This is a genomic window from Pseudorhodobacter aquimaris, assembly GCF_001202025.1.
Classification (GTDB): domain Bacteria; phylum Pseudomonadota; class Alphaproteobacteria; order Rhodobacterales; family Rhodobacteraceae; genus Pseudorhodobacter; species Pseudorhodobacter aquimaris.
This window is the reverse complement of record NZ_LGHS01000046.1, coordinates 168,819-252,445: the sequence shown is the minus strand read 5'-3', so window position 1 is coordinate 252,445 and position 83,627 is coordinate 168,819. Positions and strand designations below refer to the sequence as shown.

At 59.4% G+C, this 83,627-nt stretch carries 76 protein-coding genes and 5 pseudogenes (1 of these 81 only partly in view); 27 read left to right on the top strand and 54 right to left on the bottom strand.

Annotation, left to right across the window (positions count from 1 at the left end):
- The 15 genes and pseudogenes from AKU94_RS07750 to AKU94_RS07675 all read right to left on the bottom strand — a co-directional run.
- A pseudogene (locus AKU94_RS07750) lies at nt 1-982 on the bottom strand (IS3 family transposase); the annotation flags it as partial.
- Nucleotides 983-1,033: 51 nt separating this feature from the next.
- Nucleotides 1,034-1,264, bottom strand: a pseudogene (locus tag AKU94_RS20340) (IS110 family transposase); the annotation flags it as partial.
- Between the two features lie 82 nt (nt 1,265-1,346).
- Nucleotides 1,347-1,693, bottom strand: a pseudogene (locus tag AKU94_RS19125) (DDE-type integrase/transposase/recombinase); the annotation flags it as partial.
- A 308-nt stretch (nt 1,694-2,001) separates the two neighbouring features.
- Nucleotides 2,002-2,550, bottom strand: a complete 549-nt coding sequence (locus AKU94_RS07735; protein WP_050526701.1) for a peroxiredoxin — start codon at nt 2,548-2,550, stop codon at nt 2,002-2,004.
- Between the two features lie 1,055 nt (nt 2,551-3,605).
- The gene (locus AKU94_RS07730; RefSeq protein ID WP_050526700.1) at nt 3,606-4,514 is read right to left on the bottom strand and encodes an FAD:protein FMN transferase; all 909 of its coding nucleotides are present in this window, start codon (nt 4,512-4,514) and stop codon (nt 3,606-3,608) included.
- 4 nt (nt 4,515-4,518) lie between these two features.
- Nucleotides 4,519-5,085, bottom strand: a complete 567-nt coding sequence (locus AKU94_RS07725) for a nitrous oxide reductase accessory protein NosL (RefSeq protein WP_050526699.1) — start codon at nt 5,083-5,085, stop codon at nt 4,519-4,521.
- Nucleotides 5,082-5,906, bottom strand: coding sequence for an ABC transporter permease (locus tag AKU94_RS07720; protein WP_050526698.1), 825 nt, complete (start codon nt 5,904-5,906; stop codon nt 5,082-5,084). Before AKU94_RS07720 ends, AKU94_RS07725 begins: the two co-directional genes overlap by 4 nt.
- The gene (locus AKU94_RS07715) at nt 5,903-6,799 is read right to left on the bottom strand and encodes an ABC transporter ATP-binding protein (RefSeq protein ID WP_050526697.1); all 897 of its coding nucleotides are present in this window, start codon (nt 6,797-6,799) and stop codon (nt 5,903-5,905) included. The genes AKU94_RS07720 and AKU94_RS07715 overlap by 4 nt, the downstream gene beginning before the upstream one ends.
- The gene (locus tag AKU94_RS07710) at nt 6,765-8,096 is read right to left on the bottom strand and encodes a nitrous oxide reductase family maturation protein NosD (protein WP_050526696.1); all 1,332 of its coding nucleotides are present in this window, start codon (nt 8,094-8,096) and stop codon (nt 6,765-6,767) included. Before AKU94_RS07710 ends, AKU94_RS07715 begins: the two co-directional genes overlap by 35 nt.
- 2 nt (nt 8,097-8,098) lie before the next feature.
- On the bottom strand, nt 8,099-10,036 hold the full coding sequence (gene nosZ, locus AKU94_RS07705; protein ID WP_050526735.1) for a TAT-dependent nitrous-oxide reductase: 1,938 nt from the start codon (nt 10,034-10,036) through the stop codon (nt 8,099-8,101).
- 2 nt (nt 10,037-10,038) lie between these two features.
- A complete protein-coding gene (locus AKU94_RS07700; protein WP_050526695.1) occupies nt 10,039-12,249 on the bottom strand; it encodes a NosR/NirI family protein in 2,211 nt (736 codons plus the stop codon).
- The gene (locus tag AKU94_RS07695; RefSeq protein WP_157056464.1) at nt 12,246-12,710 is read right to left on the bottom strand and encodes a hypothetical protein; all 465 of its coding nucleotides are present in this window, start codon (nt 12,708-12,710) and stop codon (nt 12,246-12,248) included. Before AKU94_RS07695 ends, AKU94_RS07700 begins: the two co-directional genes overlap by 4 nt.
- A gap of 76 nt (nt 12,711-12,786) precedes the next feature.
- Nucleotides 12,787-13,461 (bottom strand): annotated as a pseudogene (locus tag AKU94_RS20875) (DDE-type integrase/transposase/recombinase); the annotation flags it as partial.
- A 12-nt stretch (nt 13,462-13,473) separates the two neighbouring features.
- Nucleotides 13,474-14,049 carry a transposase gene (locus AKU94_RS19120; RefSeq protein ID WP_157056463.1) on the bottom strand — a complete coding sequence of 192 codons (576 nt, stop codon included), beginning with the start codon at nt 14,047-14,049 and terminating at the stop codon, nt 13,474-13,476.
- A gap of 528 nt (nt 14,050-14,577) precedes the next feature.
- Complete coding sequence (locus AKU94_RS07675) at nt 14,578-14,832, bottom strand: DUF2312 domain-containing protein (RefSeq protein ID WP_050526691.1); 255 nt, start codon at nt 14,830-14,832, stop codon at nt 14,578-14,580.
- Nucleotides 14,833-15,025: 193 nt separating this feature from the next.
- Here AKU94_RS07675 and AKU94_RS07670 point away from each other — a divergent pair, with 193 nt between their 5' ends.
- Nucleotides 15,026-15,241 (top strand): hypothetical protein, encoded by a 216-nt coding sequence (locus AKU94_RS07670; RefSeq protein ID WP_050526690.1) that lies wholly within the window; start codon nt 15,026-15,028, stop codon nt 15,239-15,241.
- Nucleotides 15,242-15,250: 9 nt separating this feature from the next.
- Here AKU94_RS07670 and AKU94_RS07665 read toward each other — a convergent pair whose 3' ends face one another.
- The 3 genes from AKU94_RS07665 to AKU94_RS07655 form a co-directional block, all read right to left on the bottom strand.
- Entirely contained in the window at nt 15,251-17,092 is a 1,842-nt protein-coding gene (locus AKU94_RS07665) for an enoyl-CoA hydratase-related protein (protein WP_050526689.1), read from the bottom strand.
- A 137-nt stretch (nt 17,093-17,229) separates the two neighbouring features.
- Nucleotides 17,230-17,427, bottom strand: a complete 198-nt coding sequence (locus AKU94_RS07660; protein WP_050526688.1) for a hypothetical protein — start codon at nt 17,425-17,427, stop codon at nt 17,230-17,232.
- 27 nt (nt 17,428-17,454) lie between these two features.
- Complete coding sequence (locus AKU94_RS07655) at nt 17,455-17,808, bottom strand: TraR/DksA family transcriptional regulator (protein ID WP_232295719.1); 354 nt, start codon at nt 17,806-17,808, stop codon at nt 17,455-17,457.
- 115 nt (nt 17,809-17,923) lie between these two features.
- Here AKU94_RS07655 and AKU94_RS07650 point away from each other — a divergent pair, with 115 nt between their 5' ends.
- From AKU94_RS07650 to AKU94_RS07635, 4 genes are read left to right on the top strand one after another with little or no spacing between them, the layout of a single operon-like run.
- The gene (locus AKU94_RS07650) at nt 17,924-18,787 is read left to right on the top strand and encodes an MBL fold metallo-hydrolase (protein ID WP_050526733.1); all 864 of its coding nucleotides are present in this window, start codon (nt 17,924-17,926) and stop codon (nt 18,785-18,787) included.
- Between the two features lie 56 nt (nt 18,788-18,843).
- Nucleotides 18,844-19,269: a YeeE/YedE family protein gene (locus tag AKU94_RS07645; RefSeq protein ID WP_050526732.1), complete on the top strand. Its 426-nt coding sequence runs from the start codon at nt 18,844-18,846 to the stop codon at nt 19,267-19,269.
- On the top strand, nt 19,269-19,706 hold the full coding sequence (locus AKU94_RS07640; protein WP_050526687.1) for a DUF6691 family protein: 438 nt from the start codon (nt 19,269-19,271) through the stop codon (nt 19,704-19,706). Before AKU94_RS07645 ends, AKU94_RS07640 begins: the two co-directional genes overlap by 1 nt.
- A 9-nt stretch (nt 19,707-19,715) precedes the next feature.
- Nucleotides 19,716-20,144: a TIGR01244 family sulfur transferase gene (locus AKU94_RS07635; protein ID WP_050526686.1), complete on the top strand. Its 429-nt coding sequence runs from the start codon at nt 19,716-19,718 to the stop codon at nt 20,142-20,144.
- Between the two features lie 80 nt (nt 20,145-20,224).
- Here AKU94_RS07635 and katG read toward each other — a convergent pair whose 3' ends face one another.
- Nucleotides 20,225-22,387, bottom strand: a complete 2,163-nt coding sequence (gene katG, locus AKU94_RS07630) for a catalase/peroxidase HPI (RefSeq protein ID WP_050526685.1) — start codon at nt 22,385-22,387, stop codon at nt 20,225-20,227.
- Between the two features lie 108 nt (nt 22,388-22,495).
- Here katG and AKU94_RS07625 point away from each other — a divergent pair, with 108 nt between their 5' ends.
- Together AKU94_RS07625 and AKU94_RS07620 are read left to right on the top strand one after the other, a co-directional pair.
- Nucleotides 22,496-23,431: a hydrogen peroxide-inducible genes activator gene (locus AKU94_RS07625; protein ID WP_050526684.1), complete on the top strand. Its 936-nt coding sequence runs from the start codon at nt 22,496-22,498 to the stop codon at nt 23,429-23,431.
- A 50-nt stretch (nt 23,432-23,481) separates the two neighbouring features.
- A complete protein-coding gene (locus AKU94_RS07620; protein WP_050526683.1) occupies nt 23,482-23,832 on the top strand; it encodes a RidA family protein in 351 nt (116 codons plus the stop codon).
- Between the two features lie 31 nt (nt 23,833-23,863).
- On the opposite strand, the pseudogene pgi reads toward AKU94_RS07620, so the two are convergent.
- The 7 genes and pseudogenes from pgi to AKU94_RS07585 all read right to left on the bottom strand — a co-directional run bounded on the left by pgi (nt 23,864) and on the right by AKU94_RS07585 (nt 33,257).
- Nucleotides 23,864-25,311: pseudogene (pgi, locus tag AKU94_RS07615) on the bottom strand (glucose-6-phosphate isomerase).
- A 169-nt stretch (nt 25,312-25,480) separates the two neighbouring features.
- On the bottom strand, nt 25,481-26,152 hold the full coding sequence (pgl, locus tag AKU94_RS07610; RefSeq protein ID WP_050526682.1) for a 6-phosphogluconolactonase: 672 nt from the start codon (nt 26,150-26,152) through the stop codon (nt 25,481-25,483).
- A complete protein-coding gene (gene zwf / locus AKU94_RS07605; protein WP_050526681.1) occupies nt 26,149-27,603 on the bottom strand; it encodes a glucose-6-phosphate dehydrogenase in 1,455 nt (484 codons plus the stop codon). Before zwf ends, pgl begins: the two co-directional genes overlap by 4 nt.
- Nucleotides 27,604-27,834: 231 nt before the next feature.
- On the bottom strand, nt 27,835-28,923 hold the full coding sequence (locus AKU94_RS07600; protein WP_050526680.1) for an isocitrate/isopropylmalate dehydrogenase family protein: 1,089 nt from the start codon (nt 28,921-28,923) through the stop codon (nt 27,835-27,837).
- Between the two features lie 37 nt (nt 28,924-28,960).
- The gene (locus tag AKU94_RS07595) at nt 28,961-30,052 is read right to left on the bottom strand and encodes a 4-oxalomesaconate tautomerase (protein ID WP_050526679.1); all 1,092 of its coding nucleotides are present in this window, start codon (nt 30,050-30,052) and stop codon (nt 28,961-28,963) included.
- Nucleotides 30,053-30,064: 12 nt separating this feature from the next.
- Nucleotides 30,065-32,044, bottom strand: a complete 1,980-nt coding sequence (locus AKU94_RS07590) for a tripartite tricarboxylate transporter permease (protein WP_050526731.1) — start codon at nt 32,042-32,044, stop codon at nt 30,065-30,067.
- A gap of 106 nt (nt 32,045-32,150) precedes the next feature.
- On the bottom strand, nt 32,151-33,257 hold the full coding sequence (locus tag AKU94_RS07585) for a Bug family tripartite tricarboxylate transporter substrate binding protein (protein ID WP_050526678.1): 1,107 nt from the start codon (nt 33,255-33,257) through the stop codon (nt 32,151-32,153).
- Nucleotides 33,258-33,435: 178 nt separating this feature from the next.
- Between AKU94_RS07585 and AKU94_RS07580 the strand changes: the two genes are divergently transcribed.
- Entirely contained in the window at nt 33,436-34,107 is a 672-nt protein-coding gene (locus AKU94_RS07580) for a response regulator transcription factor (RefSeq protein ID WP_050526730.1), read from the top strand.
- Entirely contained in the window at nt 34,104-35,489 is a 1,386-nt protein-coding gene (locus AKU94_RS07575; protein ID WP_050526677.1) for a sensor histidine kinase, read from the top strand. The genes AKU94_RS07580 and AKU94_RS07575 overlap by 4 nt, the downstream gene beginning before the upstream one ends.
- Here the strand turns inward: AKU94_RS07575 and tcuB are convergent.
- The 4 genes from tcuB to AKU94_RS07560 are packed head-to-tail and all read right to left on the bottom strand — an operon-like array spanning nt 35,486 to nt 38,628.
- Complete coding sequence (tcuB, locus tag AKU94_RS07570) at nt 35,486-36,571, bottom strand: tricarballylate utilization 4Fe-4S protein TcuB (protein WP_050526676.1); 1,086 nt, start codon at nt 36,569-36,571, stop codon at nt 35,486-35,488. The two genes, AKU94_RS07575 and tcuB, sit on opposite strands and share 4 nt — an antisense overlap.
- A complete protein-coding gene (gene tcuA / locus AKU94_RS07565; RefSeq protein ID WP_408633680.1) occupies nt 36,561-37,718 on the bottom strand; it encodes an FAD-dependent tricarballylate dehydrogenase TcuA in 1,158 nt (385 codons plus the stop codon). The genes tcuB and tcuA overlap by 11 nt, the downstream gene beginning before the upstream one ends.
- Complete coding sequence (locus tag AKU94_RS20870) at nt 37,709-37,951, bottom strand: FAD-dependent oxidoreductase (RefSeq protein WP_408633679.1); 243 nt, start codon at nt 37,949-37,951, stop codon at nt 37,709-37,711. Before AKU94_RS20870 ends, tcuA begins: the two co-directional genes overlap by 10 nt.
- Nucleotides 37,948-38,628, bottom strand: a complete 681-nt coding sequence (locus AKU94_RS07560; protein ID WP_232295718.1) for a GntR family transcriptional regulator — start codon at nt 38,626-38,628, stop codon at nt 37,948-37,950. The genes AKU94_RS20870 and AKU94_RS07560 overlap by 4 nt, the downstream gene beginning before the upstream one ends.
- A gap of 75 nt (nt 38,629-38,703) precedes the next feature.
- Here AKU94_RS07560 and AKU94_RS07555 point away from each other — a divergent pair, with 75 nt between their 5' ends.
- Together AKU94_RS07555 and AKU94_RS07550 are read left to right on the top strand one after the other, a co-directional pair.
- Entirely contained in the window at nt 38,704-39,738 is a 1,035-nt protein-coding gene (locus AKU94_RS07555; protein WP_050526675.1) for an AbrB family transcriptional regulator, read from the top strand.
- 18 nt (nt 39,739-39,756) lie between these two features.
- Nucleotides 39,757-40,728, top strand: coding sequence for a D-2-hydroxyacid dehydrogenase family protein (locus AKU94_RS07550; RefSeq protein ID WP_050526674.1), 972 nt, complete (start codon nt 39,757-39,759; stop codon nt 40,726-40,728).
- On the opposite strand, the gene AKU94_RS07545 is transcribed toward AKU94_RS07550, so the two are convergent.
- Nucleotides 40,725-42,398 carry an ABC transporter permease gene (locus AKU94_RS07545; RefSeq protein WP_050526673.1) on the bottom strand — a complete coding sequence of 558 codons (1,674 nt, stop codon included), beginning with the start codon at nt 42,396-42,398 and terminating at the stop codon, nt 40,725-40,727. The genes AKU94_RS07550 and AKU94_RS07545 overlap by 4 nt on opposite strands.
- Before the next feature lie 102 nt (nt 42,399-42,500).
- On the opposite strand from AKU94_RS07545, the gene AKU94_RS07540 reads away from it, so the two are divergent.
- Together AKU94_RS07540 and AKU94_RS07535 are read left to right on the top strand one after the other, a co-directional pair.
- Nucleotides 42,501-43,373, top strand: coding sequence for a hypothetical protein (locus tag AKU94_RS07540; RefSeq protein WP_050526672.1), 873 nt, complete (start codon nt 42,501-42,503; stop codon nt 43,371-43,373).
- Nucleotides 43,374-43,631: 258 nt separating this feature from the next.
- Nucleotides 43,632-44,966: a DEAD/DEAH box helicase gene (locus AKU94_RS07535; RefSeq protein ID WP_050526671.1), complete on the top strand. Its 1,335-nt coding sequence runs from the start codon at nt 43,632-43,634 to the stop codon at nt 44,964-44,966.
- Between the two features lie 144 nt (nt 44,967-45,110).
- Here the strand turns inward: AKU94_RS07535 and lepA are convergent, their stop codons facing one another.
- The 8 genes from lepA to AKU94_RS07495 all read right to left on the bottom strand — a co-directional run bounded on the left by lepA (nt 45,111) and on the right by AKU94_RS07495 (nt 52,931).
- On the bottom strand, nt 45,111-46,910 hold the full coding sequence (lepA, locus tag AKU94_RS07530; protein WP_050526728.1) for a translation elongation factor 4: 1,800 nt from the start codon (nt 46,908-46,910) through the stop codon (nt 45,111-45,113).
- A gap of 155 nt (nt 46,911-47,065) precedes the next feature.
- Nucleotides 47,066-47,299: a hypothetical protein gene (locus tag AKU94_RS07525; protein WP_050526670.1), complete on the bottom strand. Its 234-nt coding sequence runs from the start codon at nt 47,297-47,299 to the stop codon at nt 47,066-47,068.
- An 89-nt stretch (nt 47,300-47,388) separates the two neighbouring features.
- On the bottom strand, nt 47,389-48,348 hold the full coding sequence (locus AKU94_RS07520) for an SPOR domain-containing protein (protein ID WP_050526669.1): 960 nt from the start codon (nt 48,346-48,348) through the stop codon (nt 47,389-47,391).
- A 65-nt stretch (nt 48,349-48,413) separates the two neighbouring features.
- The gene (gene upp, locus AKU94_RS07515; RefSeq protein WP_050526668.1) at nt 48,414-49,046 is read right to left on the bottom strand and encodes a uracil phosphoribosyltransferase; all 633 of its coding nucleotides are present in this window, start codon (nt 49,044-49,046) and stop codon (nt 48,414-48,416) included.
- The gene (locus tag AKU94_RS07510; protein WP_050526667.1) at nt 49,039-50,025 is read right to left on the bottom strand and encodes an adenosine deaminase; all 987 of its coding nucleotides are present in this window, start codon (nt 50,023-50,025) and stop codon (nt 49,039-49,041) included. Before AKU94_RS07510 ends, upp begins: the two co-directional genes overlap by 8 nt.
- Entirely contained in the window at nt 50,022-51,224 is a 1,203-nt protein-coding gene (locus AKU94_RS07505) for a phosphopentomutase (protein ID WP_050526666.1), read from the bottom strand. The genes AKU94_RS07510 and AKU94_RS07505 overlap by 4 nt, the downstream gene beginning before the upstream one ends.
- Complete coding sequence (locus tag AKU94_RS07500) at nt 51,221-52,540, bottom strand: thymidine phosphorylase (protein WP_050526665.1); 1,320 nt, start codon at nt 52,538-52,540, stop codon at nt 51,221-51,223. The genes AKU94_RS07505 and AKU94_RS07500 overlap by 4 nt, the downstream gene beginning before the upstream one ends.
- The gene (locus AKU94_RS07495; RefSeq protein WP_050526664.1) at nt 52,530-52,931 is read right to left on the bottom strand and encodes a cytidine deaminase; all 402 of its coding nucleotides are present in this window, start codon (nt 52,929-52,931) and stop codon (nt 52,530-52,532) included. The genes AKU94_RS07500 and AKU94_RS07495 overlap by 11 nt, the downstream gene beginning before the upstream one ends.
- 201 nt (nt 52,932-53,132) lie before the next feature.
- Here AKU94_RS07495 and AKU94_RS07490 point away from each other — a divergent pair, with 201 nt between their 5' ends.
- The 4 genes from AKU94_RS07490 to AKU94_RS07475 all read left to right on the top strand — a co-directional run bounded on the left by AKU94_RS07490 (nt 53,133) and on the right by AKU94_RS07475 (nt 60,550).
- Complete coding sequence (locus tag AKU94_RS07490; protein WP_050526727.1) at nt 53,133-55,412, top strand: NADP-dependent malic enzyme; 2,280 nt, start codon at nt 53,133-53,135, stop codon at nt 55,410-55,412.
- 183 nt (nt 55,413-55,595) lie between these two features.
- The gene (locus AKU94_RS07485; protein WP_050526663.1) at nt 55,596-57,488 is read left to right on the top strand and encodes a propionyl-CoA synthetase; all 1,893 of its coding nucleotides are present in this window, start codon (nt 55,596-55,598) and stop codon (nt 57,486-57,488) included.
- 171 nt (nt 57,489-57,659) lie between these two features.
- A complete protein-coding gene (locus tag AKU94_RS07480) occupies nt 57,660-59,114 on the top strand; it encodes a hybrid sensor histidine kinase/response regulator (RefSeq protein ID WP_050526662.1) in 1,455 nt (484 codons plus the stop codon).
- The gene (locus AKU94_RS07475) at nt 59,111-60,550 is read left to right on the top strand and encodes a sigma-54-dependent transcriptional regulator (RefSeq protein ID WP_083444986.1); all 1,440 of its coding nucleotides are present in this window, start codon (nt 59,111-59,113) and stop codon (nt 60,548-60,550) included. The genes AKU94_RS07480 and AKU94_RS07475 overlap by 4 nt, the downstream gene beginning before the upstream one ends.
- On the opposite strand, the gene AKU94_RS07470 is transcribed toward AKU94_RS07475, so the two are convergent.
- Nucleotides 60,547-61,317, bottom strand: coding sequence for an alpha/beta fold hydrolase (locus AKU94_RS07470; protein ID WP_050526661.1), 771 nt, complete (start codon nt 61,315-61,317; stop codon nt 60,547-60,549). The genes AKU94_RS07475 and AKU94_RS07470 overlap by 4 nt on opposite strands.
- Before the next feature lie 84 nt (nt 61,318-61,401).
- Between AKU94_RS07470 and AKU94_RS07465 the strand changes: the two genes are divergently transcribed.
- Nucleotides 61,402-61,773, top strand: a complete 372-nt coding sequence (locus AKU94_RS07465; RefSeq protein ID WP_050526660.1) for a hypothetical protein — start codon at nt 61,402-61,404, stop codon at nt 61,771-61,773.
- Nucleotides 61,774-61,814: 41 nt separating this feature from the next.
- Here the strand turns inward: AKU94_RS07465 and glyA are convergent, their stop codons facing one another.
- A complete protein-coding gene (gene glyA / locus AKU94_RS07460) occupies nt 61,815-63,122 on the bottom strand; it encodes a serine hydroxymethyltransferase (RefSeq protein WP_050526725.1) in 1,308 nt (435 codons plus the stop codon).
- 227 nt (nt 63,123-63,349) lie between these two features.
- Between glyA and AKU94_RS07455 the strand changes: the two genes are divergently transcribed.
- Nucleotides 63,350-64,111 carry an NAD kinase gene (locus AKU94_RS07455; RefSeq protein WP_050526659.1) on the top strand — a complete coding sequence of 254 codons (762 nt, stop codon included), beginning with the start codon at nt 63,350-63,352 and terminating at the stop codon, nt 64,109-64,111.
- On the opposite strand, the gene AKU94_RS07450 is transcribed toward AKU94_RS07455, so the two are convergent.
- The 6 genes from AKU94_RS07450 to AKU94_RS07425 all read right to left on the bottom strand — a co-directional run bounded on the left by AKU94_RS07450 (nt 64,112) and on the right by AKU94_RS07425 (nt 70,525).
- Nucleotides 64,112-64,297 carry a hypothetical protein gene (locus AKU94_RS07450; RefSeq protein ID WP_050526724.1) on the bottom strand — a complete coding sequence of 62 codons (186 nt, stop codon included), beginning with the start codon at nt 64,295-64,297 and terminating at the stop codon, nt 64,112-64,114. It abuts the gene before it with no gap.
- 70 nt (nt 64,298-64,367) lie between these two features.
- Nucleotides 64,368-65,834, bottom strand: a complete 1,467-nt coding sequence (locus AKU94_RS07445) for an aminotransferase-like domain-containing protein (RefSeq protein WP_050526658.1) — start codon at nt 65,832-65,834, stop codon at nt 64,368-64,370.
- 128 nt (nt 65,835-65,962) lie between these two features.
- Entirely contained in the window at nt 65,963-67,333 is a 1,371-nt protein-coding gene (locus AKU94_RS07440) for an aminotransferase family protein (RefSeq protein WP_408633677.1), read from the bottom strand.
- 95 nt (nt 67,334-67,428) lie between these two features.
- Complete coding sequence (locus AKU94_RS07435; protein ID WP_050526656.1) at nt 67,429-68,925, bottom strand: TRAP transporter large permease; 1,497 nt, start codon at nt 68,923-68,925, stop codon at nt 67,429-67,431.
- Entirely contained in the window at nt 68,922-69,494 is a 573-nt protein-coding gene (locus AKU94_RS07430; RefSeq protein ID WP_050526655.1) for a TRAP transporter small permease, read from the bottom strand. The genes AKU94_RS07435 and AKU94_RS07430 overlap by 4 nt, the downstream gene beginning before the upstream one ends.
- Nucleotides 69,494-70,525, bottom strand: coding sequence for a TRAP transporter substrate-binding protein (locus AKU94_RS07425; RefSeq protein WP_050526654.1), 1,032 nt, complete (start codon nt 70,523-70,525; stop codon nt 69,494-69,496). Before AKU94_RS07425 ends, AKU94_RS07430 begins: the two co-directional genes overlap by 1 nt.
- 159 nt (nt 70,526-70,684) lie before the next feature.
- On the opposite strand from AKU94_RS07425, the gene msrB reads away from it, so the two are divergent.
- On the top strand, nt 70,685-71,122 hold the full coding sequence (gene msrB, locus AKU94_RS07420; protein ID WP_050526653.1) for a peptide-methionine (R)-S-oxide reductase MsrB: 438 nt from the start codon (nt 70,685-70,687) through the stop codon (nt 71,120-71,122).
- Here the strand turns inward: msrB and AKU94_RS07415 are convergent.
- The gene (locus AKU94_RS07415; RefSeq protein ID WP_050526652.1) at nt 71,119-72,513 is read right to left on the bottom strand and encodes a glutamine synthetase family protein; all 1,395 of its coding nucleotides are present in this window, start codon (nt 72,511-72,513) and stop codon (nt 71,119-71,121) included. The two genes, msrB and AKU94_RS07415, sit on opposite strands and share 4 nt — an antisense overlap.
- A gap of 21 nt (nt 72,514-72,534) precedes the next feature.
- Nucleotides 72,535-73,326 (bottom strand): tryptophan synthase subunit alpha, encoded by a 792-nt coding sequence (gene trpA, locus AKU94_RS07410; RefSeq protein WP_050526723.1) that lies wholly within the window; start codon nt 73,324-73,326, stop codon nt 72,535-72,537.
- Between the two features lie 153 nt (nt 73,327-73,479).
- Between trpA and ychF the strand changes: the two genes are divergently transcribed.
- The 5 genes from ychF (at nt 73,480) to AKU94_RS07385 (ending at nt 78,266) form a co-directional block, all read left to right on the top strand.
- Nucleotides 73,480-74,577 carry a redox-regulated ATPase YchF gene (gene ychF, locus AKU94_RS07405; protein WP_050526722.1) on the top strand — a complete coding sequence of 366 codons (1,098 nt, stop codon included), beginning with the start codon at nt 73,480-73,482 and terminating at the stop codon, nt 74,575-74,577.
- Between the two features lie 99 nt (nt 74,578-74,676).
- Nucleotides 74,677-75,885, top strand: a complete 1,209-nt coding sequence (gene uxuA, locus AKU94_RS07400) for a mannonate dehydratase (protein WP_050526721.1) — start codon at nt 74,677-74,679, stop codon at nt 75,883-75,885.
- Nucleotides 75,885-77,327: a mannitol dehydrogenase family protein gene (locus tag AKU94_RS07395; RefSeq protein WP_050526651.1), complete on the top strand. Its 1,443-nt coding sequence runs from the start codon at nt 75,885-75,887 to the stop codon at nt 77,325-77,327. Before uxuA ends, AKU94_RS07395 begins: the two co-directional genes overlap by 1 nt.
- Entirely contained in the window at nt 77,302-77,985 is a 684-nt protein-coding gene (locus AKU94_RS07390) for an AGE family epimerase/isomerase (RefSeq protein ID WP_083444985.1), read from the top strand. Before AKU94_RS07395 ends, AKU94_RS07390 begins: the two co-directional genes overlap by 26 nt.
- Nucleotides 77,982-78,266, top strand: coding sequence for an AGE family epimerase/isomerase (locus AKU94_RS07385; protein ID WP_050526649.1), 285 nt, complete (start codon nt 77,982-77,984; stop codon nt 78,264-78,266). The genes AKU94_RS07390 and AKU94_RS07385 overlap by 4 nt, the downstream gene beginning before the upstream one ends.
- A gap of 3 nt (nt 78,267-78,269) precedes the next feature.
- Here AKU94_RS07385 and AKU94_RS07380 read toward each other — a convergent pair whose 3' ends face one another.
- Nucleotides 78,270-79,046: an EcsC family protein gene (locus tag AKU94_RS07380; protein WP_050526648.1), complete on the bottom strand. Its 777-nt coding sequence runs from the start codon at nt 79,044-79,046 to the stop codon at nt 78,270-78,272.
- A gap of 4 nt (nt 79,047-79,050) precedes the next feature.
- Entirely contained in the window at nt 79,051-79,563 is a 513-nt protein-coding gene (locus AKU94_RS07375) for a GNAT family N-acetyltransferase (protein WP_050526647.1), read from the bottom strand.
- A 144-nt stretch (nt 79,564-79,707) separates the two neighbouring features.
- Here AKU94_RS07375 and AKU94_RS07370 point away from each other — a divergent pair, with 144 nt between their 5' ends.
- A complete protein-coding gene (locus AKU94_RS07370) occupies nt 79,708-80,568 on the top strand; it encodes an S-methyl-5'-thioadenosine phosphorylase (RefSeq protein ID WP_050526646.1) in 861 nt (286 codons plus the stop codon).
- A 28-nt stretch (nt 80,569-80,596) separates the two neighbouring features.
- Nucleotides 80,597-81,130, top strand: a complete 534-nt coding sequence (locus AKU94_RS07365) for an adenine phosphoribosyltransferase (RefSeq protein WP_050526645.1) — start codon at nt 80,597-80,599, stop codon at nt 81,128-81,130.
- Between the two features lie 135 nt (nt 81,131-81,265).
- Here AKU94_RS07365 and AKU94_RS07360 read toward each other — a convergent pair whose 3' ends face one another.
- The 3 genes in view from AKU94_RS07360 to AKU94_RS07350 are tightly spaced (at most 23 nt apart) and all read right to left on the bottom strand, a layout consistent with a single transcriptional unit that may run on beyond the window.
- Entirely contained in the window at nt 81,266-82,684 is a 1,419-nt protein-coding gene (locus AKU94_RS07360) for an FAD-binding oxidoreductase (protein WP_050526644.1), read from the bottom strand.
- Nucleotides 82,685-82,707: 23 nt separating this feature from the next.
- Nucleotides 82,708-83,292: a GNAT family N-acetyltransferase gene (locus AKU94_RS07355; RefSeq protein ID WP_050526643.1), complete on the bottom strand. Its 585-nt coding sequence runs from the start codon at nt 83,290-83,292 to the stop codon at nt 82,708-82,710.
- Nucleotides 83,292-83,627: the 3' portion of a M16 family metallopeptidase gene (locus AKU94_RS07350; protein WP_083444984.1), read on the bottom strand. It continues 924 nt past the right edge of the window; the window shows 336 of its 1,260 coding nt (coding positions 925-1,260); its start codon lies beyond the right edge, outside the window; its stop codon occupies nt 83,292-83,294. Before AKU94_RS07350 ends, AKU94_RS07355 begins: the two co-directional genes overlap by 1 nt.

Below are 83,627 nucleotides of genomic sequence, written 5' to 3'. Positions count from 1 at the left end.
CGCGCGTGGTGCAAAGACGGGAACAGTGTTTCATTCAACAGCTCGTCACGCAGTCGGCCGTTGAAGCTCTCGATGAACGCATTCTGGGTCGGTTTTCCCGGCGCGATGTAGTGCCAGTCGATCTTGCAGTCATCGGCGAAGGTCAGGATTGCGTTCGAGGTGAACTCGGTCCCGTTATCGCTGACCATCGTCTGGGGCTTGCCGCGGGCGCCAAACAAGGTCGCCAGTTCTCGCGCCACACGGGCACCCGACAGTGAGGTGTCGGCGATCAGAGCCAGGCATTCCCGCGTGCAATCATCGACGACGGTCATGATGCGGAACCGGCGGCCGTCCGTGAGTTGGTCTGACACGAAGTCGAGGGACCAGCGCTGGTTCGGCATCATTGGCAGCACCATCGGAGCCCGTGTGCCCATGGCCCGTTTGCGCCCGCCCCGGCGGCGGACATGCAGCCGTTCCTCGCAGTAGATGCGGAACAGGCGCTTGTGGTTCACCTCATGGCCTTCGCGTCTCAGGAAGACATGCAGCCGCCTGTCGCCGAATCGACGGCGCACCTTGGCCAGCTCCTTCAGCCGCTCGCGCAGCACGGGGTCGCCCTGCCGGACCGCCTCGTAGCGCATGGTCATCCGACAACAGCCGATCACCCGGCACGCCCGCCGCTCGCTCATCCCGTGGTCTTCCACAAGATGCGCGACCGCTTGCCGCTTCGCGGCGGGCGCTACCATTTTTTTCCGAGAAGATCCTTCAAGGCCGAATTGTCGAGCATGGCATCGGCGAGCAGCTTCTTCAGCCTGCCGTTCTCATCCTCGAGCGCCTTCAGCCGTTTGGCTTCGCTAACATCCATACCGCCATACTTGGCTTTCCACTTGTAGACGGTTGCATCGCTGACGCCGTGCTTGCGGCACAGATCGGCGACGGAAACACCGGCCTCATGCTCCTTCAGAATGCCGATGATCTGTTCTTCGGTAAACCTGCTGCGCTTCATCTCTGGTCCTTTCGGTTGGGCCAGAGGCTATCTCAAAATGGATTAGGCGGAGGGGGCAACGTCACGAGCCTCGTGACCGAGCTTGCCAATCTCACGCCCCCAATAATGGGACGTAGCGCAAGCCTCCATAGCAACAACGCACCTTGGAAGCTTACTCAGGAACGCAATAAGCTGAGGCCGCGACAATTTCTTGCGGAACACAACGGAACCATCGGTGGCAGCCCCGTGCAGTTGGAAGCCCCGTTTTGCTAAATCAATTCCTACTATGCTAACATTCTCTATGGATGCTCTTCCTTTGTATGACAGTTTAAACTGCTATCATTCTGGCACATTGCGATGCCGCCGGGTGGGCATCCACCCCATCATTGATGTAGTGGAAGATTGCCCTTCGCGGCTTGGCGCCGCGTCTTCCAAGGATGCCGCCAGATCAGTTCGGCTTTGATGGTTTCGAAGAACGTCTCAACCATTGCCTGGCAGGTGATTTGCAACGCAAATCTGCCGGGAGGGGGCTGCATTATCGTAGCAATTGCCCTTGCCTGACATTGATACTTTGAACCGGTGTTGGCGCGGTATCTTCTGGTGGTTGTGTGAACAATATTGTGACCCGCGATCCGTGTGCTGAATGCTGCCTTTGGGCGGTTGGCGGAACGCGATGGCTATCTTCATAGCCCTGATAGCAAGGTCGCGTTTCATGCGATTGCTCACCGGCCAGCGCGGTTGATGTTTTTCTTGCCCTTTGGCACAAGTGTAAGCCCTGACCCTTATCCGGGCCATGCGATCGCCTGGCGACATGCGCTCTTGATGCACCTGTTACAAAATCCGAACCCTGCATGATCAAAGTCACGCAGGGTCCAAAGATTGTCACAAGTGCAATACTCGCGCCCTCATCTATCAAGTTTGCGCCTTTTGAGGCCACCTCGACATGACGCGTTTATGGAAACCGGACCGTAAAGCGTCGCCGCGTTTACGGATTGGCCCCAATCCGGCCCGTGTCAGAATATTCCTGGCTTTGGGTGCGATCAGGCCGCTTTTTTTGCACTCGCCTCGCGCAGCCATTGTAGTACTGCGTCAGGTGTAGAGGCCTCATAGGGGTCGCCGGGCGCGTTGTCACAAATACCCGCCTCTTCGAACCAACCTTCCACGATCCCGTCCTGAACAACGGCCGCATAACGCCAAGAGCGCAAGCCAAACCCCAGATTGTCTTTGCGCACCAGCATTCCGAGACGGCGCGTAAAGTCGCCCGACCCGTCCGGAATCATCTTGATATTTTTCAGGCCAATGTGATCGGCCCATTGTTTCATCACGAAAGCATCATTGACGGATACACAATAGATTTCGTCGATGCCCTGCTCCTTGAATGTATCGGCCAATTCATCAAAAGCAGGCAACTGGCGGTTTGAGCATGTCGGTGTAAATGCCCCAGGCAGACCGATAATCAGCGCGCGCTTGCCCGCGAAAATATCCTTGGAGGTTTGGTCGCACCAGCGATACGGGTTTTCGCCCCCAATTGTCTCATCCCGCAAACGGGTTTTAAAAATTACATTCGGGATTGGCGTACCAATTTTCATTGCACTGTTCCTTTAAGGTAGTTTTATCTTATCGGGAGCAAGCTCCCCCCTGCCTAGTTACGGTCAACCGATCACGGCTTCAAGGTGATCAGCAACAACTTGCCAGTTGACGTGCTTTATTGGAATGGGCACCGTCACGGGTTGATGCGCCCCCTGTTCGGATTTACTGCGACAAAGTCGACGAGCTATGTGACTGAAGCGCACAAACACATTTCGCCAACATGGGTACGGACCTAACAGGCAAGCGAATTGGCCTTGTCACACTTGCGTTCTGCTGTCTCAACTCGTTTAGGCGGCCTTTCGTTCAAAGCCCAAGGGGCTTTTCCCACCTAACGGCGCGTGTCGACATCTTGGATTTTAAAACCCGTTGACATTCAGGAACACCGCGCGATACGCCACATCAGCGCTGCCGCCAATCCACTGGAGGGTGCACAACACACGATACGCATATGATGCGTTCTGCATAACCCAGCACAGAAATTCAACCGCCCCCCTCTTTGGTTGTCTAACGCAACGTCAGGCCCCTCGCGTCGGAAAGCTTTTTGGCAGATTTGTCGGTGATCTGCCCTCTTCGTTTTTCAGCAAGACAGCAGCGCGATCATCAGAACGCCCACATAATAGCCACCCCTGCGTTGATCGCTGTTGGGTCAGCTCGTCCAGTGTCAGATCCGACACCAACGACGCAACCGCTGGTTCTTTCGCTGTAGTCGCTCAAAACCCTTGGACTGTTCTATACCCAAGTCGCCGCATTTTCCCTCCAGCGACAATAGATTTTTCAATCACGATGATCTGTCGCGTCAGTCCAGTCCATGCCTTGCCCCATTTGTACCTCACCTGCAAGACGATCTCTTCAGGTTTTGCTCTCTCAATACCCACCTCGGACCCTCCGCCTCCTTAACTGTAAGGAAGGACCGATCCAAACAACGAGGGGTCAACGGTGCCCGTCAAAAAACCCCATCCACGGAGCGGTCCCACAGCTACAACAAGTCGCGCCCCCAACGAGAAAATCCCGCCCGGAATTTGCATGGCGGCCGGGCTGTGTTTGCGAATCCTCTTTACAAACTATGGCTTGCTTCAAGGCGAGCGTTTTGGAAACGCGACAGGCAGGCTACGATCTCGTCGCGGGTTTCAAACAAGCACGCTGATGTGGAAAGGGCATCGGCGAGGGCAGCTGAGTTTGCAGAAACCGTGATCTCCCGCCAGTTCATATGTGTGGGCAGGCCGGAACGCGGGTCAAGAATATGGCCAACCTGTGACGCGCCATCGAAGGTCGTCCCAAGCGGCGCTGAGGTAGCGAGCGCGCGTGTGACAAGCGGTACTTCGCCCCCGGCAGCGAGTTTGACAGGCCACGCCTTTCCGTTCGGCTGCGCTCCAAGCGCGCGAAACTCACCAGTGTCGATCAGAATATTCGTGAGGCCTTTGCCTTTCAACATTTCTGCCACGCGATCGGCGATATATCCCTGCGCAATCCCGTTCAACGTCAGCGCCATGCCCGGCTGCATCATTATGCTTGAACTGTCAAAGGTGACATTTTCCCAACCTGTCAGCAGGCGAGCTTCAGTGATCTCGCTCTCATGCGGCAACTCACCCCGCGCAGAGGCCGCGGCATATGCAGCCCAAAGCGGTTGAATAGTCGGATCAAAACGCCCCTCACTGGAGGCATGCACGGCACTGGCCAAGGAAAGACATTCCAGCAACTCAAACGGCGCCATCTGCAAGGCGCCTGTATGATTAAGGCGTGACAAGGCGCTATTCGGACGAAAGAGGCTGAAGATATCCTCAAGCCGGGATATTTCGGCGGCAACACCTGCGCTGATCGCTTTGGCATCAGGATGCGCCAGCCGCAGCGTGGCCCGCGCGCCAAGGGCTGTGCCCTGCCAGGTGTAAAGCGGAGCCGCCTGCAAAGCCCTTGGGAGGGCGAAGGCAGCGGCACTGATGCACAGGAAGCGGCGTCTTGTGGTCATGGTTTTACCCTCCATTTTCGCGCGAAAGAGCGCGCAGGCGATCCTCAAAATCGCCATCGGTTTCTTCGCCGTCCAAGGCCACAGGGGCCAGAACGGCACTATCGGGGATTTCGCTGAGGCTCATAACGTTGCCGCCATTTTCGGCGGCAAACTCACGCGCTGTGGCTGCGTCGCCAAAAGGAACAACCTCTGGCGCACCCATGCCGCCGACCACCCGCGCACCGACAACGTAGATCGCCTCTTCGGCGCTGATCCAGTTATCCGTGCCGGGCCTGTCCCAGGTTGCGCCCTCGGCCCCCATATCGTTGACCCAGATCGTCAGGATTGCGTGGCTCTGCTCTGGCATCCGCATATAGGCGATCACATCGCGCACCTGACTGAAAAACAGCGGCGCGGCTGGCAAGCCAGCCAGATGGGCCTGTGCTTTGGGGCCGGCATGCTCCAGCAAATTCATCTGGCAATAGTGACCGACAGCATCGGCGTTAAGCGCCACTGCGGAGGTGTCTTGCGCGACCTCCTCTTGGCAGGCGGTCAGCGCCAAAACCGCATATATCAACAATAGTTTCCTCATGGCTCCACCTTGCGAAAGGCCAGCGCGGCGAGGACCAATGAGATCAACGGCCATATCGCAACCGAAAGCAGCGATTGCCATTGCGGAATGGCGTTTGCCGCCCCACCAACGCCTGCGGCAACCGCGGTGGCCTGTGACGCGGTCAGGTTGAACAGACGAAAAGCATCGGCCGGGTTCGCCAATAAGGCCAGCGGGAAAACTCTGGTCGTAAACGCGCCACCATCGTCCGCGACAACTGCCGCAAGCAGACCCAGATCGTAAAGTACCACCAGACCAAGCCACAGCCCGATCGCAAGCCCGGCCGCGCCCGACACACGGCGCGCAAGTGACGACAACGCATAGCCGATCCCCAAAAACGTCGCGCCAAGAAGGGCGGATGTCCACGTCAGCCGCCAAAGCGCCACCAATCCTGACGTCGCCGTCGGATCCGCGACAATGGTGACAACTGCCGCCGCACCATAGCCGGCCAAGATTGCCACAATCAGAATGGCGGTATGGGCAACAAGTTTACCTGCAAGCACCTCCCAGCGCGCCACAGGATATGTCAGCAGTAAGGGCAATGTGCCACGTTCCACCTCGCCTGCGACGGCATCAAAAGACATAAGCAGCGCAACCAAAGGCACAAGATAGACAGAGAGAGATGTGAGCGAAGCCACGACAACAGACAGGCGATCAGCACCCAGTGCGCCAGTCGGCGCGGATCCCGCCGCCGACAACACGAGGGAAAAGACCACCATCAGCAATACCGCGATGAGCACCCAACGGTTGCGGCGCGCGATATGAAACTCATTTGCTGCGGTAGCGAGGATGCGGGCGATCATTGGCCGTCCCTCCGGCTGAAATGGCTGTAAATGTCTTCCAGACTTGGCGGAATGACCTCGACATCCGAAAGCTTGCCCTCAAGGGCTGAAATGCGCGCAAGAACGGCCAGCTTTTCGTCTTGCAGACACGTAAGGTGCAAGGCGCTGTTGACGCGGATTGCATCGGGAAAGGTCGCCATGATGTCCGCGTCATATCCGTTAACGGGATGCAACTGCATTGAAACAGGCAGCGCAGCTTCGCGGCGCAACTCGGACAACGTGCCCTCTGCAACCAGTCGGCCACCTGACAGGATCAGCAGCTGATCTGTGCGTGCTTCAACCTCTGTCAGCGCATGGCTCGACAATAAAATTGCGGCACCATCAGCTGCAAGCCCATCAAGCAACTCATAAAAATCGCGGCGCGATACAGGGTCAAGCCCGCTGGTCGGCTCATCCAGCACCAGTAGGCGCGGCTGGCCGATCAAAGCTTGGGCAAGGCCGACGCGTTGGCGCATACCTTTGGAATATGTGCCAATACGGCGCTTGGCGGCATGGCCAAGGCCGACACGGTCAAGCAACCCCATCGCGCCTGATGTATTCTGATTGCGCAAGCGCATATAGTAGGTGATCTGTTCCAGCCCAGTAAGGGCTGAGTGAAAAGCCGCGTTTTCAGGCAGATAGGCCACATGCGCGCGCGCCTCTGCATTGCCGGGTTCTGCGCCGCAGACAGACACCTTGCCATCATCCGCCGGGATCAGGCCAAGGATAATTTTCATCAATGTCGACTTGCCCGCGCCATTGTGTCCCAACAAGGCCACACGCTCACCCGGCGCGACACTCAGCGAAACATCTGTCAGGGCCTTTACCCCACCGAATGTTTTAGTGAGTTGAGAGATCGTCAATGTCGAAGTCATCAGTTTGTCTTTCATTGCGGGTGGCGGCGGCCGTGTCTTCGAACGCGCTGTATTCGGACGGGACATCTATGACCGGTGCCGACATAAGCGGTGCGCTGTCAACAACACCACCCGGAAGCGTGGCCGGAAAGCTGGATTGCGCCCAACGGATAAGCTGCACGGCAGGCGCACCCGTCAGCAAGGAAGCCGCGGGTTGTGACCAAAGGATGTGATCCATCAGATCATTCGGGCGAAAGGCACTGTCGGCAATACCGTCGCCGCCAAGATCAAATCCCGGGTGGTCGGACCAATAATTGCCGCGGCCCTCAAAGCTCCACTCAATGTCACGCGTTCCGACGTATTTTACCTGGGTGCGATTGCCGATAAAGGCGTTACCTGTAAGCACATTACGCTCTGAACCTGCGGTGAAGTGAATGCCGATATTGCAGCCCTCAAAACGGTTGTTTGCGATGATGTTCTTATGGGCGTTATAGATGAAGGTGCATCTGTCAGGCCCGCCGCGTACAAGATTGCCCGAAACATCGGCGTTGTTGGCAAAGTTAAGCATGACACCATGGCTGCCATCCGACAGGCTGAGGTTATCTTTCAAAACCACACGATTTGAGAACATGATCGCATAGCCGAGGTGGTTTCCGATCGAGACATTTCCCGACACTTCGGAGTTGTTGGTATACATATAATGCACCGCAAAGCGCAGATCGCGGAACAGGTTGTTGCGGTAGGTTCCGTGACGCGAGGCGTTCGAAAATATGCCATCGCGCCCCCAGCGAACCGAGTTGCCTTCGACAATTGCGCCGGGCGAATTCCAAACATAAATTCCGTTGCCGCGGTCGTTCATGCGCGGGTGGCGTGTGCCCTCGATTGTGTTCCCGCGAACCATGGCATCAAGCCCGCCGTGCACGTCAATCCCATGCAGGTTGCCCAACAGGCGATTGTTTTCAACAAGCGCGCGGTCGGCCTTTCTCAGGATTTTGATACCAGCATCCAGATCTTCGTTGCTCAGACCCGAGCCAGTGATGGTGAGGCCTTTGACCGTTACGTCCACGGCATCGATGGTGACGACGGTTCCTTTTCCCAGACCATCGATCACAGCCTCGGGCGGGCCGGTCAATGTCAGGGGGCGGTCAATAACAATGGGGCCTTGATGGCGGCCCGCCTCCAGAATGAGCACATCGCCGGGGGAAGCCCCGGCGATGGCTTGGGCAAGGCCTTCTGACACTGGCGGCACGCGCAGCTCTGCCGCCCAAAGGGGCAGAGCAACCACGGCAGCCAGCAAGAATGTCAGAAAGCGCAGCATATTCAGGCGTCCTTTGGTTCAACAAACATACGCCCGCGCATTTCCATGTGGAGTGCGTGGCAGAACCACTGGCAATAATACCAGAACACACCAGGGGTGGCAGCAACAAAGGTAATCGACGACGTCTGTTGTGGAGAAATCTCCATCGCCACCCCGTGGTTGCCCATGGTAAAGCCGTGCGTCAGATCGTCGATGTCATCAAGGTTGGTCACATAGACGGTGACTTCATCGCCTTGCTTCACGGTAAAGCTTTCAAGCGCAAAGTTTGGTGCCTGGCTGGACATGTAAACCCGCACTTTGTTGCCATCCCGAATGACCGTATCTTGATAGTCATCCAGATCAACACCGTCCGCCTCGGCCTGTTTGCGCGCGTCTGCCCACATCGGATCCTGCCGATCCCAAACGGATTTCGGGTTCACCTTGCTTGGGTCAACGATAATCGCATCATGCGGTTCGGCAAATGTCGGGCCATCATGGATCAATGTCAGCTTGTCACCGTCGATTGCGAACAACTGCTCGTTTTCAGGCTTCAACGGACCAACATTGAGGTAACGGTCCTTGGAGAACTTGTTCATCGTCAAGTAGTACTTGGCCGATGCTTCCAAGGTTTCACCCATAACGGTGGAGTTGTGACCGGGTTGATAGTGCACATCCTCTTTGGTGATGATGGGGTCAACATCCGCGCCATTATAAAGCTCGATCGCTTTGGCAATGTCCCAAACAACAACCTGGCTGTCCAGGAACAGCGTGGTATAGGCGCGGCCCGCACCGTCAAAGCAGGTGTGCAATGGACCAAGGCCCAGCTCCGGTTCTGCCACGACGACGCTGCGCGGATCAGCATCTTCATTAAACACGGCGTCCAGTTTGCGAACATCGATTACCGAGACTGTGGGCGACAGCTTGCCCGCGACGCAAAGGTGGATCTTGTCCGGTGCCATGTTACAGCCGTGCGGGTTGTTCGGGATCGGGATGTAGCGGGTGTATTTCTTGTTTTGCCCTTTACGCCCGTCCAGGACCTTCACGCCATTAAGCTCGATGAAATCGCCCGCTTCGATGCCGGCCTCAATCTCTTTGATGTTGAAAACAACAACGTGGTCCATATCGGCTTCGGTCATATCCGCAAGCGTCATGCCCATTTCCGAGTTATACGACGTCGAGAAAGCATATTTCCCGTCATAGTCACAATCGGTGTTGTCGAGGTTGCCCGTCACCATAACCTGCCACGCCACTGTCATTTCGTCGGCATTTACAGCGGTGTAGAAGTTTACATACTTCTCAGGCTCATCCAAGATCTTGCCGTCGTTTACCATTGGCACTTCATCTTCACCGTTACAGAAGATGTAGTTGGTACGCGGCCAGCGTTGTGGGCGCAGACCATGGATCGCCTTGGCGTTCGGGATCTCAAGGATCTTGTCGCATTTCATCACGTCACAACGGACACGGGCAACACGTGTATTGGCCTTGTCATTCATGAACAAGAAGCGCCCGTCATATTTGCCTTCGGTAAAGGACATATGGGGGTGGTGCAAGTCACCATTGGGCGGGAACTCATAACCATTGGCCGCAAGCTGGGCCTTGGTTTTTTCTGTCAGCCCTTCGGTCAGGATCTTTTTGGATTCATTGGTCAAGCCCCAGCCTGTGGCCGAGCAGATATTGAACACGGGGATGCGCATCAATTCACGCATTGACGGAATGCCAAGAATACGCATCTCGCCGCACTGGCCCGACGACCAGAAACCATAATATTCATCAAGCTGGCCTGGCGCAACCTCGGCACCGGCAGCATTTACCTTGGTTGCACTGACAGCTGTGGCAGCACCCACCGCGACAGTTCCGGTCAGCATCGCACGTGAACCGAATGCCCCGGCCAGTGCGGCCCCTCCGGCCGTTGCGCCCAGCAGGCTTCTGCGCGAAATTGGCAGTTTGTTACCTTCAGACATTTTCATCCCTTCCTAAGGTTTGGTGGTGTTTGTTGTTGGTTTGGATGCCCGACAAAGCGTGCAAGATCAGGGCCGACCGCATCTTTGGCGCGGCGCTTCATCTTTTTGATCACGACAGGGCAAGTTGTTTTGGATTGGTAAAGCACCTGACAATGCAAGCAGTTGATGCATTCGTTCGGGTTGATCTCACCGGTTGGGTGGATGGCCTGAACTGGGCATTGATGCGCGCACGTCTGACACGGATTGCCGCACTCATGATAGCGCTTGAGCCAGTCAAACATCCGCATACGTGCCGGAATGGCCAGCGCAGCGCCCAGCGGGCAAAGGTAGCGACAAAAGAACCGCTCTACAAACAGACCCGCAATCAGCAGTGCTGCAACATAGGCAACAAACGGCCAGGCCCGCACAAAGTTCAGGATAATCGCTGTTTTAAAAGGTTCAACCTCGGCCAGACGCTCTGCTTGTTCAATGCTGGTCAGGGATACGCCGAACAGGCCAAGAAATATCATATATTTCAACGGCCACAGACGCTCATGCAGACCCCATGGAAGTGTCCACTGCGGAATGTGCAGCGCGCGTGCGATACGGTTAAGCAGTTCCTGAAGCGCGCCAAAGGGGCAAAGCCAACCACAATATGCGCCCCTGCCCCAGAACAACAGCGCCGCCGCAACAGAGAACCACAGGATAAACGTCAGCGGATCAAGCAAGAATGCCTGCCAGCTGAACCCGGACACGAGCGAGCCGAACAACGCCATCAGGTTCACAACCGAAAGCTGCGCATTGGCATACCAGCCTAGATAAACCAGCGTGACCGTGAGGAACGACATCCGGAACCAGAAAAACCAGCGCTCGTTGCGGGTTGTTAATGACTGAAAGAAAAACACCGCCGTCAAAATGGTCAGCATCACGCCAAGCACGATAATTTCGGTGGTTTTGCTTTTCCAGATACGCTTCCACAGGGCTTGTTGTGCGTCGATCTCGGATTGCGTGGTGACTTGATCAACAGCGTCAGGCACAGGGGCCTCGGCCGGTGGCGCTATGGCCCGGATGTATTGCGGCGGCAGTTGGTACCCCAGATCAAAGGTCGTAAAGACCTTTTCAATCGCGCCAACCTCACGCTGCGCCAAAAGCTGGATACGGAAGGGCTGTGTCGGGTCGAACCCACTGTCAGCCGGTATCTTGAAAAGATCCGCCTCATTAAATACCGGTGCGCCCTCAGCCGCGATGGTGTTGATACGTTTGTGCATCCGGTCACGGAAACGAACGGAGACATCATGTTGGATCAGCACGATCCGGTCAAAAATACCGCCGCGCACATAGCCCGAGCCCTTGAAGGAATAGAGCCCCCGCCCGAAGATGGCGACAGCGTGGTCGCCCTCCTCCAGCCAGTCATCCAAATTTTGTGCAACCGCGTCGCCAAGCAGCGCTTTGGCGATTGCTGGGTGCGACACCAAGGCCGCCTGCATCTCAATGTATGTGGTTTCCGGCGGCTCTGTAAGCGCACGCTGGCCCGCACGCTCATCCTCCATCGCCGCAAAAGCTTCGTTCACCTGACCGACATCCAGCGACAGGCGGCGCAACGTGCCGTCACCCTCAAGCGTCATCCAGTCACTGGCGGCCTCGGCGTCAGGGTTGATTTCAAATTGCGGGCCTGCGCCCGGCTCTTCAACGGCAAGCCCGCCCAGTCCCAGCTGGCGCGCAACCTTCAGCCCCGAGCGGATGATTGAATCGTCAATCACCATGATCGTCACGGTCGCACCGGAAATAATATCAAGCTCATGCGCGGTTCCGCCGCTTTCGGCCTCGGCAACCAGATCAAGCCCCGTATAGCCCGCCACAAGTGCTTTGATTTTGGAATCAGGAATACCGATCAAAACAATCGGCTCATAGTGCTTTACCAACTGCACACCGATCACCTTGGCCGCATCATCAACCGCAACCATCGTGTGAATGGGTTTGCCCGAGTACCCGGTCGTAGACACGAAATCAGAGGTTACAAAGGCCCAGCCGATGCGCTCTCCGCCTTTGAGGATCTGAACTGCTGGGATATTTTCGTCGAGTGCGCCAAAAGCGTCTGCTCCGTCAACAAGCTCGGCGGCGACAACATCGGGCAAGAGCTTGGATAGAACCGTTTCCGCCGATGCGGGAAGCCCGATAAGGAGCAACGTGGCGGCAAGGACGATGATTTTTTGGAAAAAACGAGATAGTGTCATGCGCTGGCGTCCTTCAAAGGTGGTCGCCCGTCGCCGTGTGTTTTGAAGCCAACATCTGTCAGACCACCATGGATCAGCTTAGACTTGGCCTGCATTGCAATGTGCCCCGGCGGGGGCCCACGCGGCATAGGACGGATGGTATCGGTGGGGATGTACAGACTGTCGGAATAGACAAGCGTAATCGCCGAAGTCATTGGGCTATACGGGCCATACGTGCCGCTTGCATCAAACAGCGCGCCAGCCAGTAGGTGACTGCACGCAACGCAGTCATGGCAATCATGAGACGGGTTTGCAGGGATTTCGTCGCCTTCAACGAGAACGGTTTTGGAAATACCGTCAGCGCAGATTTCCATATAAAACGATGTGCCTGTTTCGCTGGCAGTAGCCATGCCTAAGGGGCCATACAAAGTAAGGCTCACAGCAATAACCCAGCTGAAAATTATAGCGACAGCACGTTTCATTGCTAAACTTTTAATATCCGCACGCCAAGCGTCCTTGATCTATCTCAAGTGTCAGAAAATATTCCAACCAAACCACTTAGTTCAATATCATGACATTCTGACACTGATTGTGTTCTGGCCCACTCGGGTGCTGTTTGTCCACAAAGAGGGCCAAGGTTGCGTTGCCCCTTAACGCGAACGAATTTAGGGTATGGCCAGAGCGATAAAGCCGTTCAGAATTGAGGCGCGAAGTCAGATCTCCGTGACCTGACGACCACTGCCTTGCACCGAACGACACTGACCGAGTGGCATTCCACAGTGCGGCTTCTGCGGCGCTGTGTAATTCAGATGGCGCCACAGCAGGCAGCCTTGCCGCCGACCGGTCGTCCAACAAACAGATGCCCCGGATCCTCGTGAACCGCGCCTTGTTTACCGGAGGGATGATTTGTTCAACGATTAGACGCCAATATCGAGTGTGTTCAGATTGACATAAAATGCTTCCCGTGCTTCTGCGGGGGTGATGTACCCGATGGGGCCAAGAAAGCAGCGGGCAACGGTTTTCTTGGAAACAGTGAGAGGGGCGGCCCAAGTGGTGAGCCAAATCCCTGTTATCAGGCGTTTTTCTTTGCCATATTGCATACTCAAGCGCATCAAGAACAAATTGGGTCTTCGTGGATATCGAGATGCGCCAACCTACGATCCGTCTTGCAAAAACACCAATCATGAACGCGACGTAGACCGTCCCTGACCATGTCTGCACATAGGTAAAGTCGGGAACCCAAAGCTAATCTGGCCGATCCGCCCTGAACAGGCGATTCACCTTATCGTCAGGGCATGGCACAGACCTGTCCGGGTTGGTCGTTTTGACCTCTTTGCCGCTACCCCCCCTGATACCTAAGTTGCGCATCAAACGCTCAACGGTGCAGCCGTTGCCCGGCAATGGTTTGCCATGCAAACCGTGACAGGGGGCGACATCTTGACCCTCCCACCGCAGAACGTGCCAAATCTTCCGCGCGCGATAGAGCTTGCGGTTGGCTTCCCAAGCTGCATCGATCTTGACGCTCAAGGCGGAGTCCGACCTGGCCCGGGACGATTCCCGCTTCGGGTCGCGCACAATGGCACGCCGTTCAGAATACGCCAAGGCCTTGCGCAAAACCTCATTGGCTTGACGCAGTTCGCGGTTCTCACGCTCCAACTCCTTGATGCGCGCCTTCTTCTGACTCGCGGGTCCGGGGCGGACGCCGCCATCAAACTGGATCTGGCGGACCCAAGTGCGAAGACTGTCCGGCGCACAACCAAATCTACATGCAACAGCTGTCAGCGCTGCGGCCTCAGACTGCCAATCATCACGGTGTTTCATCGCCAACCGCACCGCGCACTGACAAATCTCAGGTGAATACGGCTTTGGGGTCTTCTGCTTTTATGTCTGTTCCATAACGGGCAGTTCTCCGAGAGTTTTGCCCCCCCCGGTAAAGCCGGGGCGGTTCGGGCAGCCCTCCGAGCATCAAGCAGTCACTTGAAGTTCAGGTTCGCGTTCATTTTATAACGGCGTGCAAACTGTGTCTCCCGAAACACCCGCTGCGATCGCCTGAAAGCAGAACAACCGCAATGTCCGTGACACCATTCGCTGCCCCATAGTGTCAGCAATATTAAGCGGATACTATCAATCGCCCCCTACGAGGCAGAGCAGGCAGACCGGACGCATCCGTAGGAATTGCCCGAAGACTGATTTTCATCCTGTTTACATACCGACAGAACTGGACCCCAGTTATCTGCTAACAAGATGAAAATAAACTATTTTAGCAGATTCACATCCAGTTGGTAATGTGAGGCCGTAACATCCGCGTGGAAGCGGCCAAGCCAATAAAACATGGCCCGGCCAAGAACCCTAGATCATATTTAGAGCGGTTTTATACATCTCCAGGACGGCTTCTTCTTCTGCAACATCATCGGGCTTGCGTTTGCGCAAGGCTACAATCTTGCGTAAAACCTTGGTGTCGTAGCCACGGCCCTTTGCTTCGGCCATCAGCTCTTTTTGTTGCTCAGCCAAGTCAGCCTTTTCCGCGTCCAACTGTTCAAAACGTTCAATGAAGGCGCGCAATTCATCTGCTGTGACGGAATACTGGTCGGTTGGATCGCTCATCTTTGCCTCATGGAATGTGATAGACCCTTCCCTAGCCTGCCACAGGGGGGCTGTTCAAGCAAAGCTTTGCTGTCAGGCATAAATTGCCCTGCAACGCCGCCAAAGTTTCATGCGCCAATAAATGCTTGCGCCCTTGTCAGATGTAGCATCCTCGGTTAGGCGAAAATGCGGGATTAAGGATAAGGGCACAGTCATGGAAGTTTTGGTTTGGATCGGGGCGCTGGTCTCTTTGGTCGGGGTGGCAGGGCTTGGCTGGTGCGTTGTTCTTGCCCTGCGGGCGCGCAACTCTGACGAACCAGAGGATGTGGTGCGCAAATCGCTACAAAAGGTAGTCATTTATAATATGGTCGCCTTGGGGATTTCTGCCCTTGGGTTAATGCTGGTCGTTATGGGAATTTTCCTCGGCTAAGGATGCGTGTCACGCATCATTCAGATCTCCAAGCGAAATGCCTTGCCGGATCAGATCATCGAGCAGGGGCGCGGGCGACCAGATATCTGGGGCATCACCGGCCCAATGATTTAGATCATCGCGCAGCACCATAAGTCCGCGACGCCCCGCCCAGAGCATCGGGCCACCGCCCCAGCGCGGAAATCCATGTCCAAGAATAAACGCCAGATCGATATCCGACGGGCGCAACGCCGTGCCCTCTCCGATCATACGAAGCCCCGCATTGGCAAGCGCCCCCATCACCGGCGCAGCCAGACCCGACCACAGGTTGATGGGCCCCAGAGGCGGCGGCAAATGGCCCTTGTTGTCGCGCATCATACCCCAACGGCCCAGCAAATCCCGCACGGGTTCGGGGCCGTGCTGGGCCTCCAGCGTCTTGAGGCTGGACTGAAGCGCCAATACCAGCCCTGCGTTCACGCCGCTGTTTTGCCCTTGCACCACAGGCCGCCCCAATTTGCGGAGCAGATGCAGCAGCGTGGCAATCGCCTCTGGCTGGGTGTTGGGCGCGATCAGCATTTCGGCCAGATGCCCGTTACGGCTTGCAGGCATCAAGATCAATCCAAGGGCCTGCGCGCCGCCCGCCCCCAAATGCCCCAAGGTCACAATCGGCGCGCCACCCTTGATCGGGACGGCAGGCACCTCTGCCCCCCGCGCCCGATAGGGGCCGGTCAGAAACAGCATATCCGCGGCCTCGCCGTCATCGCTGCCCGACAAGGCAGGATAGAGCCGCGCCCATTGCGCGTCATGCTCGGCCTGCGCCATCTGGCCTGCCTTGACTTCGGCGGCCAGGATCAGGGCCACCGCCTCCAGCCCCTCGGACAGGCTTTGCGTATCGTGATCAACCATGGTCACATCATACCCCGCAAAGAGCAGCTCCATTATCAAGGCAACCGCATCATTCCTGCTGCCCAAGACCGCAATATGCCCCAGAGTCTGCGGCTTGGCCCGCGCCCCCTCCATATGCGCGGCACGGCGTTCCGCAAAAAACGTATGACGCAGCGCTTGGGATTCTGGGGTCGCGACAAGTTCGCTGAAAGCAGCGCGCTCAAACGCAAGCCCTTGCTCAAAGGGCAACAGGTTCGCCGCCTCGACACAATCAATGATCCGCCCCGGGCCCGGCAGCGGAGCGGTTTCTTGCGTCCTGCGCGCCGCAGCAATCGCAGCAAAGAAGCGTTTACCATCGCGGAATCCGTCACGGCGGTCGCGGGTCGGAACCACAGGGCCATTCCCCGCCATATGCAATGCATAGGTGATGGTCGCCGCCTCCAGATCCTTTTCAACCACCTTGTCCAGCAGCCCCATCGCCAGCGCCTCTGGCGCGGCAACCGGACTCCCCGAGATCATCATCGACAATGCCTGATCCGGCTCAATCAGGCGCGGCAATCGCTGGGTGCCGCCAGCGCCGGGCAGGATGCCAAGCTTGACCTCGGGCAGGCCAATCTGCGCATCGGCAAGTGCCACGCGGGCATGGGCCGCAAGCGCCAGCTCCAACCCGCCACCAAGGGCGCGGCCATGAATTCCGGCCACAACCGGCTTGGGGCTGCTCTCTATCCGGTTGCACAAATCGGTCAAGAGCGGGGCATCAGAGGGCCTGCCAAACTCTGAAATCTCCGCCCCGGCAGAAAACATGCGCCCCCGCGCCAAAAGCGCGACAGCGTGGATTTCGGGATTGTCAGCGGCATTCGCAAGACCATCTGCGAGCCCCGCACGTACCCCGGCCCCCAGCGCATTCACAGGCGGATTGTCGATCCAGAGGACCAGAACCGCGCCACGCTGTTCCAAGGTGACAAGAGAGGGGGTATCGCTTTGCATAAGGCCGTCCGAAGTCCAGCAGGCCCCGTGCCCGCATTTGCCCCATTTAACAAGGCTGCGGACAGATTATGCAATCCCATCCGCAGCCCATAGCGTCACATTACAGCAAAAAACAGCAATTTAGCGTCGTTTTGCCGTTAAACCGGCATGTTATCGAACATCGCCTCGGTTTCTTCATCGGTTGAAACCGGCGCACCGGGGTTGAAACCCGCGCCCGGAAACACCGACATCAGCGCCCGCATTTCATTAAAGAGGACCGACAGCCCGTCAGTCCCGTCAACGGCATAGGGCACTGCTTGTGGCTGGGCACCTTGGTCTTTGATCTTGTCTGTCATGGTCGTCTTCTCCTGTTCTTGTTCAATTTAGGCCGCGCAGTCGCGACAGAACGGCGTGAATGGTACAACATCCAAACGTTCCTCGCTGATGTCAGCGCCGCATTTGGTGCAAGCACCGTATTCCCCCGCATCCATACGCGCCAAAGCCGCGTCGATCATCCGAAGCTCTTGCTGACCCGACAGGCCCAGCCCTTCCAGAACCTCATCCGGCTCACGTTCCGACGCCAGATCGTCCCAGTCCCTAGACTGGTGGCTGTCCAGCTCATCCTCAATCGCGGCCAGACGCGCAGTCAACAGATCGCGCCGCGTTTCAAGCTCTTGTCGACGAATATCTTGGCCTTTCATCGCCACCTCCACTGATACGGGAGTCTTATAGCACATGGCCCCTGCCCTGGTATTGACCCAAGTCAACAAGGCGAAATCTTACATATTCAATTCTTGAAATATGTATAAATCCTGCTATATCAGATCCAAGCCCGTATTAATGGAGGTCCCAATGAAACCCCAAGTTCACGCATTCTTTGACGAAGCAACCAATACCCTGACCTATGTCGTTCAGGAACCGGAAGGCCGCGCCTGCGCCATTATCGATTCCGTGCTGGATTTCGACTATGCGTCGGGACACACCGACACCAGATCCGCTGATGCGGTGATTGAATTCGTGCGCAGCCAAGATCTTGATCTGCAATGGATTCTGGAAACCCATGTCCATGCCGACCACCTTTCCGCCGCCCCCTATATCCAGGAACGGCTGGGGGGCAAGATCGGGATCGGCCAGCGGATCACCATGGTACAAGACACCTTTGGCAAGGTGTTCAATGAAGGCACGAAATTTCAGCGGGACGGATCGCAATTCGACCAGCTTTTTGAAGAGGGCGACAGCCTCATGATCGGGCAGTTGCGCGCTGACGTGCTGCATACGCCGGGCCATACGCCCGCCTGCCTGACCTATGTGATCGGCGACGCGGCCTTTGTCGGCGATACGCTGTTCATGCCCGATTTCGGCACGGCGCGTTGTGATTTCCCCGGCGGCTCATCTGCCACGCTGTTTGATTCCGTGCAAAAGATCCTTGCCCTGCCCGATGAGACCCGGATTTTCGTCGGCCATGATTACAAGGCACCGGGCCGTGAGGAATACGCGTGGGAAACCACAGTCGGTGCACAAAAAGCGTTAAACGTCCATATCGGCGCGGGCAAATCCAAAGAGGACTTCATGGCCATGCGTGATGCCCGCGATGCGACGCTGGCGATGCCTCGACTGATCATCCCGTCGTTGCAGGTCAACATGCGCGCAGGCCAGATGCCGGAACCCGAAGACGATGGCGTAAGCTACCTCAAGGTGCCGCTGAACCGGCTATAATGGCGAAAAACAACGCCGCAGCACCCCGCTGCGGCATGAATTCCGAGGATAATATGATTGAGATGGATTGGATTTGGGGCCTCATCGGGGGCCTCATGATTGGCGGTGCTGCGGCAATGTTCTTGCTGATCAACGGGCGCATCATGGGGGCGTCGGGCATTCTGGGCGGGCTGATCGACGGCTCTGGCCGAAGCAATGCCGCTGAACGGGTTGCCTTTGTCGCGGGGCTCATGCTGGTGCCCGGCGTGCTTGCATTGCTTTGGGGCGGGGCAAGCACCCATGTCACCAGCAACCCGATTGTGATCATCGCGGCGGGTCTGTTGGTGGGCGTAGGCACGCGGTTTGCCAATGGCTGCACCTCGGGGCACGGGGTTTGCGGGATCTCGCGGTTTTCGCTGCGCGGCATGGTGGCCACGGTGTTTTACCTGCTTGCCGGCGGTTTGGTGATGGTGGCCTTCCGTCATGTCTTGGGAGTGATCTGATGAAACGCAATATCTTCTCTTTCCTCGCGGGCGGGATTTTTGGCGCAGGCGCCCTGGTCTCGGGGATGACCGACACCACCAAAGTACAAGGCTGGCTGGATGTTTTCGGCGCATGGGACCCGACGCTTGCCTTCGTGATGGGGGGTGCAATTTTGCCGATGGTTATCGCGTGGCGCTTTGCGGCGCGGCGATCGGCTTCTGTTCTTGGCACCTCCCTGCCCGGCCCAAGCAGCACCAAGTTGGACAATAACCTGATCACCGGCTCGGTTCTGTTTGGCATGGGCTGGGGGCTGGCCGGGCTGTGCCCCGGACCTGCGATGGCTTCGATCACCTTTGGCGGATGGGGCGGGTTGCTCTTTCTATCCGCGATGGCTGCGGGTATGTTGGCTGCACCAAAGGTCCGTGCATGGATCACCCCACAGGACGCACAAGCTTAAGGATTGCTGATGGAAATTCGCTCTCTCACCCCGACCTATGCCGTTTCGCCACAAATCGAGACCGCGGATCTGGCGGATATCAAGGCTGCGGGATTCGTTGCCGTAATCGACAACCGGCCTGACAGCGAGATTATGCCTTTCTTGCACACCAAGACCATGCAAGAGGCGGCCGAGGCCGCAGGCCTTGCGTTCTTTGCCAATCCGATCATTGGTGGCATGATGACAATGGAAAACGTGACCGAGCAGGCCGCCGCCATCAAGGCCGCCAACGGGCCGGTACTAGCCTATTGCGCATCCGGCAACCGTTCCTCGATCGTTTGGGCGCTTGCCCATGCGGGGCAGATGCCAACCGATGATCTGATCGGGATTCCGGCGCGCTATGGCTATCAACTCGAAGGACTACGCGATCAATTGGACGCCATGGCGAAAACCGCCTGAGCCGACATTCAAACATAAAAATGTCGGCAAACATAAAAATGCCGGGCAAAGCGCCCGGCATTTTCTTTAGTAAGGGCAGGTCACGCCAGATCGGCGTTCATCACCTTGGTCCAGGCGGCGGCGAAATCACGAACGAATTTGCCCGCGTTATCATCCTGTGCATAAACCTCAGAATAGGCCCGCAGAACAGAGTTGGACCCGAACACAAGGTCAACCCGCGTTGCCGTCCATTTCACCGCACCGGTCTTGCGGTCCTGCACCTCATAAAGGTTCTTGCCCTTTGGCACCCACTTATGGCCCATATCGACCAGAGTGACGAAGAAGTCATTCGTCAACGCCCCAACGCGGTCGGTAAAGACCCCGTGACCCGTGCCGCCATGGTTGGTGCCGATCACCCGCATTCCGCCCAAGAGCACCGTCATCTCATGCGCGGTCAGGCCCATAAGCTGCGAACGGTCCAGCATCAGCTCCTCGGCAGTGACGGCGTAATCCTTTTTCAGCCAGTTGCGATAGGCGTCGTGGATCGGCTCCAGCGGCGCAAAGCTTTCGGCATCGGTCATCTCGGCGGTGGCATCGCCGCGCCCTTTGGTAAAGGGCAAGGTGATCTCATGGCCTGCCGCTTTGGCCGCCAGTTCCACACCCAGATTGCCGCCAAGCACGATCACATCGGCAAGGCTTACACCAGTATCGGCCGCAACGGCCTCCAGCTTGGCCAAGTTTGCGGCCAGACGGGTAGGCTCATTGCCTTCCCAGTCCTTTTGCGGTGCAAGCCGGATACGGGCACCATTGGCCCCGCCGCGCAAGTCCGACCCGCGGTAGGTGCGCGCCGAATCCCATGCGGTCACAACCAGATCGGATACAGACAGACCCGCTTCCGCAATCTTGGCCTTGACCGCCGCCTCGTCGTAGTCGGTTCGACCCGCAGGCACCGGATCTTGCCAGATCAGATCCTCGGCAGGCACATCCGGCCCGATATAGCGCGCTTTCGGCCCCATATCGCGGTGCGTCAGCTTGAACCAGGCCCGTGCGAAGGTCTCGGTAAAGTAATCCTGGTCATTCGCAAACCGGTCAATGATGGCGCGGTAGGTCGGATCAACCTTCATCGCCATATCGGCATCGGTCATCATCGGCTTGCAACGGATCGAGGGGTCCTCGACATCCACCGGCATATCCTCTTCGGCGATATCGACCGGCTCCCACTGCCATGCACCGGCAGGGCTTTTGGTCAGCTGCCATTCATGGCCCAAAAGCATCTTGAAATAGCCACCGTCCCATTTCGTCGGCTCGGATGTCCAAGCACCTTCAACACCGCTGGACATGGTATGCCGCCCAAGACCGTTGTTCTCGGTGCTGTTGTTGCGCCAGCCCATGCCCTGATCCTCAAGACCGGCACCCTCTGGTGCAGCCCCAATCAGTTTCGGGTTCCCCGCACCATGCGCCTTGCCGACGGTGTGACCACCCGCCGTCAAGGCCGCGGTTTCCTCGTCATCCATCGCCATACGGGCAAAGGTTTCACGCACATGGGCGGCGGTTTTCAGCGGGTCCGGCTTGCCGTTCACGCCCTCGGGGTTCACATAGATCAACCCCATCTGCACGGCCGCCAGCGGGTTTTCCATGGTCGAGGCATCCTCGACATCACCGTAGCGCGCGTCACTTGCCGCCAGCCATTCCTTTTCCGCACCCCAATAGACGTCCTTTTCCGGACCCCAGATATCGGCACGGCCAAAACCAAAGCCAAAGCTAGGCAAGCCCATGGATTCGTAAGCCATCGTGCCCGCAAGGATCATCAGATCGGCCCAGCTCAACGCGTTGCCGTATTTCTTCTTGATCGGCCAAAGCAACCGGCGCGCCTTATCAAGGCCAACGTTATCGGGCCAGGAATTCAGCGGTGCAAAGCGCTGGTTGCCGGTGTTGCCGCCGCCCCGACCATCGGCCAAACGGTATGTCCCGGCCGAGTGCCAAGCCATACGGATCATCAAGCCGCCATAATGGCCCCAATCGGCCGGCGACCAGTCCTGACTGTCGGTCATCAGCGCTTTCAAATCCGCCTTCAACGCGGGTACGTCCAGTTTCTTGACCTCTTCACGATAGTCGAAATCCGCGCCCATCGGGTTGGTCTTGCTGTCATGCTGGTGCAGAATATCCAGATTAAGCGCATTGGGCCACCAATCGGTGCCCGCCGAGGCGGTTTGCGAACCATGCATCACCGGGCACTTGCCGACCGCGTTATCATTCCCGTCCATGTCATTTTCCTTTCAAGATACTGGGCCAAAACCCCGTTGACGTATCATTAGCACGCGTCACTCATTAATAAAATTTGCATTTTCTAATCTCTGCGATATGCTGTGCTTATGAGTTATATCAGTTTGAAACACCTACGTTACTTTGAGGCACTGTCCCAACACGGCCATTTCGGCCGCGCGGCCGACGCCTGCGCGATTTCGCAGCCCGCGCTTTCGCTGCAAATCAAAGAGCTGGAAACCATCCTTGGCACACCGCTGGTTGAACGCGGGGCGCGCAAGATCCGGTTAACCAGCCTGGGCACCGTCTTTGCCCAACGCGCCCACGACATTTTACGCGCGGTGGATGAGCTGGACGATCTGGCCCGTGCAGCATACAGCCCCCTACTTGGCCATTTGCGCATTGGCATTATTCCAACCGTTGCCCCCTATTTTTTACCCGGAATGATCAAGGCGTTGACCGCACAATACCCGGCATTGGACCTGCGCCCCCGAGAGGCAGTGACCCAAAAGCTGCTGGCAGATCTGAAGGAGGGCAAGCTAGACACGGCCATCGTGGCCCTGCCCATCGCAGACGCCAGCCTGCACGAAGAACCGCTGTTCGAAGAGGAATTCGTGCTGGTCCGGCCCCTCGCCGAGGCCGACAAGCCGGTGCCGAATGCGGCAAGCCTGCGCGAAATGCGGCTGCTTTTATTGGAAGAGGGCCACTGTTTTCGCGATCAGGCACTGTCTTTTTGCAAAATCTCTGCCAGCTTGCCGCGCGATGTAATGGAGGGCAGCGCCCTGTCCACGCTTGTGCAAATGGTGGGTGCAGGTATTGGCGTGACCTTGATCCCCGAAATGGCCGTGCCGATTGAAACCAGATCGGCCTCTGTTTCTATTGCGAGGCTGGCAAATCCGCGCCCGACCCGCCGGATCGGAATGCTCTGGCGCAAGACCAACCCCTTGGCGGGGCAGCTTGGCCATATCGCGGGCATTATTCGCAAGGCTGGCTTTGCAACCAGCGAAGTAACGCCGCCCGTCAACAAATCACCTCTTCCCAGCTGACGCACGGCGCGCTAGGCAAAGACATCGCATGAAATACAAGGAGTTTTGTCATGGCTGAGATCACCCGCACCCATACCGGCCCAAGAATGAGCCAATCCGTCATTCACAACGGCACCGTCTATCTTGCAGGCCAGGTCGGCACCGAAAACGCATCTGTCACCGAACAGACCAAGGATTGTCTGGCCAAGGTCGATAAGCTTCTGGCAGAGGCGGGCACAGACAAAACCCGCATCCTGACCACGCAAATCTGGATGGCCGATATGGCCGATTTTGCCGAAATGAACGCGGTCTGGGATGCTTGGGTCCCACAGGGTCACACACCGGCACGGGCCGCAGGCGAATCTAAACTGGCCACCCCCGGCTACCGGGTTGAAGTGCTGGTGATTGCAGCCCTTGCGTAAAGCGATAGGCTAAAGGGGGGGAAATCCCCCTTTAGCCGTTTGGCGGCGCCATCAAGTAGTCGACCAGCATCCGGGTCGAGCCGTCCTTGTCATCCGCCGAGGCGCGACGTTCCAAGATCGGTTGCAGTGCCACGGCAAGCTCCTTGCCCAGCTCCACACCCCATTGATCGAATGAATTCAGTCCCAGAATAACGCCTTCGACAAAGACGCGATGCTCATAGAGCGCAACAATCTGGCCCAAGGTAAAGGGTGTCAACTTGGGCAGGGCCAGCGTGGTTGAAGGCCGGTTTCCGGGGAAGACACGGTGGCGGGCCTGTCGGTCAAGCTCGCCCCCCGTCAGGCCTTTGGCGGCCATGATCTCGGTCGCTTCATACAGCGAACGCCCACGCATCAAGGCTTCGGATTGCGCCAGACAATTGGCCACCAGCAACAAATGCTGATGTACCAGATCAGGCTCATGCCCTTGGCGGGTCACGATAAATTCGCAAGGAATGATACGCGTGCCTTGGTGGATCAGCTGATAAAAGGCGTGCTGGCCATTGGTTCCCGGCTCCCCCCAGACCACGGGGCCGGAATGTTCCACCAGATCAGCCCCATCCATCGAGACACGCTTGCCGTTGCTCTCCATCTCCAGCTGTTGCAAATAGGCCGGTAGGCGCGACAGGCGCTGTGCATAAGGCAGCACCGCCCGCGTGGCATAGCCGCAGATCTGGTTGTGCCAGATGCCAACAAGTGCCAGCAAAACCGGCAGGTTATGTGCAGGGGCAGCTTGGCGGAAATGCCTGTCCATATCGGCACCACCGGCCAGAAAATCATCAAATCCTTCGGGACCGATGGCCAGCATCAGCGACAGGCCAATCGGCCCCCACATCGAGTAACGCCCGCCGACCCAATCCTCAAAGCCAAAGACACGCGCGGCATCAATGCCAAAGGCGGCGGTTTTATCGGCGGCCGTGGAAACGGCGGCGAACTGTGCCGCAGGATCGGCAACCTTTTCGGCCATCCACGCCTTTGCGGTTTGCGCATTGGTCATGGTTTCAATCGTCGTAAAGGTCTTGGAGGCGACGATGACCAGCGTGGTTTCAGGGTTCAATCCACGCAGGGTATCATGGATATGGGCCCCGTCCAATTGCTGACGAAATGACAGCGCGGACCATCGGCATAGGGCGCAAGCGCGATATAGGCCATTGCAGGCCCAAGGTCCGAGCCGCCAATTCCGATATTAACCACATCGGTATAGGCCCCGCCCTGCCCTGTGATCTTGCCGTCGCGCAAAGCGCGCGCGAAATCGGCCATCCGCGCATGGGTCGCGCGCACCTCGGGCATGACGTTTTCACCGTCCACAACCACATCGGCCTGCAGGTTGCGCAAGGCGGTGTGCAACACGGCCCGGCCCTCGGTCTCATTGATCTGCGCGCCCGCGAACATCGCATCACGCTTGGCACCAACATCGGCTGATTGCGCCAGTTCCAGCAACATTGCAAGCCCTTTGACATCGATCCCTGTCTTGGAAAAATCAAACAGCATTTCACCGTGGCGCGCCGAAAACTCCGGCGCGCGTGACGGGTTATCCAGCAGCTCGGCAATACGAAGATCTTTGATCTGTGCGTGATGGTCGCGAAGGCGTTGCCAGTGGTTTGTCATAGGTTTACTCCGCCCAGTGGATTGTTGCATCGGCCAGAATTGCGCGCACAGGCGCCTCCTCAACCGGCAGGTTTGCGGCGCGCTCTATCGCGGCGCGCTTGTCCGCGCCGATGATCAGGATATGGATGTTCAACGCATCACGCAACACCGGTGCGGTTAGCGTGATCCGCGGCTCATCCGCGCCTGGCGCACGCATCGGCAGCAAAACAGGCGCATCATCGGCCAGGGCCTCTTGCAGGCGGTCCGCACCGGGGAAAAGCGAGGCCGTGTGCATATCCGCACCCATCCCCAGCAAAAGCACCGAAATCGGCAGATGCGGCACGATACCCTCGGCCAAGGATTCCATCGCGTCCTCGGGCCGATCCACGGGCGCATAAAGTGGCACCAGTTGCGCCTTGGCGGCGCGGTCTTGCAGCAGCCGCTGTCGTAACTGACCGGTGTTGGAACGTGGATTGTCCTCGGACACCCAACGTTCATCGTTCAGGAATACCGCGACATTCGCCCAGTCCAGATCCACCGCAGAAAGCATGTCGAACACCGGCCCCGGCGTGGTCCCACCCGGCACAGAAAGGCTGGCACGTCCCTTTTGACGCAACACCGCGCCCAACTCGCCGGCGATCTTATTCGCCAGCGACATCATCATCATTTCCCGGTCAGCATATTCAATCAGATTCATTCCCGTATCTCCCGCCAGCGCCGCCCGTCGCGGTGCATCAGCATCAAGGCATCCTCTGGTCCCGATGATCCTGCATCATAGGGCATCGGCTTGTCGCCCCGTTCTTCCCATCCCTCAATGATCGGGTCGGTCCAGCTCCATGCGGCCTCAACTTCATCACCGCGCATGAACAGGGTCTGGTTGCCACGGATCACATCCATGATCAGCCGTTCATAAGCGTCCGGAATATCCGCCCCGCTTTCCCCCAAGGCCTCGGCAAAGGACATATCAAGCGGCACTTGGGTCAAACGCATCCCGCCCGGCCCCGGCTCTTTGATCATCACCTTGAGGTTCATACCCTCATTGGGTTGCAGGCGGATCACCAGCACATTTTCGCGCCAACCCTCGGCATCGTCAAAGATGGAATGTGGCGGCTCACGAAAAGTGATCGCAATCTCGGATGTCCGGGCCCGCAGTCGCTTACCGGTACGCAAATAGAACGGGGTCCCCTTCCAGCGCCAGTTCGAAATATTCACCTTCAGCGCGATATAGCTTTCGGTTTTACTGGCCGGATCCTCGCAATGCTCCAAATAGCTGCCTTGCCCGTTGCCCGCCAGATATTGCCCGCGCACAATATCATCCGGCGAAACCGGGTCCAGCGCGCGGATCACCTTCAGCTTTTCATCGCGCACAGCATCCGGGTCAAAGTGGTAAGGCGGTTCCATCGCAATCAGGCACAAAAGCTGCATCATATGGTTTTGCACCATATCCCGCATCGCCCCCGCCCGATCATAATAAGAGCCGCGCCCGTCAACCGACACGGTTTCGGCCACCGTTATCTGAACATGATCAACATACTCGGATTTCCACAGCGGCTCGAACAGGATATTGGCAAAGCGCACCGCCATCAGGTTTTGCACGGTTTCCTTGCCAAGATAATGGTCGATCCGGTAAATTTGTGCCTCGGTGAAATGCTGTGCCAGAACGGCGTTCAGCGCTTTGGCACTTTCCAGATCCCGGCCAAAAGGCTTTTCCACCACGATCCGGCTTTCGGGATTTGCAATTCCATGCAGGTGCAAACGCTCTGCCAAATCCCCGAACAGCGAGGGCGCGACCGAGAAGTAGAACGCCCGCACCGTGCCCTTGCGCACCCGCGCCTTGAGCTTGTCCCAGCCACCCGTGCCCTTGGCATCAATCGCGACATAGCTTAGGCGGGCCAGAAAGGCCTCGATGATCTCAGGGTCGCGCTTATCCTCGGCAACATATTCGATGATCGCCTCACGCGCCAGCGCGCGGTAACCCGCATCGTCCAGATCAGAGCGTGCCGCACCAATAATGCAGCTTTCGGGTGGAATATGTCCGCCCCAGTACCTCCGATACAACCCCGGAATGATTTTGCGTTGTGCCAAATCACCGGTGCCGCCAAACACCACCAGATCAAAGACATCGACCGGTATAACGCGTGAGACCATTGGGCTACCTTTCTGCGGGGTTGCGTAATTGTTAGCGCTAACTGCCATCCTTTATCCCTTTAGTTCCCTCCTGTCTAGCATCTCGTCACCCCAACACAAACCGTCATGAGCCAATGTATCGCGCATCTGCAAAAACTGCCGCCGCGTCTTGCGGCACAGTTATGGATAGGCATAGCGTGCAATCAACCATGGCGCGGCGGCCGGGCCCAGACACGGAAATACTATGGGAAGTTAGGCCGTTAGCGCGCCCGCAACCGCCTTGGCAAAGGCGCGTGTACCCGACCGACCGCCCAGATCGCCGGTACGTTTTTCGGGCTGCGACAGCACCGCCTCCAGCGCCGCATCAACGGCCTTTGCCGCCGCACATAAATCGGCATCCTTAAGCTTGGTGCCCAGCCAATCCAGCAACATCGCCGCCGATCCGATCAAAGAGGACGGATTCGCCTTATCCTGACCTGCGATATCGGGGGCCGATCCGTGCTGTGCCTGTGCCATCGCATTGTCGGTGCCTGCGTTCAGCGAGGCCGCCAGCCCAAGGCTGCCCGCAATTTCCGAGGCCAGATCGGACAGGATATCGCCAAACATATTGGTGGTGCAGATCACGTCAAACTCTGCCGGATTGCGCACCAAATGGGCGCACATCGCATCCACAAGCCGCTCATCATAAACGATCTGCGGGTGCTCTTTGGCAACACTACGCACACACTCCAGGAACAACCCGTCCGAGACCCGCATGACATTGGCCTTATGGACCGCCGTCACCTTGCCGGCGCCCGTGCCCGCCTTGCGCCGCGCCTCGGCCTCGGCAAAGGCGGCGCGAGCGATGTTCAGACTGGCGCTGCGGGTGATCTTGCGAAACGCGAGCGCGACATCCTCGGTCGGCATCACCTCACCGGCGCCTGCAAACATATTGCGGTCGGCATAGAACCCTTCGGTGTTTTCGCGCACCACCACCAGATCAATCGGCACCCCTGTGCGCGGCGCAATACCGGCACGGCTGCGGGCGGGGCGAATGTTGGCGAAAAGGTCCAGACGTTTGCGCAGCTCTCCTGACGGGTTCAGCCCCCCCTCGGCACGCTGTGGATAGCTGTTGTGCGAGACCGGCCCCAAGATCAGCCCGTCACAGCCCCGCACCGCCTCAAGCGCGCTATCGGGAAAGGTGCTGCCCGATTTTTCAAGCGCCTCAAAGCCGATTGCAACCTCGACCCAGCTTAGCCCAAGGTCGAAAGCCTTATCCGCTGCATCCAGCACGGTTCTGGTTGCAGTCGTAATTTCTGGGCCGATGCCGTCACCGGGCAACAGTGCAAGTTTCAAACGCATGGGTTTCAATCTCCTGAATGGGGGCCGGGGGTTGGGTTTAATGTCCGCCCCAGATGCTTGCGGGCACAAAAACCTCACCGCGGGCCAGCAATCTGGCCGTGCGCATAAGCCCGGCAGAGCGCAGGTGAAAGCCGTCGGCGTCATTGCTGTAATCGACTGTAACCTCGATCGTGCCCGACGCATGTTCAATCACCACCAGCGCAGGGTTGCCTTCTGGGGCATCAAACAAACCTTCGGCCACGGTGCCGGGTGTCAACATGCAAGACGCCAGACATTGAGAGCCGGTCACCGCCATGGTCGGATGGCAATTTTTAGGCATGAAATAACGCGCGGTGATGGTGCCGCCCGCTTTTGGCTTCGACAACAGGCCGAATTTCGGCGTGACAGAGCCGGACACATCGCCCATGCCCATACGCTTGCCCGCTTCCACCCGAATGGGTTCCATCCGCGCATAGAAATCACGGTTGGCATCCAGATCGGCAGCGCTTTCATGTCCGGTCAGGCCAAAATCGGCAGCACGGGCAATGACCATCGGCATGGCAACATCCATGCAAGTCACCTCTATCCCGTCGATCACATCGCGCGCAGCCCCTGTCGGAAGCAAAGCCCCCGTGCTGGACCCGACAACCCCCATGAAGTTGAGGTAGATCGGCGCACCCGTCCCCGGCACGCCATCAATCGCAGCAGTGCCCTCATAGCTCACCGAACCATCAGGGGTCTGAACAACCGCCTCTACCCGCGCGCCGGTATTGACGGCCAGAACGCGGATGCGGGTCTCATCGCCCGAAGGTTTCACCAACCCCATTTCCAGCGCTGCAGGCCCGACCCCTGACAGGATATTGCCACAGGTCGGCTTGAAATCGACGGTACGATCCTCAACCGAGACCTGCGCGAAGAAGTAATCCACATCCGCCTCGGGATCATCAGAACGCGACAGCATGGCAACCTTGGTGGTCACCGCCGCCCCGCCCCCGATACCGTCAATATTGAGCGGATGGCCAGAGCCGAGAACCGCGAGCAGCACCTCGGCCAGGGTCTCGCGGTCCTCGGGCAGATCGCTGCGTTTGAAATAGGGCCCGCGCGACGTACCGCCGCGCAGGAACCAAAACGGGATTGCTGTTTGTGTCATATCTACCCCCTTTTAACGAATCGGCCAAGGCAGATCATAGGCACCTTGCAACCAGCCCGACGGGAAGTTCAGGCTAAGCATATAGGCCATCGCCAGAATAAGCGCAGCAGCCGCAAGCGTCAGCACGACCGTCATCAACCACGACGCCTTTGCCCGCAGCCGCAAGAAGGCGACAAAGAACAGGATCATCGAGATATAGAAACCGACCAGAGCCGTGGCAGCAACAAGACCCGCGATCCACGCAGGACCCGTCCAGAACCAGCTGTTGCCACTGTTGCCAACGTGATCCCCGACAATCTCATAATCAAAGAACGCCGGGTGATCCGCCTGTCCGCGCCACAAATGAACCAACAAGATTAGCCCAAAAACCAGACCAACCACCCCAACCCCAAGCGGAAACACCGCACCAAGGAAGGAATGTGCCACCGCATCCCAAAGCGCGACGGCAAAGAAAGCCATCATCGCAAGGGCAAAACCGATCTGGATGGTGCGGCTGGCATGAGAGGTTACCACGCTTTCGCCCGAAGTGCCGGTATCATCGACGCGGTTCTTTAGCCCGAAATATACCGAGGCTATGGTCATTGCGGCGATAATCAACACGCCTGGACGGATCAGGAACCCCCAACCGTTGAACTGCAATGCCTGGTAAAAGAAAGTCTCGGCCTGCGGCGCCAACACGAAACCGATCAGCAAGGCCGGACGTGGCCAGCCAAACCGTTTCATCAATATCCCGACAACGCCGATAACCAACAAGGCCACCAGATCCGACAGGTCACGCGTTGCCTGAAACGCCGCAAAACAGATCAGTGCGATCATGAACGGCGCAAGATAATGGAACGGCACCGATGTCAGCTTGGAGATCGGCTGCGCCAGCATCATACAGATGCCCGCCCCCATGATATTGGCCAGCGCCAGCGACCATATGATCGAATAGGTGATATTCAGGTCCGGCCCGACCATGGATGGCCCCGGCTCAATCCCGATCAGAACCATACCGCCAAGGAACACCGCCATAGAGCCCGAGCCCGGAATCCCAAACAGCATCGTCGGCAAAAGGGCACCGCCCTGCATCGCGTTATTGGCGCTTTCGGGCGCGATCACGCCGCGAATATCACCATTGCCGAAGTTTGGGTTCTTCTTGCTCGTCTGCACCGCATGGCCATAGGCGATCCAGTCCACAACCGAACCGCCGAGCCCGGGAATCGCACCGATCAGACAGCCGAAACCGGAACAACGGATGGACAAGAACAGGTTCGCCCACCAATCGCGCAAGCCTTGAAACCAACCGCTGCCAAGGGCGTTACGCTCAGCGATAGAGGCGTTCTTGCGCAGAAGATCGGAAATCTCGGGAATGGCGAACAGGCCAAGGCCGATGATGACCAAGGGGATACCGTCATAAAGGTATTCAGTGCCAAAGATCATCCGGAATTCACCGGTCGCAGGTGCCGCTCCGATAGAGCCGATCAAAAGCCCGATCACCGCAGCGGCCAAGCCCTTGGGCAGGCTTCGCCCCGCCAGAACCGCGACCATCGAGAGGCCGAACAGTGCCAGCATGAACAATTCCGCCGATCCGAAAAGCAAGATCAACGGCCGCGCAACCAGAACGAAGAACGTCAAAATAACCGCGCCGACGATGCCACCGAACAGCGATGAGATGAAGGCCGCCGACAAGGCGCGCGCCGCCTGGCCCTGTTTGGCCAAAGGAAAGCCGTCAAGCACGGTGGCCTGACTGGCGCTCGACCCAGGGATGCCCATCAAGACGGATGCAAAAGTGTCCGAGGTGGGGATAACGGCCACAAGGCCGATCAACATTCCCAGCGCCGAAATCGGGTCCATGCCGTATAGAAACGGCACCAGCAAGGAAAGCCCGGCGATCCCGCCAAGGCCCGGAATAACACCAATCGTCAACCCCACAACCACGCCAAGCAGCATGTAAGCCATGTGCTGGAATGTCATCAGGGTAGCGAAGGCTGTAAGCAGTGTGTCAATCATATGAAATTCTCCCGACCGGCACACGGGGGCGCACCGGACTTACGACGGTTTCGATGCGAGTATCGGGATCGGCGGCCCACCCGAACGGGGGGCCGCCGCAAAGGTATCAATCGCCGAGTTTGACGTTGTATTCAGCAGCCAGCATATCGACCACCTGCTTGCGCAACTCTGGCGAAATCACGGTGCCGCGCTTATAAAGCGTATCTGCCGCCTTGCCGGTGACCTGCTCATAGGTGCCAAGAATGGCTTCCTTGTTGGCGATATAATCCGGGTCTTTCTTCATCTCTGTCACAGCCGCTTGATAGACGTCCACAATCTCTTGCGGGGTGCCTTTGGGCAGGAACATCATCTTTTGCGCCGGGAAACCTGCGGTAAAGAAGGCGAAATAGGCATCAAACCCCGGGCCTTCGGGGGCGTTGCCGGTCATCAGCTCATAGGCTTCTGAGAAATCGGGCAGATCGGGGAAGGTCGGGTCCCGCACAGGGTTGCCGTCTTCATCCAAAGCGCCCCAGCTGAACAAAGGCACGGCTGTGCCAGCCTCCACCAATGGCTCCACGTTCTTGATATAGGCCGAGGAGGTTTGATAATCGATGTTGGTCTCGCCCCGCTCAAACGCCAGACGGCCATCGCCGCGACCTTTGAAACCAAAGACGTGCTGCACATCAAGGCCCAACTGTTTGAATCCCAAAAGCGGCACCAGATCAAGCGAGGTCGCCCCCTGGCTTGCATAGATCAGCTTTTGCCCCTTGAGCTTGCCAATCTCCTCAAAGGAGGAAACGCCGGTCGACGGCGAGACATAGGCCACACCACCCGTCGGCGCGGCCATCACGATCTCCCAGTCGGCATATTCATAGCGCACGCGCGGATCGCCCAAAAGATAGGGGAACTGCGTAGAGCCAGAGGTGCCCAGCACCGTCAACCCGTCAGGCTTGGCCCGCGCCGCAAAGAGGTTGGACCCTTTGGTCGACCCGCCGCCGGGCTCGTTCACCACAACAATCGTCGGGTTTCCAGGCAGGTATTTCCCCAAAAGCGGCGCATTGAAACGCGCCCAAGTGTCAGAGCCGCCACCCGCAGAAAACGGAATGATGAACTCGATCGTTTTGCCCTCAAAGGAAACCTCTGCCGCCGCAGGCATCGCAAGCCCGAAAGTGGCAGCCGCACCGAGTGCAAGCCCAAGCGCGCCGCGGCGCGTTGTTGAGAATAAATTGGTCATGTTACTTCCTCTCCCATGTATTACTAACAAGGTTGCCCGATATCTTGTGCTATTGCACCAAAAATGTCGTGCCCCTAATAAGTCGCCGCAAACAACGTCCCCCAAAGCGACTTGATAAAATGCACCGTATTTGTGCATGCTGTCGAAAACCTGTCGAAACCCTAATGCGGGCAAACAAATGCGGATTGTACTGGTCGAAGACAATGAAAGCCTCGCACAGGGGGTTGCGAATGCCCTGCGCGATCAGGGCTATGCTGTCGACTGGCTGAACGACGGTGATGAGGCTTACCGCTTCCTTGCCTCCGAGGGGGGCGATATCGCGGTCATCGACATCAACCTGCCCGGGCTCAACGGGGTCGAGATCGTGCGCGCCCTGCGCAAACAAGGCTCTGGCATACCCATAATCATGCTGACCGCGCGCAGTGATTTAAGCGACCGCGTCACAGGGCTGGATGCGGGGGCGGATGACTATCTGGTCAAACCCTTTGACATGGCAGAGCTGACCGCCCGGATCCGCGCCCTGTCACGGCGGCGCGCAGATATCCAGACCGGCATCCGTGAAATCGGCCTGATCCAGTTCAACCAGACCGCCCGCACCGTCATTGGCCCCGCAGGGCCGATTGACCTGCCCCGCCGTGAATTGGCCCTCTTGGAATGTCTGATGGACCATAGCGGAAGGATTGTCTCCAAAGAGCGGATCGCGGATACGCTTTACGGCATCGGCTCCGAGGTAGAGGCCAATGCGGTGGAGCTTTTGATCTCTCGCCTGCGGCGCAAACTGGCCAATACCGGCGTGACCATCCGCACCGCGCGCGGCTTGGGATATCTGTTGGATGACACGCCCGCATGAACCATTGGTCCTTGCGCAGCCGCCTGTTCGTGCTGATCATCATGCCGCTTGTCTTGGTCGCCTGTCTGGCGGCAGCGGCGCGCTTTGTCATGGCCGAGCGTATGTCGCAGCAGCTTTACGACGACACGCTTTTGGCTGTCGCGCTGACCATCTCGCGCGATGTGGTGCTGAGCGATGGCGATATGCTGACCGAGCAGCTTCTGGACGCGCTGACCGATGCACTGGGAGATCCGGTCTATTACCGCATTGAAGGCCCCGATGGGCGATTTGTGACCGGCTATTCCGACGCGCCGCCACGGCCGGATTCGGCAGGAATCGACACCGGCATCCCGTATTTTTACGATGCCACCAGCTTTGGCCAGCCCGTGCGCGTTGTCACCCTGCGCGAATTCATCGCCGAACAGGATTTTGGCGGCTGGGTCACCGTGGATGTCTGGCAAACCAAGGGTCAGCGAGAGGCGCTCAGCCTTCAGCTTTTCGGGCAATCGGTGGTGTTGATGACGGTTGTCGTCGCCGCAGCAGGGCTTTTGGTCTGGTTCGGGATCAACCTTGGCCTCAGACCCCTTTTGCAACTGCGAGAGGCCGTTGCGGAACGTTCTGCCGGCGATCTTCGGCCAATCAAACGCGTGGTTCCCAAAGAGGTGCGCAATCTGGTCGGCGCGGTCAATTCGCTGTTCGCGCGCCTGACCGAGGCCTTCGCCCTGCGCGATGCCTTTATCTCTGACGCCGCCCATCAACTGCGCAACCCCATCGCCGCCATTCAGGCCCAGGCCGAGGCCGCCACCACCGCCCCCGATGAGGCCGTTCTGCGCCAGCGCGTGGCCGAGCTTGCCGAGACCGCCCGCAGAACAGGCCGCCTCACACAGCAATTGCTGTCGATGGATAAAGCGCGGGGGCGCAGCGACGCCGAGAACTGGCAAACCCTGAATATCAACGCCCTCGCGCAAGAGCTTACCATACGTTTTGCTGAACAGGGGATGCGCAGCGGGATTGAGGTGTCATTCAACACGTCGGGCGAGCCATGTCCTGTCTTTGGGGATCAGATTATGCTGTCAGAGGCAATCGAGAACCTGTTGGACAACGCCAGCCACTACGGCTGTCCCAATGGCGGCAAGGTTGCGCTGACGGTAACTTTCGGGCCGGAGGATGTGGCGATCACCGTGCAAGACAACGGCCCCGGCATCCCGCCAGATATGCATGATCGTATCTTTGACCGCTTCATCCGCCTGAATGACGACAGTTCAGGCGGATGCGGGCTTGGGCTGGCCATCGTGCGCAAGATCGCCGAGACCCATGGCGGAACCGCCCGGGTTCTGGAGAGCCAGCGGGGCGCGCTGTTTGAATTGCGCATCCCGCTGGCGGGTCAAAGGGAACAGCCCTAGCCCTTGGTTTGCGCATCGCGGATCAGGGCCGCCAGACGGTAAAATCCGTGCACCATCTTGGAATAGGGCGTGGTCAGGAAGAACGCCAGCACCGCCCCCAGATGCACCGCAAGCAGTGGCCCCACAAGCGCCGTACCCGTCGCCGCATAAAGCGCAAGCCCCGTGAACCCCGTCAGCCCCAGCAAGATCACAAAGGCCATCTCTCCGCCCCAGGCACTCGCAGCGCCCAACGCTTTTTCCGAGCGCATCTTGAGCGACACCAGCCAGACCGCGCCAAGCGTCAACAACACCCCACCCGGAACGCCCAGCAATTTAGGCAATGAAAACAGTCCGTAAGGTGCTTCCATCCCTAACAGGTAATGCATCAATGTGCCGCTCGAGGTCGCCGCAAAGCAAAGCAAAAACCCGTACATGACCATCTGATGCGCCATGCGCCGCTTGTTGGAAAAACGGTTGCCGTTCTCAAAGTTACAGCCCTGCCCTTGTCCGCCACCGAGGTTGCGCATGGTTGCCGCACTGGCAAAGGCCGCACGCAGATGCGACAGCCGGATCGGCGCACCGCCGACCTCAACCCAATAGCGGCGCAGACCAATCGCAATCACCGCCAAGGGACCAAGGAAAGCGGGCGCAAAAATCGCGACCATGGCGGTATGCGCCAGAAAGGCATAAAAACCCTCACCCGATTCGGGGCGCAGGGCCACAAGTGCCGCAAACAGCAACGCAAACCCGGCAACCAGCGCCAGACCGATTGCAACACCACTGCGCTGGAACGCGCCGGCAAAGGCGCGGGGCCATGCAAAACGATCCCAGCTGTCATGGCGCACTTCGGCCAGAATGGCGGGCAGGTTCAGGTTAAATTCATGCGGGGCGGTATATTGGCAGGCATGATAGCAGCCCTGACAATTGTGGCACAGGCTGGCAAGCTGGGTGATATCGCCATCCGCAAACATCCGCTTTTCGGCGATTGCGGGAAATACGGAACAGAACCCTTCACAGTAACGGCAGGCGTTGCAAATCTCGACCTGACGGCGCGCTTCTTGTGTCAGGTCCAGCCCGGCAAGATTTATCGTTTCAAGCGACATGTTTTGCGGCCTCCTTGCCTGCGATACGTCCAAATACGGTGCCGATGGTCATCCCGAACCCAGCCAGATAGCCCTGCCCGAGGATCGAGCCTGCCATGATTTCGCCTGCGGCCCAGACGTTGGTCATAAGTCCATTGGTCCCTGTGACCCGTGCGGTGTCATCCACCTTCAGCCCCAAATAGGTAAAGGTCACACCGGGGCGCAGCGCATAGCCATAGAAGGGCGGCTTGGTGATGGGGCGGGCCCAGTTGGTCTTGGGCGGCTCCAACCCTTCGGTGGCCAGCCCGTCCAATTCATTGCCGTGGAAGGTGCCGGGACGGCAGGCGGCGTTGAATGTATCAATCGTTTCCTTCAGGGCCGTGCCGGACAGGCCCAGCTTTTCCCCCAATTTCTCGATCGTATCGGCCACTACGGGCGGAAAAACCGAAGGCATGAAGGCATTAATGCTCTGGCTGTCGATGATGGAATAGGCGACCTGATCGGGTTGTGCGGCCACCAAGCGGCCCCAGATCGCATAGCGTTTGGGCCAGACATCCTCACCCTCGTTATAAAAGCGTTGGCTGTCGCGGTTGACGACCACGGAGAACGGCACACAATCGAGCCGCGTCACGATACCGCCGTCAAACTTTGGCGCACGCCCGTCGATGGCAACCGCATGGCATTGCGTCGGATCGCCCACCGATTCCGCGCCCTGATCCAGCATATCCTTCAGCACGACACCCCGGTTATAGGGCGTACCCCGGATCAGGAAATTGCGCGCCGCAGGCCCCCAGGCCCGCGCCAGCCAGTCCAGATCGGCCTGAAATCCGCCCGAGGCAAGCACCACCGCACGGCCGTTCACCCGTGCCGGCGCCCCGGCGATTGCGCAGTCAACGCCGCGAAAGGTGCCATCCTCGATATCCACATGCTGAACCTGCGCCTCATAGACGACGGTCACGCCCAGATCCTCAACACGGTTGTAATAGGCATTCACCAGCGCCTTGCCGCCGCCAAGGAAAAACGCATTGGTGCGCGACAGCGACAACGTGCCCGAAAGCGAGGGCTGAAACCGAACGCCCTGCTTTTCCATCCATGGCAGGCAGGTTTCCGAGGTGCGAATGGCAAGCCGCGCCAGATGCTCATCTGTCTTGCCTTTGGTCACAAGCAACAGGTCGTCGTAATATTCGCCTCTTCATAGGCATCGGTCAGCACCGACAGCGGGCCTTGGTGCATACAACGGAAGTTACGGGTATGGCGGGAGTTGCCGCCACGGTAATCCTTGGGCGCCCCTTCCAGAATGATAACACTTGCACCCGCCTCGGCCGCCTCTATCGCGGCACAAAGCGCGGCATTGCCACCGCCGACCACGACCACATCCCAAAGTTTGTCTATATGTTTCATAGTGGCTGGTTTCCTTGTTCTTCAGATCGAAACTGGCGAAGGCGCATGGCATGAGCTGCGTTGATATGGGCACGCATCAGGGTTTCCGCCCGGTCACCATCGCGCGCATTAAGGGCGTTAAGGATCGCCTCGTGCTCGGCCTGTGCCTGGCGCACACGGCCTGCATCCTCCATCGTGGTGGGGCCAAGAATAAGCAGCGTCTTTTCCAGCCCCGCCACCGCCTCCAGCAAGAAACGGTTGCGGGCGGCATCCAGAAGCGTGGCGTGAAACTGACGGTTCAGCGCATAAAGGCGCGGCGCTTCGGCAGGGGTCAGCGCCATCTCATCCGAGATCATCTGCAATTCAGCCAGCTCCACATCCGATGCCGTGCGGGCCGCCAAGCGGGCTGCGGTCCCTTCCAGAACGGCGCGCATCTCATAAAGCTCGGTCACCTCGGAATAGGTCAGGCGGCGGATACTGGCGCCCACGCGCGGCACATGCACCACGAGGCCGTCCGCCTCCAGCGCGCGGATCGCCTCACGCACAGGGGTGCGGCTGATGCCCAGACGCTCTGCCAAATCTGTTTCCGTCAGCCGGTCACCGGGGCCAAGCGCACCGGAGCGGATTTCGGAAATCAGCCGCTGATAAGCGTCCTGACCTTGACTGAGGTCCCGAATTGGCTGGGCATTGCTGGCCACGATAAACTCCGCACTTGTATTTTGCATACACTTGGATACAGTAGGATTCACAGCCTGTCAACAAAGGTTCCAACGATGGCCAGTTTGTCACCCTTCGCCCGCACGGTCGCCACCTTGATACTGGCCGCCCTTGGCACTGCGATTTTCAGCGTTCTTGGCCTGCCCCTGCCGTTTTTGTTCGGGCCGATGCTTGCCTGCCTGATCGCGGCCCTTTGGGGCGCTCCCCTGCGCGGCACGGGACAGATCGCCGTTGCTGCGCGCACCATTCTGGGTGTGGCCGTCGGGGCATCAATTACGCCGGACCTGATCACCCTGCTGCCGCAAATGGCGCTATCGGTGGCGCTGATCCCGCTTTATGTGCTGTGCATCGGGCTGGTGGGGGTGCCGTTTTTTCGCCGCATCTGCGGGTTTGATCCGGTAACGGCCTATTACGCGGCGATGCCCGGCGGGCTGCAGGATATGGTGATTTTTGGCACGGAGGCAGGGGGCGATGGTCGTGCGCTGTCATTGATCCATGCAACGCGGGTTCTGATTATCGTCAGCGTCGCACCGATCCTGTTGACGCAGGCCTTTGACACCCCGCTGACCCAACCGATCGGGGCGCCCATTGTCGGGATGGACCTGACCCAGATCGGGTTGATGATCTTTGCCGCACTCGTCGGCTGGAAGGGTGGAGAGCGGCTTGGCCTCTTCGGGGCCTCCATCCTTGGGCCGATGATCGTGACCGCCGCCCTGTCGCTTGCGGGTCTGATCACAGTGCGCCCCCCTGCCGAGGCCATCCTTGCCGCGCAATATTTCATCGGCATCGGCATCGGAGTGGGCTACGTCGGTGTGACCCTGACCGAGTTGCGTAAGGTTGTGCTGGCGGGCATCGCCTATGTCATTTTGCTGGCCTTGCTGGCGATTGCCTTTACTGAATTTGTTGTGCTGAGCGGACTTGCAGGGCAGGTAGAGGGCTTCCTTGCCTTTGCGCCGGGCGGGCAGGCCGAAATGACGGTTCTGGCAATCGTTGCGGGGGCGGATCTGGGCTTTGTGATTGTCCATCACCTGACGCGCATCGTATTGGTTATCACCGCCGCCCCCATCATGGCGCGCTATATGAAATTCTGATGCAACCAGAGAGGCTTTATGAAAGTCCATATTCTCGACGATTGGTTTGACACTTTGCGCGGCCTGCCCTGCTTTGCCAAGCTGAAGGGCCACGATGTCACGGTCTGGAACGCGCATTTCCGGTCCACAGACCTGCTGGCCGAAAAGCTGGCAGGGGCCGAGGCTTTGGTGCTGTTTCGTGAGCGCACCGCCATAACGGCCGATTTGTTGCAGCGCCTGCCAAACCTGAAGCTTATCAGCCAGCGCAGCGTTTACCCGCATGTCGATGTCCCTGCCTGCACGGCGCAGGGGGTGTTGCTGTGTTCCAACATGAAGGCCGATGGCCATTCCGTCGCCGCGGCAGAGCTGACATGGGCGCTGATGCTGGCCTGCGCGCGGCAGTTGACGGCGCAAAATGCATCGATCAAGGCAGGGCAATGGCAGATGGGCGTTGGCCAATCGCTGGCGGGGCGCCGCTTGGGGCTTTACGGTTACGGGCGCATTGCGCGGGCCGTGGCAGGCTATGCCCGCGCCTTCGGGATGGAGGTGGTCTGGTGGGCCTCCGAACAGGGGCGCGCATGGGCCTTGGCCGCCGGAGAGACAGTGGCCGAAAGCCGCGAGGCCTTCTTTGCCCAGAGCGATTTCATCAGCCTCCATGTCCGCATGAAGCCCGAAACCAAAGGCATCATCAGCGCCGCCGATCTGGCCCTAATGAAGCCGAGCGCGAGTTTTATCAACACCTCACGCGCGGGGTTGGTGGAACCGGGGGCCATGCTGGCCGCGATGCGCGCGGGACGGCCAGGGCGTGCGGGCATCGATGTGTTTGAGACCGAACCCCTGACCGATGCGCATGACCCCCTGGTCCATCACCCGAATGTCATCGCCACGCCGCATATCGGTTTTGTCACCGAGGATGAGTTGGACAGCCAGTTTGCGGACATCTTTGACCAGATCAACGCCTATGCCGAGGGCGCACCGATCCATATGATCAACCCCGAGGTCTGGCGTTAAGCGCGGTTGGTATGGGCCATCACCCATACCGCCGCCAATCCCACCAACATCACCAATAGGGCCGCAGGGGCGGCATCGCCCAGACGTTCAAGGCTGGCTTGTTCATAAACGCGGGTTGCAAGGGTGTTGTAGTTGAAAGGGCGCAGAAGCAAAGTCGCCGGCAGCTCTTTGACGCAATCGACAAACACCACCAAAAGCGCTGTTGCCACAGACCCGCGCATCAAAGGGATATAGACCGCCACCAATGTCCCCGACGGCCCGCGCCCCAAAGACCGCGCCGCCAGCGGCAGCGAGGGCGACACACGCCCGAACGCCGAATCCACGGCCCCCTGCGCAATTCCGAAAAACCGCACCATATATGCGATGACCAAAGCCGCCGCAGTTCCCGTCAGCAACAGCCCCGGATCGGTGCCCGTCAGCGCCAAAATCGTATCCGCCACCCGATGATCCAAAGCCGCCAGCGGGATCAACAACCCCACGGCAAGCACCGTCCCCGGCGCGGCATAACCGACCGAGGTCAGCGGCAAGACCATGCGCGGCAAGCCCCGACCCGCCAAACGCACACCATAAACCAAAAAGATCGCAGCCCCGACCGTTAGGCCCGCTGCTGCTCCGCCCACAAAGATCGTGTTCACCAAAGCTTGCGTCAACCCTTTGGAAACCCATGCCTCAGGATGTTTGACCGCATGGCCAAGCATCACCGCCACGGGCAAGATAAACCCCACACCGAACGGCACAAGACAGGCCGCTGTAGCCACCCAAGCGCGAACCCCTGTCAGATGTTGCGGGGCAAGCGGGCGCGTGGCGCGTGGCATCCGGTGGAAACGCGCATTGCGACGGCTGATCCGCTCTACCATCAAAAGCCCGACGACAAGCGCCAGAATAACCAGTGAAATCTGCGCAGCCCCGCCCGCATTGCCGCCATTCAGCCAGACCGAGAAAATCCCCGTGGTCAGGGTTTGCACCCCGAAATGATCCACCGTGCCGAAATCGGCCACAGTCTCCATCAGGGCCAAGGCCACCCCCATGGCAATCGCAGGCCGCGCCAAGGGCAGGCCCACCCGCCAGAACACTGCCAAAGGACCGGCCCCAAGCGCGCGCGCCACCTCATAGGTGCAGTTGGACTGCTCGCGGAACGCGGCGCGGGCCAGCAGGTAAACATAAGGGTAAAGCGCCGCCGAAAGCACAATCACGGCCATTTGCCGTGTGCGGATCGCCGGAAACCAGTAATCGCGCGCGTTCTCCCAGCCAAAGCTGGCCCGCATCGCGGTTTGCACCACGCCGGAATAATCAAAGAAATCCACCAGCGCATAGGCCCCGACATAACCCGGTATCGCCAAGGGAAACAGCAATGCGTAATCCAGCCAGCGACTGCCCGGAAAACGGTACATCGCCACCAGCCACGCCGCGCCGGTGCCGACAAACGCCGTCAACGCCCCCACGCCACCCATCATGAAAAACGTATTGCCCAAATAGCGTGGCAACACCGTCGACATCAAATGCGGCCAGATGTTTTCCGCCGGATGAAAGGCCAGCCAGATGACCGAGACCACTGGCACCAGCACCAAAAGCGCAATCAACCCGGCCCCTACCGACCAAAAGTCCGGCAGGTGAAACCTCGGCAAATATTGCCGAAGGGCATTGGGTTCTTGAGCGTTTTGCTTGGCCATAAACGCAGCGATACAGGAAAGCGGTTTAACTGTCCAGAAAAGCACGTATAATCCCGATAAATTAACTTGGCCTACCACGCTCTGAGCAACCGAAAGGTCCACATGCGCATCGTCTATCATCTCGGCGCCCATTGCACCGATGAAGAGCGGCTTTTACGCTGCCTGTTGAAAAACCGCGATGTGCTGGCGGCCGAGGGCATCATTGTCCCCGGCCCCGCCAAGTACCGCACCCTGTTGCGCGACACAGCCTTGACCCTGAAGGGGCAAGCCGCCCCGCCGGAAACCCAGGCAGACATTCTGGGCCAGATCACCTCGGACGCGCAGGCCGACCGAATGATCCTGTCATGGGCAAATTTCCTTGGTTATGCGCAAGGGGCGCTGCGGCGTGGGATATACAGCTCCGGCGGAGAGCGGATGCACGCCTTTCGCCAGATCTTTCCCGAAGCTGAGGCCGAATTTCATATAGGCATCCGCAACCCTGCCACCTTCGTGCCAGCCGTCTTCCAAAAACAGAACGGTCGGTCATATGCCGAATTTATGGACGGTGTGAATGTGGAAACCCTGCGCTGGTCAACGCTGATCCAAAACCTGCGCGACGCCAACCCCACTGTGCCGATCACCGTCTGGTGCGACGAGGACACGCCCCTGCTTTGGCCAGAAGTGCTGCAAGCTGTTTCGGGACATAGCGCCGCGGCCAAGCTTAGTGACACGGATGATCTTTTGACGACGATCATGTCGGCGGACGGGATGAAGCGGATGAACGCCTATCTGGAAATGCACCCGCCGCCAAACCCCGAACAGAGGCGCCGCGTGGTTTCGGCCTTTCTGGCAAAATTCGCCCTGCCCCAAGAGATCAACGTCGAGATCGAGATGGAGGGCTGGTCCGACGATCTGGTCGCGCGGATGACCGAGGCCTATGACCTGGATGTGTCACGGATCATTGCCATGGACGGGATTACCTTTCTCGCGCCCTAACGTTCCGCGCGCTTTGCAGGAACGGGGCCGGATCAACTGACCCTTGACAAATGATCCGATCTACATCATCTGACCTATATTCGAGTGCCCGTGCCGCGTGAGCATGTGAACGGCCCGAATAAAGGTTCCCACCGTCACGCAGGGGTTCCGCGGTGCCGACGGGGTGTTTGCAAGTGCAGATGGTCGAGGCGTGCGCCGCTCCCTTTTGCCGCTGGTGCGGCGCAAGGTGCGTGGAATAACGCGCCGGAAAGATTTTATATGACGACGTTTTCAGACTTGGGGCTTTCCCCAAAGCTTATGGCTGGCCTAGACAAAGCTGGCTACACCGCCCCGACACCTATTCAAGTACAGGCCATTCCGCATATCATGCAGGGCCGTGACATCATGGGGCTGGCGCAAACCGGCACCGGCAAAACCGCGGCCTTCGGCCTGCCTTTGCTGCACCGTTTGCTTGATATCGGCCACCCGCCCGCGCCGCGCACCGTGCGCAGCCTGATTTTGGCCCCGACCCGTGAGCTGGTCTCCCAGATCTCGGACAATCTGACGAATTACACCAAGGGCACCCCGGTCAAGGTCGTGATGATCACCGGTGGCGCATCGATCTTTCGCCAGTCGGAAAAGCTTGCACGCGGGGCCGATGTTCTGGTTGCAACCCCTGGCCGCCTTATCGACCTGCTTGATCGCAAGGCGCTTTCGCTTGAGGCTTGCGGCTATCTGGTGCTGGATGAGGCCGACCAGATGCTCGACATGGGGTTCATCCATGCGCTGCGCAAAATCGCGCAGTATATTCCGCTCAAGCGCCAGACCATGCTGTTTTCCGCAACAATGCCAAAACTGATCGAAGATCTGGCAGGCACTTATCTGCGCGATCCGGTCAAGGTACAGGTTGCACCACCCGGCAAACCCGTTGAACGGATTGAACAATCGGTCCATTACACACCGCAGGGCGATAAGGCCAAGCTGTTGGAAAGCTATCTGACGGAACATAAGGGTGAGCAGGCGCTGGTCTTTGGCCGCACCAAGCACGGCTCGGAAAAGCTGATGAAACTGCTGGTAAGCTGGGGGTTCAAGGCAGGTTCGATCCACGGTAATAAATCGCAAAACCAACGGGATCGCACGCTGACTGAATTCCGCAACGGGGAATTGGACGTGCTGGTCGCAACTGATGTTGCCGCACGCGGGATCGATATTCCGGGCGTGCGCCATGTCTATAACTACGACCTGCCGAATGTGCCGGAAAACTATGTTCACCGTATTGGCCGGACGGCACGGGCGGGTGCCGAAGGCCGCGCTATTGCCTTTTGCGCACCGGCCGAAATGGGCGAGTTGAAAGACATCGAAAAGCTGCTGAAAAAGCAGATTGCCGTGATTGGCGGCGCACCTTGGGGTCTGGCCGACATCAAAGCCGCCCCGAAACCTGCACAGCGCGGCGCACGCCCACCACGCGGCGGCGGACAGGGCAAGCCACGTTCCGGACAAGGCAAGCCGGGCGGTAAACCCGCCGGAAAACCGATGCGCAGCGTTGAAGGCGGGCACGGCGCCCCCAAAAAAGCAAGACGCAACGGCGGCAAGGCCCGCACCAGCGCAGCCTGAACAGCACAAGGGTCAGCAAGCCGGTCTTGCTGACCCACACCATCGACAAAAAAATAACGCATAAGGCCCATCGCCTATGCGTTATTTTTTTTAAAAGACATCCCCCGCATCAAAGAAGGGGCCTTTGTCCGTATCTGAACCGCCCTAATTATCCATCTTCAAAGCCGAGATAAACGCCTCTTGCGGGATCTCGACCTTGCCGAACTGGCGCATCCGTTTCTTACCGGCCTTCTGCTTTTCCAACAGCTTCTTCTTGCGGCTGGCATCACCGCCATAACATTTCGCGGTCACATCCTTGCGCATCGCCGAGAGCGTCTCACGCGCGATCACACGGCCACCGATCGCCGCCTGGATCGGGATTTTGAACATATGGCGCGGGATAAGGTCCTTAAGCTTTTCAACCATTGCGCGGCCCCGCATCTCGGCGCGGTCACGGTGAACCATCATCGACAAGGCGTCCACAGGTTCGTCATTCACAAGGATCGACATCTTGACCAGATGATCCTCACGATATTCGGAGATCACATAGTCAAAAGAGGCATAGCCCTTGGTCACCGACTTCAGCCGGTCATAAAAGTCAAAAACCACCTCGGCCAGCGGCAGGTCATAGACCACCATCGCACGGCTACCGGCATAGGACAGGTCCAACTGGATGCCCCGACGATCTTGGCACAACTTCAACACATCGCCCAGATACTCATCCGGAACCAGAATTGTCGCCTTGATTCGTGGCTCATCAATATGGTCCACCAATGTCAGGTCCGGCATATCGGCGGGGTTGTGCAGGTCCAGAACCTCACCGTCGCGCATATGCAGATGGAAAACCACCGACGGCGCTGTGGTAATCAGCTCCAGATCATATTCACGTTCCAGCCGGTCGCGGATCACCTCAAGGTGCAGCAAACCAAGGAAGCCACAGCGGAACCCGAAACCAAGCGCGGCCGAGGTTTCCATTTCCGACGAAAAGCTCGAATCATTCAGCTGCAGTTTTTCAATCGCATCGCGCAGGGCATCGAAATCATTCGCATCTACAGGGAACAGCCCACAGAATACCACCGGCTGCGCAGGCTTAAAGCCCGGCAAAGGCGCTGCACAGCCCTTCTTTTCCGAGGTGATCGTATCGCCCACGCGCGTATCGCGCACCTGCTTGATCGAACCCGTCCAGATGCCGATCTCGCCCGGTCCAAGCTCAGAGATATCAACCATCTGCGGCTTGAGCACGGCCAATTTATCGACGCCATATACAGCGCCGGTTTGCATCATCTTGATGCGGTCCCCTTTGCGGACAACCCCATCAATCACGCGGATCATAACGACAACGCCAAGATAGCTGTCATACCACGAATCGACCAGCATCGCCTTCAGCGGCGCATCGCGGTCGCCTTTGGGCGCGGGCAGGCGCGTGACGATTGCCTCCAGCACATCGGGAATACCAAGCCCGGATTTGGCCGAAATCTGGATCGCATCAGACGCATCAAGCCCGATGACATCCTCGATCTGGGTTTTCACCCGCTCAACATCCGCAGCGGGCAGATCGACCTTATTCAGAACTGGCACAATCTCATGACCGGCATCCAACGCGTGATAGACGTTGGCCAAGGTCTGCGCCTCAACGCCCTGACTGGCATCCACCACCAACAGCGACCCTTCGACCGCGCGCATCGAGCGGCTGACCTCATAGGCAAAGTCGACGTGGCCGGGGGTGTCGATCAGGTTCAGGATATAGCGCTTGCCATCCTTCGCCGGATATTCGATCCGCACGGAGTTCGCCTTGATCGTGATCCCGCGCTCCCGCTCGATATCCATGTTATCAAGCATCTGCGCTTTCATATCGCGCTGCGCCACTGTTCCGGTCAGCTGGATCAGCCGGTCGGCAAGTGTGGATTTACCGTGGTCGATATGCGCCACGATGGAGAAATTGCGGATGAGATCAAGGTCTGTCATGCGTCGCATATAGCCTGTCTGAATGAAGGCGGGAAGAGGTGTTTTTGCTTTCCGGCACGATCTTGTCGCCCACGCCGAAATCCGTGACTACAGCACGGCCGACCAATCCCCAAGGGCCGACATATGCCGTCGGCCCATTTTCAACAACACAAGCATCAAGCGGCTTTTTTCAGGGCTTTCTTTGCCTTTTTCAGCTTCTTTTCCTGTTTCGCAAGCTTTGCCTTGCGGGCTTTGACTTCCTTTTTCAGGGCTTTGATATCTGATTTTTTGACCATTACGCATTCCTTTTTCGCTAACCGCCCGCCTGTTTCAATGCCGGACACCATGTATTTGATCGCAAGGGCGCACCTGCTGCCATGCGCCAGATCAAAGCTGGCATAAAAAAACACCCCCCGGCGCAGAACCGAAGGGTGTGAGTTTTATCTGCCCGACTTCTTGCCAGACGCCCAAGGTCGGGGGCGTCAGGATACCCGTTTCTTTAGCGGATGAAAGCATCCCCAAAACCGGCGTGCCGCGCGACCTCCAACGCCTTGCGCGCGGCGGCATGACTGCCGAATGGTCCGGCCATCACAACTTGCAAATCCCCCGCTGCGCGCGATTTGGCAACCGGCAAGCCCAGATTGTGTAAATGGGCCGCTGTGCGCTGCGCATTCGAGGTAAGGCCAAATGTGCCAACTTGCACAAAAATCCGCGGCTCTGTCACCCCATTGCGCATCAGGACGGTACGGCTTGCACCCTTGTCATCTTGGTCCACAACCAGCGTTGCGGGGGTATCTCTTGTCCAGATCAGGTCTTGCTGGGCCTGACCTATTGCGGTCCCTTTGGCGCGCTCTGGGTTCAGGCGACCGTCTTTCCATGCCTTGCGGTAACCATCCGGCACAATGACATCGACCGTTGCCGAGGGCCCCGAAACACGGCGGGCTGCGGCCAGAACATCCAAATCCTGCTCAGGTGAACAAATGAGGGACCGGCGGCCATCCGTCAGCACGACACGCACTCCGTAAGGGGACGAGACTGGGCAGCCATTGTGCAGACGCACCATCGGGGTTGTTTTGCGCTCGCGCGCGGGGCGTTGCTCTGCGCGGCGCTTGGGCAGGCTTGCGATGGTTTCCATCGGTTTGCTGCGCGGGGCGGCAACTGGTGGTTTTTTTGCAGGCGCGAGCTTGACCGGCTCCGGTTCTGTCACGGCAATTTCACGCGCCGCAGAGGCCGGCGACGGCCCGCACAGGGGCTTGCGATCACGCGAGATTCTTGGCACCCAGGTTATCCGGTCACCGATGCCGGCACGCAAGAACACACAGCCCTTGCTGTCGACATATTGCGACCCCTTAAAGCTGGCAGGTGGCATCTCTGCAGGCCCGGCCAAAGATTGTGCCGATACGGATGATACACCAATCACGGCGGACCAGCCGACAACTGCAAGCGCTTTCAAGATCATGACTACCCCCTGTAGCATGGCACGATAATCCGTCAGTAACAGATCAGAGTAAAGAGAAAAATCCCCTATTTAGTGCCAAACATACGGTCACCCGCATCCCCTAGCCCCGGAACGATATAGCCATGCGTATCAAGGTGGCTGTCCAGAGCTGCTGTGATGATAGGTACATCGGGGTGCGCCTCTTTCATGCGGGCAACCCCTTCGGGCGCGGCCAAAAGGCACAGAAACCGGATATTCTTTGCCCCTTGCGCCTTCAGCAGGTCGATCGCCGCGACCGAGGAATTGCCGGTGGCCAGCATCGGATCGACCGCAATCGTCATACGGCTGTCCAGCGCATCCGGCACCTTGCAATAATATTGCACCGGTTGAAGGGTTTCAGGATCGCGGTACAGCCCCACAAACCCCACACGCGCCGCGGGGATCAGTTCCAGTATACCGTCCATCAGGCCGTTGCCCGCGCGCAGGATGGAGATTAGCGCCAGCTTCTTGCCCTCCAGCACAGGGGCCTCCATCGGCTCCATCGGGGTCTCGATCTGCATCGTTGTCATCGGCAGGTTGCACGTCACCTCATAGGCCAACAACAGGCTGATTTCACGCAAGAGCCGGCGAAAACTGGAGGTTGAGGTTTCCTTTTTGCGCATCAGCGACAGTTTATGCTGCACCAACGGGTGGGTAACGACGGTCAGATGGTCAAGCATGGGCTGTCTCCAGTTTCTTGCGCAATTCGGCCTTGGTATCGACGTCACAAAAGGCGGCGTCAAGCGCGGTTTGGGCAAAGCCGTCAAAAACCCCCTCGTCCCAATCAAAAGCCTCATGCAGGTTTTCATATTCCCGCGTCATCGTCGTGTGGAAAAATGGCGGGTCATCGGTCGACACCGTCAGCTTTACACCGCGCGCATAAAGCTGAGCAATGGGATGGGCGCGCAGGTCGGGATAAAGGCCAAGTGCGAGATTGGAGCCGGGGCAGACCTCCAGCACGATGCCGCTTTCGGCCAGTTCGTCGACCAGCGCCAGATCCTCAATCGCGCGGACGCCGTGGCCGATCCGTTCCACCCGCAAATCACGCAAAACGGCGCGCACGCTGTCGGGCCCGCCCCATTCGCCGGCATGGGCCGTCAGGTGCAGGCCCGCCTCATGCGCGCAATCAAAGCCCCAGGCGAAATCGGCTGGCTGGCCCGCGCGTTCATCCCCCGCCAAGCCGAAGCCTACGATAAACTCCCCCGCCGTTTCCGCAGCACAAATCGCGGTTTGCCGCGCCTTATCCGGCCCGAAATGGCGAATGGCGGTGACGATCCCGCGCAGGGTGATGCCCATCTGCGCCTCGGCCAGTTGCGCCGCATCACGGATTGCGGCCACATAATCCCGCCACGCGCCGACGTCCCGCCCGCCGCAAAAATCGGGCGACAGGAATGTCTCGCAATAGATCACACCGGATTTGGCGCTTTCCTCCAGCACGGCAAGGGTCAGGCGGTGGTAATCCTCGGGGGTTTTCAAGGCTTGGGTCGCGGCCTCATAAACGCGCAGGAAGTCGGCAAAATCCTTGTATTTGTAATTGCCCGCCGCATCGAAAATACCGCTGATATCAAGATGCTTTTCCTTGGCCAAGCCGCGGATAAAGGCGGGGGGTGCGGCCCCTTCCAGATGGTGATGCAGCTCCAGCTTTGGCTGATGGTTCATAAGAACGATACCCCCGGCCCTTGGTTTTCCACGCCTAGATGCGCCGCAACCGATGCCGCCACATCCACAAAATTCACCAGCCCGAGGCTGCCGGTGCCCGCCCCCGCACAAAGGACCGGCACGCGCTCTCGGGTGTGTTCGGTGCCGCGCCATGTCGGATCATTGCCATGGTCGGCAGTGAAGATCGCCAGATCTCCGGGCCGCATCGCCGCCAGAAATGCCCCCGCCTGCGCGTCAAACCATTCCAGCGCGCGGGCATATCCCGCCACATCGCGCGGATGGCCATAAAGGCTGTCAAATTCCACAAAGTTCGCAAAGGTCAAGGAACCGGGCTCTGCACTGCCCTGCAACGTCAAAAGATGTTCGAAAAGGTCAGAATCCGATTTGCCTTTGTGCAGCGTACCAACCCCGCGATGCGAGAAGATATCCCCGATTTTCCCGACTGCATGGGTCGCCCGCCCCGCATCTTGCACCCAGTCCAGCAAAGTCGGGCTGGGCGGGTCGATCGCATAGTCGCGCCGGTTCGCGGTGCGCCTGAAATCATCGCAAGTGCCGGTAAAGGGCCGCGCAATCACCCGCCCGACTTTGCGCGCGTGCAGATAGGGCGCAAGATCGGCGCAGAGCTTCAACAAACGATCCAGCCCGAAGGCTTCTTCATGTGCTGCGATCTGGAACACACTATCGGCAGAGGTATAGCAGATCGGCCAACCGCTGCGCAGATGTTCCGCGCAATGGGCGGCGATGATCGGAACACCTGAGGCGTGGCAATTGCCCAAAATTCCCCCGGTTCCCGCAAGACGGCATACCTCCGCCACCACGTCATCCGGAAAGGCAGGCACCGTTTCGGGAAAATAATGCCAATCCCACGGCACCGGAACGCCGGCCAGCTCCCAATGCCCCGATGGCGTATCCTTGCCGCGTGAGACCTCGGTCGCGGCCCCCCAGCGCCCCGAAGCCGCAGGCCCTTCGGGCAGGCAGACATCGGGCACCGACAGTGCCATCGCCCGCCCCAGCCCAAGCTGCATCAGGTTGGGCAGATGCAGCGGGCCTTTGCGGCCGGTATCGGCGCGGCCCGCAGCACATTCGGCGGCGATATGGCCCAAGGTATTGGCACCTTCATCGCCAAAATCGGCGGCATCAGGCGCGCCACCACAGCCAACCGAATCCATCACGATCAAAAAGGCGCGTCTATCCGTCATGTAATTTTCCCCAAAACAAGCGCAGGTACCGGCACCGCAGCATCACCAATCGCAAAGGCCTGCGACAGCCGCGCAATCGCAGCTTCGGCATCTTCCAGTGATGCGGCGTGGATCATGGCCAACGGCTGACCCGCCTCTACCGCATCGCCCAGGCCCGCGATGTGCGACAGTCCGACAGAGGGGTTGATCTTATCACCATCGCGCAAACGCCCGCCGCCAAGTTGCACGACGGTATTTCCCAACACGCCGGTAAGAATGTCGGTGACAAAACCACTCGTGGGGCTTGCAAGTTCCACCATTACCGGCGCCGCGGGCAAGCGGTCAGGCCAGCGGTCTATGAAATCGGCCGGTCCGCCCTGAGCCTCGACCATCCTGCCAAAATACTCTGCGGCAGCCCCGCGTTGCAACGCGCCTTCAATGCGCGCAGCACCATCTTGCGCATCGGCCGCAAGCCCGCCCAAGGCCAGCGCCTCCCCGCCCAAAGCCGTGACCGCATCCCAAAGCGCCGCATTGACCGATTGGCCTGTCAGGGTCTCCATCACCTCGATCACCTCCAGCGCATTGCCCGCGGCGGCGGCAAGCGGTTGGGACATGTCGGTGATCAATGCGGTGGTCATCAACCCCGCCCCCTGTGCTGTGGAAACCAGTGCCTGCGCCAAGGCACGCGCCTCGCCTTCGGTTTTCATAAAGGCGCCAGAGCCGCATTTGACATCCAACACCAAACCTTCCAATCCGGCCGCCAGTTTCTTGGAGAGGATAGAGGCTGTGATCAGTTCAAGGCTATCCACCGTCGCCGTCACATCGCGAATGGCATAGAGGCGGCGATCAGCGGGCGCTATTTCAGGAGAGGCGGACACAATGGCACAACGCAGCTGGTCCAATTGCGCGCGCAAAGCATCGGGCGACAGATCACAGCGCAAACCCGGAATGGATTCCAGTTTGTCCAGCGTCCCGCCCGTATGCCCCAACCCGCGCCCCGAGATCATCGGCACATAGGCCCCGCAGGCCGCCAGCGCAGGCGCAAGCAGCAGCGAGACGCAATCCCCGACCCCGCCCGTAGAGTGTTTGTCCAGCACCGGACCCGGCAAGTCCCAATCCAGCTGCATACCGCTTTTCTGCATCCCGCGGGTCAGCTCGACGCACCCGCCCTCCGACAGCCCATTAATACAGACCGCCATAGCAAAGGCCCCTGCCTGCGCGTCCGAAACCACCCCCGAGGCGATCGCTTTGGCGAACCACGTCAAGGCACCGGGCGCGAGAGGCAAACCTGCACGCAGATCCGCGATGATCTGGCGGGCCTCAAATTCAGCGGCCATTGGACCGCGCCATATGGCCTGCCGAGAAACTGCCGGGCAACAGCTCGGCCACTGTCACGACATTGGATTTGCCGTCAGTGGTGCAAAGCGTAACAGCGACATCACCGTCAGCAAACTCTGCGATCTTCTGACGACACCCCCCGCAGGGGGGAACCGGGCTGGGGCTGTCAGCGATCACCAGTATCTCTGCGATACGGGTCTCACCTGCCGCGATCATGGCGGCAATTGCGCCCGCCTCGGCACAAGTACCTTCCGGGTAGGCAACGTTTTCTACGTTACAGCCGGCATAAACCGCTCCCGAGGCACTGCGCAACGCCGCCCCTACCTTGAAACGGGAATATGGCGCATAGGCGTTTTCACGCACCTTAGTCGCAGCAACGAGCAAAGACATCGGACCTCTCCCTTGATGATCCTACCCACTGTGGAACCGGGGCGCGTGAATTTCAAGCAGTGACGTCACTGTCGGTTGGACAGTCGGCGCGTCTTTGTCCGGGCGATTATCAACTTTCGCATGAATATGCCTTTGCTTGGCGCGGGCTTGCGGCAGGCGCAGAATAGTTTAACACTAAACGACCTATCTGGAGGGATGTTCATGGAAGAGACACGGCACGATAACACACGTCAGGCAGCGCTGAACTATCACGAGTTTCCAAAACCGGGAAAACTTGAAATCCGCGCAACCAAGCCTTTGGCCAATGGCCGCGACCTTACCCTAGCCTATTCCCCGGGTGTTGCCGAGGCTTGTGTCGAAATCGAGAAAGATCCATCTTCCGCGTCGCGCTACACTGCCAAGGGCAATCTTGTCGGGGTTGTGACCAATGGCACTGCTGTGCTGGGGCTGGGCAATATCGGTGCGCTGGCGTCCAAGCCGGTGATGGAAGGCAAAGCCGTCTTGTTCAAGAAATTCGCCAATATCGATTGTTTTGACATCGAGCTGAACGAATCCGACCCCTATAAGCTGGCCGAGATCGTCTGCGCGCTGGAGCCGACCTTCGGCGCGATCAACCTTGAAGATATCAAGGCCCCCGAATGCTTTATCGTCGAACAAATCTGTCGCGAGCGGATGAATATCCCCGTATTCCACGATGACCAGCATGGCACCGCGATTGTCGTCGGGGCTGCGGCCACCAATGCGCTGCATGTTGCGGGCAAGAAATTCGAGGATATCAAGATCGTGTCGACCGGCGGCGGGGCGGCGGGGATTGCCTGCCTCAACATGCTTTTGAAGCTGGGTGTAAAGCGCGAAAACGTCTGGCTGTGCGACATTAAAGGCCTTGTTTACGAAGGCCGCACCGAGGAAATGACCCCGCAAAAAGCCGAATTTGCCCAAGCTTCGGACTTGCGCAACCTAGGCGATGTGATCGAAGGGGCGGATTTGTTTCTTGGCCTGTCCGGCCCCGGCGTGCTGAAACCCGAAATGGTCGCACGTATGGCCAAGCGTCCGATCATTTTCGCATTGGCCAATCCGACGCCTGAAATCACCCCGGATGAGGCCCGCGCCGTGGCCCCCGATGTGATCATGGCCACGGGGCGGTCCGATTTCCCCAATCAGGTCAATAACGTGCTGTGTTTCCCCTTCATCTTCCGCGGTGCGCTGGATGCGGGGGCCACCACGATCAATGACGCCATGGAGATCGCCTGTATCGAAGGGATCGCCGCCCTTGCTCGCGCCACCACCAGCGCCGAGGCCGCAGCCGCTTATAAGGGCGAACAGCTTACCTTTGGTCAGGATTACCTGATCCCCAAGCCCTTTGATCCGCGGCTAATGGGGGTTGTCGCCTCTGCCGTGGCCAAGGCTGCCGCCGAAACCGGCGTCGCCACCAAGGACGTTGGCGATATCGGCCTTTACAAGGCCAAGCTTGACGGATCCGTCTTCCGCTCGGCGCTGATCATGCGGCCGGTGTTTCAGGCCGCCGCCACCGTCGTCCGCCGCATCGTCTTTGCCGAGGGTGAGGATGAGCGCGTGCTGCGTGCGGCCAATGCGATGATCGAGGAGACCACCGACAAGCCGATCCTGATCGGTCGCCCCGAAGTCGTCGAAAACCGCTGTGAGCGGGCCGGCCTTGGCATCCGTCCCGGCCGTGATTTCGATCTGGTGAACCCCGAAAACGATCCGCGTTACCGGGATTATTGGGAAACCTACCATACGATCATGGCGCGCAAGGGCGTGTCGCCCGATATTGCCCGTGCCATCATGCGCACCAACACCACCGCCATTGCCGCCGTCATGGTCCAGCGGGATGAGGCCGACAGCATGATCTGCGGCACCTTTGGCCAATATCTGTGGCACCTGAACTATGTCACGCAAATTCTGGCAACCGAGGGGCGCCACCCTGTAGGTGCGCTGTCGCTGATGATCCTTGAGGATGGACCGCTGTTTATTACCGACACTCATGTCCACAGCGAGCCAACGCCTGCGCAGATCGCGGAATCGGTGATCGGTGCGGCCCGTCACGTCAAACGGTTCGGCATTCCGCCCAAGATCGCACTCTGCGCCGGTTCTCAATTCGGCAATCTTGATAACGATACCGGTCGGCGGATGCGTGAGGCCTTGGCCATTCTGGATTCCGCCCCCCGCGATTTCCTTTATGAAGGTGAAATGCACACAGATGCCGCGCTGGACGAGGTTCTGCGCGAACGGCTGTTTCCCGGCGGGCGCTATGACGGGGCGGCAAACGTGCTGGTCTATGCCAATACCGATGCGGCAGGCGGGGTGCGCAACATCCTGAAGATGCGTGGCGGCGGGCTCGAAGTCGGGCCGATTCTGATGGGCATGGGCAACAAGGTCCAGATTGTGACCCCCTCGATCACCGCACGCGGGTTGTTGAATATGTCGGCCATCGCAGGCACGCCGGTCGCGACCTACAGCTAGCACCCCGTTTTCAACAAGTATTGCAGGGCCTTGCGCCCGACAACGGCATCGCCTGCGCGGTGCCGTTTCTTGTTATGCCGTCCTGCGTCGGATTATCGCTGGCAATGCCCTGAAACATTGACGCAACATTCTTGCAATAACTATGCGCGCGGCGTAATAAGATGAAAACTGAAAGGGTATACAATGGCATACGACAAGCTATATGCAGACTGGAAAGCCGACCCCGAAGCCTTCTGGATGAACGCCGCGCAGCAGGTCGACTGGATGACCCCACCGACCCGCGCCCTCGATGCCACCAATGCCCCGATTTACGAATGGTTTTCCGATGGCATGACCAACACTTGCTGGAACGCCGTTGACCGCCATGTCGAGGCCGGTCGCGGGGCACAGCTTGCCATCATCCACGACAGCCCCGTCACCCGCACCAAACATGCCATCACCTATGAAGAGCTGCGCAACCGTGTTGCCAGCCTTGCCGGCGCGTTGCGGGCCAAGGGTGTGGAAAAAGGCGACCGCGTGTTGATTTATATGCCGATGGTGCCAGAAGCGCTGGAAGCGATGCTTGCCTGCGCCCGCCTTGGGGCAGTGCATAGTGTGGTCTTCGGTGGTTTTGCCGCGAATGAGCTGGCGGTGCGGATCGACGATTGCAAACCCAAGGCCATCATCGCCGCCTCCTGCGGGGTAGAACCGTCGCGTGTGATCCACTACAAACCGCTGTTGGACGGCGCTCTTGAAATGGCCGCTCACAAACCCGATTTTTGTGTAATTTTCCAGCGTGAGCAAGAGGTTGCCAAGCTGATTGAGGGCCGCGATGTCAGCTGGCACGGCTTTCAATACGGTGTAGACCCTGCGGAATGTGTGCCGGTACCGGGCAATCACCCTGCCTATATCCTCTATACCTCTGGCACAACAGGGGCACCCAAAGGCGTGGTACGCCACACCGGCGGGCAACTGGTCGCCCTTAACTGGACCATGAAGAACATCTACGACGTTGGCGCGGGGGATGTGTTCTGGGCGGCGTCGGATGTGGGTTGGGTCGTCGGGCACAGTTATATCTGCTATGGCCCGCTGATCGCGGGCTGCACAACCGTGGTGTTTGAAGGCAAGCCCGTGGGCACGCCCGACGCCGGCACCTTCTGGCGGGTAATTCAGGAACATAAGGTCAAGAGCTTCTTTACCGCGCCCACAGCCCTGCGCGCCATCAAACGCGACGACCCCCAAGCCAAGCTGGTCGCGGATTACAACCTTTCCAGCCTCAAGGCCCTGTTCCTTGCGGGTGAGCGTGCGGACCCGGACACGATCAAATGGGCACAAGCCGCGCTGGGTATCCCCGTCATCGACCATTGGTGGCAAACCGAAACCGGCTGGGCCATTGCGGCCAACCCGCTTGGGATCGAAAAGCTTCCGGTCAAAATCGGCTCCCCTTCGGTGCCGATGCCGGGTTATGATGTGCAGGTGCTGGACGAAGGCGGCCACCCCGCGCCCGCAGGCACGCTCGGGGCGATCACGGTCAAGCTGCCGCTGCCCCCCGGCACCCTGCCCACCCTGTGGAATGCCGAAGACCGTTTCCGCAAAGCCTATCTAACCACCTATCCCGGCTACTACGAGACCGGGGATGCGGGCTATATCGACGAGGACGGCTATCTCTACATCATGGCGCGCACCGATGATGTGATCAATGTGGCAGGACACCGCCTGTCTACGGGTGCGATGGAGGAAGTGCTTGCAGGGCACCCCGATGTCGCTGAATGTGCGGTGATCGGCATTGCCGATGCGCTCAAAGGTCAGTCGCCTCTGGGGCTGCTGTGTCTTAACTCCGATTCTGGCCGGGTTGAGGCAGATGTCATCGCCGAATGTGTGAAACTGATGCGCGAAAGCATCGGACCTGTCGCTGATTTCAAACGTGCGGTGGTGGTAAACCGCCTACCGAAGACGCGTTCCGGCAAGATTTTGCGCGCCACAATCGTGAAAATTGCAGACAACGAGCCCTTCAAAATGCCCGCTACGATTGAAGACCCCGATGTGCTGGAAGAGATTCGCAAAGTCCTCACCGAATCTGGAATTTACCCTACGTAAGATAGGCTTTTGCGCGCACTCACACATTCCGATACACGTCAAGAGGGAATATTAACTACGAATAGTGTCTAGACATTAATCCCGCGCTAAGTAACCCTTGGTCAGAGTAGTGACCAAAGGTTTTTGCCCCAAATTCAACCATAGATTGGGGCGCGTAAGGGTTTGCAAACAATGATTAACCAACCAAGCCCCGATGGCGATCCGATGACAGAAGAGATGGCGCTTTTGGGGCATGACATTCAGTCAGCGCTTGCCGATATCCTGGCCGGGCTCTCGCTGATCGAGGATCAGGGACTTGCTCCAAAAGATCGCCAGCAACTCTATCGCACACGTGCCGCCAGCAAGGGACTGGCGCGCCTGTTCGAGGACGGGATGACGACTTTGCTGACCCAGGCGCCGGCCCTGCCGCGGCCCAAGCCCGTGCTGCTCGCCAAGCTACTCGAAAGCGTTTCCCGCCGCTGGACCTATGATGACGATTCACGGGTTGCTGTTGAAATCACGCTTCACCCCGACCTTCCGGACAGCGTGATCTGCGACCGTGCCGCCGTAGAGCGGATCTTGTCCAACCTGATCAGCAATGCCGTAACACATTCCGGCGGGCAGCCCGTCACCGTAGAGATCAGCCACCCCAGCCCGACCCAATTGCTTTTCACAGTCCGGGACCATGGCCCGGGCTTTCCTGAATCGCTGACACATCCACGCCCAACCTCCAGCGAAAGCGCGCTTCCGCTTTGGCAAACTGCCGCGGGGCATGGCCTTGGGCTGCGGATCGTGCAGACCCTCGCACAGCGTATTCGCGCGCGGATCGTTCTTCGCAATCCTGACAGCGGGGGCGGGCTTGCCGAATTCCATTTGCCGGTGACCGTCTTGACCAACCAGCCCACCGCCCCGGCCGAGCAGCCGACCCTGCTTGAAGGCAAGCGCGTGTTGATCGCCGAAGACAGTACCTCGCAGGCATTGTTTCTGGAACAGATGGTTACACAATGCGGTGCGCATGCCACGATTGCCCAAGATGGGCTGGCCGCCGCTGCCATATTAGAGGTTGAGAACTTCGACCTTGTCCTGCTGGACCAAGAGCTGCCGGGAAAATCCGGGCTACAGATTTGCGCCGATCTGGTCAAACGCCCCCAGCGACCTCGCATCGCGATCCTGACGGCCTACCGCTCTGCTGAGTTCAACACGCGCGCGAAGGCGGCGGGGGCAGACCTGGTTCTGAGCAAGCCGATCACCTCGGCCGACCACCTCATCACGGAAATCCGCATGGGGGAAACAACCCCCGTCCAGTCGGATGCCTTCCTGCATTTGCTTGACATCGCAGGCCCCGTGGCCGCGGCAGAGCTGGTCGCCCAGTTTCAGGCCGACCTTGAGGAGGTACAGGCCCAACTGGCCGCGGCACTGCCGACCCATGATTGGCACAGCCTGCGCGCGGCATCCCATACATTGATCGCGCTGGCAGGAACGGCGGGCGCCACCGATCTTGAGGCCACGGCCCGCAGCTTCAACCATGCTGCCAATGCCTCTGACCAAGATCAGATAGCGGCCCTGACAGCGGATGTCATGCAAGGCGTCGCCGATCTGCTCGCCTTCATCCACTTTGTTAAACTGCAACATCTGGCCCCTTCATGATCACCCCCCCCACAGCGCCCTCCGTACACGGCAGGGCGAAAGTCGGCAGCAGCGCCCCTATTTTGCTGATCGAGGATACGATCTCGTTGCAAATGGTCTATCGCACCATATTGATCAATGCCGGGCACCGCGTGGTTTGCGCCGCCACTGCCGCCGAAGGGCTGGCCTTGTTTAACAGTGAAAAGCCCAGCATCGTGCTTTTGGACCTGACACTACCCGATCGTGACGGGCTGGACCTGATGCAGGATATGCTGGCGCGGCAGCCCAATGTCATTGTCATCGTCATCACCGCGAATGGCACCATCAACAAGGCCGTAGAGGCGATGCGTGCAGGCGCACATGAGTTTTTGGTGAAACCGATTGAGGAAGGGCGATTTCTGTCCAGCATCGACAACGCTCTGCGCGACACAGAAGCTGCGCCGATCCAGCCGCGCACCATCATGCGCCAACCCAGCGACCTGCCCGACGGCGCCTTCATCGGCTCCTCGGCGGCGATGGCACAAGTTCATGCCAAGATTGGCTCGGTCGCGCAGAGCATGGCCACGGTTTTCATCACTGGCGAAAGCGGCACCGGCAAAGAGCTTTGCGCGCTGGCCGTACACCAGAAATCCCCGCGCAAACAAGGGCCCTTTATCGCGTTGAACTGCGGTGCGATACCGGCAGACCTTCTGGAATCCGAGGTCTTTGGCCACCTGAAGGGGTCGTTCACAGGCGCTGTATCGGACAAGCTGGGGGCCGCAGCAGCGGCCGATGGCGGCACCTTGTTTCTGGACGAGGTTTGCGAAATGCTGCCCGCCCTGCAAACCAAACTATTGCGCTTTTTGCAGACATCCACCGTGCAGCCCGTGGGGGCCACAAGACCGCGCAAGGTGAATGTGCGGATCATCTGTGCCACCAACCGCGACCCCGCCGAAGCGGTGCGCCGCGGCGAGTTCCGTGAGGATCTCTATTATCGGCTGTATGTGATCCCGATCCATATGCCCCCGCTGCGGGATCGCGGCGATGATGTGATCGAGATTGCCGAAACCGCCCTGCAACGCTTTGCCAATGAGGAGGGGCGAAGCTTTACCAGCCTGTCGCCACAGGTGCGCAGCATGTTTCGTGAGATGACATGGCCCGGAAACGTGCGTCAGGTTTTGAACGTCATGCGCAATGTCGCCGTGCTCTATGATGGCACCGAGGTGCAGCCCTATATGCTGCCCGACGATATCGCCGCCAGAACTAATGCCTTACCCATCCAACCCAAGGCCGAAACCGGGGTCGGGTTGACTGAGCTGATGGGCCTTCCGCTGGCTGAGGTGGAACGCCGGATCATCGAGGCCACGCTGGAGCTTTATTCAGGTTCCGTGCCACGCGCCGCACGGGTTCTGGATGTATCGCCCTCCACGCTTTACCGTAAACTGGAACAATGGGCCAAGGCCGAGCCGACAAATTAACGCGCCAGAAAGATCCGCATGGTTTCCTCAAACTCGCGCGGTTTTTCGGCGTGGAGCCAATGGCCGGCGTTCGGGATCTTTGCAAGGCGGGCCGCAGGGAACAGATCGCGGATGGCTGGACGATGCTCAGGCAGGATATAGGTGCTGTCGCCGCCCGCCAGGAACAGAGCCGACCCGTCAAACCGGCCCGTGGTGCCCGGCCAGCCGGTGATCGATGCCATCTCTGCCTCCAGCACATCTAGATTGAGCCGCCAACGCACAGGGTCGGCCTTGAGGTCCAGCGATTGCAGGAAAAAGGCCCGCAGCGCCGGATCATCCATTTGGGCCGCCAGCCTCCGGTCCGCCTCTGATCGGGCGCTCAGGCCGGTCAGGTCCAATGCGCGCATCGCGTGGATATGCTGGCTTTGATCATGGGAATAGGCGACCGGCGCGATATCGGCCACAATCAACCGGTCCACCATATCGCCATGCGTCAGGGCCAATTGCATCGCCGCCTTGCCCCCCATCGAATGCCCCATCACATCCATCCGCCCGCCGTGCGCAGCAATCACCTCGGCCAGATCCGCGGCCATATCGGCATAGCTCTGCGCGGGCATCCACGGGCTTTCCCCATGGTTGCGCATGTCCACGGCCAGCACCTCACGGTCAGCCGCCATCCGCCGCGCGATCACACCCCAGTTACGCGCCGAGCCGAACAGACCATGCACGATCAACAAAGGCGGCAGCGTAGAGGGCGAATGGGCGGGGTGTAAGACTATGTTTAGCATAGGCCTATATATAGACTAGCACCCAAAGCTGTGCCAGTGCCGTTGAACAGCACAAGCTACGATGAAATTCAAAAGGTGCGGAACATGAGTGCAGCCACAACGCGTCAATTGGCAGAGCGGATTTCGGTCCTTTTGACCGACCGCATGCACATCAAAGGTCAGGATCTGGCCGACAAACTGGACCGTGCGGGTCGCCGTCTGCCAAGACGGGAACGCATGGCCGCCCGCGCCCTCGCCGAAGCCGCGCATCAGGCCCAGAACCCCAAGCTGCTTTTGCAGATAGATGAGGAAAGCGTTGCTGCAAATTACGATATATGCGTGAGATACCTAAATGCGCTGAACCGGGGGTATCGTTTGCGAGGTGTGCTTATGGGTGTGTCCACATCCATTCTGTTCAGCCTGCTTATCGTGATGGCTGTGCTTTTGGCGGTACTGATGTGGCGGGGTTTTTTGTAACGGGTTAAAAAAGGCGCGACATTGCTGCCGCGCCCTATGCATCACAGATCAGGGTAAATCGGGAAACGCGCGCAAAGCGCCTCTACCTTGGCTTTGACTGCGGCCTCGGTCGCGGCGTTGCCCTCTTCGCCATTCGCGGCCAAACCGTCGACCACTTCCACAATCCAGTCACCGATCTGGCGGAATTCGGCCTCTCCGAACCCGCGGGTGGTGCCTGCGGGTGAACCAAGGCGGATACCCGAGGTGATTGTCGGCTTTTCGGTATCAAACGGAATGCCGTTCTTGTTGCAGGTGATATGCGCGCGGCCCAAAGCCTTTTCGGTCGCATTGCCCTTTACACCTTTGGGGCGCAGGTCGACCAACATCAAATGCGTATCGGTGCCGCCCGTCACGGTGCCAAGCCCGCCTTTCATCAGCTGGTCCGCCAATGCCTGTGCGTTTTTGATCACCTGCGCCTGATAGTCCTTGAAATCAGGGCGCAGCGCCTCACCAAAGGCGACTGCCTTTGCGGCGATTACATGCATCAAGGGGCCGCCCTGAATACCCGGGAAGATCGCGGAGTTGACCTTTTTCGCGATCGCTTCGTCATTGGTCAGGATCATCCCGCCACGCGGCCCGCGCAAGGTTTTATGCGTGGTCGTGGTGGCCACATGCGCATGGGGGAAGGGGCTTGGGTAATGACCCGATGCAACCATGCCTGCAAAATGCGCCATATCGACAAGAAAATACGCCCCGACCTTATCGGCAATCGCACGAAAACGGGCAAAGTCCAGAATACGCGGAATGGCCGAGCCACCCGCGATGATCATCGCGGGCTTATGCTCCAGCGCCAAGGCCTCGATCTGGTCGTAATCGGGCAGCAGGCTGCCTTGCAGCACGCCGTATTGCACCGCGTTGAACCATTTGCCCGACTGGTTTGGTGCTGCACCATGGGTCAAGTGCCCACCCGCATCCAGCGACATGCCCAAGATGGTATCACCGGGTTTGATCAGCGCGGTAAATACGCCCTGGTTGGCCTGCGACCCCGAATTGGGCTGAACATTGGCGAAATCACAGCCAAAAAGCTCCTTGGCCCGGTCAATCGCCAGATTCTCGGCCACGTCAACAAATTGGCACCCGCCGTAATAGCGACGGCCGGGATACCCTTCGGCATATTTATTGGTCATCACCGAGCCTTGCGCCTCCATCACAGCGCGCGACACGATATTTTCCGAGGCGATCAGCTCGATCTCGTTGCGCTGGCGGCCCAGCTCATCCGTGATCGACCCAAAGAGCGCCGGATCGCGGCTGGCAAGGCTCTCGGTAAAGAAACCTTTGCTGGTATCGGCGGAGGTAACGGGGGCATTCATATGCATCTCCTGTTCAGGGCGGAAAGATTGACTGCCCATTGTTTAGTGCAGCTTGCCCGCAGGAGGAAGCCAAGAATCCGCCCCGATATCCGCTTTGCGCTCCGAAACCACCCCCGCATCACAAGTTTTGCCTGCAATCGGGTCGGCGGGGGTTGAAACTCTCCCCCGCGTTGGCCCAAGCTACACCAAAAGGTCGGCATCTGTGCAGGCCGTGGGAAGGGAAACCTGTGGCGCTACGTATCGCATTTCTGGCCAGCGGGGCCGATGCCGCGCAATCTGCGCTGCGCGCCCTCACCGCCCGCTATGGCAATCACCCCCCCGAAGAGGCCAGCCATATTGTGGCCCTTGGCGGCGATGGCTTTATGCTGCAAACCCTGCATCAGACGCAAAAACTGGATATTCCGGTTTACGGGATGAATTGCGGGACTATCGGCTTTTTGATGAACGCCTATACCGAAGACGGCCTGCCCGACCGTCTGACCGAAGCGGGCGAAGAGGTGCTGAACCCGCTGGCCATGCGTGCCGAAACCATCGGCGGCGGGGTGGCGCACGGTCTGGCGATCAATGAGGTCAGCATGCTGCGGGCCGGCCCACAAGCCGCCAAGCTGCGTATTTCAGTCGACGGACGGATTCGGATGGACGAACTGGTTTGCGATGGCGCACTGGTCGCCACGCCGGCTGGGTCCACCGCCTATAATCTTTCGGCGCATGGCCCGATTGTGCCCATTGGCGCCGAGGTTCTGGCCCTGACCGCGATTGCCGCCTTTCGCCCCCGTCGCTGGCGGGGGGCCTTGCTGCCCAAGGGCGCTGTTGTCCGCTTTGACGTGTTGGAGCCCGACAAGCGCCCGGTACGCGCCGATGCTGACAGCATGTCCGTCCCCCATGTGCTGGCCGTAGAGATCCGCAGCCAACCTGCCATCCGCCACCGCATCTTGTTTGATGAGGGACACGGATTGGAGGAACGGCTGCTGCGCGAGCAATTTGCCTGATCAACCCTTGCTGGTGATCTGTTTCGCGATAAACCAGCTTGCCGGAAAGGCCGCGACAAAGCCGATCGCAATCGCCACCAACAGCGGGTTCAGCGTATCATAGCCCATTGTCAGGGCCGCAATCATGCCAACCCCCATCAACGTGGTCGAGATTATCGAAAACAGAATCATCATAAGACGGGTCACATCGGCCTCCAGCAAATTTACATGCATAAATTAGCAGATGTTTATTTTTGCCACTTTGATTTGGAACAAGTTACACAGCCTTTGCAATAGCGGCCCCGATCAGGTCGATGCCTTCGGCGATCCGTCCGGCGGGAATGGTCGAATAGGCCAGCCGGTAATAGTTGCGCGGGGCATTCGCAGGGTCAAAGAACACGCGGCCCGGCTCTATCAAGACACCCTCATGATGCAGATCCCGCGCCAGTATTTCGGTATCCACCCCTTCGGGCGCCGCCATCCAGAAACTGGAGCCCCCCACACCCCCCTGCCCGGCCACACAAAGGCCCGCCGCCTCAATCGCCTCATCCATGGCCAGACGCCGCCGCCTGAAGGCCTGTTTCATCCTGTTAACCAAGGCATCATAATGCCCCAGTGACAGGAAATAGGCTGCCGTACGCTGGATATGCCCCGGCGGATGGCGCAGGGTCAGGGCACGCAGGGCGCGGGCCTCGCGGATGAAACCTTCGGGGGCGACAATATAGCCCAAGCGCAGCCCCGGAAAAATCGATTTAGAGAAGGACCCCACATAGATCACCCGCCCTTCGCGGTCGAGGGATTTGAGCGCGGGCGAGACCGCCTTGAGAAAGGACATCTCGAACTCGTAATCATCCTCTACGATGACGAAATCCTGCGCGCTTGCCGCCTCCAGCAGCGCCCGCCTGCGCGCCATCGGCATGGTCGCATTGGTCGGGCAATGGTGGCTGGCGGTGGTAAAGACCACATCGACATCCCGTGGCAGGGCCTCGGGCGGCAAGCCGTCGCTGTCGACATCCACCCAATCCACCATGCCGCCCGTCTGCGCCAATATCCCGCGCAGGCTGGGGTAGCTGGGGTTTTCCAGCACCGTCCGCACCCCCGGCCCGGTCAAGACCTGTCCCGCCAGCCAAAGTGCATTCTGGGCGCCCATGGTCAACAAGACCTGCCCCGAACCCGCCTCTATCCCGCGCCGCGGCAGGATGTTGCGCAGGATATATTCGATCAGCAACGGATCATCACGGTCGTAATAATCGCTCGTCAGCGCCTCAAAATCACGCTTGCCCAAGGCCCGCAACGCGCATTGCCGCCAGTTTTGATGATCAAACAGGCTTGCATCCGCCTGACCGTAAATGAAGGGGAAACGAAAGCTTGCCCAATCCGGCGGGCGTTTAAGCATCTCTGTCCCTGAAAACCGCGCGCCGGTACGGATGGCATAATCCACCTGATCGGCGGCGACCTGCGGGCACGGCGCGAACTCTGGCTGACGGGGGGCGCTTGATGACACGAAATACCCCGACCGCCCCCGCGATGTCAGATAATCCGAGGCAACCAGATCGGCATAGGCAAGCGTCACGGTAATCCGGCTCACCCCCAGATGCGCCGCCAAACCGCGGCTGGAGGGCATCTTTTCACCGGCCCGAAACCGTCCTTCGACGATCCCGTTGGCAACCAGCTGCCGGATGCCTTGCTGCAAGCTGCCTTGCAGATTTGCGGGCAGGAAAAATGTCTCGGGCGGGATCGCCATTCTGGCCTCATGTCACGACGCAACTGGACCTAGTTGCGCGCGACCGGTGCCGGTTTGTCAACCCATAAGAACAGCCCGGGAAACCACGCGAGGCTCTCGGGCTGTGCTTGTGATCTTAATCGGGGTGTTCAGGAAAACACCTTGGTCAATGCCTTGTCGATCGCATTGGTGATCTGGTCGATATCATCCGCATTGGCGATCAGGGCCGGCGAAAGGCACAGCGTATTGTTCAATCCCGTCAGGCTGCGGTTGGTCATCCCGATCAACACGCCCTGGGCGGCACAATCGGCAACCACGGCGGCAACCCGCTTTTCATCGGCCGGTTCTTTGGTCTCACGGTCCGAAACCAGCTCGGCACCACAGAACAGGCCCTTGCCGCGCACATCCCCAATCACCCGATGCTTGTCCATCAGGTTGTGCAGATTGCCCATCAGCCGCGCTTCCATCTTCAGGGTATTGCCCAACAGGTCCTCATCCTCAAGAATCCGCAGGTTTTCCAGCGCCGCCGCAGGCCCCGCCGTACAGCCACCAAAGGTAGAGATGTCGCGGAAATAAGACAGCGGATCGCTTGGATCATCCTTGAACTGTTCAAACACCTTCTCATTCGTGACCATGCAGGAAATCGCGGCATAGCCCGAGGCAACACCCTTGGCCAAAGTCACAAAATCCGGTTTGATCCCGTAGTTCTGATAACCGAACCAAGTGCCCGTACGCCCCATCCCGCAGACAACCTCGTCGATATGCAGCAAGATGTTGTACTTCTGGCAGATTTCCTGAACCCGCTCCCAATAGCCAGCAGGGGGGGTGATCACGCCGCCGCCCGCTGTGACCGGCTCAAGGCACAGGCCCCCCACGGTATCGGGGCCTTCGCGCAAGATCACCTCTTCGATCGCATTGGCGGCGCGAATGCCGTAATCCTCACCATCCCACTGTTTGCGGTATTCACAGCAATGCGGCACCTCGACGAACCCCGGCGCAAAGGGGCCGTATTGGACGTTACGCTCATTCTGGCCACCGGCTGACATCGTGGCCAGTGTTGACCCGTGGTAATCGCGGTTGCGGTACAGGATCTTGTACTTCTTGCCGCCGTGATGACGCGCCGAGATCTGGCGGATCATCTTGAAGGCTTTCTCATTGGCCTCTGACCCGGAGGTGGCATAGAAAACGCGGCTCATCCCCGGCATTTTCTCGATCAACCGCTCGGCAAATTGCGCACCGGGGACCGAGCCGACCGACGCGCCGTAAAAATTCATTTTCAGCACCTGATCATAGATCGCGCGGGCGATGCTCTCACGGCCATAGCCGACGTTTACCGTCCAGACCCCGCCCGAGACCGCGTCCAGAAGCTCGGCTCCCTTGGCATCCCAAACCCGCATGCCCTTGCCTTCGACGATGATCCGGGGGTCAGTTGTCTCAAACGGTTTATGCTGCGTCAGGTGATGCCAGATATGGGCGCGGTCAGCCTCCACCACATCGGACATATCATTGCTACGGGTCATGCTTTCCATGGGACACCTTTGAAAATGCGGATCGGTATTTGTCCCCATGATCACAGGCTTTGCACGGCGCGGATAGGTCCAGATGCAATCCCTGATTAAGTCCAGCCTACCAGACATAATGTGATTGCGGGAAAGGCCAGCAAAAGCGCCACCCGGATCACATCCGAGGCGACAAAAAACAAAACCGCGCGATAGGTGTCCACCATCGGGGTATTACGGTCCATCGTGTTGATAATAAAGAGGTTCATACCCACCGGCGGGGTGATCAGACCCACCTCCACCACGATCAGCACCAGAATCCCGAACCAGATTGCGGTTTGTTCAATGTTGATCCGTGCCAACGCACCCTGATTGACCCCGCGCAATCCCAATGCCCGGATCTGCTCACGCGAAAGCTCGGCGCCTTGGGCCAATGCGCTGTGAATCCCGTCAAGCATATCGGGGGTGAGTGATACACCGCTGGCCAAAGCCTCCCACGCGCGGGCGGCATGCAGATCGGCCATGCTGACCATGCCAAAATCAAGCCCCTGAACCACCGGCCAAAAGATCGGGATCGTCAGCAATATCATCGAAAGGCTGTCCATCAGACACCCCAGAAACAGGTAAAACACCAGAATCACCATCAGGACCACCCAAGGGCTGAACCCTTGGGCCGACACCCAGAGGGCGACCTCTTGCGGGACTTGGCTCATCGCCAGAAAGCCGTTGTAAAACGCCGCCCCCAGCACGATGAAAAAGATCATCGCCGAGGATTTCGCCGTCGCAAAAAAGCTGTCGGCCAGTGTGGCCCCTGTCAGCCCGCCATTGGCCCATGCGATGACACCCGTGCCAAAGGCCCCAACGGCAGCACCTTCGGTCGGTGTGAACACCCCGCCATAGATCCCGCCGACCACCACACCAAACACCGCCAAGACCGGCCAGACCCTGACCAGGGCCGCAAAGCGCGCGGCATAGGGCACAGCATCACGCACCCCCGCCGCAGCCGGATAAAGCCGCACATAGACCCCGATCACCAGCATATACCCCAGTGCCGCCAAAAGCCCCGGAAGGATCGCGGCCACAAACAGCTTGGCGATATTCTGTTCGGTCAGGATGGCGTAAATCACCAGCACCACCGAGGGCGGGATCAAGATCCCCAAGGTGCCGCCTGCCGCAAGTGTCGCCGTCGAAAACCCGCCGGAATAGCCATAGGCGCGCATTTCGGGCAAGGCCACCCGGCCCATCGTTGCCGCCGTGGCCAGCGATGACCCGCAGATCGCACCAAAACCCGCACAGGCCCCGACGGCCGCCATCGCCACCCCACCCCGACGATGCCCGAGCCAGCTTTCCGCCGCCTTGAACAGTGCCTGCGACATGCCGCCCAGGGTCGCAAACTGACCCATCAGCAAGAACATCGGCACAATCGAGAGCGAATAGCTGGAAAATGTGGTGAAGCTTTCGGATTTCAGCCGCGCCAGTGGCACCACCGGCCCGCCGATCAGGATCAACCCCACAAATCCGGCCAGAAACATCGCCAAGCCGATCGGCACCCGCAAAAAGATCAATCCCAACAACGCGGGAAAAGACCAAAGCCCGATTGCCAGATCGCTCATGCGGCCTCCGGCAGGATATCGCGGCCCAACCACAGCTCAATCACGCGCATGACCGCCATATAGGTCGCAACCAGTGCCGCAACCGAGGCCGCCAAAAGCGAGGCCCCATAGGCCCACCACAGCGGAAATTGCAGCAAGAACGTCGTCTGGCCAGTGCGCCATTTGCTTTGCGTGCCTGCGGCCAACTGCACCGCGATCAGCAACAGCACAGCGGCAAAAACAACCTCCGTGATCGCGCGCAGAATACGGTCCGCACGGGGCGGCAAACGGCGGGTAAAGACATCCACTGCGGCATGCCCCCCCGTGATATGGCACAGCGGCAAAAAGGCAAAAATGGCAAAGGCAATGCCCGCCTCCACCAGTTCGAAATCGCCCTTTACCGCCCCTATTCCGGCCTCCAGCACCGCCTCTGCGACACTCGGGAACCAGCCCGCCGCGACCATGTCATGTGCCACATCCGCCAGCGCCCGCCCCAGTACCGAGGCGCAGATCATCACAATCAACGCCCCCAGCACCAAGCCGCCCAAATAGGCAAACCCGCGCGATACACCCAGGAAAAACCCGTGCATCAATCTGCGGGCTTGTAATCGGCCATCAGCGCGCGCGCCTCATCGATCAAGGCCTGACCGTCGATGCCTTTTTCGGCCATCTCGGCAACCCATGCGGCATAGATCGGCGCCACCAAGGGCAACCAGTTCGCCGCGCCATCCTCGGCCGAGATGGTGGTAATCACATTGTCCTGATCAACCGCGATTTGCCGCGATGGGGCATCGGCCGCAGCATGGGTGATGCCCGCGAAAATCGAAAACTCAAGGCCGGAACTACGGTCGATCACCGCCTGCAAATCCGCAGGCAACCCCGCATAAACATCCTTGTTCATCGCCAGAATGAAGGCCAGAACATAGGGGGCGGCACCTTCAAATTCGGTATGATATTCAACCAGCTCCGCCACTTTCAGCTCTCCCGACACCTCCCACGGCAAGGTGGCGCCATCAATCACACCCTTGGAAAGCGCCTCTGGCACCGAGGGCACGGGCATCCCCACCGGCGCGGCGCCCAGCCCCTCCAGCATGGTGTTGACCATCCGCGATGCGCCGCGAATTTTCATGCCGCGCAGGTCCTCCGGGCCCTCAACCGGATCGGCGGTATGGAACACCCCCGGCCCATGCACCCAAGTGCCCAGCACATGAACATCCTTGAATTCGGTATCCTTCATATGACGTTCAAACAGCTGCCAATAGGCCGCCGAGGCCGCATGGGTATCCGTCACCATGAACGGCAGCTCGAACACCTCGGTCGAGGGGAACCGCCCCGGCGTATAACCGACCACCGTCCAGATCACATCGGCCACCCCGTCAATCGCCTGATCCATCAGCTCTGGCGGGGTGCCGCCCAGCTGCATCGAAGGAAAGCGGTCGATCTTGATGCGGCCACCGCTGTCACGTTCCACATTATCGGCCCAGACGGTCAGAACATCCCGTGGCACAGCGGATTGCGCGGGCAGGAACTGGTGCAAACGCAAGGTCACCTCTTGCGCAATAGCCCCGCTTGCCATCAGTGCAATTGCACCCGCGCCCAGTAACATTCTGCGATTGATCATGTTTGCGTCCCCCATTGCTCTTTGCGCATCAGCAATCGCATGATTTGCGCCTGTTTCAAAGCCTCGAGCGCGGCACAGACCCACAAGATGTCACCCCATAAGTTGCTTTCCGCGCGGATCGCCCCCAAATAGACGGTTAAGCCCAAAAAGGAGGACGCAATGACCTACCGCAAAACCGAAGAGGCCCTTGCCCGTCTGACGCCAGAACAATTCCGCGTCACACAGCAAAACGGCACCGAGCGCCCCTATACCGGCGAATATGACGACCATTACGCGCCGGGCATCTATGTCGATGTCGTCTCCGGTGAGCCGCTTTTTGCATCCGGGGCCAAATTCAAATCCGGCTGTGGCTGGCCGGCCTTTGCCAAACCGATCGAACCCGCGAATATCGGAGAGCTGCGTGACGAGAGCCATGGCATGACGCGGATCGAGGTGCGATCGACCCATGCCGACAGCCACTTGGGCCATGTTTTTAATGACGGGCCACGCGATATGGGCGGGCTGCGCTATTGCATCAACTCGGCCAGCTTGCGGTTCATCCCCAAGGCCGAAATGGAGACCGAAGGCTATGGCGATTATCTGGATCAGGCCACCTAGACCGTATGCAGGTAAAGGTCGAAATCCACCTCGGAAATGGTGCTTGCCACACGGGCATATTCGGCCGCTTTGATCGCCACAAAGGTGCGGTGCATATCCGCCCCCAAGGCGTCTTGCAAAAACGTTGACGCGCGCGCGGCCTCTATTGCGCCGCGCCAGTCGACCGGCATATCGCCAACCTCTGCCCCGTCATAGCCGTTGCCGGTGGTTTGCGGCCCCGGATTGATCTTGTTTGCAAGCCCCGTCTGGATACCCGCAAGAACGGTCGCCGCAACCAGATAGGGGTTGGCGTCCACACCTGCGGGGCGATGCTCTATCCGGCGTGCTTTCATGTCGCCCGCCGGAATACGCAAGGCCACCGAGCGGTTGTTCACCCCCCAAGAAGGGCTGACTGGCGCATAGGACTGCCCGACAAACCGCCGCCACGAATTGGCATGCGGCGCAAAGACCAGCATGGATTCCGCCATTGTGCTGCGCAACCCGCCGATGCTGTGCAGGATGGTGTCGGACCATTCCCCCTCAACCGCCTCAACGAAAACATTTCTGCCGTCACGATCCAGCATCGAGACATGGAAATGCATCCCCGAGCCTGCATATTGCTGTACCGGCTTGGCCATGAAACAGGCCGTCACCCCATGCGCACGGGCCTGCGCGCGCACGATCCGTTTAAGCCGGATCAGATCATCGGCGGCCTGCATCACATCGGTGCGGTAATCCAGCGTCAGCTCATACTGCCCAGGTGCATATTCCGAAATCACGGTCTCCGCATTGATGCCCGCCGCCGCGGCCCCCGCATAAATATCGGAAAACAGCGGCAACATGCCGTGCAGATGATCGACCGAGTAAACCTCGGTCTTGGCGCTTGCGGCGCGCCCGTCCAGCACATCGCGTGCGGGTTGGACCATGCCATCCGGCCCGCGCTCGTTTGCCAGCAGGAAAAATTCCAGCTCAAAGGCACCTGCGGGGAAAAGCCCCTCGGCGGCCAGCGCATCCACCTGCCGTTGCAAAGCGTGGCGCGGATCAGAGCTCATCGGGTTGCCGTCCAGCCTGTACATGGACATGAACACCTCGGCGCGCGCAGGCTTGGTGCCATGCAAGGGCACCAGCGTTCCCGGCACCGGCCATGCCCGCAAATCGCCGTCCCCCTGATCCCAGATCAGGCCGGTTTCATGCACATCCTCGCCGCAAATATCCAGCCCGAGCACCGAGATCGGCACATGACGGCCCGATTTGTAAAACCCGAGCAGCTCATGCCGGCGGATAATCTTGCCGCGCCCGACCCCATTGGCATCATGAAGCACAAGGTCAATCGCCTCCACCTCGGGATGCGCGGCCAAAAAGGCCTCTGCCTCGGCGACGGAAGAACCCGAAGGGCTTGGATGTGTGGTCATGTCGGATCCTTGGTACGTTTTTCAGCCGCGATGGGCGCCTGCGGCCAGCTTGGCCACGCGGTCCAGAACCTCGGCCACAGGCATGCCCTCGGCGATGTCCTTGACGATGGCAGAGCCTACAACGCAGCCATCAGCGATACCCGCAATACCTTCGGCCGCCTCGGGCGTAGAGATACCAAAGCCCACGATCACCGGCAGATCGGTTTGCGACTTGATGCGCGCCACTTCGGGGGCGACATCGGCAGGCTTGGGCGCTGCGGCCCCCGTGATCCCGGTGATAGAGACATAGTAAACAAAGCCGGAGGTATTTTGCAGCACCTTTGGCAGACGTTTGTCATCGGTGGTGGGCGTGGCCAGACGGATGAAATTCAAACCCGCCTTTTGCGCAGGGATGCACAGCTCGGCGTCTTCCTCTGGCGGCAGGTCCACGATGATCAGCCCGTCGATACCGGCGGTTTTGGCCTGGCTCAGGAACAGATCCACACCGCGCGAATAGATCGGGTTGTAATAGCCCATCATCACGATCGGGGTGGTGTCATCACCCTTGCGGAAATCCGTCACCATCGCCAAGGTTTTATCCAGCGTCATGCCGCCTTCCAGCGCGCGCTGACCGGCAAGCTGGATCGTGGGACCGTCGGCCATCGGGTCGGTAAAGGGCAGGCCGATCTCGATGATATCCACACCCGCGGCGGGCAGACCCTTCATCACCGCCAGCGAGGTTTCCATATCCGGGTCCCCCGCCATGATATAAGAGACAAAAGCCTTCTTGCCCGCAGCTTTCAGTTCGGCAAATTTCTGATCGATCCGGGTCATTCTGGTGTCCTTATCCATGTTGGCCCAAGGTTTGCCCAAAGGCGGCGCGAAAATCAATGGCCCTCAAGCCTGATTCAGCACAAGAACCCTGCCCGCTTGCAGATAACCCGTGTTTCGGCCTATGAGGGCGGTGAAACGGATGGAGAGAAGATCATGGGCTTTCGCATGGGGATTGTCGGGCTGCCGAATGTGGGCAAGTCTACCTTGTTCAACGCATTGACGCGGACCGCAGCAGCACAGGCGGCGAACTTTCCGTTCTGCACGATCGAGCCGAATGTCGGCGATGTGGCCGTGCCTGATGCGCGGCTGGAAAAACTGGCCGAGATCGCAAAATCCAAGGCAATCATCCCCACGCGGATGACCTTTGTCGATATTGCGGGCCTCGTGCGCGGCGCGTCCAAGGGTGAGGGGTTGGGCAACCAGTTTCTGGCCAATATCCGCGAATGTGACGCAATCGCCCATGTTTTGCGCTGTTTTGAGGATGACGACATCACCCATGTCGAAGGCAAGATCGACCCTGTCGCCGATGCCGAAACCATCGAGACAGAGCTGATGCTCTCGGATCTGGAATCGATCGAGCGCCGTCTTGCCAACCTCGCCCGCAAGATCAAGGGCGGCGACAAAGAGGCCGGCGATCAGGTGCGTTTGCTGAAAATGGCGCAGGCGGCACTGGAAGAGGGCAAGCCCGCACGCGCCGTCGAAGTGGCCGAAGATGACGCGCGCAACTGGCGGCTTTTGCAGCTTTTGACCTCCAAACCCGTGCTTTTCGTCTGTAATGTTGAGGAAACTTCGGCCGCGAATGGCAATTCCCAGTCGGCACGCGTGGCCGAAATGGCCGCCAAGCAAGGTGCCGGCATGGTCGTGATTTCGGCCCGCATCGAGGAAGAGATCAGCCAGCTTGATGCCGAGGAAGCAGAGATGTTTCTGGGCGAAATGGGGCTGGAAGAGGCCGGTCTGGACCGTCTTATCCGTGCGGGCTATGACCTATTGGGGCTTCAGACCTATTTCACCATCGGTCCCAAAGAGGCCCGCGCCTGGACCATCAAAAAGGGCACCCTCGCCCCGCAGGCGGCCGGTGTGATCCATGGTGACTTTGAAAAGGGCTTTATCCGCTCCGAGACCATCGCCTATGATGATTATATCGCGGGCAAAGGCGAGGCCGGCGCCAAAGAGGCCGGCAAGTTCCGCGTCGAGGGCAAGACCTATGAGGTAAAAGACGGCGACGTCCTGCACTTCCTCTTTTCAGGCTGATTTCAGGGAAACAGGGCGCCACCCGAACTCGCATACTACCATACTTGTTTGCGCCACCACTCCATGCTAGCTTTTTTATGAAGCGGAATGGAGATGGCGATGCAGCAGACTTGGCGTTGGTTCGGCCCGAATGACGGGGTGTCGATTGATGACATGCTGCAAGCGGGCGTCGAGGGTGTCGTCTCGGCGCTGCATCATATCCCCAGTGGTCAGCTCTGGTCGCCCAAAGAAATCGGGCTGCGCCAGACCCAAATAGCGACCCGCCGCGATGGCAGCCCCTCGGGTCTCGCTTGGGATGTGGTCGAAAGCCTGCCGGTGTCCGAAGACATCAAAAAGCAGCAAGGCCCGTGGCGCGACCATATCGACGCCTACCGCGCCAGCATGCGCAATCTGGCCGAGGCCGGGATCAAGGTGATCTGCTATAACTTCATGCCGGTGCTGGACTGGACGCGCACGGATCTTGCATGGCGGGTGGGTCATGGCGGCACGGCGATGCGGTTTGACCTTTATGATTTCGCGGCCTTCGATATCCATATCCTCGGGCGCAAAAGGGCTGCCGACGACTTTCCCGAAGGTGTGGCGGCCGAGGCCGAAACCCGTTTTGCCGCAATGTCTCAGGCGCGGCGGGATGCGCTGATGGGCAATATCATATTCGGCCTGCCGGGGGCTGCCGAAGGGTTCACCCTTGAGGATGTGCGCGCCCATCTGGCCGAATACGCCGACATCCCCGCCGATACCCTGCGCAAACATCTGGTCGATTTCCTGACCGAGGTCGCCCCCGAGGCCGAAAGGCTGGGCCTGCGTCTGTGTTGTCATCCCGATGATCCGCCCTTCCCGCTGATGGGTCTGCCGCGCGTGATGTCGACCGAGGCCGATTACCGTATGATACTGGATGCGGTTGACCTGCCCGCGAATGGGGTCACCTTATGTTCCGGCTCCTTGGGGGCGCGGCCCGATAATGATCTGCCGGGGATGATGGAACGCTTGGGCGACCGCGTGCATTTCCTGCATCTGCGCAACGTCAAACGCGACAGCGACACCACGCCCTGCTCTTTCTTTGAGGCAGAGCATCTGGGCGGGGACACTGATATGGTGGCCTTGGTCAAAGCCGTTCTGGTTGAGGAAAAGCGCCGCCGCGATATGGGGCGCGTGGATTGCTCTATCCCGTTCCGGCCTGATCACGGGCAGGATATTCTGGATGATCTGTCGCGCAAGCCGCAGCCCGGCTATCCGGCGATTGGCCGGTTGAAGGGTTTGGCGGAATTGCGCGGCGTGATGACGGCACTGGAACACGGGGCGGACAGGTGATGCGGCTTAGCCTTAAAAATCTGCCGCCATCGCTGGCCCCCGCCTATGATCCGGCAGCACATGGGATCGGCATTTTGCATCTGGGCCTCGGGGCGTTTCACCGTGCGCATCAGGCGGCCTATACCGACGGCGCCCTTGCCGCAGAGGGGGGCGATTGGCGCATTCTGGGTGTCAGCCTGCGCTCGACCGACATCATCGATGCGCTAGCCGCCCAAGACGGGCTTTTCACCCTGACCGAGCGGGGCGATACCGACCGGACCCGCGTGATCGCCGCAATCGGTGAAACGCTGGCCGCCGCCCGCGATGGCGAAGCGGTGCGCGCCGCCCTCGCCCGGCCCGAGGTTCGGGTGATCACTCTGACCGTCACCGAAAAAGCTTACGGCATTGACCGCGCCGCAATGGATATCGATCCCGCCCACCCCGATGTTGCCGCCGATCTGAAGGATCCGCGCCATGCCAACGGCGTTTTGGGGCTTTTGGTCGAGGGCTTGCGGCGACGGCAAAAGGCAAGCCTGCCCGCCCCTGCCATCCTGTGTTGCGACAACCTGCCCGAAAACGGTGCCTTGCTGCGCGCCGGAGTTCTGGGCTTTGCCCGCCGTGTTGATACCGGGCTGGCGGAATGGATCGCGGCCAATACCGCCTTCCCCGCATCCATGGTTGACCGGATCACCCCTGCGGCGACCGATGCCACGGCGGACCGCATCAAGGATCTCTTTGGTGTGACGGATACCGCCGCGATTGAATGCGAGGCGTTTGCGCAATGGGTGATCGAGGATAATTTCCCCCAAGGCCGCCCCGCATGGGATGCCGCAGGCGCGCTTTTCGTCCAAGACGTCGCCCCCTATGAGCGGATGAAGCTGCGGATGCTGAACGGGGCGCATTCCCTGATCGCCTATGCCGGTTTTATCGCGGGGCATGAGTTTGTGCGTGATGCGATGCAGGATGCCCCTTTGGTCGTCTTGGTGGACCGTCACATGAAGGCCGCGGCGGCAGGTTTGGGCGCGCTTGCCGATATTGATCTGGATGCCTACCGCCATGCGCTTTTGGCCCGTTTTGCCAATCGGTCCATCGCACATCAAACCTATCAGATCGCCATGGATGGTACCGAAAAGCTGCCACAACGGATTCTCGCCCCCGATGTCGAGGCAGGCACCAACATCGAGGCCTTTGCTTTTGCGACAGCCGCTTGGATGCGTTATTGCACCGGCATTGATGAACAGGGACGGCCCTATGATCTGCGCGATCCGCGCGCGGCAGAAATTCACGCCGCGCTGAAGGGTGCCACCACTACCGCAGCCATATGCGATGCCCTGATCGGCCTGCCCGATCTTTTCCCAAAGGCATTGGTTGAAAACAACAGCTTTCGGCGGGCTTGCGCCGATCGGCTGCAAATCATGCTGGCGAGTGGCATGGCCAATGCGATCGCCCAAGAGCCCCTTTGACCAGCCGTTGAAAGGACCACAGATCTTGCCAGTACCTAACGCCTCGGCGCATAGCCCGGACCGCTTTGCTTCTGACTTCATGCCTGCATGGCTGGCGCGCGCCCTGCCTGCCGGAGATGCCCCCGCACCAGTCGTCGAAAGCCTTGGCACCCCCGACGCCCCCGCAACCACCCTGACCCAAGCGCGTATCGTGTTTACCTTGGCGCATCTGCATCTGACCGATGGCACGCCGGGGCTGCTTGAGGCTGCGCGGCGCGTCTATGCCTATATGCTGGCGCAGCTGCGCGACAAGGACGGCGGCTTTCGCCAATCCACGGCGGCGGATGGCCACCTGCGGCGCAGCTATGACCAAGCCTTTGTCTTGCTGGCGATGGCGACATTGCACCGCGCGGACCCAATGCTGGTCAGCACCAATAATATCGACGCCTGCTGGGGCTTTATCCGCGACCATCTGACCGCGCCGGATGGCTCGTTATGGGAGGATGACAGGGCGGCAGAGGGCGACGCGCTGCGCTCACAAAATCCGCATATGCATATGCTGGAGGCGCACTGGCATTGGCCGACCGGATGCAAGGTTTTGTCGAGACCCACGGCATCCGCCGCCACGGCCTACTTAAAGGCGCGCCCTATGATGCGCTTGACGCCGAGGGGCAGGTGACGGAACCCTCACATCTTTTGTGGCCCCTGACCGAGGCAGGCAAGGTCTATGCCGCGCAATTTGTCCAGACCGGCGATCCCGATGCAAAGGCTGCGGCCAATGCCTGTGCCGAGGTGATATTCACGCGCTACATCAGCGCCACAGAGGCCGCCGACTGGGTAAACCAGCTTGATGAAAACGGAAAGACCCTTTGGGATGCCGCGCTGTCGCGCTTGCTGTACCATCTGGCTGTTTTTGTGACCGAAGGGGCCCGCGCGGGCCTGTGGCAAACCCACCGCTGAACATTAGCGGGACTTGAGCCGCTTTTGCGCGCGCAGCTCTTGCTCAAACGCGGCGCGGACGGGTTCCGCCCCGTGCAAGGCGGACAGGCGCAGCAGGCCAAAACGGATATGCGCCAATTCGCGGTAATGGGTCAAAAAGGCCGTATTCAGCGCCGCGCCTGAGACCGCGCCCAGAACCGGCACCGATTGCGCGGCAAGTTTCTGGCCCAGAACCGTGGCAAAGCCCGGAACGATCTTGGCCAGCAGCTTGTGCAGCGCAGGGCCCGTCAACGTGATCCGCACCCCGATAAAAGAGGTGTTGATCCCATCATCATCCGCCATCGGCCCGCCCATCGTCAGCACACGCAGGGCTTCGGCCCGCACCTCGGGCAGGCTGGTGTCAAACCCCTCGGCCTCGGCCGCGCGCAGGATGGCATGCAAGATCACGGTAACCGTCACCGGCAGTTCAGCAAGGGCCGTCGCAACCCCGCCGACCCCGCCAACGGCCCCCGTAAAAGCCGCAAGCGCCGGGGCCCCGCGTCGCCCGAAATCAGGCGCGTTGCGTCCATGCTGTGCAAGGTTGACGGCACGGGTCAGGGCCTGGGTCGTGATGCTTTCGATCTGGCCGCGCAGCCCGGCGGGCAAATGCGCCATCTGCTGTTCAATCCTGCCGCCAAACTTGTTTATCACCCGCATCAACGGCCCGTCAGCGCGCAACTGCCGTGCAGCCAGCGCCGAAATCTCGGGCAGCGGGTCGTGGTTGTGTGGGACGGGCAAAGGGGCGAGTGTTTCTTGATCCATCCCCCTAAGATAATGTGCCTTTGGGCGCAAAACAAGCGGCACGCTCTACCGGCCCTGACACGCCTTGCCATGCGTTTTCACGCAACGACAGGCCCAAGACGCGGTCGGGATTGGTCGGCGGCGGCATCACCACCCCCTCCAGCTTGGTAAAACCGAACCGGCTGTAATAGGGGGCATCGCCCACCAAAAGCACGCGGTCCCATTCCAGCCCCCTTGCACGCGCCAGGCTCTCGGTCATCAACAGCCCGCCCAGCCCCTCGCCCTGCCGCGTCGGATGCACGGCAATCGGCCCCAAGAGCAACACATCATGCCCCCCGACCCTGACCGGCCAATAGCGGATCGCGGCGGCCAAGACCCCGTCCCCATCCCGCAAGACCAGACTAAGGGCTGCAATCGTGCGCACCCCTTCGCGCAGACGGTAGGACGACAGCGCCGTACGCCCCGGCGCAAAGCACAGATCATATAGCGCCTCTACCTCCCACCAGTCGGCGTCGGTCTCTTGCTCCAGCTTGTACAAGGATACTGCCCTCCGCGCTGATCCCCGACGCAAGAAACATGCAGGCGCGGCATATGCAAGACCGAAAGGGGCGCCGTGGATTTTCCTCTTTCGTGAAGGCAGGCTACGCCCTATCGTCATTGTTGGAAAAAGGAGGCGACAGGCATGGAATCCATGATCGGCGTTATCGGCGGCTCCGGCCTTTATGAGATCGCGGGGCTGGAGGGGGCATCCTGGGTCAAGGCGAAAACCCCCTGGGGGGCGCCCTCGGATCAGGTGCTTGTGGGGCGGCTGGACGGGGTGCCAATGGCGTTTCTGCCCCGCCACGGCCGCGGGCACCGGCTCTCGCCCACCGATGTGCCCTACCGCGCCAATATCGATGCGCTCAAACGGTTGGGCTGCACCGATGTCATCTCGGTTTCCGCCTGTGGCTCCTTGCGCGAAGATTACGCGCCCGGCGATTTTGTGATCGTGGATCAATTCATTGACCGGACCTTCGCGCGGGAGAAATCCTTTTTCGGCACCGGCTGTGTGGCGCATGTCTCTTTGGCGCATCCCACCTGTCCGCGTCTGGGGGCGGCCTGTGCGCAGGCGGCATTGGGGGTGCGGGTGCATCAGGGCGGCACCTATCTGGCGATGGAGGGGCCGCAGTTTTCGACGCTGGCGGAATCGCGGCTGTACCGCGCTTGGGGGGCGGATGTGATCGGCATGACCAATATGCCCGAGGCCAAACTCGCCCGCGAAGCAGAGCTTTGCTATGCTTCTGTCGCGATGGTTACCGATTTCGATTGCTGGCATGAGGATCACGGCGCGGTGGATGTGGCCGAGGTGATCGCCACCCTGACCGCCAATTCCGGCCACGCCAAGGATATGATCGCCCGCCTGCCCGCGCTTTTGGGTGCTGATCGTGCGCCTTGTCCGAATGGCTGTGACCGCGCGCTTGAACATGCGATCATGACCGCGCCCTCTGCCCGTGATCCTGATTTTCTGGCCAAGCTGGATGTCGTCGCGGGTCGCCTGCTCTGATCCCCCCATTCGCAACCGAAGGCATTTTATGACCAAAACCGTCAAAGACTATATCCGCACGATCAAGGATTTCCCGCATGAGGGGATCCTGTTTCGGGATGTCACCACGCTTTTTGCCGATCCGCGCGGGTTTCGTATAGCCGTGGACCAGTTGCTTTCGCCCTATGCGGGCCTTGATATCGACAAGGTCGCGGGGCTGGAGGCGCGGGGCTTTATTCTTGGCGGGGCGGTGGCGCATCAGCTTTCGACCGGCTTTGTTCCCATCCGCAAAAAAGGCAAACTGCCGGGGCGCACCCTCTCCCAAGCCTATACGCTGGAATACGCCCAGGCCGAGATCGAGGTGCATGACGACGCATTCCTGCCCGGCGAAAAGGTGCTTTTGGTCGATGATCTTTTGGCAACTGGCGGCACCGCCGAGGCGGGGATCAAGCTGATCGAACGGCTGGGTGCGCAGGTTGTCGGCTGTGCCTTTGTGGTCGATTTGCCCGATCTTGGCGGCCGCACCAAGTTGAATGCGATGGCGATGGAGGTGCATGCCCTATGCACCTTTGAAGGCCTTTGAAAGATCAGATCCGGTAACCATTTGGTAATAAATTGGCGCTAAACTGGGGTCACCGGGAAAAACCGGTCGCTGCTTGCAAACACGTGACCATTTAACCCCAGCCCTGCCGGTTCACCCCGGTAGGGCATTTTAATATCAAGGGGCTGCCCGCAGGACCGCACCGGGATTCATAATCCCCTTCGGATCAAGCGCCAATTTGATCGCCCGCATCGCCGCCAGCTTTGCCGGATCGCCGTATTTCTCCAGATCATCAACCTTGAGCCGCCCGATCCCGTGTTCCGCACTGACCGAGCCGCCGCGCGCATGGACCATATCATGCACCATGGTCTTGATGGCCTCACGGCTGTTTTCATGCTGCTCGCGGGTCTCTCCGGCTTTGGGGAACAGGTTGTAATGCAGGTTGCCATCCCCCAGATGACCAAAACAATTGATCCGAAAATCCCCCAATGTCGCAAGCGCAGGCGCGCCCTCGGCAATGAACCCCGCCACCTCGCCCAAAGGCAGGGAAATATCATGGCTGGAAATTGCGCCGATCCGGCGGTTTGCCTCTGGTATATTCTCACGCACGGACCAGAAATCATCGCGCTGCGCGTGCGATTGCGCGATAAGCCCGTCCAGCACCAGCCCGGCCTCTGCGGCCGCTTCAAACAGTCCGGTCAGGGCGGCATCCGGGTCCAGCCCATCAGGCAGGCCCACCTCGAGCAACACCATCCACTCAGGCACCTGCGCAAAGGGCTGGCGCAGCTCGGGCATTTTCTCGGCCAGAAACGACAGGCCCACGCCCGATATCAACTCAAATGCCGACACCAAACCGCCAAGCCGCGCTTGCACCAGCGCCAAGAGGTCCAGCGCCGCCGCCGGACTGGGCACCACCATCAGCGCCGTCCCCATCGCCGCCGGTATCGGTGAGAGCTTCAGGCTGGCCGCCGTAATAATCCCAAGCGTCCCTTCGGCCCCGATCAAAAGATTGCGCAGATCATATCCGGTGTTATCCTTGCGCAGACGTTTCAGCCCGTGCCAGATAGTCCCATCGGGCAAGACCGCCTCCAACCCCAAGCACAGATCCCGCGTATTGCCATAGCGCAGCACATTGACCCCGCCCGCATTGGTCGCCAGATTGCCGCCGATCTGTGCGCTGCCCTGACTGGCCAGTGACAGCGGGAAAAGCCGCCCCGCCTCTTCAGCCGCCGCTTGCACCTCGGCCAGCGTGGCGCCTGCCTCAACCACCATCACATTTTCGGACGGATGCACGGCGCGCACCGCCCGCATCCGTTCCAACGACAAAACCAAAGGGGCGGGGCCGGTTGGCTGCACCTGCGCCCAGACCAGCCCCGTGCCGCCGCCGTAGGGGATCACACCGACACGCGCCGCATGACAGGCCGCAAGGATCACCGAGACATCCTCAACCGTGCGCGGGCGCGCAATCCCCCCCGCTTGCCCCGTTACCCGCCTGCGCGGATCCTCAAGATAGCGCGGCTCTGTCGGTGAAATCACCCCTTCGGGCAATGCATTCGCAAGGGATTCGAGAAAGGCAGCATCGGCTGGGTTCAGCATGGTGGCTCCTTGTTTTGGAAAGATCAGCCGACATCCGTGCGGCCACGCCGATCGCCGCGCAGGTTGGCATAAAGCACATGGTTGCGCCAGCGCCCTGCGATCTGCAAATAGCTTTGCGCGACACCTTCATATTTGAAGCCGGTCTTTTCCAGTACCCCGCGCGAGGCGCTGTTTTCAGGCAGGCAGGCCGCCTCGACCCGGCTCAGGTCCAGCTCGGTAAAGGCGTGATGCACAATGGCGAGAATGGCCTCGCGCATCAGCCCCTGACGCGCAAAAGGCTGCCCGATCCAATAGCCAAGGGTGCCCGCCTGCGAAGGGCCGCGGCGGATATTGTCCAGCGTGATCGCGCCCAAAAGCTGTTGATCCTGACGCCGGATCAGCATCATCGGCAAGGCTGTCCCCTGCGCCTGCGCGCGCGAGGCCCAGTAAACGCGATTGGTAAAAGCGCGCCGTGACAGATGGTCCGTCGCCCAGACCGGCTCCCATGGGGTTAGGAAATTGGTACTTTCGGCCCGCAGCGCGCTCCACCCGTTCCAATCCGTATGGATGGGCAGGCGCAGGGTCATGCGCTCTGTCTCTATCCGGACTTTGCGGCGAAACCCGAGCATCAGGCGGCAAGACCCCGCCTGATGTCCTCTAGGCTAGGTGCGGCATCAACGGGCCCGTAAAGCGCCAACGCCGAATCTGCCGTAATCATCTCAGCGGCATAGCGGCGCACGCCCTCGGTGGTCACCGCCTCAATCTTGGCCACTGCTTCCTCGGGGTCCGGCACACGGCCCCAGATCGCCAGCAAACGTGCCAGACGTTCGGCGCGGCTTGACGGGCTTTCTAGCCCCATCAGCATGCCCGCCTTTAGCTGGACACGCGCGCGGTTGACCTCTGCCTCGCTCATATCCGTGGCGGCACGGCGCAGCTCTTGCAGGGTGATCTGGCTCAGATCCGC

Bases quoted from the DNA above. Each gene is read 5' to 3' on its own strand.
- nosZ (WP_050526735.1), bottom strand. From the start codon at position 10,036: ATGTCTGAAGGTAACAAACTGCCAATTTCGCGCAGAAGCCTGCTGGGC.
- AKU94_RS07440 (WP_408633677.1), bottom strand. From the start codon at position 67,333: ATGACCCGTAGCAATGATATGTCCGATGTGGTGGAGGCTGACCGCGCC.
- AKU94_RS07540 (WP_050526672.1), top strand. From the start codon at position 42,501: ATGCGCATCGTCTATCATCTCGGCGCCCATTGCACCGATGAAGAGCGG.
- AKU94_RS07655 (WP_232295719.1), bottom strand. From the start codon at position 17,808: ATGTGCTATAAGACTCCCGTATCAGTGGAGGTGGCGATGAAAGGCCAA.
- AKU94_RS07535 (WP_050526671.1), top strand. From the start codon at position 43,632: ATGACGACGTTTTCAGACTTGGGGCTTTCCCCAAAGCTTATGGCTGGC.
- AKU94_RS07360 (WP_050526644.1), bottom strand. From the start codon at position 82,684: ATGCTGAACCCAGCCGATGCTGCCTTTCTCGAATCCCTTGCGAATGCA.
- AKU94_RS20870 (WP_408633679.1), bottom strand. From the start codon at position 37,951: ATGAAACATATAGACAAACTTTGGGATGTGGTCGTGGTCGGCGGTGGC.
- AKU94_RS07520 (WP_050526669.1), bottom strand. From the start codon at position 48,348: ATGATCTTGAAAGCGCTTGCAGTTGTCGGCTGGTCCGCCGTGATTGGT.
- upp (WP_050526668.1), bottom strand. From the start codon at position 49,046: ATGCTTGACCATCTGACCGTCGTTACCCACCCGTTGGTGCAGCATAAA.
- AKU94_RS07485 (WP_050526663.1), top strand. From the start codon at position 55,596: ATGGCATACGACAAGCTATATGCAGACTGGAAAGCCGACCCCGAAGCC.
- AKU94_RS07510 (WP_050526667.1), bottom strand. From the start codon at position 50,025: ATGAACCATCAGCCAAAGCTGGAGCTGCATCACCATCTGGAAGGGGCC.
- AKU94_RS07395 (WP_050526651.1), top strand. From the start codon at position 75,885: ATGCGGCTTAGCCTTAAAAATCTGCCGCCATCGCTGGCCCCCGCCTAT.
- AKU94_RS07700 (WP_050526695.1), bottom strand. From the start codon at position 12,249: ATGACACTATCTCGTTTTTTCCAAAAAATCATCGTCCTTGCCGCCACG.
- AKU94_RS07425 (WP_050526654.1), bottom strand. From the start codon at position 70,525: ATGATCAATCGCAGAATGTTACTGGGCGCGGGTGCAATTGCACTGATG.
- AKU94_RS07625 (WP_050526684.1), top strand. From the start codon at position 22,496: ATGAGTTATATCAGTTTGAAACACCTACGTTACTTTGAGGCACTGTCC.
- zwf (WP_050526681.1), bottom strand. From the start codon at position 27,603: ATGGTCTCACGCGTTATACCGGTCGATGTCTTTGATCTGGTGGTGTTT.
- msrB (WP_050526653.1), top strand. From the start codon at position 70,685: ATGACCTACCGCAAAACCGAAGAGGCCCTTGCCCGTCTGACGCCAGAA.
- AKU94_RS07480 (WP_050526662.1), top strand. From the start codon at position 57,660: ATGATTAACCAACCAAGCCCCGATGGCGATCCGATGACAGAAGAGATG.
- AKU94_RS07380 (WP_050526648.1), bottom strand. From the start codon at position 79,046: ATGGATCAAGAAACACTCGCCCCTTTGCCCGTCCCACACAACCACGAC.
- glyA (WP_050526725.1), bottom strand. From the start codon at position 63,122: ATGAATGCCCCCGTTACCTCCGCCGATACCAGCAAAGGTTTCTTTACC.
- AKU94_RS07590 (WP_050526731.1), bottom strand. From the start codon at position 32,044: ATGATTGACACACTGCTTACAGCCTTCGCTACCCTGATGACATTCCAG.
- AKU94_RS07495 (WP_050526664.1), bottom strand. From the start codon at position 52,931: ATGTCTTTGCTCGTTGCTGCGACTAAGGTGCGTGAAAACGCCTATGCG.
- AKU94_RS07650 (WP_050526733.1), top strand. From the start codon at position 17,924: ATGAAACCCCAAGTTCACGCATTCTTTGACGAAGCAACCAATACCCTG.
- AKU94_RS07365 (WP_050526645.1), top strand. From the start codon at position 80,597: ATGACCAAAACCGTCAAAGACTATATCCGCACGATCAAGGATTTCCCG.
- AKU94_RS07390 (WP_083444985.1), top strand. From the start codon at position 77,302: ATGCGATCGCCCAAGAGCCCCTTTGACCAGCCGTTGAAAGGACCACAG.
- AKU94_RS07505 (WP_050526666.1), bottom strand. From the start codon at position 51,224: ATGACGGATAGACGCGCCTTTTTGATCGTGATGGATTCGGTTGGCTGT.
- ychF (WP_050526722.1), top strand. From the start codon at position 73,480: ATGGGCTTTCGCATGGGGATTGTCGGGCTGCCGAATGTGGGCAAGTCT.
- AKU94_RS07620 (WP_050526683.1), top strand. From the start codon at position 23,482: ATGGCTGAGATCACCCGCACCCATACCGGCCCAAGAATGAGCCAATCC.
- AKU94_RS07735 (WP_050526701.1), bottom strand. From the start codon at position 2,550: ATGAAAATTGGTACGCCAATCCCGAATGTAATTTTTAAAACCCGTTTG.
- AKU94_RS07635 (WP_050526686.1), top strand. From the start codon at position 19,716: ATGGAAATTCGCTCTCTCACCCCGACCTATGCCGTTTCGCCACAAATC.
- AKU94_RS07550 (WP_050526674.1), top strand. From the start codon at position 39,757: ATGAAAGTCCATATTCTCGACGATTGGTTTGACACTTTGCGCGGCCTG.
- lepA (WP_050526728.1), bottom strand. From the start codon at position 46,910: ATGACAGACCTTGATCTCATCCGCAATTTCTCCATCGTGGCGCATATC.
- AKU94_RS07545 (WP_050526673.1), bottom strand. From the start codon at position 42,398: ATGGCCAAGCAAAACGCTCAAGAACCCAATGCCCTTCGGCAATATTTG.
- AKU94_RS07675 (WP_050526691.1), bottom strand. From the start codon at position 14,832: ATGAGCGATCCAACCGACCAGTATTCCGTCACAGCAGATGAATTGCGC.
- AKU94_RS07725 (WP_050526699.1), bottom strand. From the start codon at position 5,085: ATGAGGAAACTATTGTTGATATATGCGGTTTTGGCGCTGACCGCCTGC.
- AKU94_RS07670 (WP_050526690.1), top strand. From the start codon at position 15,026: ATGGAAGTTTTGGTTTGGATCGGGGCGCTGGTCTCTTTGGTCGGGGTG.
- AKU94_RS07730 (WP_050526700.1), bottom strand. From the start codon at position 4,514: ATGACCACAAGACGCCGCTTCCTGTGCATCAGTGCCGCTGCCTTCGCC.
- AKU94_RS07720 (WP_050526698.1), bottom strand. From the start codon at position 5,906: ATGATCGCCCGCATCCTCGCTACCGCAGCAAATGAGTTTCATATCGCG.
- AKU94_RS07715 (WP_050526697.1), bottom strand. From the start codon at position 6,799: ATGACTTCGACATTGACGATCTCTCAACTCACTAAAACATTCGGTGGG.
- AKU94_RS07435 (WP_050526656.1), bottom strand. From the start codon at position 68,925: ATGAGCGATCTGGCAATCGGGCTTTGGTCTTTTCCCGCGTTGTTGGGA.
- AKU94_RS07490 (WP_050526727.1), top strand. From the start codon at position 53,133: ATGGAAGAGACACGGCACGATAACACACGTCAGGCAGCGCTGAACTAT.
- pgl (WP_050526682.1), bottom strand. From the start codon at position 26,152: ATGAATCTGATTGAATATGCTGACCGGGAAATGATGATGATGTCGCTG.
- AKU94_RS07500 (WP_050526665.1), bottom strand. From the start codon at position 52,540: ATGGCCGCTGAATTTGAGGCCCGCCAGATCATCGCGGATCTGCGTGCA.
- AKU94_RS07430 (WP_050526655.1), bottom strand. From the start codon at position 69,494: ATGCACGGGTTTTTCCTGGGTGTATCGCGCGGGTTTGCCTATTTGGGC.
- AKU94_RS07555 (WP_050526675.1), top strand. From the start codon at position 38,704: ATGGCCAGTTTGTCACCCTTCGCCCGCACGGTCGCCACCTTGATACTG.
- AKU94_RS07585 (WP_050526678.1), bottom strand. From the start codon at position 33,257: ATGACCAATTTATTCTCAACAACGCGCCGCGGCGCGCTTGGGCTTGCA.
- AKU94_RS07470 (WP_050526661.1), bottom strand. From the start codon at position 61,317: ATGCTAAACATAGTCTTACACCCCGCCCATTCGCCCTCTACGCTGCCG.
- uxuA (WP_050526721.1), top strand. From the start codon at position 74,677: ATGCAGCAGACTTGGCGTTGGTTCGGCCCGAATGACGGGGTGTCGATT.
- AKU94_RS07370 (WP_050526646.1), top strand. From the start codon at position 79,708: ATGGAATCCATGATCGGCGTTATCGGCGGCTCCGGCCTTTATGAGATC.
- AKU94_RS07710 (WP_050526696.1), bottom strand. From the start codon at position 8,096: ATGCTGCGCTTTCTGACATTCTTGCTGGCTGCCGTGGTTGCTCTGCCC.
- AKU94_RS07475 (WP_083444986.1), top strand. From the start codon at position 59,111: ATGATCACCCCCCCCACAGCGCCCTCCGTACACGGCAGGGCGAAAGTC.
- AKU94_RS07580 (WP_050526730.1), top strand. From the start codon at position 33,436: ATGCGGATTGTACTGGTCGAAGACAATGAAAGCCTCGCACAGGGGGTT.
- AKU94_RS07575 (WP_050526677.1), top strand. From the start codon at position 34,104: ATGAACCATTGGTCCTTGCGCAGCCGCCTGTTCGTGCTGATCATCATG.
- AKU94_RS07355 (WP_050526643.1), bottom strand. From the start codon at position 83,292: ATGCTCGGGTTTCGCCGCAAAGTCCGGATAGAGACAGAGCGCATGACC.
- AKU94_RS07695 (WP_157056464.1), bottom strand. From the start codon at position 12,710: ATGAAACGTGCTGTCGCTATAATTTTCAGCTGGGTTATTGCTGTGAGC.
- katG (WP_050526685.1), bottom strand. From the start codon at position 22,387: ATGGACGGGAATGATAACGCGGTCGGCAAGTGCCCGGTGATGCATGGT.
- AKU94_RS07660 (WP_050526688.1), bottom strand. From the start codon at position 17,427: ATGACAGACAAGATCAAAGACCAAGGTGCCCAGCCACAAGCAGTGCCC.
- trpA (WP_050526723.1), bottom strand. From the start codon at position 73,326: ATGACCCGGATCGATCAGAAATTTGCCGAACTGAAAGCTGCGGGCAAG.
- AKU94_RS07465 (WP_050526660.1), top strand. From the start codon at position 61,402: ATGAGTGCAGCCACAACGCGTCAATTGGCAGAGCGGATTTCGGTCCTT.
- AKU94_RS07665 (WP_050526689.1), bottom strand. From the start codon at position 17,092: ATGCAAAGCGATACCCCCTCTCTTGTCACCTTGGAACAGCGTGGCGCG.
- AKU94_RS07640 (WP_050526687.1), top strand. From the start codon at position 19,269: ATGAAACGCAATATCTTCTCTTTCCTCGCGGGCGGGATTTTTGGCGCA.
- AKU94_RS07445 (WP_050526658.1), bottom strand. From the start codon at position 65,834: ATGGCGATCCCGCCCGAGACATTTTTCCTGCCCGCAAATCTGCAAGGC.
- tcuB (WP_050526676.1), bottom strand. From the start codon at position 36,571: ATGTCGCTTGAAACGATAAATCTTGCCGGGCTGGACCTGACACAAGAA.
- AKU94_RS19120 (WP_157056463.1), bottom strand. From the start codon at position 14,049: ATGAAACACCGTGATGATTGGCAGTCTGAGGCCGCAGCGCTGACAGCT.
- AKU94_RS07595 (WP_050526679.1), bottom strand. From the start codon at position 30,052: ATGACACAAACAGCAATCCCGTTTTGGTTCCTGCGCGGCGGTACGTCG.
- AKU94_RS07600 (WP_050526680.1), bottom strand. From the start codon at position 28,923: ATGCGTTTGAAACTTGCACTGTTGCCCGGTGACGGCATCGGCCCAGAA.
- AKU94_RS07415 (WP_050526652.1), bottom strand. From the start codon at position 72,513: ATGACCACACATCCAAGCCCTTCGGGTTCTTCCGTCGCCGAGGCAGAG.